Source organism: Candidatus Saccharibacteria bacterium oral taxon 488 (assembly GCA_013100805.1).
Taxonomy (GTDB): domain Bacteria; phylum Patescibacteriota; class Saccharimonadia; order Saccharimonadales; family Saccharimonadaceae; genus Nanosynbacter.
In genome coordinates this window covers 1-115,343 of the sequence record CP040000.1, presented here as the reverse complement: position 1 = coordinate 115,343, position 115,343 = coordinate 1, and the positions used below count along the sequence as shown (strand labels likewise).

The following is a 115,343-nucleotide window of genomic DNA, read 5'->3' as shown; positions in this document are numbered from 1 at the left end:
ATTTGAACATTTCGCCCGTAAAACCGGGCACAACGTAGCTGATATTCTGGACTTTTGCTAGCTTAAGTTCAATTACATCCTTACCAAAAAAACCATGCTGCGTTATCTGGCGAAGTCGCTGATTTGTCACAATGTAATACGTATAAAACCACATCAAAAAATGATAACCAAACAGAACGAGTCCAAAAACAAAGCTACCAAGAAATACCCACAAAAGATTGAGGTTATCCTGCCAGATAAGATACGGTAGCGCGCCAATCGTCATCGGAACGAGCAGTAAGTAAAAACCCTTGCGCATAGCAATAATATGTCGACGAAACACGAACAACAGCTCCTCGCCATCGCGCTGACCATCAAATGCTTTGGTTGATTTGGCTTTCTTTGTCATAATGCTTTGGTACCCCGGGCAGGAGTCGAACCTGCAACCTTATCCTTAGGACGGATCTGCTCTATCCAGTTGAGCTACCGAGGCATACACAAAAACCACCCGTGTTAATTATAGCACGGGTAGTTTTGAGTGACGAGAATGCTATCGAGTAAACTTTTCGTTTAATGTAACATAGTCCATCAATTCTTCGGGCTTAAACCAGTGAGCGACTTCCTGCTCTGCCTCGTCAGGATCACCCGACGCATGGATCAGATTTGGCACGCCCTTCCGACATTCGTTAGCATAGCCAAAGCTAACATGCGAATAGTCACCACGAATCGTACCCATGTCGGCAGATTTCGGTTCAGTTGGGCCGACAATTTTACGCACCACGGCGACCGCCTCAACCCCCTCAAGGACCATAGCGATAACTGGCCCGTCCATCATCATATCAAGCGTCATACCAAAGATTTCTTCACCACGGCGCGTTACCATCTTGCCAATCGTTTCGTAGTGCGCAAAGTAGTGCTCACGACCCGGGGCCACCATCTTGACACCGATAATCTTGAGGCCAACGCGCTCAAATCGCTGCAAGATTTCACCGACGATTCCCCGCTGTACTGCATCAGGCTTGAACACAATCAGTGTTCGCTCAATGCCACACATATTCTTCTTTTTTGACTCAGCCATACGCCTCCTTCGTGTATTATTTTCTTCATCATAGCAAAAAGTATTCATTTGATAAACGGTATAGATGTTGTTAAAATTAAACTATGTATTTCTCCGAAGCATTAGCAGATTTCCTGGAGCACCTAGAAGTTGAGGGTGGCCGTAGTCCTCGCACCATTGAGAACTACAAATTATACCTTGAACGCTTCATTGATTTTGCTGGTGATATTAATGTTGCAAAAATAACATCAGAGACAATTCGTAAGTATCGCCTCTGGTTAAACCGTTATAAAAATAGCAACACCGGTGAAGAATTGTTGTTAATTACACAAAATTATCACTTGATCGCTCTACGCGGATTATTGACGTATTTATCACAACGGGATATCTCATCACTGGCAGCCGACAAGATTACCCTACCAAAAACCGTTCGCAAACAAGTCACATTTCTTCACTACGACGAGGTGGTACGACTAATCGAGCAGATCCCCCTGGACAATGAACCGGGCCTTCGCGACCGAGCAATCATTGAGCTTTTGTTTTCGAGCGGACTGCGCGTGTCGGAACTTGTTAGCTTGAACCGTGACCACATCAATCTCGCTCGACGCGAGTTTATGGTGCGCGGCAAGGGCCAGAAAGACCGGCCGATATTCGTTTCAATGTCCGCTGCCGAGCACGTCAAAAATTACCTTGATGCGCGAAGTGACAGCTTGCCGGCTCTATTCATCAGCTATAGCAGGCGCCTAGCAAAGCCTTCAGTTTCTGGCGATTATCGTCGGCTGAGTGCTCGCTCGATCCAGCGGATGGTATCGCACTATGCCCGACTTGCTGGCATCACCAAACACGTTAGTCCGCACACTATGCGTCATAGCTTTGCCACCGACCTTCTGATGAATGGAGCGGACCTACGGGCGGTACAATCAATGCTTGGTCATAGCAATATCGCCACGACCCAGATTTACACACACGTCACCGACCAGCACCTCAAAGACGTCCACGAACGCTTTCACAGTGATACGAGATAGGTCCCTAAGACACTACGGCCGACAGTTACCCGGCGTTACGCCGCCTTCGGTCACCGAAAAGTCTTTACAGAGGCTGTTCTCAAGGTCAATAGCATTTTCAGGATACGGGAAATCGTCACCTATCTGGAGACGCGCCTCAACCCGTCGAAACACATTACTGGCACGACCAGTCGCATCGACCGCCGGCTGAACACCATCAAACTTGACCGGTTCTGCACCATTATATAGGGCAATTCGCACGTGTGACATGCGATATAGCGGTGTCAGACGCAAGAATGAATTAACGCTGGCGGCGACTGTAACAGGCGATATATCAATTGTGGCTCGGCACGAATAGCCACTATTAGCAAAATCCGGAGAACAGCTCACCGGTGTCGGAGCATTGTTAAATTGCCCACCACCGCCCGCTCGCGGTAGATTAATTGCCGATACACCTCCGTTCGTCGGCCCGGGAACACTCAGCGTCCGTGGATAAAGGAACATCGTCGCAACACGAGAGCTATCAAGACTAGCAAGGTCGAATGTATCACCTGGAAAAATCATCTGAGTGCGTAATAGCGCGGGTGCAGGACGAGACGGCGACTCATCCCAGTCGCTGTACGCCGGCAGCGAAGTTGACGCCGAAGCAGCATTCTTTACTCGTCCAGCAGCCACGTTACCATTCGCATCCTCTTTAGTAAACCACTCGAGGATAATTTTATTAAATTCAGCTTTGGCTTTCAGTGGTACGAGACGAGATGATCCTTCGGGTATGCTTACCAGGAAATCTTCCGTATCCATCGTAATATTGACACAGGTATAGGCTTGGTTAAATTCTTTACCATCCCCTGAGCGACGTGACTGAATCAGTGTCTCGTTAGCGGTCACATTACCGGCAACACCCGCACGTGCGACCACTTTGCAGTCATTAGGCAGTCGTAACTGCTCGCAAGCCTTACCGCCGTTATCTCCTTTTTGACAGGCACGCACGACTCGCTTGGCGTCTTCAACACCGGACAGGGCCGCATCGTACGCACTTTGTGACAGCTCATTATTCAGGGCCTGTCGCTGATCAACCATTATGAGCCGCATGAAGCCGAGCATCAAAACCGTTAGTAATAGCGTCGCAAAGATCACTGCAAATAACGACACCGCGCCTAATTGATTATTTCTCGCTATTTTATCCATTTGTCCTCACAATCATCTCAAAGCTATTTATTGCGCAAAAGTCGAGATTCTCACTGTTATCCGCCGGTGGCTTACAGGTGCCGTTAGCTGTATTGACCGCCTCAAGCTGACTGGTTCCAAGGACAAATTCCAAACGATACAGACTGTCTGCCCCGCTATCACCTACCACTCGCGCTGCTTTCATTTGATGAATTGCCAGCACCACATCATTCGACCCAGCTGGCTTGAGAAGATGCGTCACCTTATCCGTCGCGACCGTTGACATATACGCCCCCGTTGTTTCATTTTTTTGGCACAGCATGCCATCTGGGTCAATCACTCGAGCAAAATTAATCGGACGACCAGAATGCGGCCCGCCAACCTCGGTAATAATACCCGCGCCGGACTTCACTTCTCCAGAGACAACCTTTGGCACATTCCAGACATATGAATAGTCACCTAGGCACAGTCGGCCGCTCCGATCGGCACCCCCCGCCTGCACCATGACAACGGCCGAACTAGCATTACCACTTATCTTGCCGGCATTAGCCTGCAAAAAGTCGCGCCGCAAGCTATCGCTAATTTCGCGGCCGGACTGATTGATACTTTTGAGCGTGAGACCTCGATTATACAGCTTGCCAGCCTGGATCGCTATCGTAGCAATCGCCAGCAGCAACACCGACACAAATGCCATCGCCAGCATCAGTTCAATCAAGGTAAACCCGTATCGTCTATACCGCTGTGTCATACATCCTCACAATCGTCCCCGTGGTCATTGGCCGGTCAGTCCCCACACTCATCCAGCAGGCCTGAATGTACGCATCATAGGCGCGGCCACCTTCAACACGCACCAGCTGAATTGAAATACCTAAAGAAATTGGATTTCGGGCAGTTGAAATCTTGGCATATGTCGGCGATAATTCATACTTATTAGTAATCAACTGAAAGGTATTTTTGCTGGGCGCTAGTGCAAATCCCCCACTCGGCATTGCCTCTGGACATCGATTAACATTCAGTAGCGAATTGGCGTGGTCAATAGTCCGACCTTTCATCGCGTCCCAGAGGGTAGCAAATGAGCTGCCGGCTTGAGATGACTTGTTGTGAATGTAGCGCAGCATTTCTGCTTGACTATCAATCTGTTGCCGCACAAGCGTCAACTCTAATGATCGCTGCGCCATAGCAATACCGCTGTTCATAAGTGCCATGATGCCGATCGCCAGCATGCTAAACATCGCTACTGCCATGACTACTTCGATGATCGTATCACCCTGCGCGCTATGCCGTCGCTTCATTATCGCACCCCTTTGTCGCATGACCAACCGTCACGGCCTCGCTCGAGCCAGCCTTTGCTCCCAAAAAGACTGACAGCCTCTGGCCAACTGACCAGCCAGTATCATAGATACAAAACTCTCGCTGCCGCAGCTGTAAATCGGCCGTATACATACCGCCATTCGGCTGCATATTGCGAATAAAATTATTAATATTAGCTGGTGAATACGGCGCATCATTCGTGCGTACGATAACCTGCCCGCTATCTGGATCGCGGTATATTAACAAAGCCAGTTCTCTACCAATGGTATTGGTTACCGTGAGTGAGCGCACCTGCGCGCCCCAGCCAACCGTATAGGTATTTGCCTCACTCTCACTGTAACTATACGTCCACACTCCCGAGCGTTTCAGAGCGTACAGCGGATAGGTGGTAAATGAACGTGCCTCGGAATTCGTCGACTTGACATAACGACCAACGACAACGCAATTCGACTGGCCCCGAGCTCCATCGTTTGTTGCACCTTTAACAGGACATGTGTCGCGATCGCCCCGATCATTCTCAATACTAATCACTCGGCTATACTGATCACGAATAAAGCCGGCGAACGATTGAACAGCGTCATGATATTGTTGTTGGCGCAGTGCAGCACTCACGCCAGCTAACAAGCCAACGGTCAACAGGCCAGTGATCGCCAAGAACAACACCACTTCAACGATTGTAAACCCGGATTGCCACCGCTTCATATGCTCATTATTATAGCATAAGCACTATCAAATCACGATAAGCCAATCCACGATCCTGGCACCAAAAAACCACGAAATAAGAAAGCCAACGATTAGTAGCGGTCCGAATGGGATTCGTGCTCCACGCTGCACTGTGCCTCGAAGCATCCCCGGCAGTACCAGTAGCGTGCCGAGTAAATTTGCCAGAAACAGCGCGAGAAATGCTAGTCGCCAATCCATTAAAAAGAGGGCGAGACCGAGCGTCAGCTTGACATCACCGAACCCTATCCAGCGACCACTCGACACGACGTAGAGCAATACGTACACGCCACTGAGGATAACAACCGCCGCTATCAACCCCAGCACTCCGCCCGGTAGCTGACCAGTCGCCACATGAATCCCAGCAAATAGTGCTCCCAATATCACGAACGGCCAATTCGCCACGTCCGGAAGCAAAAACCACCGCTTGTCATACACGAACAGGAACGCTAGATATGATAGCCCCATCAGCATAATCGCGACCTTCGTTATCATTAGTGGCGCCGTAAACGTCATCATGCCATGCCACGTCACCACTGTAAACAGCCCGGCCATCGCCACTTCGAGCCCCAGCTCCATCCAGCCAATCGGTGCCTGGCAATACCGACAGCGACCTCTAGCAGCCAGCCAGCTCACCACTGGCAGCAAATCATACCAGCGTAGCTCGTGCCCACAGGAAAGACACTGCGATCGATCTTTCTTGAGAGGTTTGAGCAGCAGCTTCAGGCGGCGGAGTTCCAGCGTATCAACCGGTTCGCCGGCCTGCTTGTCTTCAACGAGCTGCCGAGCACGGACTCGCCACACCTGAGCACCGATAAAACTTCCCATCACTGCGCCAAGAATCGCTACACCCACCAGTATTGTCACTACCATCATACTGTTAATGGTAACAAGAAATCATGAAAAAAGCAGCCCCCTGATAGTAGAAGGCTGCCAATAATTCGTTGTCTCTGGTTAGTTTTGGTTGTCTTTACAAAACGCACCGCTTCCTTCCAGCTGCACCTTGACGGCAAACGAGCGCGGCGAACCACTTTTGGCAACAATATTTTCGCCATCACATTGAGCGCTCGTGGCATAGACCATCTTCTCGGTCGTTGCCGAACCCTGTTGGGCGACGCCAGTTACCACGCTGTAATTGTTGCCTGTCTGCGGATCCTTGAATTCACCGTTGCCACGCTTCATATACGAATCGAGGAAACTATTGATCGACCCCGTATCGGTTTTCGGGATGCTTCCCTTGTTATTTGTTGCATAACTATTCACCTGCGAGACGAACCGAGTCACGTCACTGCGTCGTTGTGTGTCGCGCTGGCTGCGCTGCAAGGCCGGCCACGCCAAGAATACCATCAAAAATATCAGTCCGGCGATCGCCAGCACCAACACGACTTCAATAATTGTAAACCCTCGATTTGCTTTTTGCTGAGCCATGAAGTTGCCCACCTTTCTGTGACTTAACTTTCTTTCGTTATTGTACCGTACTGCTTATGGATTGTCTAGAGGCTAATATCTCCGACCAGATTATAAATTGGAAAGATTATTGCACCCACCATCACGCCGGCCACGACCGCCAAGACCACCATCAGCACTGGTTCAATGGTCGTCGTGATCGCCTTGATCTCCTCATCCAGCTCTTCTTCGTAAATCTGCGCGCACTTGCCCATCATCTCATCAATCTTACCCGACTGTTCGCCAATCTTGATCATCTGCGGCACCATCGGCAAGATATAATCCTCATTTTTTAAGGACACTGACAGCGCCTTGCCGCCCTTCACCTTTTCGCTAGCATGCTCAATACCTTGACGGATAACTGAATTATTGACTGCCCGAGCAGTGATGCGCAACATGTCCAGCATCGCCACTCCGCTATTAAGGAGCGTTTGACCGGTACGAGTAAAGCGAGCCATGTACAGCTTGCGGAACATGGCGTCAAACACTGGTATGTTCAGCTTGAACGTATCTTTAGCGCGAATACCAGCCTCGGTTTTGAGATACTGCTGAAAGAAATATAAACCGATGCCAAGTAAAATCACCAACGCCCACCAAAACTGCGCCAAAAAACCAGCGACGCTGACCATGGCCTTCGTTGTGAACGGTAGCTCTTTGTGTAAGCTGCCATACAGTCCTTCGACCTGCGGCACTACCATCACGAGCATGAACACCACTACCGCGATGATCACCAACAGCACAATCGCCGGATAGACCATGGCGCCACGCACTTTGCTAAGCATCGCTGCATCTTTTTCTTGCTGCGACGCGATGCGCTTAAGCGCTTCGTCCAACGTTCCTGACGCCTCACCAGCTGCCACCAACGCTACGTATACATTGTCAAATACTTCTGGATGTTTCTCGAACGCGCTTGATAGTTGCCGACCGCCCTCAATATCAGAAATTATCTCCTGAATGATACTCTGCATCTGCTTGTTTTGCGTTTGCTCCAGCACGGTATGCATGCTCTGCGCCAGCGGCAACCCCGCACCAATCAACGTCGCTAGCTGCCGCGTAAAAACGATCTTGTCCTTGGACGATATTTTATTTGACAATCGCTGAAAGAAGCCCTCACGCTCATCTTGAAGCTCAATTTTCAGCGGCACGAAGCCCTGAGCGCTCAATAGCTTCGCCGCGGCAACCTCGCTCTCAGCCTGCACAACCGACTTGGTAATCTTTTGCGTGGCTGAATCCCTGGCCTCATAGTAATATTTTTTCATGCGCTATCCCCTGATAAGCCGCTCAAACTCCGCTAGATCAACCGCAAACTCACGGGCACTATCATAGGTAATCGTACCGTTTTGTACCAGATTTACCAGCGTCCGATCCATGGTCTGCATACCCTGATCAGCGCCCGTCTGGATGACAGCATCCAGCTGATGGCTCTTGCCCTCGCGAATAATGTTACGCACCGCTGGATTAGCAATCATGATCTCGGCCGCCACCACCCGACCGCCACCGATAGACGGCACCAGCCTCTGCGAACAAATTGCCATCAGGATGTTCGATAGCTGCGCCCGAATTTGCGGCTGTTGGTGCGGCGGAAAGACGTCGATCATACGGTCAATCGACTGCGCCGCCGAGTTGGTGTGCAGTGTCGCAAATACCAAGTGCCCGGTCTCGGCAATGGTAATCGCCGCCGAGATTGTCTCGAGGTCGCGCATCTCGCCGATCAGCACCACGTCTGGGTCTTGGCGCAGGCTAGAGCGCAGCGCCGCTGAGAACGAATAGGTGTCATAATGAACCTCGCGCTGCACCACCACCGATTTTTTTGACTTATGCGTAAATTCGATCGGGTCTTCAATAGTGATGATATGCTGCGACTTTTCGGTATTAATTTTATCGACCAGAGCCGCCAGCGTCGTCGATTTACCAGAGCCGGTCGGCCCCGTCACCAACACCAACCCGCGTGGGAAATCAGCAAATGTATTGACAATCGGCGGCATGCCCAGCTCCTGCGCAGTCTTAATCTCGTTGGGAATTAAGCGTAGCGCCGCTGCCAAGTTACCCCTCTCATGAAAGGCATTCACCCGAAATCGCCCCAGCGTACCGAACGCAAACGAAAAATCAAACTCCTTATCTTTGAGCAAAATTTGCCGCTGATCCTCATCAAGAATCTGAAATACCAGCCGCTCCACGGTCGCCTCATCAAGCGACTGCGTGCCCGTTGCTGCGACCAACGTTCCGTCAATACGCAGCATCGGTGGCAAGCCCACTTGAATGTGAAGGTCTGAGGCCCGCTTTTTAACCACCTCTTCTAGTAAAATCTCGATGCGTAATTCTTGATTGTTCATAATCGTCCCCCTTTTCTTTTATGCTGTATCGGCTGCTACCCGATTTACTTCCTCTAATGTTGTCACGCCACTGAGCGCCTTGAGATAACCGTCTTGACGCATCGTTATCATGCCCTGCTGAATGGCAAGCCGCTGAATCTCGGCGCTCGTCGCCCGCTTGACGATCAAGTTTTGAATCTCCTCAGTGACATCCATCACCTCGTACAAACCACATCGTCCTGAGTAACCTTGCGGCGTCTGCGGCATATCGCGGCCCCTGACTAAAGTATAAGCGGCTTGACCAGATAATGGCAAGGCCTTGTAGCCCAAATCCTGCGAAACAGTCGATATGTCAGCCTGGGTTTTTGGCAGGAGGTGGCCAACCGTTGACTGAATAGTCTCCGTTTCAAGTGGTGACGATTGATATGAATCATACTTTGGCGCCACCCGCCTGACTAGTCGTTGACCAATAATGGTGTTCACGGTACTAGCGATCAAGAACGGTTCAATCCCCATATCCAGCAGCCGCGGCAGCACACCCGCCGCCGAATTGGTATGCAGCGTCGAGAAGACTAAGTGTCCGGTCAATGCCGCTTGCACCGCCAAGTTCGCTGTCTCGGTATCGCGGATTTCACCGACCATCACCACGTCGGGATCCTGCCGGAGGATTGACCGTAAGCCCGATGCAAAGGTCAGCCCAACATCAGCATGCACCTGGATCTGATTAACGCCGTCAATCTTGTACTCCACCGGATCCTCCAGCGTCACAATATTGATCGAGTCGTCCTTGATTTCCTTGATCAGCGCATATAGACTAGTCGACTTACCTGAACCGGTCGGCCCAGACGTCAAAATCATTCCGCTCGGCCGCTTGATGCCTTTTTGGATGGCCCTCAGTGCGCGCCCAGCATACCCCATATCAGTCAAATCAAACGAGTTACCTGTCTTATCAAGCAGACGAATCACCACCTGCTCTCCCCACACCACCGGCGAAATCGCGATACGCAGGTCAACGTCCTTGCCGGCCACATTGACCGCAAACTGGCCATCCTGCGGAATTCGATGCTCATCAATTTTGAGATTTGATAGAATTTTAATGCGACTGACCAGCGCTGGTTCGATACTTTTTGGTAGCTGCATAATTTCCCGCAACACGCCATCAACACGACAGCGAATTTTCAACGCCTTTTCTAATGGCTCAATGTGTACGTCCGAGGCATGGCTCTTTACTGCATACTCTAGGATCGTACTAAGCGCCCGCGAGATCGGTGAATCTTGAACGATCGTCACGATGTTCTGCGATGACTCATCCAGTGCTTCGCGCTGCGAGTCTTCCGCTGCTTCATTGACCGATGATAAGTCTGTTCTGTACTGACCAAGGACATGACGGATGCTTTCTTCGGAGGCCATAAATACCTTCAGCGGCCGCTGAATACGATTTGCTAGGTAGTCAACCGCCTGGACATTATTAGCATCAATCATCGCCACCGCCAAGCGCCCCTGCACCTCGGCCAGTGGTACTGCCATAAATCGCTCGGCAACATCCTCCGGCAGTAGGTTCAAGATGTGCTGCTCAATCACGCTGCTTGCGAGATTAACATACGGCACACCAGATAGTTGCGCCACCGCATGCACCAATAATTCATTCTCCAAAAGGTGCTCCTCGGTCAATAGTGACAGTAACGGCTTACCCGACTCGCTGGCACGCTTTTGCGCCTCCTTAACAACCGACCGCTCAATCAAGCCCTCGCTCGTCAGCAAGCCAATCAATTTTCCCTGCATATCATCCGTCAGTAGCGCCATATCACCTCCGCGCTAACTACCAGTCGCTTTGCCAACAATTGCTTCCACCGTTGGGTTAATAGCTTCACGATTAAATACTGTCTTATCTGGCTGCTCAATATCTGGACTAATCTTTGATATCGTCTGCACTTCCACACCCGATGATGGTACGCGCAAGAATGGAATGCTGCTGGCAACGAAATATGCCACCACAACGCCAAGGCTGGCTATCAACACGATCATCGCTATATCGCTCTTCTTCATGGCTTGATCACCTTCTTTCCTAATCCAACTTTTTGCGCCGGCTCAAAATAGGCCTTGCCAGAGATATCCATAGTCATCTTGCCGTCCTCGCTGGCCTGCATCTCAATCTCGGTAATATTGATAACCCGAATTGATTTTTCAAAGCGCGTTAACAGCTCCTTGAGGCTTGACGACGTACCGCTCACTGTCATGGTGAAACTCACCGCCGAGCGACCATCACCAGCATCCTCTTGCTCCGCACCCGACTCATTTGCCGTATAGTGGACTGAGATGCTTTCCAGCGACAGACCGGCGATGCCATTGACAAACTTCTTCTGGATGGACGCACCAAGCGCATCGGCATTCGCACTAGCCGGCAGCGCATCAAGAATTGTCTGCAATGGACTACTGCTATCCTTTAACTTCACTGAGTTAAGCGCCTCATTCGCCTCTAGTGAACGCACATTATCTTTGAGCGACTCGGCCGCCTTTTTATTATTCTCCAGCGTATTGATAGTGTCTTGCTTCGCGAGCACCACTGCGCCATGAAACAAAATCTGCCGCACGAGGAAGAACGACACCACAATTGCCACGCCACTCACAAATGCCGCACCCGCCACGAACAGAAACATGGTTTTTTTCGAGGAGTCAATCTGCTGGCGCTTACGGATGGCAACGTCTTTATTTTCAGGCATTAGTTTTTCTCCTTATTTGAAGCGTCTTTTGGCTTCTTGGCAAATAGGCTCTCTGGCACCCCCAGCCGCGAATCAGTCACATCAACTTTACCGTTTGGCGTCGCAATCACCACTGAGCCGCTCGTTTTCGAGAACAATTCTGCCGGATAGGTAAACGTGAACGAGAAGCGCAACACCTTCTTACCGTTGGCATCTTCACCAAAGCTAGCCTCACCCGCCTGTAGATTCTCAGCCAGCGGTTGTTTAACCTCTTGCCCATTTTGTGTTGTCTGCACAGTCGTATTAGTAATCGTCTTCTTAAATATCTCCAGCGCGATATAGCCATTCTCGGCTGATCCCTCAATAGTAATTGTCCGTGACTCTGGTTTGAGCTTTAGTGTTGCGATTTTAATACTATTTGGCGCCACTGGATTCACCGCCGTCATCACGTCAAATAGCCGCGAATCAGCCTGCCGCTCACTTGATAGTTTGTTGATTGTTGCCAGCTGATGCTGAATGGTCACCAACTTATCGAGATCTTCAATCGACGTCAGCTCACGTGTCTTGCTCTTAATTGTCCCATCATGCAGCGCCTCCAGGGCTACTTGACCGCCAAAGATCAAGCCAAGCGCAACTGCCACTCCGACCGCAATCATGCCAACGGTTATTGACATCGCGGTGACAGCGTTGCGCATCATTTTTGCCCGAAGCAACTCGCGCTTGACATCAGGAATCAAGTTAATCTCAATCACGATCCATTCCTCCGCTGCGCTAAACCAACGACCGTCGCAAACTCCGAGGCAATTGGTGCTAGTTTTTGCTGATCGGCCTGCCCAAGACTGACATGCTGCCACGGATCAGCCGTAGTCGCCGGTATGCCGGTCTTGCTAGCAATATAATTATCCATCATCGGTATCGCCGCACCAAAGCCCGACAGCAGAATTCCTGACACGGAAATGCTCGGATAGCGCGTCTGGAAGAACTTGATTGATTTGGTCAGCTCAGCCGCAAAATTATCCAGCACGCCGTCAATCGCCCTGAGAACTTGCCCCTCAAGCCGGTCAGGTGCCAAGCCAAACTTGATAATAAACTGGCGAGCCTGATCATCCTGTACGTTGAGATTTTGCACTGCCGCCCGCACCAACGCTTGCAGTCCGCTCGGCACCGTGCGCACTAGCCGCGGCATATCGCCATAAATGACTGCCAAGTCAGTCGAATGTTCGCCCATATCCAAAACTAGCTTTGCGGTTGCTCCATCAGTCGGCGCTAATGCCCGAAGCATCGCGATCGGATCCGGTTCCTCAGCGACCACATTAAAGCCAAGACCTTCAATCAACTCAAGCCGTTCCTCGACATAACTAATCGCTGCACTCGTCAATAACACCTCATACTGGCCCTGCTCACGCAAGCTGTCGCCGAGTAGCGCCCAGTCAACCTTGGCATCCTCAATCGCCATAGGAATGTACTGATCGACCTGATATTTCATGGTCGCCTTCAGCTCTTGGTCTGACACTTTTGGCACATCAATAATCGCCGTAAAGGTCTTGCTCGACGGCAGCCCAATCGCTACATTTTGCGTCTTGATACCGCTCTGTCCGACAGCGGTCATGATCACTTCACCAAGCTTACGCTGCGCTTCCGGTGAATCACTACCTGTAACCTTCGGGTCGACAGGCGCATAACCATAGTGCAGCAGATTCCATCCGTTGCTCGTTCGCGCCAGCTGAACTACACGCACCGCATTCGTCCCGATGTCTAATCCGAAAAAGTCGCCCAGCCCTTTTGCTATTTTCATACTATTCTATTATACATAAGCATTTTAAAATGTAAAACCCTTAAAAACGCGGCGGCAATTCCTTTAGATGCATCGTTTTGATAGCCCCCGATTCTTTCGACCGCTCATTTCCCCATAAATATGCATCGGCACGCAAATTCAATATTTCCGCCGGCTCGCCCGGATTATTGCCAGAGGTATCGCCACCCTTGGTAAAGGTACGGCGCAAAAAGAGGTGCTTCGCGATAATCGGACCGTTGATCCGCAACTGTTTTTCACATGTCTTCGCATCCAGCCCCGACAGCCACTGACGACCATCACGAACTATGGTATCACAGGTGTTAATTGTACCATTCTTGGCCACCAGCCAAGCATCAAGCTGCGTCACATTCGGCTCAATGATAATATGCCGAGCGCTGATAATCAACTGCGGCAGATCCCGAGCCGCCGAATAGTTACCGCCCTCCTGCTTTACGTCACCCTTGATAGTCACCACGCCGCTCGATTTGATAACAATTTGCCGGCCACGCTTAATTTCTCCACCGGTAATCGTCAGGTTGCCAGCCTGATACACGCCACCAGCCACGTCGCTCATAGACACCGCCCCAGACAAATTTCCCGTGTTCGTAAAATAGGCATCAGGTGTTCGCACGGTCGGCATCTTGTCGCGAAAATTACCAAACGGGGTGTTAGTGTTTTGAAACGTCAGATCATTATATTGCCGTGCCTCAATCGCCCCCGTTCGCCCTGTCGGCGTAGATGACAAGCCTGCCCCCGAGGAAGAAATAATTTGTCCAGGCGCACTAATGGCATATTCCGCCCACGATCCGTACAACCGCGGCTCCCCCGGCACTGGCTGCCACCCCTTTGGCGCATACACACCGAGCAGCCACCGAGCAGCCGCATTAGCATTGGCGAGGCTAGTTGGAGCAATCGCATCTTGCACCTCTAGGGCAATCACATTATCACCAGCCCGTAAATAATCCGCGATGATTCTCTTCATCTCGACACCAGACGACGCTTTCGGATTGGCAAAGACTGGCTTGCCATTAATATACACCGCCGCATAATCATCAACCGCCAAACGCAAGTATAGTCCCGATCGTCCATCGTTCAACAAATCCAGCTGACGAATCTCTTCAAGCTGCTGGCTAGTCAGCCGGAATTTCTGCCGAAATAGTGTTACGCCAGACGACTTCACGTAATTTTCACCATTGGTATCAGTTTGCGGCGCATTGTGACGCCGGGTCAGTGCCTCTTTCAGCTTTGTCTCGTCCTTGCAGCGTGCGCCCCAGAGCGGCTTCGACTGGCCACCTTGATCATATATCGACTGCCGAAACGCTCCATCAGTTGCCCACGTAGATGTTCCTGACTCTTTGATGACCCCGCCGCATTCGGCAAACTCGGCCGCCCCAGCCGCGCCCGATCGCTGGGCAGGCACACCAAACGGCACTTTCGTCGTGGCATTAGCATCCGTCGCCCAGCCACCATAAGCTCGTGGATTAACGTATGCTCCACCCGCTAGACCACCGCTATTAGCCGCCACCACATCATCAAACCAACTCGGTGCTGGCGTCGCCGAAGACGTGCTATTTTCACCATCCGGTACCGTCCATGTTGACACTGATCCGCTACACTTATCCTGACCAGCCGTCCGATTACCGGACATCGGTGATGGCATCATCGTAAACCCACCATAATTAAACGTCCCGCCAATACCATCGACCACTGTCGTAGCATTTGCGTTCACACGACAGTCAGATCCACCATCCCCGGCCGTTGGCCAACTACTAATCCGTTCTGGCGTCCCGCCGAGCTGCTCTCTCTCGCCAACCGGATATTTCTCCCACGGCATGTGATACGACGTGGCTGGGTCATAACTACTGCCGCCCGGTGGCGTTGTCGTACTTGCTGCTAGCACCGCCCTCTCGACGTGAGTTACGTCAGGTGCTACTTGCGCCGTCACGCTGATATAATGACGCCAGATATACACTCCAAGGCTTCCGAATACCACTAGCCCAACAACACCGACTCCGATCCACCACCTTTGGGTTTTTAACTGCAGCGCCATCTATCGCCTCACCCTCGTCAGTGATGTCCTGACTTCCGCATTATTATTACCCGCACTACCGTCTATCCCGACACCAACTCGCACATCCGCCCCCCAGAACTGAACTTTTGGCCGTCCAGCGACTCTTGCACAATCTACCGCATAGCGAAACGTACTGGTATTCACATGTTGGTTGTATGTACTCACAATAGTCATATAGCACAACTGGTCACCAGTCGTCATTGTCACTCCACTCAAATTATCCTTGCCAAGCGGAATTTCCAGCCCACCTCGCTGGATAATTGTTCCCGCGCCATTACGTGCCAAATTATTTGATGTACAATCTGCCACCTGCAAACCCGGTCGACTATTTTTAATCGTGTTCTTGGCGATATAACAATCCCAATCACCCACTAAATTACCCGGCGAACGTCTATCATACGGTACGACAACCCCCTCACCGCCTGGCACGGTATAATTTCCACCGCCCCTTAACACAAACCGCACTACAGCATAATTTGCCCGATTTGACCGTGTCGATCCTGTATGATTAATTCGCGCAGTCACGCCACTCACCTCAATCGTTCCTTCATTAATATAATCTGGCGCCTGCACCTCCGGCCGCAACTCATAATCATACGGCACCGATGCACAGGCATTCGATGAGACCCCCCAGCCGTCAGTATTCCACGCACCCGGCAGCCATAAAATCTTTTGACATACTGTTTTACCGACATCATCCTGCGTCACAATCCCCTCAGCTCCAAAGACACTGTTATATGGTTTAACGTCGTTCGGTGCATAAAAGGTGTTCCATGGGCTAGCGCTACGCGTATACGGCGACGCCCACGCATGATGCGTTGTCGTGCCATTAACATCCTGGTTAATGCCTATACGCTTTAGAGTATAGGGAGGAATCGTGTACGAAGAATTATTCCGTAGATAATGAAAAAATCGTACGCGCTGTCCTGGCGCAGCGGTCACGTTTTGCACCAAACTGCCACCATTGATTGACACTCGCGATTGCCCTTCAACGGTCCATTGGTTTGGCGCCTGCTCACGCTTAATCCATACCTCGACATCTTGTGTCGCACAAGCACCGCTACCGCCTGGACTACTATAGAAACAGCGCCGCACCTGCAAAATGATACGGCCGGAGCTTCCTGGTGCAATTACGCCAGATATGTCAATTCCATTTACTCGAATGCTACTACCGCCATCAACCCAGTGGTACGCGCCCGATGGATGCGTCCCACGATCAAGCGTACCGCCAGATAGCAATGTCCGACCATTCTGACTAACCGTTACATTTATTGCCCACACCCGTGCTCGCGACTGACCATTACCATTCACTGACCCCCTCAAGTCAAGTGATAATGACGTCGCATTCCAGCTAACGGTGTTAATAACATCATTCGTATATGACGTCCCAGGCGACGACATCCACATCGCACCGCACCGCGTTCCACCGCCCTTACAGATATATTGCACCGCAAACCGTTCACCATCATTGCGTGCATTAATACACATCAAACGTCGTCGGCCGCTCAAACCGCTACAGTCCACCGCCTCTGCTTTATCCGCACCAATAATCGCCAACGTCGATGCGACAACCACAAGTGCCAGCATATAGCCAATAACAAGCCGTAGTCCGACCCTAACCCTGACCCGGTGTACCATCCTTATTCCCCGCACCCGCATCAGCCTTACCGATTTCGACTAGTGCTTTTACCGTATCCTGATTAATACCCAGTCGATAAAACGGCTCGACCGCCTGACGCATCTTCATCGAGTTGATCAACCCTTGATGAATCTGATCAATCCGCTGGCGATCATTCCGTAGCGATGCATCGTGAAGCACAATATAGTGACACACCGTATCGTCACCCGGGCCGCCACGTTCTGAGATCTTCTTCACCAGCCCTTCAAGCGCTGTCGGACCATACCCATTTGGCGCAGCGATAATTGACCGATATTCTTTTATCATATCCTCGCCACATATCATCTTAGCGGTTGGCGCGATATCTTGACTCGGCTCTTTTAGCCCAACATGCAATCGCCCCATCACCATCATGATAACGGCGACTATCGCCCCGACACTCAACACGATACCCACTATCATAAATATTCGCGAGACAATAACCTTATTCATACTGCTTATTCTAATACATATTATATACTGAGGCAAGTTTGTGTAATTTGTTATAATACACGATATGAGTCTATCAATCGGAATCGTCGGCCTGCCAAATGTTGGTAAGTCGACCATATTTAATGCACTTACTAATAATAATATTCTAGCGGCTAATTACCCGTTTGCCACCATTGAACCAAATACTGGCATTGTACCGGTTCCCGACGAGCGGCTCAATGTACTCGCAAAACTGTATGATACGCAAAAAATTATCCCCGCGACCGTAACGTTCGTCGACATCGCTGGATTGGTAGCTGGCGCCTCAAAAGGAGAAGGGTTTGGCAATAAATTCCTGCACAATATTCGTGAATGCGACGCCATTATCCACATCGTTCGCGCCTTTGAAAACTCAGATATATTACGACACGACAATACCCCGATTAACCCTCAGGCCGACATTGACATCATCAATACCGAACTTATCCTTGCCGACATCCAAACCATAGAACATCGTCTGCCTCGTCTCCAAAAAGAAGCCAAAGCCAAGCCGGAGGCACGACAGGTGGCTACATACCTTGAAACGCTCCTGACATCACTTAATTCAGGCACGCCGATAGCATCCATAGAAAATATCAAATATGAGATAATTAATGATCTTCATTTACTCACCGCCAAGCCAATTATTTATACATTTAATGTTGACGAGGCGGGACTCGGCGACCATGCCCTGCAGGAAAAACTTGCCAAACTCGTCGCGCCAGCCCGAGTATTATTTATTTGTGCCAAGCTTGAAGAAGAGCTCAGAGAATTGTCAAATAATGACGCCTTGGAGCTACTTGATAGCTACGGGGCTTCCGAAACCGGATTGTCGCAGCTTATCCATGCCGCGTACGACACACTTGGTCTACAAAGCTATCTCACGGCAGGTCAGAAGGAAGTTAGAGCATGGACAATACATAAAGGCTGGACGGCGCCACAGGCTGCTGGCGTCATCCACTCAGACTTTGAGCGCGGATTCATCGCTGCACAAGTCATTAGCTACCACGACCTTGTTGCCGCAGGTTCAGAAGCTAAGGCCCGTGAAGCGGGTAAAATACGTACTGAAGGTAAAAATTACATCATACAGCCTAACGATGTTGTCGAATTTCGGTTCAATGTCTAACATTATTGTATATTATACTACGTTGATTTAAGTACAACGATGCCCTTTTTACTACAACTATTACCTCTGTTATTTTTCAGTTGTAACTTATAAAAGCGCTCAACGTTACCCTTACTACCAGCGACGGTGCTATCCTTTTTATCAAGAACTACAAAATACTGTTTTGCCCATTGCTCAAAATCGGTCAGGATCTTTCGTCGTATAGCAGCATTTTTTACAACACCCTTTTGTACCAAATGACGCCCTGCCTCAAACTGCGGTTTTACCATCGCTACAAGCACCGTCGCACTGCCCATCAGCCGTTTTGCAACGTGTGGTAGAATGTCGCGCAGACTAATAAATGACACGTCTCCCACGATAATGTCTGGTGGACAATCAAGCTCAAAGTCACGAATGTCTGTCTTTTCGTGTAATATTATGCGCCGATCGTCACGCAGTCGATGGTGCAACTGATTCGTGCCCACATCAACAGCATACACACGTCGGGCGCCATGACGCAGCGCAAAATCAGTAAATCCACCGGTACTCGACCCTATGTCCAGCACTGTTTTCCCCTGAAAGTCCAACCGAAAACTATCCGCCACGCCCGCTAGCTTGAGGCCTGCACGCGAAACGTACCGCTCACGAGTCAGCAATGTAATGTCTGCTGTCTCATTAACGAAACATCCGGGACGTGTCGCCACCCTACCATTGACCATGACTTGCCCTAAGCCTATCCAATTCTCTGCTTCTGAACGCGATTCAACCAACCCGCGTTCTAGTATCATTTTATCTAATCGCTGCTTCATGTCACTTCTCATTGTAGCCTGAATACATATTTTTCTCAATAACTAACGATCTACTGCGATAGCGAAACTGCTGTTATAAATACATCAATAGCTATTCTCATTTTTACCTATAGGCCGATCTTCGCTATCGTTAATTCTACGTTAACTAAAATACAACGTTGTATACTACGCATCAGTGTAATTTATACATCAATAGTTATATTTACCCCTGTAGTGGCTAAGAAGACTCTCACCATTATCGCAAATAGGCCCATATTTTTCATGAAAACAACTGTCGTATGTATCACCAAAAACACCCTACCAGCTATACATACATTACGTTGTATTTTTAGCATCAATACCTAAAATCTTGTTCTATTCTTTATCGTTATTTGATGTATTTATAACAACAAAAAGCGTCGCCCGAACACCCTGGGCGACGCTTCCGGCAAGAAGGCCCTTTTGTTATTTTTTGCGCTCTCGATATTCACCCGTCGCTGTGTCAACACTGACAATATCGCCCTGTTTAATGAATGCTGGTACCTTAATAACAAGGCCCGTCTCAAGCGTTGCATCCTTAAGTACGCTTGAAGTTGTATCGCCCTTCACGACATCTTCGGTATACGTAACTTCGAGATAAAGATTTTTTGGTAATTCAACATTAATCACTCGCCCGTCAAACACCTGGAGATTCAGCTCACAACCTTCTTTCAAATAATTTTTTGCCTCATCTACCACATCGTTAGACAGTTCAAATTGTTCAAAACTTTCTGGATCCATGAAGCAGAACATATCTCCGTCATGATATAAATATTGAACAGTCTTGCTAGTCACCTCAGCTGGCTCAATTTTGTCTTGACCCTTAAAGGTTTTCGGGATGACACTTCCGTCCAGCAAGTTTTTCAATTTAACGTTCACAATAGAGCCTCCACGCCCCATAACCTTCTGTCCATATTCAATAACGCGATATGGCTTACCGTCAATCTGACAAACCGTACCCTTTTTAAGATCTGTCGGCTGATACATATTGTTTTTCCTTTCCTATAACTTTTAAGCTACCGTACCTAATTCTAACATTCTTTCGGACGGCAGAGTATTTCTTGTCGGCTGAACATATTTTTTACTCAAACATCCCACAGTGGGCTTGGCATTATAATACTATCCTGCATCAAAAATAAAAACGCACTGTACAGCAGCCCACAAGCAACAGTGGCCTGTGCCTTACCCCTGCACAGACCACTCGACTTTCTCTCCTATCTATAAATACGTTTGGGATTAGAGAGTTCTCTCAACGTATACTTATTGCCCTTGCGACACAAACGGCAGCAGTGCTAAGTGCCGAGCACGCTTGATCGCCACTGCCAAGCTACGCTGCTGCTTGACACTGAGACCCGTCTTCGCTATCGGCTCAATTTGACCATACGCATTAACATAGCGCATTAATGTTTTGACATCCTTATAGTCAAAAACCGTTGGGGTATCTTTCTTTAATCGTTTTGCCATTTTGTTCTCCTTTAGAACGGTATCTCGCTAAGATCGATCGGTTTATCATCAATATCCGCTACGGTCTCAGCCTGCTTGGTATTAGTATTACGTGATGCGGTTGTATTCGCGCTATCACCGCTCGGGGCGTCAAGGAATGTTACGTCGGTCGCCGTCACTTCAATACGCGAGCGGCGCTTGCCGGTTTCTTTATCATCCCAGCTGTCCTGTCGCAACCGACCCTGCACCAACACGCGGCGGCCTTTTGACAGGTACTGCATCACCAGTTCGCCCAATTTTTCCCACGCGATAACGTCGAAAAAATCAGCTTGATCATCCTGTCCGGCACGATCAACCGCGATACTAAAGCTAACAACTGTCCGACCTGATGGCGTTGTCCGCTGCTCTGGATCGCGCGTTAACCGTCCCAGTAAAATAACTTGGTTGATACTTCGTGCCATGATGACCCTCCTTTTTTATTATGTATCGCGTCGAATATTAGGCTTCTTTATCAGCCGCCTCGGTAGCAACCTTAGCTTCGCGCTCTTTCTGCTCAGCAAGCGCCTGGCGTGTCTTCTCGTCGGTCTTAACCAACAAATAACGAAGTACCTCGTCGGTGATATTCAGAACATTTGATATCTTGAGCGGTGCACTGCTTGGCAACTTCACCTCAAAGTAAACATACACCGCAAAGTCTTCACGGCGAATCGCATAGGCTAGTTTTTTCTTGCCCCAGTTGTCTTCTTTGGTGATTTCACCACCATTGTCTTTGATCAACGCTCGAACCTTGTCCAGCGCCGCGTCCAAATTTGCTTCCAAATCTGGATGAATAAGAACGGTCAGTTCGTATTCATTCATGTTTCCTCCTTTGGAATCCATTACGGATGGTTATGTTATCGCACATAACCTTAGGTTATTATTCTCTCGTATTATACGGTAATCTGATGCAAAAGTCCAGTGATACACCCCGCCAGACCATGCTACAATAGAGTTCATGCGTATCGCCATTCAAGGACAAGCTGGATCATTTCATGAACAAGCAGCAAAACAATGGTACGGACCTGACGCTACCGTTGTTCCGTGCATGACCTTTGGCGACGTCTTTCAAGCCTATGCCCGCAATAAAGCCGACGCCGTTGTCGTGGCAGTGGAAAATACCATTTACGGGACCATCAACGAAACCTACCGTCACATCGAATCTTGTAGCGCTCCCATCGTCGGTGAAGTGACACTCACCATTCAACAAGCTCTTATTACCAATCCAGAGACAACACTTGAAGACATTACCGCTGTCTATTCACATCCTGTCGCTCTGTCGCAGTGCTGCCAATTTCTCCAAAAACACCTGCCACAAGCCGCACAAATTGAACATTTTGATACCGCTGGCGCTGTCGAATTCATCAAGCAACAGGGTTCACCACACCTAGCGGCCATTGCTAGCGAAACCGCTGCCCAACTATACAATATGCCAATTCTCAAACATCACATCCAAGATGCTCAGGACAACATCACGCGTTTCCTGGTCCTTGACCAGATAACCACGGCGACCGACGCTGATCGAGCAACGCTTGTGGTGACCACCGCCCATCAGCCAGGCAGCCTCCTTGAAATACTCCGCACATTCGCCGATCAGTCCATTAACCTCACCAGCCTACAATCCCAGCCCATCGTCGGCCAGCCGTGGAACTATAAATTCTTTATGACCGTTGACGCTGCCGGCCCGTCATTACATCGCGCCATTAATAAAATTACCTCAACTGGCCACAAAATAACACTACTTGGTGAATATCTGGCGGCACGTTAGTTTACTGAGAGGGCAAGATATCGGATATATCACCATCGGTCGCGAGCCGATCAAATAGGCTTTTTGCCGCATCATATACCTTAGCACTCTCCACGGCCCGACCATTAATCTCTCCCTTAGCCGGTACCGCCGCTATGCTTTCATAATCTGGTCTCGATGGCGAGACAGACTTTGGTGAAACGATTGTAATTTCCTTAGTCTCCGACCAACCATCAGCAGTCTGTCTGTGCGACCATTCCACTTTCGTCGGTAACACGCCTTCTAGAGCCGGTAGTAGTGCTTCTGGGGATTCGATATGCTGATGTGCCACAGGTTCTGGAGACAAAAAATCCAACCGCCACGTTATCCGATCCGTCTGTCTACTCTTTGCGCCGACCTCAATCATATCAGTGGCAACTTCTACTGCGATCTCACTTCCACCAAACCTTTTGTCGCCTTGAGCAACATCAACCGATACCACGTGTCCCTTATCATCTGTAATTGTTATTGACTGCTGTTTAGGCCTATTGTGATCATCATAATAATCTTGGCGAACGAGTCGAGCAGCATTACTATCAACCGACTTCCCTGCAGCAGTAAGCACTCGTCCAGCAACATCGCGCGCAGACTGGACTATATTGGGATCCTTTAAAAAGACCTCTGCCTCTCGACGGCCTTCGGTGTCTGGTAGCGTAAGTGTAATTTCTTCCACTCTCGAACTATCATTGGACTCTTTGGATGTTCCACCATCGGTATTTTCTACTGATGGTGCGGGCGGAACATCGTGTGACCGGCCAAGACTATACCCAAGTATACCCGATACGGCTAACGTGACTGCAGCAACCCCCAGCACAAGAGGATTCCTTAACTTGTCGCCTTTACTATTAGGGGATAATTCTCTATTATTTCTACAACTTATGTGCGCCATGTAGCCATCCTTCCACATACAAATCAATTTCTCACTTAGAATATTATAACCTATAAAATAATTATGTCAAGCTAGCTATTGCCCTAGCTCGTCGACACTTGAAACCAAAACATCACGAGCTTTCGAGCCGTTCGCCGGGCCAACAATGCCACGCTCTTCCATCTCTTCAATCAGTCGCGCTGCCTTGCCGTAGCCAATCCGTAGCCGCCGCTGCAGATAGCTGGTAGAGGCCTTGCCGCCCTCAATCACCACTCGCACCGCGTCCATAAATGCTTCGTCTTCACCACCACTGCTAAAGTCAACTGCCAGGCCGCCCTTGCCATTTAGTTGTACTGGCTGCGCTACCACCTCATCATTGTACTGCGGCGCCGACTGCATCCGCAAATGGTCAGTAATTTTATTGACCTCGTCATCGGTCACCCATGCGCCCTGGATACGTTTTGGCTTACTCATGCTCGGCGTATACAGCAGCATATCACCCTGGCCAAGTAGTTTCTCGGCGCCAATTTGATCAAGAATGGTCCGCGAGTCAACTTGCGACGCCACGGTAAAGCCGATACGCGCCGGCACGTTCGCCTTGATCAAACCAGTAATCACGTCAACGCTCGGCCGCTGCGTTGCCAAGACCAGGTGGATACCCACCGCCCGCGCTTTCTGCGCCAAGCGAACGATCAGCGCCTCGACGTCGCGTGCTGCCGCCATCATCAAATCGGCTAGCTCATCAATTACAATAACGATGTACGGCATCGCCCCGTCTTCGTGCTGTTGAATGTTGCCATCGGCGTCCGCTACCGGGATTTTTTTAGCTCGCGTGGCGAGGCGCTGATTATACCCCTTGATATCGCGAATCTTCTCGGCCGCCAACAGCTTATAGCGCCGCTCCATCTCATTGACCGCCCATTTCAAGGCCGAAATAGTCTTTTCTGGCTCAGTAATCACCGGAGTCAGCAAATGTGGGATGTCTTCGTACGGTGCCATTTCCACCTGCTTTGGGTCAACCAAAATCAATTTCATGTCGCTCGGACTGTTGCGATATAGCAAACTGGTCAGCAAGGTATTAATCATCACCGACTTACCAGAACCAGTCTGACCAGCAATCAACATGTGTGGCATTTTGTTGAGCTCGCCAACCACTGCTTCGCCAGAGATATCCTTACCGATGGCAAAACTCAATGGTTCGCGGGCATTCTTCCACTGCTTAGAGTCCAACACACCATACAGCCGCACATCAGCCGCTCGTCGGTTTGGCACCTCAATACCAACGGCTTTTTGCCCAGGAATCGGCGCTTCAATCCGCAAGCTCTGCGCCGCCAAATTCAAAGCAATATTCGTCTCCAGCGCCGTGATGCGTGTCAACTTCACACCACTCGGCGGTCGCAAGGTATACTGCGTCACTTTCGGCCCAATATTTGCGTCTTCCATCTCCACATCAATATTGAACTCTGCCAGGGTATCGTGAATAATCTGTGCGTTTTGCCGAATATCACCAGCGTCAGCTGGACTTTGCTTTTTCTCTAGCAAATCAAGGCTCGGCGCCTGCCAGTTCGGGTCGTGTGCCGCCACTAGTGCTGCTTGCTCCTCAGCTGCCTTATCCCGCGCCACGCTACCGCGCAGACTGCTCAGCGGTGACGTCCTTCTGTCTTTTGGCGTGACGGGATCAACGGTCGGGACGCCGGCATTCAACTTGATGTCGCTCGATGATTTGGCACTGGCTGCATCTTCACGAGCCACCTTTTTCATCACCGCCGCATTGTTATCCTCCTCGGAATGGTCACGCTTGAACGCTTCGGCTACTTTCTTGATCACCGTGAACGGCGACGTCTGGGTAATAAATAGCGCCGTGATGATGATGAGCACCACATATATCAAAGCAGCGATGCCCGGGTCGACCATGGCACTCATCGCTCGATTAGCCGTATCGCCGATGAACCCACCAGCCTCCGGCCGAGCTGGTGTTTTTACTAGCCCAAACAGCCCTGACAGCCACACTACTTCGAGGATGGCTGCTAATTTCATCGCCAGCGACAACCGATTATTCTCCGCGCGGAAAATCTCCACAGCAATATATATCAGCAAGATCGGTAGCCCATACATCGCATACCCAAGCATACTCAGAGTCGCTTTGTGTAGCCACCCCAGCACCGGACCACCAACACCAAACCACGCCACCACCAATAGAAGCGATAACACGACGAGCAGTACCGCGCCGACTTGCGCCCAAAAGCCGCTCGGCACATCATGCTTTGGAGCTGTGGAAACTGATTTCTTACGGGTAGATTTTCGTTTTTTTGGCATAACTATTTTTATTATATCACTTTACCGACATTCACATTGTAGCATATTTTACAACAAATAGCAAGCGTGGACTAGTATGCGCGCACTCGGCCGACCTCTCGAGCCTTGGTATCATTCGCCTCGGTGTCTGGCACCTGGCGGCGCGGGAAGCGGCGGCGCGGCATAGTTGGCAGAGTCATTTTCGGTTCCGCCGCTGAAGCGATGGTAGGTTTTTTGCTGCGCACCGGTGTCTTTGCGATAGAAGTATTCGAAGCAGCAGTCGATTTTACCGTTTTCAGACCGCCAACCTCGTTAATTACCGGGATAACGATCGGCGTCCGCCTAGTCTGGTCATATAATATATGGGTAATTTCATCCTTAATTTCTTTCTTTACCACATCAAGGTCGTACTTGCCAGCAAAACTACGTGCTGCCTTCTGTTTCAAGTACTGGCGAATCATATTCATCAATTCCTCAGAATCACGCAGATAGATGAAACCGCGGGAAATAATGTCCGGGCTAGTTAATAACCGCCCTGTGCCGCGCTGTACCGTTAACACCACCACAAACATACCTTCCTGAGACATATGAATGCGGTCTTTCAATACTACTTCAGAGACGATAGCGCCCGTATCATCATACATCACACCACCAACTTGAATCCGACCAGCTTTCTTAGCTTGGCGTTCAATATCAATTTCAATAATATCGCCAGCATCACACACAAAGATATTCTTCCTAGGAATACCGCACTCTTTCTCTGCTAACCGAGCATTATGCACCAGCATATGGAACTCGCCGTGAATTGGCATGTAGTATGTTGGGTTAAGCGCGTTAATCAGCTTAATGTGGTCATCATAATAGCCATGGCCCGACAAGTGTAGCGGCCCGATTCCCGTCAAGTGCGTCTTGCCATTCTGAATCACATCAGATCCTTCACGCATCAAGCCATCAACCGTTCGCACCACGTTTTTCTCATTGCCCGGAATCGGATTGGAGCTAAACACCACTACGTCAGAGCCTTTAATCTTCATGTATTTATGCGCGCCAGTCGCCATACGGCTCAGCACGGCATTAAACTCACCCTGCGAGCCAGTACAAACCACAGTAATCTGGCTATCCGGCAGCTTGATGATGTCCTCCATCTTCATGACGGTATTTTTCGGGATCTTAATGGTGCCTGAACGCAGCGCCACTTCCAAGTTCTGAATCATCGAAAAGCCGGCAAATGCTACCTTGCGCCCGTGCTTATGCGCTTCTTCCAAAATTAATTGCAAGCGGTGCACCTGCGAAGAGAAACAGCTTAAAATCACTCGGCTGTTACTGAATTTATCCATCACCTGGCCGATAGAATATTGAATATCAAACTCAGTATGGGTATGCGTACCAGCCGACTCACAGTTAGTCGATTCATTCATGAACATCAACACGCCCTCTTTGGCGGCGATTTCTGTCATACGCTCAAGATCAAACTTTTGGCCGTCAACCGGACTTTCCTCAAACCGCCAGTCACCAGAGTCAATCACCACACCCAGCGGCGTCCGGATCACCACCGCCGTTGAATCTGGAATCGAGTGATTCACCCGCACCAATTCTACCGAAAAATGCTTCGACACTTGAACAACTTCGTGGCTCAATGGGTCCATTACCCGAAAGTCCGGCTGAAAATCAGTATCGGCATCAGCCATCGACTTGTCCAGCATGCCGATGGTAAATTTCGACGCATAGACCGGTGCTGGAATCCGGTGGATAAAGTGCCGGAAGGAACCGATGTGATCAAGGTGCCCGTGAGTAAACACATGCGCCTTGATTTTATGCTTATTTTCCTCGAGCCAGGTGATATCCGGCGTAATATAGTTGATGCCTGGATAATCGCTGCCCGGAAACAAAAAGCCCATATCCACAATGATAATCTCATCGTCATACTCAATGGCGTTCATGTTTTTACCGATGCCCATTTCGCCGACACCACCGATTGGGATGATCCGTAGTTTTGGCTTGCCGCCGCGAGTGCGCCTTGGCTGCATTTTGGCGCTAAATTGCTCGCCACCATAGCCATTGTAAACTGATTTGTTTACCGGGATATTGATTACGTGCTGCGACGCCCTGAGATTGACATTCTCACTCGTGCGCCGCTGCGCCCGAAACACTTCGCCCTTGCGAGTGGTGGTACTATTCATCACCGCCGTGTTACTTTTTTTTGTAGCTGGTCGTTTTGACTGATCATCGCCCTTCGGCGTCGCAAGTCGTCTCTGGCCCATGCGTATTGTTCTCCTTTTATAAAAATAAATACCTTGCAAAATTAGAATGACAGGCGATAGACACGGGGGCAACGTACGACAAATCTATCCCCTAACAATTGCGTCCATTATAGCACGGGGCGCCAGTTCTTGTCAAAAATAGCTCAGGCGCTCGCCTGGGTTGCCAATTGCGCCGCCCGCACAAAATCATCAATTAACGTCTGCCGCAATGCCCCGTTATACAGCGCTGCTGCCGGATGATACAGCGGAATCACCAAGAACTTCAAACCGTTGAATTGTGCCCAGCGCGGATTACCATGATCACGCGAAATCGCCAAGTCGGGAATGAATGCCGTGCCGCTATGCCGACCCAATGTGATGACTACCTTTGGCTGAATAATTTGCAATTGGCGCATCAAATACGGCCAAAAAGCGCGCTTCTCTTCTGGTAGCGGATCACGGTTGTTTGGCGGGCGATACTTAACGATATTGGTGATATAGACATCTTGACGACGTAACTGGGCTGCGGCTAACATCTCGTCAAGAAATGTACCAGCTGCCCCAACGAATGGTTTGCCCTGAAGGTCTTCATTTTTTCCCGGCGCTTCACCGATAAATACAATGTCTGCGTCAGCTCGACCGTCACCCATCACCAGCTGCGTCGCCTGCAGCGCTAAGTCATGACAAATATCACCAGCGATAATCTCTGCCGCCAAAACCTCCAGTTGCGCTGCCTCATCCATATTTCTATTATACAAAACACCTCGTCACTATGCGAGGTGTTTTGCTTGATACTGAAGCGAAAATTACTTTTCAGCTTTTTCTTTCACCAGATTGACGAAGTCTTTCTCGTGCTTCTGCAAATTTGATTCTTGGATTTTCTTGGCAAAATTGGATAGCGGGTTTGACCTGCCTGACGACAGGCGCGGTGCCTGAACACTGTAATCTTTATTGGCACGTGCTACAAAGAAATCACCTAACGCCTTGTAATACTCTTTCATCTGCTTACCAAAGTCCTGCACTTCTTTTTGCTCTGATTTGGTAATATTATCAAGTAGCTGATAGCAGCCGCTCATTTTTTCATCGTAGAGCTTCCTAACTTCATCTGCTGGCTTACCGATATAGCTAAAATAGCTCGGTGAACACTTCTTGGAGAAATCTTTCATATCTCCTATCAGATTGGCGATGGCAAGCATATTTGGGCGCACCTTCTCATAGGCAGTCTTGTACTCGCCAAAGGATTTTTTAGTCTCCTCGTCGCGCATAATCTTCGATGAATCAAGCTTCTTCATCATCAAATCAGCACGTCCCACCGCCTCTTCAATCAGCTTCTTTGCGTTATCAGCATTCGACGACTTGAGTGCCGAGTTGAGGCTGTTACCGTCAAACTCCTTCAGTGTCTTAGCAGCTTCTTGGTAGTCGGCTTTTGATGGCCCACCAAGGAATATAACAGCCAGCACAATGCCAACCACGATAACTATCAAACCTATTGAACCGCCAATGATACCCCATAGCGCGCCCTTGCTCAACCCTTTCTTGGGCTGCATCGGTACACCTTGCTGCAGTGGCTGCTGTGGTTGCGGCACCGGTGGTACTGGCTGCGAGGGCGCCGGAGCAGTCTGCTCGGTCGCCACGGGCGATGTTGCTGTCGGTTGTGGTACGTTCTTATTATTCTTGTCGTCCATAATCCCCCTCAATTACTCTTACATTCTCATTGTATCGTATTTTGCTAAAAAGCAAAAGTTACAACCCGATCATCGTCAAGTTAATTTTACCGCGTTCATCAATACCGGTGATTTTCACGCGAACGGTTTGTCCTTCCTTGACCACGTCCGTCACCTTAGCTACGCGGTGATCGGCCAGCTTCGAAATATGCACCATCCCGTCAACTCCCGGCAGGATATTCACGAACGCCCCGAAATCTTTGATACTGACCACCGTGCCTTCGTAAATTTTGCCGACTTCTGGCTCTTCGACCAGGCTTTTAATCCAGTTGAGCGCCTTCTCAATCGATTCGCCGTTCGGGCTGGCGATGGTAATCAAGCCGTCTTCCTTGATATCAACCTCAGCACCAGTCTCGCTGGTAATCTTGTTAATCACCTCGCCGCCCTTGCCAATGACGGCGCCAATTTTATCTGGATCAATTTTTAGCTTTTCAATCCGCGGCGCGTACGGGCTGAGCGTCTCCCGCGGCGCTGGCAAAATACTCAACATATGATCAAGGATAAATGCCCGACCAGCCTTACTCTGTTCAATCGCTTGGCGCAGCACTGTCACCGGCAAACCATGCACTTTCATATCCATCTGCAGCGCCGTGATGCCCTTGGCTGTACCGGTCACCTTGAAATCCATATCGCCAGCAAAGTCCTCGGCATCGGCAATATCGCTCAGTACGTACGGCGTATCACCATCCATCATCAGACCCATAGCGATGCCGCTAACCGGCGCCGAGAGAGGCACGCCAGCATCCATCAGCGCCAGACAGCTCGAACAGGTCGCTGCCATCGACGTCGAACCGTTCTGACTCATAATTTCGGTAACGCTACGAATAGCGTATGGGAAGTCTTCTTCACTCGGCAGCACTGGCGTCAAGGCTCGTTCCGCCAAGTAGCCATGGCCAATTTCGCGCCGACCCGGACTGCCCATCCGCTTAACCTCGCCAACCGTATAGCCCGGCGCATTGTAATGGTGCATATAGCGCCGTTCGCCGTCGTTAACCTCCATAGTATCAACCAGCTGCGCGTAACTCAGCGGCGCCAAGGTGACGATGTTCATACCCTGCGTCACGCCGCGGGTAAACAGGCTCGAGCCGTGCGCTCGCGGCAGTAAGCCAACCTCTGAGCTGAGCGGGCGAATTTCAGTTAGTTTGCGGCCATCTGGACGCATATTATCCTCGACGATACCGCGGCGTACGTCTTTATGTAGCGCCAAGGTAAATGCTTCATCGTATTCGTCGCGCACTTCGTCGTACTCCTCAGCACTCAAACCCAGCTTTTCGGCCATCGCTTCGTGGAAGGCCCAGCGAATCTCGTTAACCACTTCGTTGCGCTCCGGATACGGCCGGCGAATTTTCTCGCCCAGCTTGCCATCAACCCACGCATCAGCCGTCTGCTGAATTGTTTCGTCCGGCAAAACCAATTCATATTCTTGCGCAGCTGGCGCCACTTTGGCCGCCAACTCTCGCTGCAAAGCAATCGCTGGCTGCATCATCTGGTGCGCCCAAGCCATTGCATCGACGATCACCTCTTCTGATACTTCCTTGGCGCCAGCTTCCACCATGGTGATACCGCTCTCGATACCAGCCACTACTAGGTCCAAATCAGATTGCTCACGCTCCTCGGGCGTCAAAAAGGCCTTAAACTCGCCATTCACGCGGCCCACCCGCAAGCCCGCCACCGGCCCGTCAAACGGCGTACCGGTCAGCATCAAGGCGCTCGACGCCGCAATCATCGCCACCACATCCGGGCGGAAATCCGGATCCATGCTCAGCACCGTCGCCACCACTTGTACTTCTTGGCGATATCCTTTCGGGAACAGCGGCCGAATCGGGCGGTCAATCAACCGACCGATCAGCACCGCCTCGTCGCTAGGCCGGCCCTCGCGCTTGATAAACCGCGAGCCAGAAATTTTGCCTGCCGCATAAAATCGTTCTTCATAATCAATCGACAGCGGGAAATAATCCAGCTGCACCGGCCGGCTGCCCACCTGGGCACTGCCCAAGACCACCGTATCGCCGTAGCGAACCAGCACACTACCAGTCGTCCGAAAACCAACGCGGTTGACCTCAATGCTCAACGGCCGGCCGCACAGCTCGGTGGTAACGCTAAAAATCTCCTTGCCACTCGGGTTAATAATTGCCATAGATCCTCTCTTTCTCGCAAAGACAGTAACAGGTGTATGCATGCTGGTTTACTATCAACACACCACACATCCATCACCGTCTGCGGGTTATATTCGCACTTTCTATTATATCACAGGGCCGCATGCTTTATAGGAAGCCGGCCCGACCAAACGCATCCCGAACCGCAGCGAGCTGCTCACTTACTCGGTCCAAAACCTTTGGCGTTGGTAATAACACTTCCGGTGAGCTACCGCCAGCCGCACCAATGACTTGTTGTATCACATTAAAACTCTCCATTCCCGGCAGCATAGCAGTCCACTCATACGGCTGCTCACTAGTTGGCGCTGTCGGTTGCCTCTGAGATACTGGCACAAAGGATAGCATCAGCTCTTCCGGATCAATTTCATACAGTATATCCCGAAAGGCACGTTCTGTCGGTAACCCTCGCCTCGATACTCCCCAAACCGCCATCAGCTCAGCGATCTTAGCTTCGGGCTTACCTGACAACAATTCAAACGCGACGGCTACGCGCACCCTACTATCATCACCCAAATCCGAAGAGACTCCCGTGCCTATCACTGCTCGCTCAGAATGACCGGCCTTACGCAGTAGCGCACTCCCCGTCATAAAACCGCGCTTACCTCCGCCTCGAGAGACAGATACCGATGCGGGTGGTGGTAATATCGGCGGCATTTCGCTCGTAAACACAGGCGCACCCTCAATACATCGCCGAAACATGTCACGGGCTTGACCATATATCTCATACGCCCCTTCAAGGTCAAGCTTCGAGGCATTCGTCTCTACCGATAGTATCCGTTGACTTTCATCGCCACGGTTCATAAGCAGCCCACCAGCCGTAGCCGCCACTGCTCCAGCCGCACCAAACAACAGACCGCGCCGACTTATCCTTGATGGCTCTGCATTTATGTTTCTTACCATACCGAACTCCTATTTGCACAAATACTCGTGCGCACTTGAGCACTCAGCCTCAATAACATTTTGTTGAGTAACCGTACGCAGTGCCAGCTCATAGAGTATAAACATTGCCTCCTTAAGATTGGCAAGGTGCTCTTCACCGGCTGCTGACTCCAGGGTAACAAGTTTGTGGCTATCAATATTGGTATTCTCAAATAACATCCCAAACAACTACTGAACCGATGTGAGGAGCTCTCCTCCCGCCAGCTTCAACCGTTGTCGCGGTGGTTTGCTTAGCACAACCGAGCCCAACAGCTCATCCTTCTCAAACATTTTATCCGGAAAGAAGTACTGCCAAAAATTATTAACAAATTTACTCGGTAGTTTTTCAGACGTATCAGAGTCGTCTTGTGACGAATTTGCTCGCGACGGATCCATGCCGTTTTCCCAAAAATCATCCATATCTGTAAATCTTGGGTTATGATCATAAGCGCGTAACTCTGGGTCCAACTGCCCCTCGATATGCACTAAGTCATCACTCAACCATTCACCGGACGGACCAATCCGCTCCCTAACAGCAGCCACAACTTCACTAATCCTTGCCGCTTGTTTAGCCACATCTGGCGGTAATTTATCAGCCTGCGGAGCATATTCACTCATAATCTGTAATTTAGCATAAAAACTATAAAAAGTCAATCAGCGCCCCATCGAACAGATCGGCTCACCCCGATAAAACAACGGCCCATGCTGCTAGGCTGACCCCGCCCATGCTACAATTAACAAGTGAAGCAGATAACCCACGCCAAAAACCGCCGCCGATGGCTCAGTATGAGTCTGGCTATTATCATGCTCGCTGGTGGTGGCTACACGCTCATCACGGCATTTAGCCCATTCTTTCACGCCCAGCTCATTAACCCAACGCGCAACGAAACCACCCAGCTTCTCGCCGCTACGCCAGAAACCAAGATCACCGAGGACCGTCTCTACATCCCCAAAATTGACATTAACGTGCCGTACGCTACTGGCGGCGCCGAAACTATGGAGCGGGGTGCCTGGTGGCGCCAACCAGAGAATGGCAATCCAGTTGATGGCGGTAATTTTGTCTTGTCGGCCCACCGATTTATCATGGGCCTGACACCGCAGCAAACCATCCAAAAATCACCATTCTACAACATTGACAAGCTGCGCATTGGCGATGAAATAATCATTGACTACCGCGGCAAGCGCTACACCTACGTCATATCCCGGCTATTTGATGTCAAGCCAGATGCCGTTCACATCGAAAACCGAACCGACAAACCACAGCTCACCCTCTATTCATGCACCCTCGGCGGCGCAGCTGACGGCCGGACGGTTTTTGTAGCTACGCCACGTTAAATCAAAATACCCACCTCGTGATATATCAAGGTGGATATCCGTACAACTACCCGGCGCGACTATTTACGCAGACCCAGGGCAGCCACAACCGCTTTATAACTCTCAAAATCAGTTCGCTCCAGGTATCTGAGCAGGCGCTTGCGCTTGCCAACCATCTGGATTAAGCCACGGCGCGCCATGAAGTCGTGCTTATTCGCCTTCAGGTGCTTGGTGACCTCTTTGATACGAGCCGTCAAGATCGACACCTGCGCCTGCGGGCTGCCAACGTCGTCCTTGTTGACCTGAGTCAAAGCAATTGCTTTCGCTTTATCGTCTTTGCTAATCATAGCCTCGTCATTATACCAATGCTACGCTAAAAACGCAAATCAGCTGCATTTACTAAAATGTCTGCACATAATTATACGCTGGATTACCGGTAGTCGGCACAGCTGCACCCGGAATGTTGCAGGTCGCCTTGACCGCGTTAACTTGAGCCGACTCCTGCGGCTTGGCAGAATTAAGGGCCGCAAATACCGCAATACCTGTTATCTTACCAGAGGTATCTTTGCACGGATACCAGACAAAAATATCATCCGGACCAGACGCGTTCTTGCTGCTGACACCCTCGCGATACCCCGGCTGGATATACTGTGGTACAAGTGAGTCAACGCTATTAGCGTTGTTGAACGTCCCCTGTCCTGACGGCAGCGTTCGTTTCTGTGTATCATATATCTGCAACGCGTCCCCAGCGATCTTGACAATGGAACGGATCTTGGTATCGGTAGCGTCCTGGCGCACGCCCGAATACGCCACAATACCGATGGTCGCCAAAATCGCGATCACGACCATCACAATTAATAGTTCAACGATTGTAAAACCTGTCTGCCTACCCATGTCTTGATAATAGCACTTCAAGACGAAATCCCAAAATCCGCTAATGGTTTTGCCTGAGCGACGTCATATTCAGCGATAGCCTGGCGGCGCAGCTGGTGGCAGTAGGCCCCTGTTCCCAGCTTCTGACCAATATCAACCGCTAGGCTCCGAATGTACGTACCGCTCGAAACATGCGCTCGAATCACCAGACGAGGATACTCATAGGTGACAAGCTCCAAGGTGTAAATCGACACGGTGCGCTCCGGCATATCGACCGGCTGACCCTGACGTGCCAGCTGATAGGCCCGGCGGCCATTGATCTTAATGGCGCTAAATATCGGTGGGCGCTGTTTAATTTCACCCACAAATGCACCGAGCACCGCTTCGACCTCACTGCGAGACGGCTGCCGCGCCGATACGTGAGTTAGCTCACCCTCGGGGTCACCAGTCGTCGATACCTCGCCAAGTATCAGCTCCGCTTCATACCACTTATCAAGCTTCGTAAAGGTATCAGCCTCGCGGCACTTCTTGCCCGTCACGATAATCATCAGTCCCGTAGCGAACGGATCAAGCGTACCAGTATGGCCAACTTTCACTTTCTTGCCCGCCGCCTGGCTGAGCACTCGCCGCAACCGCGCTACTACCCCAAAACTCGTCATGCCAGCCGGCTTATCAATGAGCAGCACCTCGTCCATGGGCTATTTTTGCCCCGGGATCTGGAACTGGGACGGATTAAAGGTGCGCGGCGGCGCCGGGGCGGATGGCGCTGAAGGCGATGTGTTCAACGCTGGCAGTCCACCATCGGCAGCACCGACCGGAGCTGGTGGCAGCGGTGGCAAACCTGATCCTGAAAAGTCAGAGAAATCAGGCAGCGGTGGCAAGCCATGCATCACATTAGACTCAATGTCAGCGAGCGTAGCCGGAGCAGACGACACTGTCGGTAGCGGCGAAGATGAAACCACCGGAGCGGGCGAAGCTGCGGGTTCAAGCGGCGGTGCAGCAGCCAGCGCCTCGGTAATTGCCGCGCGAGCGTCGCGCTCAGAATCTGGCAGCGATGGCGGCGCGGTAGATTGAGTCTGCTTGTCAGCCAGTGCCTGCGTCTCCTCTTTTAGCGCGGCAATGACCGCTTCGTCTTTATTGGTGGTCGCAAACGGGTCAACGCTCGGCGGTTCATCAGACTTCCCCATGGCGGCATTCAACGGCGATTCGCCGAGGGCCGGCCGCGACGCACCGACATAGGTACCGTGATGCAAGATAGTCTTGTTTTGATCAGTATCAAGATCGCGGCGCTTATCCTCAGCCGCCCGCTCCGTCGTTGCGTTCAACGTTCCACCTAGTAGTGGCGTGGCCGTTTCTGGCTCAGCCGACACTGACGCACTGATTGGTTGCGATGTCGATGTCGCACTGCTCCGCCCGCTCGTCACTGACGCCGCCCGAAGGCGATCAAGCTGCGCCGTGGCCGCGCGGGCCGCTGCATCCTGCTCTTCGGCCCGAGTCTGCTTGGCCACATCATCAAGGCTACCCCGCCGCTCATGACTAATTGACAACGCACCATCATCTCTTTTTGACTCAGCCGGCTTTGAGCGTTTTCCCCGCTCGACCTTAAAATTAGCACCATCCTGGCCGTCATTATCGTGCATCTCATCATCAGCTGCATCGGCCGCTTGCTTTGATTGCTCTGACTCTGAGTGTTCCTCGGCTTTGATCGCCTGTCCCTCAGCCAACCTGGTAGCAATCAATTGCTGGTTTGCACCAACCGCCATCAGCTCCGCCGCCAACGTCATCACCCGCGACGAGGTTAGGTTATTACTGAACCGCTCCGTCGCCGCCACAACACCTGTCAGCAACGCCGTTGCGATCTGCTCATCCATGGTCACTTTCGGTGTTCGTAACTCATCAATCAGGTCAACCAGCATCTCGCTGACGCCTGACGCCTTATCGTCATGCCAATCAACCGTCCCGAGACTGCTCCTTACCATACCGGCGGTCACCGTCGATACCACTGCATCATGCAAAATCTTGCCATGAGCCGTCAGCGCCTTGTCGAGATGGTCCTGACTCTCAACGTTCAATGCGAGCACCAGTTCAATGTTATAATCGCCCTGCGAGAACTCTAAATCAGCTTCGGTAATTGTCGCCCGATACGGCGTGATAAAAATCTTTACTGCATCATCAACCACCTTGTAGCGCAGATGGTCGGCTTTTTCCTTATCAAGCGCGATGATAAAATCACGCAGGCTGTCCGCCGTGGCTTCAAACGTCTCGTCAGGCTCGAGGAACGAAATCGCCGGCGGGACTTTGCCACTAAAAACAGCCGTGGCGTGCTTGCCCAGTTTATTTAGGAAAATTGTCAGCCCCAACGCTGCCGATAGCTCGTCCACCGATGGATCAGCGCTCACCGTCACCAAGATATTAGTCACATCTTTGATGCTCTGAATGATCTGCTGCTTTTGTGACTGGCTCGCCATTGTTGTGTCCCTGTTTATTTTTGTTTATACCGTTGAATCACATTATACATAAGCATTTCAGGAAAGTCAATAGATTATCGTCAATGCGAGCCACTCTTTACTTTTATTGGGTTTTTCTGTATAATCCATCCTTGATTAGCGAAACAAATTTATAGAGGTAAAGGAAATCTATGCCAATCATCAAATCCGCCATCAAACGGGCCAAACAAACCCTAAAGCGCCGCGAGCGCAATATCGGCATCAAGCGCGACATCAAGTCAGCCGTCAAGGCATTCATGGCTGAGCCAAGTGCCGCAACGCTGGCCGCTGCTCACAGTGAACTTGACACCGCTGTCAAGAAGAACCTGCTCAAGAAAAATACTGCCGCTCGGCGCAAGAGCGCTCTCTCGGCTGTTGCGAAAAAAGCCGGCGTGAAGCTTGAAGCGACCAAAAAACCCGCCACCAAAGCTCCGGCAAAAACCACCGCGAAACCAACCGCTACCAAAAAATCAGCTACAAAAAAGCCAGCAGCCAAAGAAGCTAAATAGCCATTCATGGTTGCATCAATAATACTCCCGTCAGTTGGCGGGAGTATTTTACAATTTGTGAGCCCTAGTACCGAGAAAGTCTAGTGCTTGTTCGCGGGCCAAGATCCTCCTTTATTCTATGGAACAAGTCATCCATATTAACTCGCTCCAACAGAACCCCTTGTGGCAAGCCCTTATCTACCTCGAGCGTTGTTATCATCCGAGTTACGAGCTGTGGGTAATAATTGTCCGTCTCACAAAAAACTCCACGAATTACATGCTCTTTTTTCCTATAACCAGCTTTACTGCATCATAAAGACCTTCGTCAGCAATTCTCAGTGTTTGCTCCTGTAGCTCATCAATGTCAGACACTCGCCCTGAGTTAAGTCGCATTTGTTGATATATCTGACTCTGCGGAGAGTCTGGGTGATAAACATAATTAAAATGAACGGATGCCACGGCCATTTTGTCAAAAAATTCCTTAGGAAGCCCGTTCCCCATCATACTTTCATACAAATACTGAGTTTTATAACCGTCACCACGTGGACCTCTTGAGCCAATTGGCGGTGCAGCCCTTCCCTCTGCCCATGTATCATAGTTATCCTTGATCTCCCCGGCAATCTCATACAATTCTTCGGGTCTTGTTTCATTTAACCTTATATCTATATTTGCCGCTAATGAGCTCAGGTGTTTGTCAGATGGTCGCATACGTTTAGTCTCCTCAAATACCTGAACGAGATGAGGACACTCTTCGCCAACATACTTTGCCATCTCGGCGATCACTAACACAGGCTCATTGTCAATAGCTTCTCGGCTAATCTCTGTTTCTTTTTTAGCCATTTTTTCCTCGAGCCCCAGCTCCATCCACTGCCTTTGCCGTTCGTCTAAAGACTGTTGTTTATCAGACCCCTGCGTATCAAGCTCCGTATCTTTGAATACCATGGCTAATTCCTTTTTACCTTTCTAGTAAACTAATAGTGGTTTGCATTGTACTATATCATACTTATTTTGTCAAGTGTATAAACAGTTTGCTGGCTTAGCGATCTCTCCTAGTCACATCAACCAGCGCTGCCTCGACCAACAGCCACGGCGACACACGAGTCGTTTTCATCTGTTCATCAGCCTGCGCCAAGGCAGAGTTAATTACCGCGAGCTGCGCTGGTGTCGTCCGCGCTGCATACGGCGCTACCTTTCGCAGTGTATACGGATGGGCCGCAAAATCACGAGCCACCGCCCCCGTGTCACCACCAGATAGCACCAACGCGTTCAGCTGCACCAATTGTGAAACCAGTAGCCCCAGCGTCTGGTACGCCCCATCATCGCCGCTCTCCGCCTCGAGATAGGCAATGATCGCGCGCACTTTTCCCCGGTCGCCATCCAGCATTGCCGCAAACAACTCAAACGCACTTTCAGCCGGAGCCAGCGGCACCAGTGCATTAATCAGCTCATCATTCAATTCACCCGCCAATGCCAGCTGCTGCAACACCAAATCAAGCCGTAGCTGATCAAACCCCAACCGATCGATCAGTGCCGTCGCCTGCGCCGCTGTCAACACTGCCCCATGCACCTTGGCCCGCTCAACACACCACGCACTCAGCTGCGGCTTTTGGCGTTCAGTGAAATGAGCGCATTCCCTTACCTCGGCATGGTTTTGCAGCCACTTATACGTTTTTGTACGCTTATCAAGCTTTGCCTCCAGAAGGACAACCGTGGCCGCCGTATCGCTGAGTAGCTCCGGCAACTCACGCCACAGCGCCACATTCTGACTCGCATCAGCAATGACCACCGCCTGCTCAGTGGTGAACAAACTCTGCCCCATCACTACCTCACAGACCTCAGCAGTCGTCAGTTCTTCACCATCGCGCCGCACCACCTCCATATCACCAACCAGCGCCGCAAGCGCCGCCCGTTTCTCAAATTCGTTGTCGCCGTGAAAGAGATGGATCATATAACTTCCACCTGGCACACCGGACACACATGCGTACCACGACCGCCGACTTTTAGCTTAATGACCTCTTGGTCAGGATGACAATAACAGGCTTGGCCTTCGCGACGAAACACATGAGCAAATGTCAGATAATTCCCTTTTCGGCCCTCGGCATCAACGTAATTTTTATCAGTCGAGCCGCCCTGATCAATACTCAGTTGCAAGATTTGCCGCAACTCATTAAATAATGTGTTCAGCTGCTGATCACTGACATTTTTCACCCGCGTTTGCGGATGAATACGTGCCGCCCACAGTGCTTCGTCAGCATAAATATTACCAACCCCGGCGATCACTGCCTGGTCAAGAAAAGCTGGCTTGATCATCAAGTTTTGACGGCGACGAATCCGCTGGATGAAATCCTCGGCGCGCGTATCGGGATCAAGCGGTTCTGGGCCGACTTTTTGCATGAACGGCAAATTTTTCACTTCATCAGTCGGTAATAATTTCATCCAGCCGAATTTGCGCTGATCATTAAAAAACAGCCGCGACCCGTCCACAAAATCAATCTGTACCCGCGTCGACCGATCCGGCAGCTCGCCGATTAAGCTGTCGTTTGGATGGCCGCCAGCAAAATCGTCGATCTCGCGAGCGGTATCCGCAGAAAAATTGTGGGCAACTTTACGTGGGCCCCGAGATTTTTTTGGGGATACCCGAGCGCTATGACGAGAGCTTTGGCGAAAAACTAGCTGCCCCGTCATCTTCAAATGCACCACCAGCGAATAATGCGTATCCAAATCAATCATCAGCACCTTTGCCCGCCGCCGCACCGCCGTCACGCGCGCACCATATAAAAATTGTTCAACATCAGCCGGCGCATTCGGAAAGCTTTTTGGCGAATCAAACACCACCGTTCGTGCCACCACTCGGCCTGGCAGTAGCTCCGCCAATCCGCGGCGAACCGTCTCGACTTCGGGAAGTTCCGGCATAAGACGCTCCTAAAACTTGAACAGCGTATCCCGCTGGTACAGCCCGATAGAGGTGGCCATTTTGCTACCGTCAGGGATTTGCTTGATAAACATATCGACAATTTCCTCGACATTGGCAACCGCCGAGCCTTTAGAACCACTACAATCCGACGTCCACAGCGCCTTGATCGATGTTCCATTCATCAACAATTCAAATTTATACACCTTGCCTGTCGCACAAATACCGCGCAGGTCATTTTGCTCATCGCTCAGTTGCCGGCCCTCCATCATCTTGCGCTTATCCAGTGCGTACACCAACTCTTCATAGGCCTTGGCGTTATTATTCAGCTGCTTGGTGTTCAGCTGCTTCTCGACATAGCCTTCATACGTCGTCATCACCCGCGACGACGGCGCAATAGTTATTTGATACGAACGGAATTTCTCATTAGCGACAATCGGGCCACGCACTGTCAGCCTGACCGCTCGGCTCTCGTCGGTTTGTAGCAAGTCGCTTTTTTTCTGCTCGGTCGTCTCCTGCTGCTGTTTTTGCTCATTGCCACCAAATATTGACCGGCTGATGCTGATAATCGCAACAATGGTCACGATGGTGATGATAATGACTAGTAAAATCGGCACAAACCGGGAAAAGGAATTAAAAGAATTATACGTACGCCTCATGGGTTGATTATACCATATTCTGTCAGTTTTGCACTCACCGCCCCGGCTACACCTCGTCCCAGTGCAACCCCACGCCGACGTCCACTTTTAGCGCAATCGGCAGTTCCGGACAAATGCCTTCCATTTCCGCGCGCATCATTTCACCGACTCGCTCGGCGTCTGTTGCCCGGCACTCCACTAAAATTGAGTCGTGAACTTGCAGGACCGGTTCAGCCAGTCCAGCCAACTTGTCCTCCAACCGAATCATCGCCAGTTTCATCAAATCCGCTTCCGTGCCCTGGATTGGCATGTTCATCGCTGCCCGCTCGGCCGCTGAACGCACCATAAAATTGCTCGACTTAACGTCGGGCGTTGGCCGCCGCCGGCCAAAATAAGTCTCGACAAATCCTTGTTCACGCGCTTGAACTAAAATTGTATCCAGATATTGGCGGATTGGCTGGCGCACCGCAAAATAGTGTTCAATAAACCGCTTCGCCTCAGTAAAGGTCATGCCGGTAGCTGCCGCCAAGCCGTGCGGACTCATGCCGTACAGCACGCCAAAGTTAATCACCTTGGCCGCTCGCCGCTGTGCTTTCGTCACCTGTTCCATCGGCACGCCGTAGGTCTCGGCCGCCGTCTTGGTATGAATATCAACATCGCTGTTAAAATCGTTAATTAACTGTTCATCACCCGCCAACACTGCCGCCAGCCGCAGCTCAAATTGTGAATAATCCGCGCCAACAAATACCTTACCCTGGCTCGGCACAAACGCCTGGCGAATTTTCCGACCCAATTCCGTCCGCACGGGAATGTTCTGCAGGTTAGGATTGGTGCTGCTCAGCCGCCCGGTACTGGTGACATCTTGGTTGAAGGTGGTGTGAATCCGTCCATCCTCGGCCACCAATTTCGGCAGCGCTTCAATGTAGGTACTGATTAATTTAGTCAGTTCCCGATACCGCTCAATCAGCTCAATGATCGGGTGTCGCCCGCGCAGTTTATCCAGCTCTTTCTGTCCCGTCGAATAGCCAGTTTTGCCTTTTTTAATGCCAGTCGTCGGCAGCTGCAACTTGGTAAATAACACCTCAGACAGCTGCGCCGGGCTGGCGGCATTGAACTCACGCCCGGCCATCGCATACATTTGTTGTTCAAGCTGGCTCACCTCCACCCTCAACTCCTCGCCCATCTGTTCAAGGAGTGCCGTGTCCAGCTTCATACCACGCTTTTCCATCTGAAACAGCGGCCAAATCACCGGAAAATCAAACTCGCGGAGCACCCTGTTAATCTGCTGATGCATCGCCATATAATCCTGCTGCTGGCGGTAAATCTGACGAAGCCGCGCCAGCTGCCGCTCTGGAGAATTATCCTCAGAAAAATCGCCCGCCAGCGCCATCAAACTACGGTCACGCCTGAGCGGATCAATCAAAAACGTCGCCTGACCAACATCCCAGACCTCACGAAAACGCACCGCCACACCGTGAACATCCAGCGCGTGATACAACCCCTTGATGTCCGCCGCAATCACCACGCCCTGTGCCAACAGCTGCCAAACCGACCAGCCAATTTCACTAATCTTCGCTCGCCACACCACGTCAGGTTTGGAATTAATATACACCGTGTCCGGCTCCGATGGATCAATATAAATAATGTTTTCTGTTTCAAACAGCGGCTCAGCCGGCAAATTGTCAACACGCAGTAAATCCAGCTCCGCCGTCTCCACTGCCTCATCCACCGCCTGCATCGTCTTTGGCAGCCGCCCAATCAGCGAATGAAACTCCAGTTTCCGCAAAATCTCCGCCACCCGCGCGAAGTCACAGTCGTTAACATCCGCTACGCCCCAGTCCAGCTCCACCGGCGCGTCCGTCCAGATTTCTGCCACTTGCTTGGTCAAATATGCCGAGTCGCGACCGCTCTCTAACTTTGTCCGTAGAGCACCCGTTTGCTCATCCACATGCGCATACACTCCGTCCAGTGTGTCATATGCTTGTAATAATTTCACCGCCGTTTTTTCACCAACACCCGGCACGCCCGGTAAATTGTCGCTAGAATCACCCTTCAGCGCCTTCAAATCCAAAAACTGGTCCGTCCGAATACCATATTTTTGTTCAAAATATTCCGCCGTAAATTCCTCTATGTTCCTTAGACCGTTTTTCATGGCATACACTTTAGTGAGGGGCGACACCAATTGCAGCGCATCCAAATCCGACGTCAGCAGACACGTTTGCACGCCGCGCGCTTCCGCTTGCCTGGCAAACGCACCCATGATATCGTCCGCCTCATAATCATCCAGTTCATACAGCGGCCAGCCAAACGCATTCAAAAGCTCCATCAAAATCGGAATTTGCTGATAGAAATCATCAGGTGCTGGCTTGCGACCGGCCTTGTACTCTGGATATAATTCCCGCCGCTTGCGGATATTGGTGCCGCGCTTATCCCACGCCACCGCTACATAATCCGGCTCCAATTTCTTGATCAGCTCAATCGCCAAACTCACAAACCCGTACACTCCGCCCGTCGGCGTACCGTCCGCCGTACTCAGCCCCGGCATGGCATAATACCCTCGGTAAAACACTGATTTTCCATCGATGACCGCCAAACGCTTCATGTACTCAGTATATCAGGTTTGCTATACTAACAACATGACACAACCACACGCAAAAATCATCGCCCTGGTCGGTCTGGCTGGTAGCGGCAAAAGTTCAGCTGTCGAGTATTTGACGAAAAAGGGCTTCCCAAAAATTTATTTCGGCGGCGTTATCTACAAAGCCATGGACGAGGCAGGCATCGAACCAACGTGGGACAATCAGCAAAAATTCCGCGAGGAAATCCGCCGTCGCGAAGGCAAAGATTTCGTGGTCAAACGCGTCGTCAAATCGGCGCATGACTTGATTGACGCTGGCCAAAAACTTATCGTCCTGGACGGGCTGTACACTTGGAGCGAATATAAAATTCTCAAGCACGAATTCCCTGGCCAAATGTCCGTCATCGCCGTCGTCACACCAAAACACCTGCGCTATCAACGCATGGCCAAACGCCCTGAGCGGCCAATGCAACCACGCGAAGTTGACCAACGCGATTGGTCAGAAATTGAGAATCTAGAAAAAGGCGGACCAATTGCCATTGCTGATTATTTTGTGATGAACGACCGCGGACTGGACGAACTATATGCGCAGCTGGAAGCTATCACTCACCACGAACATTTTTGCAAGGCACCTGAGCAGTGTTAAATTATCATCATCCATAAACCATCTTACTGCATATGGTTGCAAAAAAGTAAATTATATGCTATATTTACAACCATGGAACACGATAACACTGACAAACTACCACAACAAACATCACCCGTAGAGCAGCCAGAAGGCGAGTCAAGTCGGGCGGAAGTAGACAAGCCAGATAATACCACCGCACTCAAACTCGGTGAGAAGGGAACGCAAGCAGCACGGTTGACTGATGAGGAGCTGGCTCGCATAGCAGAGTTCGACAGGTATAAAGCTCTTATGGAGGAGCCGCCTGAAGGGGTGGATCCACGCGACGTCAAAAGAAATCAGGCTTTACGAGCTAAGAAACATGAGCTGGATGAGGTAACTCCCGCAAAAGAAGTCGGTGATAAGTAACACCTAGCTCAAATATTCATACAACTTCTTAGCGTCTTTGTGCTTCCTTAGTTTTGCCAAAGCCTTCGCTTCAATCTGACGAATTCGTTCACGCGTCACGGCAAATTGTTGGCCGACTTCCTCGAGCGTATGGCTTTTGCCGCCATTGTCCAGCCCGAACCGCATGCGCACAATTTTTTGCTCACGATCAGACAGGCTCGACAGCACCTCGGCGACCTTTTCTTTCAGCAGCTGATTGGTCGCTGATTCTTCTGGTGAAATCGTATCTTCATCCTCGATGAAATCACCCAGCACCGAATCTTCCTCGTCGCCATCACGCCCGATGCCAGCATCCAAACTCGACGTCTCTTGCCGAATTTTGTTGATGTACTCAATCTTTTCCGGCTCCATGTCCATTTCCTTGGACAATTCTTCCATTGTTGGCTCACGGTTCAGCTCCTGAGTAAGTCGTCGCTGCGTCCGTACCAGCTTGTTAATCGTCTCGATCATATGCACGGGGATGCGAATCGTCCGCGCCTGATCAGCGATCGCCCGGGTAATCGCCTGACGAATCCACCACGTCGCATAGGTCGAAAACTTAAAGCCCTTGTCCGGATCGAATTTCTCCACGGCGCGCAGCAAGCCAGTATTACCTTCCTGGATCAAGTCCAAAAAATCCAACCCACGGCCCGAATACCGCTTGGCAATTGACACCACCAAACGCATGTTGGCCTCAGCCATCTTGTCCTTGGCTTTCTTGTCGCCCTCGATGATCCGCCGCGCCAGCTCCATTTCCTCGTCCGAACTTAACAGCGGGATTTTACCAATCTCACGCAGATACAGCCGCACCGAATCGTCCGAAATGTCATCCAGATACTGACCAGCGCTCAGCGCCTCTAGATCTTCTATCTCCTCGTCATCATGTACCGCCGTCAAATCTGGCTCGAGTGGATCGTCATTGGTCGGGGTGTATTGCTGGTCGTTGTTCACGCATTCTCCTTAATCAGTGTGTTTAGCTGCTGCCGCAAGGTGCGCGCCCGCGCCTCATCGCTGAGCTCCTCAGCCTCACGCAAATCTTCTAATAATTGTTGTTTTTTTGTGTCGCGGTGTTTACGTATCAATTGCTTTACCAAACGCGCCATTTCACTGTCCAGAGCTTCTGGTTCCCAGTCCATGTAGCGGCGTTCACTTTTTAACTGTACTATTTTCACATACTGCTCAAATTTTTGCAAGGGACGTGGCAATTTTTCTATGTCAAGTAGCGGCTCAGCTTGCAGCGCCGCCACCACTGCTCGAGCTGGCTCGTCCAAGCTTGCCACCTCGAGCGCCCCGACCCAGCGCCGGGTCGACGGCTGACTGAGCGCTAGACCGACGATGATGTCCGCTAATTCGTCACGAGGTTTGCTGGGAGTCACCTTTTCAATCTTTGGTTTTTTGAGCTGAGCGGGCGGCGCCAGTCTCTCAGCACCCAGCTTTGCTCGCAAGGCCGCGAGACTAGCACCAGTTTCTTTAGAAATCACCGATAAATAATGCTCCTGCTCTACCGGATCTTTCAGACTGCGTACGATTCTCAGCGCAGTTGTCGAAAATCGCCGCTTCCCCTCCGCCGTTTTCAAATCTTCCATTTCGGCGTGCCGAGCGATCACCCAATCCACAGCTGGCTGCGCCCGCTCAACCGCCGCTTTCCATAACGACGCATCCTTTTGGATCAATTCGTCCGGATCTTTTACGTCATCCGGCAGACTCACCACCTCTAGTTCCACGCCAATTTCTTGCGCCAAATTGATCGCCCGCTCCGTTGCACTCACGCCCGCCCGGTCGCCATCAAACGCCACACGAATCCGCCCCGCCAGCCGGCTCAGCGCCTTCAGATGTTGCAGTGTCATCGCTGTCCCCGCCGTCGCCACCACGTTTTTAATGCCAGCTTGATGGCTGCTAACCACATCCAAATTCCCCTCGACAATCACCGCCGCATCACTCCTACGAATCGCCTCTTTCGCCTGATACAGCCCAAAAATGTGGCGCGATTTATCAAATAGCAATGTCTGTGGCGTATTCAAATATTTCGGCGCACGCGGATCGTCGCGAATAATTCGCCCCGTAAAGCCAACCACCTCGCCGCTGCCGTCGCTCAAGGCCACCATCATCCGCCCCCGAAACAAGTCGCCGCCAAACCGATTCACCAGCCCCGCATCAGCCAGTTCCCGGCGCGAAAACCCCCGCTTCTCCAGCGCTTTGGTCAGCGCATCGCCCTGATCCGGCGCATAACCGACGATAAAATCACCGATCGTCTGCCGATTCAGCCGCCGTTTTTTCACCGCATATTCTAGCGCTGCCGGATTTTTTACCAAATTTTGCTGATAAAAATTCGCGGCCAATTTCAGCGCTTCCCTAGCCCGGACCCGCCGCTTGGCCGTGCGCCCATCACCATGAGAAAACAAACTCAAATCCACGCCCACCTTGCGCGCCAAATGCTCCAGCGCCTGACGAAAATCCATCCCCTCCACCAGCATCACGAATGTAAAAATATCGCCGCCCTTGCCCGAAGAAAAATCATGCCAAATCTGCTTCTCCGGACTGACCATAAAACTCGGCGTCCGCTCATCAGTGAATGGACTGAGCCCTTTCAGATTACGACCCGCCCGCTTCAGCTGAACATATTCACCGATTACATCATCGATATTCAGCCGCGCCCGCACTTCTTCCTTGGCATCATTCATGGTTTTTATTATATCACTCTTTACCTCTGTTGTTGTTTATGCTTTAATGGGTGTATGCAGCCACACAATGACTATGACGTGCCAACCGGTATTGATTATCTCAATCAAATTTCTGCACCGCCAGCGCCGCAAGGCTTTGATAAAAAGTCAAAGATTATCTTGCTCGTTCTCGGTATCATCGGGCTGCTCGGTCTGGTCTTTATTATTAATGCCGCCCAAAACGCTTCCCGCGGCCCCTCATTAACCAATCTCGTTGCCCGCTTGCAAAAACTCCAAACTGTCTCCGAGAAATTTACTTCCCGCCTCAAATCCAGCCAACTCCAAGACGCCAATAGCTCGCTCACTGCCGTTCTCACCACTGCTAATAAGTCTATAGAGACACCAGCCGCCACCCAGAACATCGACGTCAAAAAAGACCTCAAAAACATCACCGCGCTCGACCCACCGACAAAACTCGAGGAAAAATTTGAGGAGGCCTATCTCAATGCCGACCTCGACAACACCTACGCTTACACCATGAATACCGAACTGGCCGACACGCTGCTGATGATGAATCGTATCAAAGAGGGTTCGCGCAGCAAAAGCACAATTGACTTTCTCGAAAAAACTATTTCCGACCTCACCAACGTACGCAAGCAGCTCATGGCGATCACCGGTGATTCGGGAAAATCATAAGCTTTACTCACTCCGCCACCAACCGATAACTCAGTCGCGCCAAATCAAAAATTTCCTCATCACTCAGTTGCCCCGAGCAAATGATAGTGTTCCAGTGTTTCTTGTTCAGATGATAGCCCGGCAGCACCGTCTCGTATTTCTCCCGCAAATTCTCAGCCAACAGCGGATCGCACTTTAGACTTACCCTGAGTGGCTTTGATCCCTCCGCTACCAGCGCCACCATCTTCCCTGCGCCGTTATTGCTCTTGCCAAATTTATACACCGCGATATCCTCGCCAAACGGATAATCCAGCCACACACCGGGCAAACTGAGGATAAACTCTTCAAATTGTTTATGAGTCATGCTCTCAGTATACAATCACAATGTCTTAAGAGCAATTTTCTCAGCAATACCCCGCGTCGCGCCAAATCGACTTGCGGCATTCACCGCTACGGCCGCCATACCGCGAAGCACCGCTCGTGTTCGTGCCCTGAGGACATCTCGGCCCGTCAAGCCCTTTTGCTGATCCCGCTCCGATTGCCACGCTAATCGGATTGCCCGGCCCGCCAACGCCAAGCCTCGCCGTCTGTCACCCACTAGACTTTCAGTCATACCCCAGCGAGATGCCATATTTATCTCGTACTGGTCAGCGTTCTCTTCTTTAGAAAGCTGGTTTACTTGTGCCATGTCCAGCGCAGCTTGCCGCGTCATGAGTCGCGCCTTGTCTGCCAACGCTTCATCCCTGCTATCTGCCAATAGATACGCCTTTAATGCAAATATACCAACATATGATGCCGTGGCCGACCGCTCTCGTAGCGTCTCAATCTCGGGGTCCTTGTTAGTTGCCATATCGTGGATGTCATATGCCTGATCGATATATTTAAGCGCCGCGTCAGTTCGGCCCAAACGATCACTCGCGGCGGCCATATTGCGATACACCTCCCCCAGCAGTGACTCGTTGCCCTCACCATGCAACTCCTCCGTTGCCAGCGCTTTATCGCCAAGCCGCACAGCCTCATCAAAATGACCGCGCGAAATCTCATTCGTTAGCCCGGTCACATATTGATGTAACTCAGAACTCATTGCACACATTTTCGTCAACTCCTTTTACCAAGAGAGTATCAGAGAAGCCTGCTTTTGTCAAATAATTCAACGACCATAAATATGCCAGCTGGTAAGCCTAGCTTTTCACCTTCTTCAAATAATATTGTAATTCCATAATGCTGCCGCGAATATCTTCCAGCGCCCGATGGTCCTCTGGTTTGGCAAATTTCTTGCCGTATTTACCTTCAAACACCACTTTCCAGGCACTAACGTCCAACATCCGATAGTGTAGCCTTTTTGACAACGTAGGCCACCACCCGTCAATAAACCGCCGGTCTTGGTGAATTGAATTGCCGCCCAGTAAAATCCGCGGCTCGTCCGCAAAATATTCATCGCAAAACGCCAACAAATCGCGCTCCACTTCGGCCAGCGGTTTGCCAGAGGCGTTTTGTTCCTCCAAACCGCGGCGTGCCGCTGGATGCTCGTTCCAAAAGCTAGCATTTCGATCTAGCAATTTACCTAGCTTCTCTGAATCATGACACACCACTCCCTCATACGTCGCAATCTCCGTAAAATCCCAATCCGTGACGATCGCCGCCACCTCCAAAATCTCATCATGCACCGGATCCAGCCCGGTCATCTCCAAATCCATCCATAAAATCTTTTTCGGCTTAAAACTGGCTTTCATGTTTCTATTTTACCACTTCCTTGCAGCATGCTACACTAAAACCATGACCAAACGCATTCTCCTCAAATTATCCGGCGAGCAGCTTCAGGGCGAGTTCGCCAGCGGCTTCGACCCCGCTCGCGCCCGCTGGATCGCCGAACAAATCAAACCAGCGCTAAAAACTGGCGCCGAAGTCGTCATCATGGTTGGCGGCGGCAATTATGTCCGCGGCAACCAAATCGTCGGCCACGGCATTCAGCCTGTTTCAGCCCATAATATCGGCATGCTCTCTACCCTGATGAACGCCATCGCCCTGGCTGATGTCTTCAACGACGCTGGCTTGCCAACCCGCGCCCTGTCCACTGTAGAAATTAATCAATTTATCGACCACTACACTTTCCGCCGGGCGCTCAGCCACATTCAAAAAGGCCGGGTGGTCATCGTTGCCTGTGGCACTGGCCGGCCCTTCCTGACCACCGACACCGCCGCTCTCAACCTCGCCCTAGAGATGCAGTGCGACATGGTGATCAAAACAACGAAAGTCGACGGCGTATATGATAAGGATCCGGTGAGATTTCCAGACGCTGTTAAACTTGATCAGCTATCATACCAGGACGCCCTCACTAACCCCGATATCGCCGTCATGGACAAAGCCGCCATCGGTCTGGCTATGGATGAACACATCCCGGTTATTATCTGCGACTTACTCACCGACGGCAATATTGCCCGAGCTGCCAACGGCGAATCAGTCGGCACGCTGATTTCCTAGCCCTGAGTACGGTCCAGCATAAATCGTTTTACATAAAAAATCCGCCGTATTTATCCGGCGGATCTGTTTTTAAGGCCCAGTCAGTCTTTTTTCTTGTCTAATTTATCCAGCTTCAAAAAGTGAATAATCGCATACACCACAAACGCCACCGCTAACAAAGTGATCAGCGAGCTAACAAACGCACCGTACAGGAATTCACCCTTGCGACCAGCAATCTCAACAGAGAATGATGCTGCCTGCAGGCCTTCCTGCGAGCCGACAATCAGCTGCACCAGCGGGTCGATGAACGCCGTCACCAACTTTTTCACGGTATCGCCAGCCGCTGTACCGATCGCCAGACCGACAGCCAGGCCAACCACGCCCTGCTCGCGAATAAATGTCATAAAACCGCCACCATGACCTTTGACTGCTGCCGCCTTTTCTTTCAGTGCTGCCACGCTTGGTTTTTTCACAATTGATTTCTTAGCGGTCGTCTGTTTAGTAGTCGCCTTCTTGGCTATTTTTTTCTCTGCCATAAAAACTCCTTTGCGTTAAGTAATATCTTGATTGTAGCATAAAACTTTACAAATTATCTAAAAGTTTTCTGGCTGCAGCGAGTTTACCGTTGCGCAGGCTATTTGGTGGATTTTCCTCGTATAGTTTAATAGCCCGCCAGGCAAGTTCCTTGTTTTCTGTCTGTCTAGCAATTTTTCGCATGATATCTGGCAAAAATAACTTATTTTTCGATTTGTCGTCTGGGACCAGGCTCTCGTCCACCATAGCCGCCAAATCGATTACTTCGTCATATTTTCCTGCCAATATTAGCCGACGGCACAACTCATCGACTTCCTTCAGGCCATTTCGCGAGTCAACATCAAGATATAACCCTGATAATTCCGACAGCTCTTTACTCGCTGTTTCGATATCACCCGACCCCACTTGTCGGGCAGCATTGTACTGCTGAATCAACAACATACGCCCCGGTACTGAGGGTAATGTTAAGAATTGTAATATCCGATTTCGAGGCTTATGTTCATGAGATTGTGCCGCATCGATAGCATCAAATGATAGCCATGGCCTTGAGCTCATAAACTTTTGCCTATCGATCGACGGTGGTAGTCGTTTCAAGAGTTCCCCTGAAAAAAATGTATTCACCGCCCGCAACTCACCCATCGCTAGCTGGTCAAGCGGGTTGGGCGCACCGCTGCCAAGCACGCCGGTCATATCACAACATAGCTCCTCCGTCGCCACATCGAGCAAAAAAGCTCGCTCACTGCCCCGATCAAATAGTGTCACCATGGCATGCTGATTCGCGTAGCTGATGCAATGCTCAATGCCGAGCTGCTCCAGACACTCTGACGCAATAATGGCATGGCCAAAACAGTTTGTAGCCTCACGACTGGCAACTTTGACTGCATTGAGTAGCGGTGAATCAGCCGAAGTCGGAGCAAAATCCACCGTTTGTCGCACCACCTGTGCTATATTAACTGCCGCCTTCGTTGCAGCATCATACGTCTGCGGAGACTGTTCATACACCGCACGAATCAACTTCAGCTGCTGCGAGTCTAATAAAAGTTCACGTCGTAGTCCTGGCTCAGCCTTAACTAATTGCCGTTTAGGCGTCATCAAATTAGCAGAAAGATGCTCTTCCATCTCTGCTGTATCATATAATATTTACTAATATTTTACAATTTATCAGGGGCAACGATACCAAGAATGGTGAGTCCCGCCTTCAAGATGTCAGCATACACCGCCACCAAGCCGACACGGTGCGCTTCTTTGTCGCTGCCGACAACTTGATTTTTCTCATAGTAACGGTTGAACTCCTGCGCCAGCTCAAACAAATAGGCGCAGACATGATGCGGCTCCAAACTTTCGGTAGCGCGGTTAACCGCCTCGGCGTATTCACTCATTTTCCTGACGAGCAGCCGATCTTCGTCGAACAATTCTGTCGGAAATGCAACTGCTTGCTCAGATTTTGCCAAAATTCCTCGCGCCCGAGCGTGTGCATATTGCAGGTAGCTACCAGTATTACCGGTGAGACTGACCGCATCATTGATATCAAATACCACGTCGCTACCAATTTTCACCTTCAAAAATTGATAGCGCAGCGCGCCCGCCACCACCGCGTCGGTCGGCTCGCCGCCAGCTTGCTTGATGGCTTTCTTGAACTCGTTAAACAGCCAGTCAATAGTAATCACCTCGCCAGTGCGCGAGCTCATCTTGCCGGTCGTTAATTTAACCAGGCCAGTTGCATAATTAAACAACTTACCTTTCAATTCTGGAATGGCCAATTCACTAGCCGCGATCACCCCGCGGAAATACGCCGCCTGCTCTTCGCCGTTGACCGTAATCGATAGGTCTAGGTTTGGATAATCTTGGCGCTTCAGCTGAATTAGCCCCATGTCGTGCGCACCATATAATCCGTTGCCGTGCGAACCGATGAACACATTATCAAACGCACCGTATTGGCTACCTTTGAAGATGTACGCACCATCTGATTTGGTAAAGACTTCTGGGGTTTTTTCTTTGATCAAGGCCTTGCCTGGCACTTCGGTTTCGCTCTCGACGTAGCGCCGCTCAATTGGCACATTGCCCAGCCGCGCCACATTGGCATCAATTTCATCAAAGCTCCAGGCTTTACAAATCTCATACACCTGCTTATATAGCGGATCATCCAGTACAAACGATTGCTTGGCCAGCTCGTCGATTTCTGCCCGTGCCTCTGGTGATTCTTTAGCTGCCCGCGCCCCTTCAACGTACATACGGCTCATAAACTCGTTGCGCTTATCAGCCGGAATAGCGTCTAACTTGCCAACATCGCCATCAATCTCGCGAAGAATCGCCCACATGCTCTTACCGACATGCGTGCCGACGTCGCCGTGGTAACTCACCCGGTGTACCGACGCACCATCCACCGCCAGTAAATTCGCCATGGTGTCCGCCAAAATCGCATTCAGCGCGTGGCCGATATGCATGGCCTTAAATGGATTTGGACAATTAGTTTCAATGACCACTGTTTGACCTGAACGGTTGGTCGCTGGTCGCACTTTCAGCAACTCCAACACCGCTTGATCGCTTAATTTCACGTTGATGAAGCCCGGCCCAGCCACGCTCACCTCGCCCAACTCCTCACGACCACGCAGCTCCTCAGCAATCGCCTCAGCAATCTCGCGCGGATTCTTACCCAGCGGCTTCGCCAGCTGCAGCGCCACGTTCGTCGCAAAATCGCCAAACTTTGGGTCGGGGCGCGTCAATTGCACCGATACATCTTGATCAAAAAGTTGCTTCACCGCCTGAGAAATAATCTGTTCCATACCTTCCAGTATAGCAGACAACAAGCAGTTTTACTCCTGACCCATTTCTTCCAGCTGCAGCAGCGTCACCGAACTCGGACTCGAGCCCTTGACGTGACGCAAAACATACCCAAGCGCCGAGGCATCGTCATGACTCAGCGTCGTCTTATCAAGCGGATCCTGCATTTCAATTGTTTCTTCAGCCATTTTTATTCCTTTTTATTTTAGGTACTATCTGGCTGTATGTTAGCATAAGTTTTTTACTTTGTCAAGGCAGCTCGAATCAGCCCGTCAAATAGCGGATGCGGGCGGAACGGGCGCGACTTAAATTCAGGATGAGCTTGCGTAGCCACGAAATACCGATGATGCGGCGCTTCAATAAATTCCACCAGCTGGCCGTTCGGCGACGTGCCAGAAATCACTAGACCGCCCCGTTCAATCGCTTGAACAAAATCTTGATTCACTTCGTAGCGGTGGCGATGGCGCTCAGTTACCTCTGTCTTGCCGTACATCTTAGCAACGAGCGAACCAGATTTCAGCACCGCCGGATAATCGCCGAGGCGCATCGTGCCGCCGGTCGACTGCTTGCCCTGCTGTCCGTCCATGATGTACACCACATTCGCGCCAGGCTCAGCGCCAAACTCTTCACTGTTAGCATTCGCCACGCCGCCCAAGCGCGCCGCCGCAATAACCGCCGCCTGCAAACCCAGGCAAATTCCTAGATACGGCTTGTTGTTTTTTATACAATATTCAGCTGCTTTAATCTTCCCCTCCACGCCGCGCGTACCGAAACCACCCGGCACCACGATAGCGTCAACACTGGCGAAATCAGCTTCGTTCGCCGTCTCAGCATTAATCCACTTGATAGAAATCTCGCTTTTGTTCGCCCAAGCGGCAGACTTTAGCGCCTCAGTCACCGACAAGTAAGTATCAGAATTATCAATGTATTTAGCCACCAAGCCGACGGTTACCCGCTTGGTATATTCAGTAGTATCGCGCTGAGCTAGACGTTTCCATCGCTGTAAATTTGGCTCCACTGAATTGTCGGTAAATTCGCCCAATAACTTGCCCAGATCGCGATACACCGTCAATGGCACTTCATATACCGTATCAACATTTGGCATCATAATAATTCCCTCCTGGCGCACGCCAGACGAAATGGCAATTTTTTCGCCGATACTGCGCGGCGGCTTGTCATGGCCCTCCGTCCGGACTGCCACCACATCCGGCATAATGCCAAAACCGCGAAGATCTGCCAGCGCATTCTGAGCCGGCTTGGTCTTATACTCGTGCGACGCTTCCAAAAACGGCACGTACACCACGTGCACGAACAGGCAATTTTCCCGCCCCACATCCAGCGCAAAACCGCGAATTGACTCAATAAAACTCAGGCCCTCGTAGTCGCCAACTGTGCCACCAATTTCCACGATGTGGACGTCGCCCTCGGCCGCCTCGCGGATAGCCGCCTTGATAGAATTAGTCAAATGCGGCACCATCTGTACCGTCTGGCCACCAAACTTACCAGCCCGCTCATCGGCGATCAAATCGCGCAGCAATCGGCCCGACAGCGTAGTGTTTTTCCGCGTCAATTCTAAATCTAAAAATCGCTCGTAGTGGCCCAAATCCAAATCAGTCTCGGCACCATCTTTAGTCACAAAACACTCGCCATGCTCTTTCGGGTTCAATAGTCCAGCATCAACATTCAGATACGGATCGCACTTTTGTACCGACACGGCGATGCCCTTGGCCTGCAGCACTGCGCCGATACTTGCTGCCGTGATACCCTTGCCAACGCCCGACAGCACGCCGCCTGTTACGAAAATAAACTTCCTCGTCATTGCTTCTCCATTATTCTAATTAAAAGAGGCGCCGAATTGACGCCCTTTTATTTCTATTCGCAGCCATCGCAAATCGTCAGACTTGCCGGATCAATGGGCGCAGCGACACTGCCATTCGCCTTGGCCTGCTCGTCAGCTACCGCCTGCGCTGCCTGCATCGCCGCATCAATGGCATTCAATTTTTCTTCCAATGTCATGTCGTCAGAAATAATTTGACTTGCGTTCATGTTCCTGTCTTTCTATGTATTTAGTATCGCTTATGCTTATAATACGCTATATGTAGCGTTTATGCAACATAGTGCAGCCAATTTCCTGTTGTAGTTTTTTCATCAAGATTGCCGATTGGCATGATGTAAATTTGCCTATGTTCGACGCGCGGCATAAAGTCTCCCAGTTTGTTGGCATAGACCTCCAAAGCCGCCGCCTCTTCTTCCTCTGGTAATTCTCTTACCTTTGTTGTCAAAAAGACAGCACTTTTTTGATCATTCCAAACGACAAATTCTACAACACCGCTGCGGTAGGCATTGACGGCGTGACGAGATTGCCGGTCAGAAATCCAAATAATGTTGTTATTTTTATAACGCACAAAGTGAAGCGGCGTCACTAATGGTGTTCTGTCGCGATTGGCGGTGGCCAAGGCGCCAACTTCCACGGTGTCTAAAATATCTGTTGTAATTTTGTCCATAGTAGTTATTTCGTGGTATTTACTTCATAGCTAGTGTTAGTGCTTTCAAAGAAATTAACCAACTCCAAAGTGTCATTTGCCGTAGCCATCCATTTGGCTGGGTTGGCTACGTTGTACTCCGGCTCAAATCCAAGTTCAACCAAGCGGCGGTCAGTCATATGCATGACGTACTGATTGACATAATCAGCGTTTAGACCCAAGATTCCCTTTGGCAACATATCCTTGTTGTACTCTTTTTCTAGCTCAACCGCCTGCAGGATGAGCCCACGAATTTCCTCGGCAAATTCCTGCGTTTGCAATTCTGGGTTTTCGTCCAAGATGGTGAGCAGCAAGTTGATACCAAAGGTTAAGTGCAAATTCTCATCCTTGGTGATCCAGTCTAGCAACGTACCGACATTACGCAATAAATTACGCTGACGGAAGCTCATACCAACCATAAAGCCCGAGTAGAACCAGATGCCTTCGAGCACAATGTTATAGGCTACCAGCGAACGAACAAAGTCTTTTTTACCCTCCAGTGTGTAGATATCCAAATTTGGATCCAGCATCACCTCCAAGTGCTTATTCTGGAAATCTGCCTTGTCGGCCAGCGATTTTTTGCCAAAGCCCGCCACGTAAATTTCCTCGCGATCAAACGGAAACGTCTCGATAATGTATTCAAACGTCATGAAGTGGTTAGCCTCTTCCCACATCTGTTTTGACAGATAGAGCTGCGCTTCAGCGGCGTTAACGTATGGGTAAATACCAAACGCCAGCGACTTGTTAATCAGTAGCTCGTTTGGGTTAAGGTAGCTAATCACCGTTTTGAGCGCATGCTTTTCCTCATCACTGAGTTTTTCAAAGTCCGCCAAATCCTGGACCAACTGAACCTCGTTGGGGAACCAGGTGTTAGCCACCGCTTGATTGTATAGGTCATATGCCCACTGGTAGCGGATTGGGTGCAGCGATAAACCGTCGCGTAGGCCTGAACCTAAGATTCCCATTTAGTTACCCTCCTCTATTGTGACGACAAATAGTGCTTCCTGCCCAATGGCTCGCTGCGCCGCCTCCTCAGTTAACCGATCAATTCCCGGTAATGTATCTTGATATTCCATATCGTTCCTCCTTTATTTTATTTATTAACTTTGGCAAATCCAAACCCGCGCGTTTTAGCGCCAGTTCGAATCTTCTGTTCTGCTAATTTTTCCACCGACACCGTGGTCTGCTCTGATTGATGACGCGGCTTAACGTGCAAGTAGTAGGTGGTTTTTAGGCCACGTCGCCACGCTTCAGAATAAATTTCCACATACTCATCAATGTCACGAGTTTCCAGGTACATATTACGGCTAATCGCCTGATCCACCCACTTCTGTGCCCGGGCTGCCACCTCAATGAACGCATACGGGCTCAATTGGAAGCTGGTTTTATAAACATCTTTCAGTTTCTGCGGAATGGCGTCAATGTGTTGAATATCACCCTGATTAGCAAAAACCTCTTCCTTAATGTCATCCCACAAGTTCAGCGTTTTGAGATCGCGCACCAGGTTATTGTTCACCTCCAAAAACTTACCGTTCAACGTTGAGCGGCTAAAAATCTGGGCAAACTGCGGATCAATCCCCGGCGTCGTTCCTGCCACATGACCGATGTTAGCGGTCGGGGCGATAGCCATCAGCGTGGCATTACGCATGCCCTTTTTAACTTTCTTACGTAATTTATCCCAATCTAGCCGGGTTTTATTATCAATTTTCACCTTAACCTTACGGTCGGTAGACAGCGTCTCCAGCGTGTCAATCGGCAGAATACCTTTACTCCAGCCACTACCACTATATGTTGGATAACTACCGAGCTTGGCTGCCAAATCCGCCGATTGGTCGATGGCATGATAGCTGATAAACTCCGTCAACTGATCGATTAACTCATAGGCTTCGTTCGACTCATAGCAGTAGCCGAGCTTTTCCAGCACATCGGTAAAGCCCATAACGCCGATACCAATTGCCCGCGTCTGCTGATTTGAGTGCATCGCCTCTGGAATTGGCGTCTGGGTGATATCCACCAGGTTATCGAGCTGGCGCGTTGCTGCCCGTGCCACCTCTTGCAGCCGTTCCCAGTCCCATGTCTTATCCTCGCGCAAGAACGCCGACAGATTAATACTGATGAGGTTGCAGGTAGCGATATTTTTCTCATCCTGTGGCAGGGTAATTTCCGTGCAGAGATTAGACAGGTGAATCGTACCGGTATTGTTGTTCAGGGCGCGGACGTTAATGGTGTCTTTCCACGTCAGCCATGGGTGACTGGTGGCCTGCAGGCTGGTCAGGATTTGCTTGAACTGCTGACGGGCTGGTACTTTGTCAAAGACGCGCAGCTTACCAGCCTCCGCTAGCTTGACATACTCTTTGTAGCAAGCTGAGAACTCCTCACCATATAGCTCGGGCAGATCCGACGTTTCTGCTGGATCAAACAGATACCAATCTTGGTCTTTCTGCACTCGCTTCATAAATTCATCAGAGATAAATACCGCAGTGTTGGCAAAGCGTGTACGCATATATGGGTCGCCGGAGTTGGAACGTAGGTCGATGAACTCCTTGAAATCAATGTGCCAATTTTCCATATACACCGCCGCCGCGCCCATCTTTTTACCCTTGCGTGATACTGCAAATAGCGCCGTGTCGATCATCTTGATAAACGGGATTGGTCCCGTACTCGTTGTATTGGTTGTCTTGACCGGACTGCCCGATGATCGCAGCTTAGTAAAGCTAATGCCGATGCCGCCCGTACCTTTGGCGATCCACATGGTATCGCGAATCGATTTAGCAATTGACTCCATGTCATCCTGTACTTCCAACAAGAAACAGTTACTAAGCTGCGGGAAGGCGCAGCCAGCATTAACCCGAGTCGAGCCGCCTGGCACATACTCCAGATTGCTCATATGATGATAGAACGAAATTGCTGCGGCTGTAGGATCTTCTTCGTTGTAGCTTAGCCCCATAGCGATACGCATGTGGGTAAACTGCGGCGGTTCAATTGGCTCACTGCCGTGCTTACGTAGAGCGTAGCGGTTACGGTTGGTAATCACGCCGAGATATTTACTGAGGTCATCTTTAGCAGGATCAAGTGCTTCGCCAAGCTTCTTTAGATCAAACCGACCATCACCCATCCGCTCATCAAGCAAACCATCTTTGACCGCCGCTTTAACAAACTTCGGAAACTCCCGCGCGTGCAATTTTTTTAATTCGTCGGCCGTCTCGTAATCGCCCAAAATGCTCTTATAGATAGTCTTTAGTAGCAAGCGGGCTGCGATTTTATCATAATCTGGATCATCCTTAACATTCTGTAGTGTCGTCTGGATGACGGCCTGGTCGAGCTGCTCGGTGGTAATCCCGTCAAATAGCGTCAGCTGCAGCTCGGTTGCCACCTGCACCACCTTAGAAACCTGATCTGGCAGCCCGTCGCAAGCCTTCAAAATCGCCGCGTTAATTTTATTTGCATCAAACGGCTCTTTCGTCCCATCGCGTTTGACGACGTTAATTTGTTGCACCTATTTCCCTCCTTGATGATCAGCAAAACTACCGCCGACCTCTCTGCGGTGGCGACTGACACCTCTCGTCTATTTGCTTTTTGTTTAGTACCCTCTACACATTTAGTGTATGTATACTATGATAAAGCACTAGATGTGGCGCGACAAGAGGTTTTGTTAATTTTACAATGAAAACAGCTCGCTAACTGATTATTCTCTGCCGACGAGCCACGGAGGCAACCGTTAGTGGTCACCCCTTGAGGCATATCGACGAGGATATCGTCCGTGGTTATGGATGGTCACCGGCTAATATCGACGTCTTGTATGAGCAGTATCCATAAAATCATACACAAACTCTCCGCTTCGTGGCAGGAAGCAGAAGGCCTCGCTGCTAGAAGTGGCGCTTAGTGGTTGGTGGCCGGGAGCATAGCGGAGGATGCATTTAGCATCGCTGCTGGTCGCAGCATCAAACGTCGGTCGTGCTGAACCGGCCACTTCGTTACGCATGCCGACAAATGGTAGCTCCACGCCGATTTCTTTGTACGATTTCCAATCCGTGCAGCGATATGGCTGAGCGCAGTTGGCGAAGGGCTGGATGGTCAGCAGGCGCTGACGAATGGAGTCATCGGTAATGACACCAAATAGCGAGCCGTACGGATGCTCGCCGCGGGTTATATATAGAAATGGGTGCTCTGAGTGGATAACGCGGGCGGCTTTGACCGTTGACATATCAAAGCGACTGAGGAATACTTCGCGTGGCTCATAAACTTTGTAATTAGGGTGCAGCGTAATGAGAAAGCCTGCCCCAATATAAATGAGCACAACAACTGCGGTGGCAATGGCGCACTTGACGAGGCGGCGATGACGGTGGTAGAAAGCTTCGAGCATGGGTGAACTCTTACAATTCATCTTATTGTGATCATATAATAATTACACTTAATATTCTGGGAGCTCCGTAAGAGAAGAGTTTGTTTAGTCCCGGCCGAGAAATTCCTGCGGGTCCGTGAGGAGGATTCTTAGCTGGTCTGGGAGCCGCTTGGTAGTGACGAGATCTTCAGGGAGAGTCAAGCCAACTTGAACATACTCAGACTTGACAGCCCTACCCTGCTTTTCAGCCCCCTGTCCAGTATGCGCCGCTTTATTTATAAGCCGGGATGGCTTCAAGCCAACGGGGGGATTTTTCCGCCTAGGAGCTCTCGCCCCGCGTGTCGTCTCACTCCTTAGGGCTGTCTCGCCCAGCGGCCTCTTGCATTGGCTACATAACATTTCCTGTCGTCCTCCTGAAGCAATAAAATCTTCGAGATCAGTGAGAGAAACCTGCCCAGATCGACTCTCAACGATACCTTGACCCGAAATGTACTTGCGAAGAGCGTGCACCACCCCTTGAATGGCTCTTTCTTGGCGCTCTGGATCAGTTATGCCGTACGCCTCGGCCAGCTCTTGCGCTTCACGGCCCGGAATGAATACGGTATCGTCGCCTACCCGGTATACTTCGTTCATTGCAGCACCTCCTTTACGCGTTTATAATCCCAATATTTTGCTTGATCGCTACATGTTAATGATAACACAATTAACCCATACACTCCCAGCACCATCAAGATCTCACGTATCCCAACTCTGGCGGAAGGACGGGGATTCGAACCCCGGAGGCCCCGTGAAGAGCCTACACACTTTCCAGGCGTGCCAGTTCAACCACTCCTGCATCCTTCCATGATGCATATTATAACAGAAAGTCCGCTAGCGGTTGCAACCGGAGCGGCTTTTTGTCTATAATAAAGGCAATGATGAACGATCCTTCAACGCGAATTAAACTTACTAATGTAACGAAACGATTTGGCTTCGGTGACGCCGAGCAGGTGGCGCTGGACAATGTCAATCTCGAGGTCAAAAAGGGCGAGTTTATCGCCATCGTTGGCCCATCCGGTTGCGGCAAGACGACCCTACTCAACATCCTCGGATTGCTCGACCACCCGTCAGAGGGCGAATATTACCTTGACAATAAATCAGTCGAGGATCTGACAGCGGTACATCACGCCACGATTCGTTCGCGCGATATTGGCTTTATTTTTCAACATTTCAATCTCATCCCGCGCCTGACGGTGATTGATAATGTTGCCCTGCCGCTCACCTACAAAGGCATCAGCAAAACCAAGCGCCTCCAAGAAGCCAGCCGGATTTTACGCAACTTCCATCTGGGCGAGCGCGAATATTATCTGCCACATCAGCTATCCGGCGGCCAGGTTCAGCGCGTGGCAATCGCCCGAGCACTGGTCAACAGTCCGTCAATCATCCTGGCCGACGAGCCGACCGGCAACCTCGATTCCAAGTCTAGCCACATCATCATGGAGGAACTGTCCGACATTCACCGCCGAGGCAACACGATTATCATGGTGACGCACAATCCAGAGCTGCTGTCCTATGCCAGCCGCGTGATTTCTATGCTTGATGGGCGCATTGATACCGATACGCACCACATCAAGAAGATCTTTAAGCAAAAGCTGGGTGGCGATGACCAGCCAGCAACCCCAGTGAGTTCAACGCCGACACACACCGCAACTACCAAAGCTGAAAAAGCTGAGCCAGACGAGAAAACTGAGTCAACGAAAACTACTCCTGAGAAACCGACAACCAAAGAAGCAGCCCCCTCTACCACTCCTGACAAACCTGCTGACCCAGTGAAATCCCCGGATGACCTCCCGCCAAAGCGGCCGCTTGGCACTACTTCAACCAAAACAACCGCAAAGACCATTAAGACTGATACCGAACAGAATAAAAAATCAGCTGACTCTGATACTGCGAAAAGTTCTAGCGTACCGACCGAAAAGAAACCCATCCCTAAGTCCGATAAGTCTGACGATACAAAAACCGCTGCCGCCAAATCAACGAAGAAACCAGCCAAAAAAGAACGGAAAGCTACGAAAAAGTCATGAAAATGCTCCTCAATAATCACTTCGAGAACGCTACTGAGTCGCTCAAATCAAATAAAGTCCGCACCTACTTGTCGATTTTTGGCATCATGGTCGGCATCGCCAGCATCACCATTATCCTATCACTGCTGACTGGTACGAGCCGCCTGTTTGGTGATCAGTCTGCCAAGATCTCTGACACCACAGCGTTAATTCGATCTGGTAGCGAGGCGCGGCCAGATTCATTGCTGTCACTCAGCTCCGGACACGCCGCCCAGATGGTGAACACCTTGACCGAGCAGGACGCCCGGGAGATTACCAAGGCGACTGACAATAGCGCCGCACCGCTAGCAACATTTCATGCCAATCTATCGACACCAGACGGCAAGACCAAACTAGAACGCATCACCGTTATCGGTAGCTCAGGCGAACTGGCGAAACTCGCCGGCCTCAAGTTGCGCGAGGGGCAGTTCATCGACGAAGCTAACGGTGTCGTGATCGGTAAGCAGCTGTCAATTGATCTATTCGGCACTGAAAAATCCCTCGGCAGCGTCCTCAAGCTCCGCGGCGAAACACTCACAGTCGTCGGCGTCCTCGACGAGCCGGAAACTGCGCCTAGTTACCTTGGCGTTGATTTTAATCGCTCCATTATCCTGCCACTAGCCGTTAGTAAAAAGTTCACACAAAACACCGCCCAAATCCAGCAAATCCTCATCACTGCTGACAACGGTACGGCGCTGCAAACTAAAATTGATGCCGCCAAAAAGGTCCTCGCCCAGCAGCATCAGGGCGATACCGACTACCACACCCTGGTCGGCCAGGCCATCACCGCACCAAATTCACACCTAGTGAACGCGCTCTCAACAGCCATGGCGGTCATCGCCGGCATCTCGCTGCTAGTTGGCGGTATCGGCATCACCAACATCATGCTAGTTTCGGTTGCCGAACGCCAGCGCGAAGTCGGTATCCGCAAGGCCGTTGGTGCCACCAACCGCACCATTGTCGCCCAATTCCTCATCGAATCAGCCATCATCGGTCTATTTGGCGGTGTTCTCGGCTACGTTATCGGTCTCGGCGCGTCATTCCTCCTTGGTATGTATCTGCCATTCACCCCAGTTCTCGAATGGCAAGCAGCCGCCCTGACCATCGGTGGAGCCTTGATCATCGGTATGCTCTTTGGCATCTATCCAGCCAGCCGCGCTGCCGGTAAAGATCCGATTGAGAGCTTGCGCCACTAATAAATCCACCTGGTTCTAAAATAAAAAGCGACGCCCCATCTCCCTCGGGCGTCGCTTTTCATGTTCTAGATCAAATTGATTACGACAATTCTTTCTTTAACTGCTCAACCAGCGCCACTGGCTCTGGATTGACCCCGTTGAGAATGCCCGCGTAAATACTGACAATCTCACCCAGCGCCAGCCCCCACAGCAGCTGCTCAAGCAGCGTCTCGCCCTGTAGCTCGACTACTTCGGCCTTCGGGCGCATACCCGATAGCAACCGATCGGTCAGCTCCATCCGCTCCCGAATTCGCGAACGCTCAAGGCTGCTCCGAAAATCCACGACCTTATACGGCTTATCGACTGGATGTGATGACCAGCCGATGAACTCATTGTGGCTGAACTCCGGATATTGGTTCCAAAACGCCACGTTTTTCGCCGACTCGTTAAAGCTAATCTTCCACTTATACGCTAACGGCCATGTCAATTCGCCCGCATAAAACACCTGAGTCGAGCCAATCAGTTTGAGCGCCAGTTGCTTAGCATAATTATCTGCCGTCGGTACCTCCTCGGCCCACTGGCTCAGTTGGTCTTTCAGCCACACACCACTGGCTGCGACCGCGTGGTACAGGCTATCGTCGATCACTTCAAACTGGCTGAGCAGCTTTAGCAGCCCGCGCAAATGATAAATCGTTGACATCCGCGGCTGGCCACCCGACGGGACACGCACCCGCGGCACGTTGTCCGCCTCGGCCGCCGCAAACAATTTCCCACCCGTCGCCATCACCGCCAACTGACAGCCACGCTCACGAGCCTGCTGATAACAGCTCATCGTCTCCTCGGTGTTGCCCGAGTGGCTGATAGCAATAACCAGTGTTTTTTCATTCACAAAATTCGGCAACTGATAACCCTTTGTCACTTCAAGCGGCACCATAATCTGATCAGCCGTCAGCACCTTGACCATATCTGCCGCCAGCGCCGAGCCGCCCATGCCAGCCAGCACCACACTGGTTACTTCACCAGGGATCGCCGGTGACTCTACTTCGGCCGCAAAGTCCGTCTGTGTCGTCACTGCCACTGCACTCGTTCGTGTATTACCCGGGTCGCGCTGCGCTAAAAGATTTTTGTCGTCAAGCATCTTGAAATTCCTCCTTTTCCTGTGTTACAGTATAGCATAGAAAGCAAGCATAATCGTAATGTGAAAAGAGGTGGGGTATGACAATTCAAGACAGCGGACAAGTCAACAGCGATCAAGATCTAGCTAGCGTGCTGGCGGGCGTCTCTGGTGGCAGTGATGACAATTTACGATTTGAAGAAACCGGCGCTCAGAACGCTGACACGACCAGTCGCCCGACCAAGCCACAAACCAGCGCCGCATCCGGGCCAGCCGCACCAGCACCGCGGCCAACCACCGACAGCACTAGTCGGTCATATGCCACGCCGACCGATATGTCGCTTGATGATATCAAGCAAAATGCCCTCAGCGAGCTTCGGCCACTGGTCGGCAAACTCAACGTCTCGCCCGAGGAAAAGTTCGACACCTACCTCCTGCTACTGCGCTCGACTGACGACACCTCGCTAATCGCCCCGGCACACGAAGCTGCCGTCGCCATCCCTGACGAAACCCGCAAAGCCCAGGCGCTGCTTGATATTATCAAGGAAATTGATTTCTTGTCGCAAAGCTGAGACTCATCATTCGTGTATAATTTGCTAATTTATTAGTTTTATTGTAAAATTCAGACATGTCTTTAGTTACGTCGGAGCGTGGCGACAGGTATTGTCCTATTTCTGAAACATCAAGCGTCAGTCCAGAAACTGTGCGGGATGTCGCTGCGGCAAAACTCCAGCTCTATGAAGAAACACTCCATGGCCTCCTCAACCAGCAATCCCCAGACCAATTATCAGGCCTGTATGACATGCCAAGTTACGACGCCCCCTTTGTTCGTGACATGCTCGGGCTGCGCGGCGGTGGCGTCAAAGATTTTTCAGATATTGCTAAAACCTCCGCTGATCATACAGCCATCCGCAATGCAGCTCTCAAGCTGGGCTTTCTTCACAAAGAACTTGACAAAAAGCTAGAACATAGTGGTAGACAACTCGATGTTGCTCTACCCCGCGACATGCAGCCTATCGGTGATGTATCTGCAATCATTGTACCAGGTGGAGCTGGTGCCACTAATGGTATCCGCCTACTCGGTGCCCTCACGGCGATACAAGAAGGTAAAATCAACACCTCAGAAATTATCCTCACTACCTGTGACCGCCCAACCACTGAAGCAGAGCGCAAGCGAGCCGAAGCACAGGGTTTTAAAAGCGACGCAACTGAATTTGAACTATGTCTTGGCGCTGCAACATCCCTTTTGGGGGACATTTCTTGTCTTGGGAAGAAAGCACTCTACCAACTCCATACGAAAGTAATGATTTGGCCAAAGTACATCAGGGATGGGCGAGAATATCGACACCACACGGCACGCAAATTATCAGTCTCAGCGTCTTGTCGGCTCCAATTGACAGTAACCGTACCATGCCCGATGGCAGTAAGCCGCGTCGTGCCAATACCCAAGAAACCTTTAGGGCCGCCTTTCCTCTGCTCGACGAGGGCGGCAAGGTAGCAATCGTCTCGCACGATACTTGGATACCATATCAGGAACTAGCAGGACTCGATACCTTTCTACTCGAACACAGCACGGATGTTATTGCATTTGGTCCACAAAAAACTGATCGCCTCGCGGATGGTTCTATCCAGCAGCCCGAGCAAGTCATTGATGAAATTGTCAAAGTATACGCCTATTACGTCAATCTTTTAGTCAAGGCCGAGACCCGTATTGAGAACCAGCGCCGTACACAGCAATACGCCGAAACCGCCATCCCAGACATGACCGAACTACGCGACGCCAAAATGTGTATCGGCTATCGCGATATTCCATTTGCAGCGAGCAGTGGCTTACTTCATGAACTGCGTCAAGAACCGTTGGTTGACCTAGCCAGCCATGGTATTGCCGGCCAATCTTATTATTCTCGGCGCAACGCCACGACCGGCGCACGTGTTCCTGGCGTCAACAAATCGATCTATGTCCGAGAATCGGTTGCGAGAAAACTGGCAGACATTAACACCTTTCTCGCGAGCCCCGAAGTTACCAAATTTTTTGGTAGTGCCGTGGAGGTATATGTTGAGGAGGGGCTACGCTCCACTGACATGCAGTCATCACTATATCACCAACTCATACCAAATAGCATTCGACGCCATAACTCTGACCTCCAGGAAGATGATATCCATAAACGGCGCGACGAGATCATAGCCAAACCTTCGACTACCGATAATCCATCACCGCACGCAACAGGCGGAGCGATTGACATCCGCTTACGCATCAAGCCGAGCCCCTGGACACCAGACTTTGTAGCAGACAGCTTTATTGACATGGGTCATGTAGATGGCGACACCGGGCAGCGCAATAATCCTGATTATTTTGAGCAAGCAACGCCACTGGCGGACGAGGATATAACCGCTCGGCGAAATCGTCGCTTTCTGTATAATCTGCTGACTGCCTATGGGTTTACGGTCAATCCCCATGAATGGTGGCACTTTGACTACGGCAACCAGCTGTGGGCATTTGTGCAGAATTACCAGTTGGGCGAAAAGGCCGTACAGGCGCTGTTTGGAGCCGTGGAATAGTCATAAACGACACGTACGAGGTAATTCAGATATCTGTTAATTGACTTTTTATATTACTTATGCTATCGTAATATCATACTTACTAACCAGAGAATTACTCTGGAAGAATTTTAAAACATGTCACCGTCAAAAATAGGCAATATCTCAAAAGGGTTTAATCACCAAAGAACGAACCTAGGATCATCTGGTGAACAAGCGAATCGCAGACTAGGCACACAGACGCTCAGTGATGCTGGCATATCAATCGACGTAGACCCGACAGACAACCCAGAGCAGCTTGGCAGTAATACTCTTATTCTTACCAAAATATTGGATCTTGATATTACCATCAAGGAGCAGCTGGCTGATTTAGCCAATGATCCATCAATGGAGCTGATGGAGAATGGCGCAGATAAATATGGAACCATCCTTCTAAAGGGGGCTGATAAGCTTACAAAAAATTTTGAGGAAATCTTTTCTTGTATTGACCACCTACCCATAACAGAGAGTAACGACATAGTTACTAGTTTGAGGGCCAAGGTGAGCGAGCTTGCTTCAAGGCTTAAAAGTGACGTGATAAAAGCGGGGCTAGACTGGCAACTCCTCCGATCAACCTATGCTAACGATGTCGCCGCCATGAGTGCTGACCATGTACGTCGAGTTGCCGATACCATATATAGTTTTATGGACATGAGTGATGCCAATATCCAAAGCATACGGGAGCTTATTCACGATAGTCGCTCTTTTAACGAACTGCTGCACCTAGCCCATTCATATGTCATGAATAACGATGAGTTAAGAGGTACTCTAGAATCGTGGTCAGGTGGTAATAATGAGGGACATTATATTCGCGGCCTCGGCAGGAGAAGTGAAATAGCAGAAGATATATACCAAAAATTTTTAGAGGCATGGCGACTCGGAGACGACTACGCAAGAGAGGGCTGGAGACACAAGGCTCCAATCGCAGTGGATATTGTATTAGCAGGAAATATTCTACATATTGTTGTGCGAGACTATGGCCATTCTTTAAATTTGGTTATGAATACTGTTCCGGACCAGCAAGATAATATCCTCATACAATATCACATGTCAAAAGTACCAAATAAAGGGCCTATCAGCTACCAGGTATTAGTACAGTGCGACACACCTACGCCGGTGGTCAATGGCTCGCCAGTAGCAAGAATCTCGGAGATGAAATCATCAATTTTGTCAAGCAAGTTCCCACGGATATCGACTCACCAATAGCTCAGGCCGTCCTTCACCCAAGGAATAAATAATTAGCGCCCTAAAACTCCCCGCCGTTTCCAACGAGGAGTTCCGTTCTCAATGAGATATAGGAATACTACATCATCCCCATACCCGGCATACCGCCAGGTGCAGCTGGAGCTTCTGGCTCTGGCACGTCGACAACCAGTGCGCCCATGGTTGCTGCGGTTGAGGCGATGGATACCGCGTTCTGCACTGCTTCCTTGGTGACGCGCGCTGGGTCGATGACGCCAGCTTTTTTAACATCCACCAATTCATTTTCAGGTTTCATGACATTAACGCCAAATCCAGCCTTGCCCGCCTCGACTTGCGCCAGCAGCGCGTCGGCGTTCAAGCCAGCGTTACGCATGATCTGCAGGAACGGCTGCTTCAGGGCGTCCTTCAGAATCTGCCGACCAGCCGCGATGCTGTCTGCACCGCTCACCTTCAAGCCACCAGCCAAGTTTACCAGCGTCACGCCACCACCAGCGACGATACCCTCGGCCAAGGCTGCCTTAGTCGCTGCCACCGCGTCGTCCACCCGGAACTTCTTTTCGTCAATCTCTGTCTCAGTCGCGCCGCCGACTTTGATGACAGCCACCTTGCCGCTCAAGGCCGCTGCCCGCTTATCAAATTGTTCTTTTTCATATTCGCTGGAGGCGTTGTCGGATAGTGCCTTGATCTGAGCGATCTGCTCCTTCACTGCTGACGGCTTGCCCGCACCCTCAACGATGGTGGTTTCATCTTTACCAACAATCACCTTGCGCGCTGAACCCAACACCTCTAGGCCAGCGTTCTCAAAGGTCAAACCGTGATCCTCAGAAATCACCGTTGCGCCAGTCAAGACTGCGATGTCGCGCAAAATCTCCTTGCGGCGATCGCCAAAGCTTGGTGCCTTGACCGCCACGGTATTAAATACACCCTTGAGCTTATTCAGCACCAAAATGCTCAGCGCTTCACCTTCGACTTCATCAGCGATCAGCACCACGTCCTTCTTGCCGCTTTGTGCCAATTTCTCCAACATTGGCAGGAATTCTTGCACGCTAGAAATCTTCTTATCGGTAATCAAAATCGCTGGCTTTTCATAAACCGCCTCTTGCCGACCAGTGTCGGTGACAAAGAACGGACTGACCCAGCCCTTGTCTAGACTAAAGCCTTCAACGACCTCGGCTTCCAACTCCAAACCTTGGCCAGCCTCGACTGTCACTACGCCGTCTTTGCCAACTTTCTCGATGACACCAGCGATCAATTTACCAATTTCCGCGTCACCCGCCGAAATGGTTGCCACTTCCGCCACGCGCTCAGACTTGCCCTCAATTGGCTCAGCTAATTTGTTCAGCTCTTTGACGATTTCCGCGCCAGCCTGCTCGATGCCTTTGCGCAGCTCCATCGGGTTGTGGCCCGCCGCAATCAGCCGGTTGGCTTCCTTCAAAATCGAATAGGTTAGCACTGTTACGGTCGTGGTACCGTCGCCAGCTTGCTTGTTCAGGTTCTTAGCCGCTTGCTTAATCAAATCAGCACCAACCTTGTAACCCAGCGTCTCATCATCGTTCTCTGGCAGTTCAATGCCTTCCGCTACCGTCACGCCGTCGTGCGTCACGGTTGGCCCGCCAAACCCCTTGGCGATCACCACATTGCGGCCCTTTGGCCCATACGTCACCTTGACTGCGTTATACAGCGCCTCGGCACCGCCCAACACGCGAGCGCGCGCATCATCATCGTAAAAAACTTTTTTTGCCATAATAAAAACTCCTCTTTTCTCAAACAACCGTTGCTAAAATATCTTCCTCGCGGACGATCAAATATTCCGTACCGTCAATCTTCAAATCCGTGGTCGAATATTCCTTATAAACAATCTTGTCACCCACTTTCACATTCTTGACATCGCCGCCGACCGCTTTAACCTCGGCCACCACTGGCTTCTCCTTCGAACTATCCGGCAAATATAATCCGCTAGCCGTCTGCGTCTTCGCCTCCTCACGCACCGCTACCACGCGGTCGCCGAGAGGCTTGATAGGTGTATCCATATCATCCTCCATTTCGTTAACAATACACCCATTGTACCGCACCAAATTAGCACTCGTCAAGGGCGAGTGCTAGAAGATAGAACCAGCACCCCCATAAAATCCAAAGGCTCTATATTGCTCCTTCGTCACAGTGGCTAATATCACGATGCCGCCCTAATACAGCGTATCGGGATTGGCTTTGATTACAAAGAATTTAAACACCTACAAGAATATTTGACATTTTATATAAAAATTGATATGATAAAAATCATGAAGTATGTTGCTACAACTGAAGCACACCAAATATATGAAACACCAGAGGTAACAAAAAGACAACACCAACTTGCCGCGGGCTGGCTCATGTGCGCAATAGAAGCAACTCAACAACGTTATCAAGTATTATCTGAATGTGGCAGAAAAGATGCAGATGAATTAGTTGCTCCTTATTGGGCTGTATTGGAATATTTTAAGGACAAAATAGACAGTGGCAACCCCGATACTATAACGTTTCTCGCAGACCTAGAAGAAAGAACTCCGCATGACATAAGACCTGTATTGATACGGAATCCAGACGGAATGGTAGAATATTCATTTCCACCAAACCTCTTATGGTTACATCTTAATCAGCTCAAATCACTTGCAGATGTCGTCATCAATGCCCAAAACCAGGCAAGTGCTACCGCTCGGAAACGATAAAAGTCTTATCTATTTAACCCCAATGTCGACAAGACTTGATCTTATAAGACATGTAAGGGCATGCTGTTGACTTTATAGATATATTATGTTAGAATTCACAAGATGTGTTTAGAAAAAACAACAACTCCAGACGGTAGAAAAGCTTCTAGGTACGTACAGGAGGTGCTCCGCGTGATAGAGCACAACGAACATGACTTGCCTACCCGTGTTAAAACTCGACTAGGCGATGTAGCCCTCGAAGTTACTAGTTCAATGCGACTTGAGCAAACCATACACTATGAGGGAGTCGCAATATTTCCAGAAGATGACAGCAGTGACTCTGGTCATGAAATTAAGTTAGCACCCTTCTCTCTAACAATATATGATGACACACACAACGATATAGTAGGAGAATTAAGACAACTACAGGCTTAAACGGTTCTTATTTTCTGAGCCTTTCTAATACCCTTATTATGCTTACGCAGTAGCAGATTACTGTTCTTATTTCCGGAGGATGCCCCCTGTTTGCTCTTTAGATATTCTGCTTTTCTCTTCGCTCTCGTATCACTGCGCGTCATCATAAAATCATTGATGCTCAAATAGCTTAGCGTGGCTATATCCCTCTTCAGCCGCTTCGTCCTCTCATCGACATCAGCGCCGACATCTTCTGGTGTTACACTCTCAATAAACCACGCTATCCGCCTTCTCAGGTTTTCTTGCGTAGGATTTTCATGATACAGCCTATCCATTACTCCCAAAGAAGGGTCTGAAACCTCCCTTCCGGCCGGTGAGGTTTTATCGTACCAAACCGGTGTATTGTGCATCTGACGCTGCACCGATCTTGTGCCATCTTTGTTATCAATCTCTATAGATTTTCCCTCACTATATGGCACAGACCAAAAATACTCATTTGTAAACTCAGCATCTGGGACTGCGCGAGACAGTAACTGCTGAGTCATATAAGCTGTTGCACCGCTACTTTTAATCTCATCTACGATTAACACTTTTTTACCATCAAGTGTAGTAGGTAATTTCCATACCTCGGTCTTATAGTTATCAGGCGTCAGATCACCAACTACAAACTTGGCGCGAATGGCACTAATGGTTTCGTCAGAAATTTCATTGACATTAAACTCAAGTGGGTCACGATTTTCTTCACGAACTAGCGGACGACCGACACGTGCCCACCATTCTTTACGATCAATATGAATAAAATCAAGATGAGGCTTTTTTGCTCCCTCGTCGGCCATTACCTCCCATAATGAATCGACAAGCCACGCAACAGGTCTAGCAGACTTATCTAAAAACAACACCTCATCTGGCACAAAGTCTGGCTGCTCGCCTTTATAGCCTCCAAAACGCTGAATCATTGCATCTGTAAGGTCAAGATAGCATGACAGTATCCACTCTCTGCTCCACCGACCATTGAGTTCGCTACCAATAGGAGCATCCCAAGTTCCTTGCTGTTCAAGTACCCCCCCATCGAGATAGCTTAAGACCGCTTCATTATCTTCTAGGCCGGTTGTAATAGAATCAGTGTGACTTGTTAATTTTTCTTTACTACCCATACGGTGAATATTAGCATAAACTTGATAAAAAATCAAGTCCCTGATTCACTATACCCACTGAAAAGTGCTATACTATACTCATGAGACTCTTCAAAACCCTCATCTCGCGCATTCTCGCCCGCTCTGTCACTACATTCTTCCTGCATAATCCGCACATCAAGCTCGTTGCCGTCGTCGGCAGTGTCGGCAAAACTACTACCAAATCAACCCTCGTCAGCGTCCTGAACTCCAGCTATAAAGTCCGCGCCAATCGCGGCAACTTCAATGCCGAGTTTAGCGCACCGCTGGAAATTCTCGGTGTCGATTCACCACAGAACCCCCGCTCGGTATGGAATTGGTTAGCGGTCTTGGGCCGAGCCCGCCGTGCCGCCCGCCGCCAGCACGACCTCGACGTTATCGTCCAAGAATTCGGCATTGATCACCCCGGCGAAATGGCTGCGTTTGGTCGCTATATTCGCCCTGACATCACCATCGTCACCGCCATTGCACCCGAGCACATGGAGTTTTTCGGCTCACTAGAAACCGTCGCCCGCGAGGAATTTGCGCTCGCTGAATATAGCGAAAAAGTGATCTACAACCGCGACGATATTCGCCCCGAGTTCGTGGACTTCGCCGATTGCGGCCAAATCATCTCCTATGGCACCGAGCCGGGCGCCGACTACCAGATGGCTATCGGCAAATTTACCAGCGGCAAAGGCTTCCGCTGCCAGCTCATCCACGCCGACCAAACCTCGCGTCCATTCATCATCCCTGTTGTCGGCGTGCATCAACTCCGCGTTGCCGGCGGCGCAGCGGCGGTGGCGTTAGAGCTTGGACTTGACATTGAGTGTGTGATGACTACGCTCGAGAATTTCACGCCAGTCAGCGGCCGCATGAATATCTTGCCCGGCATCAACGACGCAACCATCATCGACGACTCGTATAATTCTAGTCCCCTCGCCGTAAAGTCTGCCCTAGCGACGCTTTACCAGCTGCCCGCCAAAACCAAAATCGCCGTCCTTGGCGACATGAACGAGCTGGGCGAGACCGCGGCTGCCGAACACGCCGCCGTTGGCGCGCTATGCGACCCAAAGCAGCTTGATCACGTCATCACCGTTGGCCACTTGGCCGAGCAATTCCTCGCTCCAGTTGCTCAGCAACATGGCTGCACCGTTACCTCGTTCGCCAAGGCCACCGAGGCTGCCAAGCTCCTCGCTCGCCTGGCCAATAAAGACACCACCTTCCTCTTCAAGGGCTCCCAGGGTGGCATCTACCTCGAAGAAGCCATCAAGCCGCTTCTTAAAAACCCCGCGGATAGCCAAAAGCTCGTCCGCCAATCAGACGAGTGGCTCGAAAAGAAACGGCAGTTTTTTGAAAGTGACCATTGATGACCGAAAATGCTCCATCAAAAAAATCAATTGCCACCCGCATTGTGCGCTGGCTTATTTACGGCCTGACGGTTCTCGTTTTTGTGCTTGCAACTGCCCATAATGACCACTTACACAAGCTCAACTCCGACCAATTTGGTCCGCCTGACTATTATTATGACTATCATCTAAATGACTCCGCCTGGTTCATTATAGCTATGCTTATCACCTTGCTCATGATAGGGATAACGGACCGGTCAATCACCGCCCACCATCAGGCCCTGCACAATCGCTGGCCACTGGTTATAACAGGCATCCTGTTTTACCTCGCAATACTGATACTGCTTCTCGATGTGACAATCGGCGGGTGGGGTATTCCCGGGCACTGCGGCAGCGGATTTTCTACAGGTAACTGCTTTCTGGCTGATGGACTCGGGGAATTCGTATACCTGTTCTGTATGCCGCCGCTTTTCATCTGCGGAACATCTCTTATGACTATCAATCGCCGCACCAAGTACCGCCAGAGTCGTAAAAAATCACTGCGATAGCTTATAGAGGAACGCCAGCCAGAACAACGCCGCTACCGCGAGGCTGCTCAGCGCACAGAGTTTATATACACCCCGCAGCCACACCACCATCCACACTCCCGCCGCCGACAATAGCATCGGCAGCGCCATTGCCGCTATCTCGATGACATGATATTCACGAATCCACCACGTATCCCACCTCGCCACAATAAAGAGCAGCACGCACAAAGCTATCGGTGCGACTACCAGCAAAACTACTACTGTATCGCTTAAGTATGGCTTATCCGTCGTCGCTACATTATCCTTCATAACCTACCACCCTTTATGATAAATCGGCTACACTAGTTAATCAACCTATCACCACGACTAAGTAGCTACCAAATCATTGCACCTAAATTTATTTCTCACAACTCACCCCCTTCGGTAGTTTATTTAATCTTGGTTTTTGATGGCGATAGGTAGGGCATTAGACTAACGATTTACCTTAAATAATTGCAATCCTGTCAGTATTACAGACAAAGTTCCTATAACCACCGCATAAAGCACCCAGTTAACGAAATTGTTTAGACTCCTACCAAAGCCATCAAAACTGCTAATACAAAAACTAATAACCACGTATAGATATGTGGCAGCTGACACATAAGACAAAAAGCTACGTCTGCCCCTCCTTTCTCTAAAGATGAGGATTGAGCTAAGTATTCCTGCCAAAGTCAAAACAAACACTCCTATGTGTATGTATTCGGTAAATAATACTGCAACACCGATTGACATTAGAATTACTAAAGTGGTATTCTGCAGCGCTTTATTCTTTTTCACAACTCACCCCCTTCGGTAGTTTGTTTAACTTTATCAATCCTCGTAGCTTATAATCTTTTGATCCGGGTTTTAATGCTGGCGATAGGTAATCTTCTGGTTTTAGGGCGTAGCACTTTTCGTTTATGTCTTTGGCGAGAATAATTGGCGTTCCTTTTTTGATATCGCCATCATCTTCTTTCATAATGACCAGTTTCTCAAACGCCAATCCACGCGTCTCTTCGCTTAAAGTATGTCCAACCAGCGCATCAGCGTTATTCTGGTTTTTCGACTTGTCAACATAATCGTTCGCGATACCAGTCGAGTTAGCTGCTCGCGTATTGCGAAAGAGATAAATCCGATCCTCATCTTCGCCAAGCGACGACTTGCCGTTGCGAGCTGTATAGAGAATCGGGTCGGTAACTTCAGGGTCGCAGGCGTCGTCAATGCCGTCAAGGTCTTCATCTTTTCCCGAAGCTTTCAAAAAGGCTCCACATGGTTGATTTTTATCTGGTGTACCGTTTTCGTCAATATCATCTGGGTTTGGACCTTTGATGAGAATGGTTTGGTATAGCTCTTGCTTCTTGCCATCTGGTGCTTCGCCAGACACCACTAGCGTATGATATCCAGCGGGCAAATCCTCAGGCAGCGCCACAGATCCATTAATTTCACCATTCTTATCAGCTTCAATCTCACCCAAATCTCTTGGCTCAGAGTAAATCTTTACGTATACCTTTTTCCATGGCTTATACGGGCGTCTAGATGTTTTGATCTCTATATATTTTTCTTGAACTTTTGTTGCTGTCCCGTTAGATAGTTTATAATAAGTAAACTTTATGTCTTCCTGTTCATTAGCAACGTTAAAATAGGGCGGTGTTGGTATATTATCCTTTGTTGCAGAGTTGTCAGGACAAGTTGTTGCGTCATTTTTACAGATTTTATAGTCCGCAGGATTAACGCCACCTAGCTCTTTCCTAAAAGCACGAGCAATATCGGCATGGCCCTTGGCGTTTGGATGGAAGCTTTCCCACAGCTCAACATTTGTCTGTCCTGGTATTTTACTGGTTGCTATCTCGTTTAGCAGTAACGGATTAACGTGATTTTCTCTATCTCCACACAACCAGTGGTTTCCAAAAGCATTTTCTATATCAACGTATTTGACACCGGCTGCTTTAGCGGCCTGTTTAATCGTATTATTGAGGTAGGTCACGGAATTTGTAATCATCTCACGCTCCCTTGCGTCTAAAAAGAGAAGGCCTCGCCCAAAACATGGTGCATCAGGAGCGCCATTTACGAATTGTGGATATCCCAATACATAAATTTTGCTATTGCTAGAGGCCTCCTTTAGCTCCCTGTAGAATGACTTTAACTTATCAAACTGATCTATGATTTCATTTTTAAGCTTGCGACGGTGTTCTGCCTTGGCATAAACACAAGTGCCTTCCTTACTAGGAGGAACGCACGCGTCAAGTTTATTTCCAAACCCCACATCATTCCCTCCCGCCGTCAGCGTGATCACCTTTGGTTGGTATTTCTTTACGAACTCGATTTGCTTGACGCGCCCTGGGATCATCTCGTTGAGTGCCATCTTCTGCAACGTTCCTTTATTATCATAACCATGCAGCCGTCCGAGCGGGCTGCCCTGCCCCTCGTAGCCGCCCGAATTGTCCCAATTCATGTCGTACACCGTCGCCCCACTACACGCAACCGACGCCCACGCCGCCGACGGGCCGCTACCCAGCCCCATCCAGTTCGCTAGCTTGTACGGATACGAACGCGTGCTGACATGGCACTTTTCCCTTGGCGCGCCCTTCGCCTTATCTTCATTCACATCCGTCCACTGGCGATAATACTTCTGACCAGTCGCCGGATTTTTATCAGTATCACCCTCGCCGCTGGAGAAGGAATCGCCGAGAGCGAGATACGTAATATTGCGTCGATCACCAGGAATCGGCTTACCCCTGTAGCCATCTGGATACTCGACGTCGAAGGTTGAAGTGAAGATTTTCATATTATTGCCGCCGTACCACGGCATATACGACTCGTTGAACTGGGCAATGGGTACAGCGTTGTTACTATAATTCCCTTGTAAAAACTCAACCTCACAACCACCCTGATCCCAGAAAGGTTTGACATTACCGGCAAACATACCGTATAGTTTAGCATTACTTCCCCATTTATGCGTGATGGTAGCTGTTCGATACGGGGCGTCACCATAAAACTTAATATGGAAATCTTTTCTATTTTCCGACCAATATACAATTATATACCGAGGGCCGCTAGGCTCAGCGCTATAGGCAACAGCGTACGCACCAGTTGCCATCGCCCGCTCAAGGCTCGTCATATAGTCCTTATGATAGAAATGGCCTTTCGCCATAGAAATGTTTGCTTGTCTCAATGCCATAAACCAACTATTTGAATGGTCGGCCGGTGCACAAAATTTCTTATTACGATTTACGTAACTCACCAAATCCTTTGTCGTTATCTTATCAGTAAAATCATCATATTGAGACGAGTCTGGCCACCATCCGATCGCTGAGCGATTGTCCGGAAATTTGGGGCCTGCATAGCCACTTGGATAGTCAACAGAAAACGTAGACGTGAAGAGTTTTTTATTTGATTCTGCGGATATATTCAGATCAGATACAAAAGCCTGCGAATGTTTATATCCCCACAAGTATTCAGGGTCACAATTACTACCATTACCACCTCCTAAAATCAACTTAGGGCTGGCAACGGTAGCCACATAAAGTTTCGACTGACTACCCTCCTTCCTCGTAAGATAAATCCCGCTTATTTGATGATTTTTATAAAAACGATACGTATAATCATCCTTACCGTCCTCTGTCCAAAAAACTTTTATGAAATACGGGTTTGACGTGTCGTTATGTTTATTGTTCTGCTCATAAACAACCGCGTACGCACCCTTTGGCGACGACATAGCGCGTTCTAAACTTTCTACCGCCGCCTGGTGGTCTCTGGGGTCACCTGAATAATATCTCTTTTGCTTAAAGGCAAACAGCCACTTCTTCGCGTAATCGTCATCGGGACTTCCGCAGGTTTTACCCGAATAATTATCGATGTGATGGATCAATGTTTTCGTTGAAACCTTGTTGATGATATCATCATACTCAGAAGCTGCCCCAGCCGTCGCTGGCACCGCGCTGCACACCGCTAACGCAGCCCCAATAACACTAATAATAAGCTTCCACATAAGCGCCCCCTCCGTTATGCTTATGTCAAAATTGTACCAGACCGCCCCGCGCGCAACAAGAAACCAGCCACTCGCCTACTCAAACCGTCGCCGCAGCGCGATGATGTCCAGCCGCGCCAATTCCTCGGCAGGCAGCTGCCGCATATATTCAATTACCCGTACTGCCAGCGCCGGGTCAGGGCAGTCGGGCCTCGTTGATGGCTGCCGACCAGCCTGCAGTGCCTCCAGCGCTGTTCGCATCTGCCGCCAAAAGGTATAATAATCAAGCTTGACCTTAACCTGATGGCCACCAGCATCTTCAATTACAAAACCCTCAATCCACTCGCCCCGCCACTGATACGCCATACCTTGAAGCTGATCAAGCCACGCCGCGAACTCGCTCCACGATGAGAACTCCGCTGCCAGACGCTTGTTGTTCACCCCGATCTCGCGCGCAAATCGCTCCCGCTCCTGCCGGTCGACCACCTCGTATGCAACCTGCCGCTTGACGATATCGAGCAGTACTAACTTATCTGACTCATACGCGATAATATGCGGATCAAATCGCGGCAACACCACCTCAAACAATAGACACGCGTTATGACGGCGCAGATAATCAGTAATATACGGTAGCTGGTCTCGAAATTGCTCTAAAAACTCACGTCGAAAAGCCGCCGCATAGTCACCCTCGGTCGTCGACTTTGACGCAATCACCAGCCCGCCCGCCGCCGAATCATACCCGACTAATCCTAAAAAGCCATTCTCCTTCACCCACGCCCGCACCGGAAAGGTCATCGTCTGCTCCAGCGCCGCTAGTTCAGTATCGCGCCGCTCGCCAATGTTAAAAAACTTATCATAGGCCCGAATCACGATCTCGTTCGTCAGCGTATTGAGAAACAGTCCGCGCGCCCGCATCGTCTGCGTCGTCCATGCTTGGCGATAAAATGCCTCGGGCTTGAAATTAAACGAGCTGATATCACCCGGCAGGATCGATTCACGAATGTAGCGATTCTGTCGCAGCTGGCTTAGGAACGCTGCGTTTTCCGGATACAGCCGCGCTGCTGCTCGTTGGTTTTGAATAGCGATCGGCGTCATGCCGTTCTCGTCCAGCCGCACTGTTCGCAACTCGCCGCCAAACTCAACCTTTCCCTCCAAATTGTAGCACCGTTCGTTGTAGCGCGTAGGATAATTTTGCCTGTTGCGATGTCCATGAACCTGAAACGTCGCGTCATCAGTCTGCGCCATAAATGCATCATCCACCGCCCCAGCCTCGTCATAGGCCCCCACGCCGTGGATCAGCTGGTTGGCCGCCACCAATGGTAACCGCTCCGGCAGCGTACTGAGCCCGCCATGCGTCACCAAGACGGTTTGACCTCGAAATTGGTACAAAATATATTGATCCATCCGCCGCATCAGCCGCGCTACCTTGCGCTTATCAATGCCTGCCACCTCCAGCTGCGGCTGCGTTTGTTCGCTAAATACCCGCGCCGCAACCGGCTGATCGGTTGCCCACTGCCAGAGATATAGCTCGTGATTGCCCTCGACGAACCGCACGTTTGGTCGGTCAAGCAACTCGTCACAAACAAATCGCATCACCGCATCATTCTCCGTGCCGCGATCTAATAGGTCGCCGACAAAAATATACAGTTCATCATCCCGAAGCGGATACCGCTCGAAATATTCCTTGAGCGGCGTAAAACACCCCTGCACATCGCCGATATGATGAATCGCCCGATACCTATCAACGTTCTCCGGCCGATTAGTAAGCAGTTGATTCACCTCCTCGGCTGTCCGTACCACCGTCACCCATTTCGGCAGCGAACTCTGCTGCAGCCGCCGATGCATACGCTCAAGCACACTACTCGGCACCACCTTATGCCTCGGCCGCTCTTTATTACGCTGCTGACATACCGCCAGCGGCACATCGGCAAAATCAATCACCACCAGCCGGTAGCGATATTTCCGACACAGCTCGCCATACGTCTTGAAATAATTCGGTGTCGTGTGCGTTGCATCAACCACCGTCGTCTCACCCCGCGTCATACGCTGCTCCAGCATCTCGTGTAGTAGCCGCCACACCATTGCATCCTGACGCGACGGCATAGTCGTTTGCCCGTCAATCATCAGCTGCGGTGACGCCAGCATCAGCCGTATCACGTCCGGCGACAACGTATAATTATCAAGCCCCTGCTCCGCAAGAAACGTCGACTTACCAGAGCCGGGAATCCCTCTGGTTACCAATAGTAGTCGCATACCTCACGCCGCCCGTTCCTGACCAACGATCTCGCGTACCACCTGGCCATCATTCCACGGCAGCCGCTGACCATTGACGATCCGATATTGCTCGTGGCCCATGCCGGTGATCAGCACCATATCGCCCTTCTTGGCACAGCCAAGCGCCCGCTCAATTGCCTGGCGCCGGTCGGCAATCTCCGTCGTTTTCGCGTCGCCGCGACCGCGCTCAATTCCCTCCATCAACATCCGTCGAATTTGCTCCGGATCTTCGTTATAGCTCTCCTCGTCAGTCAGGAAAATCCGATCCGCCCCACGCGCCGCGATCTCGCCCATAATCGGCCGCTTGCCCTGATCACGATCACCACACGCCCCGAACACCAAGATCACCCGCTGCTTGGTGATGCCGCGGGCCGCCGCCAACAGTTTTTCCAGCGCATCCGGCGTATGAGCATAATCAACGATCACGTCATAGCCTAGCCCCTCAACCGCTCGCTCAAACCGCCCTGGCACCGCTTCGACATTGGCTACGCCTTCCTGGATGTCCTCCAGCTTGACGCCCAATAAATACGCCAGCGTCGTCGCGGCCGTCATATTCATCACGTTGAACTCGCCCGGCAGATTCGTCGCTAGCTCCAAGTGTGTCTGATGATCCAGCACCACATCAGCCTCGGTGCCCTTGCGGTATAACTTGACGTGGGTAATTTTTGCCTCAGCCTCCGCGCTTCGACCGTACGTCATCTTTTGCTCGCTGGCGACAAACTGATTGAAATAGTCATACCACTCATCATCGCGGTTGAGCACGATAAACCGTGGGCGCAGCTGAAATAGTTTGCTCTTGGCCGCTGCGTACTCTTCCATTGTCTTGTGATAGTCGAGGTGATCCTGCGTCAGATTCGTCATCACTGCCGCCTCGATCGGCACGCCGTCCAGCTTGTGCTGATCCAGCGCATGACTCGTCACCTCCAGCACCACGTAGTCAGCGTTCGCCCGCCTGGCGTCGCGGAAAAACCGCTGCATCCGCGCCGTACTCGCCACCGTGGCATTGAGGTCGTTAAGTTTTCGCTCACCCGCCACCTCGATCACCGCTGTGGTAAACATCGCGGTCGTGAAATGAGCTTCTTTCAAAATCTCATTGATATAGCACGACGTTGTCGTCTTGCCATTTGTCCCCGTCACCGCGATCACCCTGAGGTGCTTTGACGGATTACCATACCGCGCGCTAACCAGCTTGACACGCAACCGCCGATACCCATTTTCTAACCGCCGCAGCATCCCGCCCGGCAGCACCTTCCTCACAAATTTCACCAATGTGGCTTTCATATCCCTATTTTACCACTTATATTTGCTATAATAAAAGCAAATGAGGATTTTGGGAATCGAGTCCAGCTGCGACGAAACAGCGGCGGCGGTCGTTGAAGACGGCGAACGCTTGCTTTCTAATGTGGTCAATTCCCAAATCGACATCCATGCCGAATACGGCGGCGTCATCCCGGAGATTGCCGCCCGCAGCCATCTGGAGGTTATTAACCCGGTCATCAAAAAAGCCCTGTCCGACGCTGATTGCACTTGGGACGATATCGACGCCATCGCCGTCACCTACGCGCCCGGGCTGATCGGCTCGCTGCTCATCGGCACGCTCGCTGCCCGCACCCTCGCCATCATTCACGATAAACCGCTTTACAAGATACACCATGTCGAGGCGCATGTGTATGCTAATTTTATCACCGAACAGAAAAAGAGAGGCTCAAAACATGCCAAATTGCTGGAATTAACAACATCTGCACAAACCCGAGAGGCGAGCTTGTCAGATTCCTTGCGAGACGAGGACTGTTTGAGCAAAGCGAGTCCCGCAGTCGCCAAAGAATCTGACGAGAAAGCATCTCGGCGTGCGGAAGCCGTTGTTAATTCTAGCGATTTGGCGCTGTCTTTACCACACCATCAACCCACCTTCCCCCTCCTCGCCCTCATCGTCTCTGGCGGACACTCGCAGCTTGTCCTATTCCAAAATCACGGCGACTACCAACTAATCGGCCAAACCCAGGACGACGCCGTCGGCGAGGCGTTCGACAAGGCCGCTAAAATCATTGGCCTGCCCTACCCTGGCGGCCCTGCCATCGCCAAAGCAGCCGAGCTCGGCGATCCCCACGCTTTTCACCTGCCCATCGCCAAGCTTGATGGCGAGTACGATTTTTCCTTCTCTGGCCTCAAGACAGCCGTTCTGAGGACCGTTCAGCGCGAGGTGGGCAAAGACTTCACCTTTCCGTCGCACGAGCTTCCAAGGCTGGTAAACGATAAACTGAGGCATAATATGGCAGCCAGTTTCCAATACACCGCCGTTAAAACCCTGGTCGATAAGACTAAAAAAGCCTATGACAATTTCCAGCCCGCTTCCGTCGTCATCGCCGGCGGCGTCGCCGCCAACCAAGAATTACGCCGCCAGCTGCGCCGGGCCTTGCCCATCACCATCGAGTATGCACCGATCCAGCTCTGCACCGACAACGCTGCCATGATCGCCGCGCTCGGCTATTTCCGCGCCCACATCGACCAGCCCGCCGACCCGTACGACCTGGAAGTCCAGCCAAGTTTATCAATGACAGCAAGCTAACGTTGTGAGGATTACAACATGAACCAACATTTTTTACAATCAACCGCCTGGCAAGCCTTTCAAGAGTCACTCGGCCGCACCACCTTTCGCGATAGCGGCCCGGGTTGGGAATATCTGGCTGTTTTGGAGCGCAGCACCGGCAATTCCCGCCTGTATTGCCCGTACGGCCCGGCTGCCGATGATGAACATTCGCTAGCGGCAGCCCTTAATTCCTTAACTCAACTTGGCAAAACACACCGCGCTACCTTCCTGCGCGTTGAGCCAACCAACCCTAACTTTACCACGCATCTCAAATCTCACGGCTGGAAAAAGGTCACCTACCAAAAACTCCAGCCCGAGCATTCGCACGTCATCGACCTGACCCAGCCGCAAGACCAGCTGATCGCCCATATGGCGCAGCCAGTTCGTAATGTGTACCGCAATTATCATAAAAAAGGTGTCGCCGTCCACCGCTCGACCGACCCGCACGACATTGATATCTTACTGAAATTTGTCCACCAAGTCGCCCGGCAGCGCGGCATTACGCCGCACCCTGATAGTTATTTTCGACAGCAAGCAACCACCCTCTTCCCACTCGGCGCCGCCACGCTGTACTACGCCGCGCTTGATGATCAGCCCATCGCCGCTGCCCTGTTTTACCACAGCAGCGACACGCTATATTACGCCCACGCTGGCGCCTCGTCAGACCCAGCTCACCGCAAACTTAACGCTGGCACTGCCCTGCTGGCCGAGGCAATCATTGACGCTCAGCAGCGCGGATTAACCAAAGCCGACCTCTACGGCATTGCCCCCGACGGCGCCGACAAAAACCATCCATGGGCTGGCTTCACCAAATTCAAACGCTCATTTGGCGGACACGACATCACCTTTGCTGGCGCTTGGGATTTGCCATTACAGCGCAGTCGCTACTGGCTGTACCGCGCCTACCAAGCGCTGCGTTAACACCCCCAGCCAGGCATCGTCCGCGGTTTTGCCGCCCCTTTTTCTGTGGTATAATTGGCTTGGTAATATAACCGCGTGGAGAGATATCTTACGCCTATTGTCTGAGTTTTCACGTGAAAAATCTTGACGGTAGCGATGCTCGCTTTTCACGTGAAAAGTAGGAATTATTCATGCAACTAGCCAAACAATACACCCCAAACGATTACGAACCAAACATTTATGCCATGTGGGAAACCAGCGGCGCATTAGAGCCGACTGGCACCGGCAGACCGTACTCCATCGTCATGCCGCCGCCCAACGCCAATGGTAACTTGCACATTGGCCATGCCCTGGACATGAATTTGAAGGATATTATGATTCGCTATCACCGCATGAAAGGCGATGATGCAGTATTTATTCCTGGGGCAGACCATGCTGGCTTTGAGACGTGGGTAGTTTATGAAAAAGAGCTAGCCAAACGGGGAAAAAGCCGCTTTGACTTTTCACGTGAACAACTATACGACCAGGTTTGGAAGTTTGTGGAAGAAAAACGCGGCAACATGGAATTGCAGCTGCGAGCTCTAGGCGTCAGCGCCTCTTGGCAGCATTTGACCTTTACGCTGGACGATAAAGTCATCGCTACAGTGTACGAGACGTTCAAAAAGATGTGGGATGACGGACTAGTTTACCGCGGTGAGCGGATCGTTAATTATTGCACCAAACACCAAACCAGCTTCGCCGACATTGAAGTTGAGCATAAAAATGAAAAAGGGAAGTTGTGGCAAATTGCTTACCCGACACTGGATAAAATCGGCGAAATCGTAGTCGCCACCACGCGGCCAGAAACTATGTTGGGCGACGTAGCAGTAGCCGTTCACCCGGATGACGAGCGTTACAAACATCTCATCGGCACGCGAATTTTATTGCCAATCACCGACGAGGAAATCCCGATTATCGCTGACGAGTACGTCGATATGGACTATGGCACTGGCGCAGTGAAAATTACACCGGCACACGACCCGAACGACTTCGAGATGGCCCAGCGCCACAACCTGCCGCTCAAACAAATCATCAGCCAAGAAGGCAAGATGGTCAACGTACCGCCACAATTCCTAGGCCTGACGCCGGCAGAAGCCCGCACTCGCGTGTTGGCGGCCTTGGAATCATTGGAGCTGCGCCGCGGCGAAACAGACATTGAACATGCCGTCGGACATTGTTACAAATGCGGCAGCGTCATCGAGCCGATGGTTAAGGAGCAGTGGTTTATTAAAATGCAGCCGTTGGCTCAGCCAGCCATTGAAGCCTTAGAGAGGGAAGAGATTACCTTTTATCCAGCTGCCAAGCGCAAAGAGCTCATCGCTTATCTCAAGCAATTGAAAGATTGGAATATCTCCCGGCAAATCCCGTGGGGCATCCCGATTCCCGCATTCGTCAATGAAAGCGACCCGCGCGATTGGATATTCAACATCCACACTGACGAACGAAAGATAGTTGTAAATGGTACAACATATATCAGGGAAGAGGACACCTTTGACACCTGGTTTTCGTCTGGACAGTGGCCGTACATCGTTACCGATTACCTAAACGGCGGGGAACTAGCCAAATATTTCCCAACCAGCCTGATGGAAACTGGCATGGACATTATGCGAGCGTGGGTAGCGCGCATGATTATGCTCAGCCTGTACCGCACCGGCAAACTACCGTTCAAGGATGTTTATCTGCACGGTATGGTCAATGATGAGCACAATCAAAAAATGTCCAAATCCAAGGGCAATGTCATCAATCCAATGGAATTAGTCTCAGAATTTGGCTCGGACGCCACTCGCATGGGCATCATCGCTGGCCGCGCGCCGGCCCAGCACCAAGCCTTCAACAAGGGCGCGGTCATCGCTGCTCGTAATTTCTGTAATAAGCTGTGGAATATCGCACGCTTCGTCGAGGCGCAAATCGGCGACGAACACCAAATCGTTGACCTGGAGCTGCAGACGCCAGCCGACCACTGGATTATCCGCCAGCTGAACGACGCCGCCAATAACATCGCCGTCCGCTTGGAGCAATACCGCTTTTCTGAAGCCGCGGACACAGTCTATCACGCTATTTGGGACGACCTAGCCGATTGGTATATCGAATCGTCAAAAACCGCTATCAACCGCCCATTACTGTCATGGGCGCTGGCAACTAGCCTGAAAATCGCTCATCCATTCGCGCCATTCGTCACCGAGACGATTTGGCAGACGCTTAATTACACCGACGGCATTTTAATGCGCGACCACTGGCCGACCCCAGAAAAGTTCGACCCTATCGCTGCTGAGCAGTTTGAGCAGCTGAAGACGCTGGTCGCCGAAGGCCGCTGGGTAATCGCTGAGCTGCCGGGCAACAAGAAATACCGCTTGTTATACGGTAATGACAGCCTCATCGCTGATAATCAAGACACCATAAAACACCTCATGCGTCTGGAGTCAATTGCACACACCGACCAGCCGCGGGGCCTTAGGCTCGCGGCAGCAAACAGAGAAGCGTGGCTGGATATTGACGAGAAGACGCTCTATCAGCACCAGACCGATCTGGAAGTGCGGCTAAACGAAGCGCGACGAGCCCTGTCAAACCTCCAGGCACGACTAGATAACTCAACCTATGTCGAAAAGGCACCAGCTTATCTCGTTGAGGAAACTCGCCAACAGCTAGCTGAGCAAGAAAAGCTCATCCAGCGCTTTATCAGCGAACTCGAAGTCATCAGCTCACGCTAATCGGATCGACCATCAGTCGATGCCCGTCAATGTCACTATCACCACCGCGGCTGACAAGCTTGGTGTGTAGGTGTTTACGATCAGCGCTGCGCGGTGTCGTCCGCGGGTGGGTTTGCCCGTCTTTTAGTGCCCCCGAAAAGTCATGATGGTCAGAGTGAGTATGCGGTGAGGAATGCGGCTTGCTGTGGTGGTCATCATCGACCTGATATGTATCTTTCATAGCCCGCCACGCAGAAATAACCGCTTTGTCAACATTCGTGTCATGCAAAAACACGCCGAGGCTGGTCGATAGGCCGAGTGCCATGGTGGCAGTAGTGAGAATGTGTGATAAATATTTCATATTCTTTTTATGTTTATCTCTATGGATCTAACCATAGCAATGTTAGGATAATAGCATAAGGTTTTTAATTTGTCAATAATATTTCCTGATTTAGATGGTGCTGTCTGTCCAGAATTCCCGATCGACACCCATTCCGCATACTGACAAAATAAAATAAGTCCCGGATAAACCGAGACGAGAGCGGCATAACTCTGGCGGAGGAGGGGAGATTCGAACTCCCGCTACAGGTCTCCCCGTACTAACGATTTAGCAAACCGTCCCCTTCAGCCACTTGGGTACTCCTCCATGAGCCAAAAATAGTGTATCATAGAAGTAGTGGCTTGGCTAGCCCCGCGGCTGACAGGCGGGCCGCAAAACTTGACAATAAACCCAAGAAAGAGGATAATAACGCGCATGAAGAGGTTTTTCGCAAGTATCGTTAGTATCATGTTGACCATCGGTGTCGGCACGGTAGTTTTGAGCACTCCAGCGTTCGCGCTCGGCGAGGGCGGCGTCACTCGTGGCATCAATGACGCGCGTGGCGACGGCGTGCCAACCAACTTAACTAACGGTGACAGCTCGTTGGTGAAAAAAATTATCAACATCATGCTCTATTTCATCGGTATTCTCGCTGTGGTAATGCTGATCTTTGGTGGTTTTCGCTACGTTGTTTCTAGTGGTAACAAAGACGCGGTCACCTCGGCAAAGAACACCATTCTCTATGCGGTCATTGGTCTGCTGATCGCCCTATTTGCTTACGCCATCATTCAATTTGTCCTCAATACCGTAATTGGTCTCGGTGGTAACTCTACCGACGTATAGCAGATCATACCGCTCGTGGTATACTAGACATATGGAAGAGCAGCCACATGTAACCGATACCGAAAATACTCAACAAGATGCGGCCCAGCCGACAACTGATTTGTCGCAGCCTATCGCCTGGCAAGCCCCTGAGGGTATGCAAATCCACCGCACAACGGGCTGGTATATCGCTGTTGGTTTCGTGGTGCTCGCTCTGATGGCGCTGGCGATTTTTGTTTTTAATAGCTGGACATTCACAATTTTGCTACCGATTATGGCGGCGGCACTCATATTACTTCGGTCACGACCGTCAGTGATGATTAATTACGCCATCAGCCCCAAGGGGGTTTACGTCGCCGACCGTTTGTATGATTTTAGTGAGTTTCGGGCCTTTGGGCTAAGTCAAGACGGCGATCAACACTCGGCAATGTTACTGCCCGTCAAGCGATTCTCGCCAGCACTGACCATCTATTTTTCTGAGGCCGAGGGTGAAGCGATCGTTGACATGCTAGGGGCGCGGCTGCCGATGCAAGAAATCGCGCCGGATGCACTGGAGAAGCTCATTCGGATCATCAGGCTATAGCTTGCCCCGAGTTAACAGGTGTGCTAGAATACAAAAGTTCATTGCCGCTGGCATTGAAAGTTCTTTATATTTTTGTTATAGCCAATCGGATTTCCGAAAGGCTGTATGCACCCGTAGCTCAGCTGGATAGAGCGTTGGCTTGCGGAGCCAAAGGTCGTACGTTCGAATCGTGCCGGGTGTACCATTTTAATTTGGAGAGGTGCAGGAGTGGTTGAACTGGCCGCTCTCGAAAAGCGGTATGGGGCAACTCATCGAGGGTTCGAATCCCTCTCTCTCCGCCAGAATCCAGTCGCTACGATTAATTGGAAGGGTGACCGAGTGGTTGAAGGTACCGGTCTTGAAAACCGGCGTGCGCTAACACGTACCGAGGGTTCGAATCCCTCCCCTTCCGCCAGACACGACATCATGAGAGAAAGATTAGAAACATTAGCCAAACGGGGGGTCGCTACGATAGTGGCCCTCGCTTCATTAGCGCTATCAGCGTCCAGCCACCCAAACATCTCGCCCGAGCAAGCAAAGCACACCTACGTCGTCGGCATGGGTGATTCAGTCGCCAGCGGGGCAGGGCTGGGAAATTACGACGACACAACAACGGAGTGCCGGCGCTCACCCGAAGCTTATGCGCGGCAACTCAAAGCGTTTGGCATTCCTTCAGATAACATTACCCTCGTGGCCTGTCGTGGCGCCGGGCCAGAGCATATCTCCGGCCAGCAGTTTGACGACCAGCCACCGCAAATCAATGCCCTTGGCCCTGAAACCGATATTGTTACGCTGACGCTTGGCGCAAACATGATTGACCTTAACGTAGTGTTCGACGCCTGCCTGCACGAACGGTGTGGTACGCGCAGCGAGATGTATATCGACGTCTTTCGCCGACTGTACTCGGACGAATATCGTCAGTCGCTTGAGCAAGCCTACCGCTCTATCCTTGAACATGCCCCCAACGCCCAGCTATACATCAACCTCTATACCACACCCATTCAGCCATGCGACATCTGTCCAACGATTATCAATAACGATACCGATCATTTTGTCGCCAGCTTTATCGAGACGGTCAATCAAGCTATCCGCGACGTTGTGGCTGGCATGCACGAACCGCGGATCACCTTGGTCGAGCCGCCAAAGAACGTCGATGCTTGCGCCACGTTTGGTCTTGGTGTGGTAACTGGAGGTGACGACGTGGGCCATCCGACCACCCATGTCCACCACCAAATCGCCAAGGCAACCGCCGAAGCCATCTTGCATGATAATAACGCCCTACCGAAAGCGCGCACATGAAAATTACTATTCTCACCATCGGCAAGCGGCACGAGCCCTGGGTAGAGCCAGGCATTAAGCGCTTTTTAGAGCGCCTTAGAGCGCCATTCACCGCAGAAATGATCATCATCCCACATTCCGGCTAAATCGGCGACAGGGCGCGCCAGGACGAGTCAGAGCGCCTGATATCTCGTCTCAGGCCGCACGACTTCGTCATCCTCCTCGATGAACGTGGCCGTAACCTGAACTCGCCAGAACTATCGCAGCTCATTCTCGATCACACCGATCAGCACATCGTTATCATCATTGGCGGGGCCTATGGCGTCACCGAGATGCTTCACTGGCGAGCTGACATCGTTTGGTCGCTATCACGCCTGGTATTTCCGCACCAGCTGGTACGGCTCATTCTCGCCGAGCAGCTGTACCGCGCCCAAGAGATCGCTCGGGGTGGTTCGTATCATCACGACTAGGACGTGGCGGCGTCTTTGTAGTAGCCTTTTTATCGTTCCTATGGCGAGCGACAATCCCCACGCGAATGTCCCGCGCACCAGCCACTTGTAGCGTTTGGGCTGCCGCTGCAATCGTTGAGCCAGTGGTGAAAATATCATCCAAGATCAGATAGGGAACATCAGCCCGAGCGCCACGCGCCCGGAAAAACTGCTGTGCCTGCTTTCGACGCTCAGCCGCCGAGTGAGCATAATGCTGCGTCACATTCGTCTGTCTGACCAAGGGTCGCTCGACCCTCAGTCCCCGCCGCCGGGCAAATTGCCGAGCAACCAGCAACATATGATCATAGCCGCGCTTACGAATATTGGCAGGGGCCGTCGGCACCGGTACAACCACCGTCGAGGCGTCGTATTCTGGAAGCAATTCGTCTAGGAGTCTAGCCAACACCCCACTGGCGGCACGTACGCGGTGAAACTTATAATCATCAATCAGCCGCGCCACCGCACCTCGCCGCCACAGCACACAGTCGAGCGCCTCGTAGGGCAGGGCATGTCGCCGACACACATTGCCACTGGCGCACGGCTGTCCACAAATCACACAGACCTGATGGCGGCTCCGCTTCACCGCCTCAAGACACGACCGACACAAAAGCGAGCCAGTCGCACCACAACCATAACAATAATGCGGCGCGATATATGATAATAGCGTATCAATAGGCATTTTTCGCTTTTTCGCCTTTCACTCTTGATTATAGCGCACATAACCGTTATACTAATAGATGATATTGTCAATCAGCCTATAAAGGCGGAGGAAACATGGCACGCAAAAATGACGATTTGTTAATTGAGGATGAGCTAACTGCAGCTTTCTTGAATGATGATCTGGCTAATGACGCGCCGCAACCAGCCGCACCCGCAGCAGCACCGGCTACCGCAGCGCCCACCCCTGATGATGATTGGGAGGACGAAGCAGATGATTTGATGGGGCAGCTGGCAGTCGATGTGTTTGAATCAGAAACCGAACTTATTATCAAAGCCCGGACGGCTGGTGTTGATCGTAACGACCTAGATGTCAGCATCTCGGACGGCATCCTCACGATCAGCGGCACCCTATCAAGCGGCGACGAGACCGATGTCAAGAACTGGCATATCCAAGAATGCTACTGGGGCGAATTTAGCCGTACCCTGGCGCTGCCCGTCGCGGTCAACGAAGAAGGCGTCAAGGCCGAACTCAAAGATGGCGTGCTCACCATCACTTTTGAGAAAATTAAACAAGAACGTGCCAAGAAAATCCAGGTTCTCTAATTCAAAAGATGAACCAGTGTTTAATTGTTAAAACCGCAATAAAAACTAAACCCCCGGAAGCGCCGGGGGTTTATAAAGACCTAACGTGATCCCTACGAGCCAACGCCAGTGGAAGTAACCAGTACGAAGTTAACGATAGCATAAGCAAAGATCGCCACCACCAGACCAATCACCGCGTACATGATGGTATTTTTGGCGGTAGTCACCTTACTCGAGTCACCAGATGAGGTCGTGTAAAGGATGCCGCCCCAGATCAACATAATCACCGACAGAATACCAACAAAGTAGAGGATGCCATTGACAACATTCTTAACAAGATCATTTGGCCTATCAACACCGTTAGCGGCACCGTCGCCCTTGGCGGCATCTGCGCCATTTCTAAGGTTATATTGTGCGTTCGCCACCGGCACTGTCGCAAATGCCAGCACCGTCACAGCGAGCACACCAGCGATGATAACTTTAAGTTTGTTCATTTATTGCTTCCTTGTTTAGGGTTAATGTCATTTCAGCTGTTATTCTATCATCATTTAGCTACTTAAACAAGCCAAAGACCCAGTTAACGATAGCGTACGACATGACCACCACAACGATACCAATCACCGCGTACATGATGGTGTTTTTAGCAGTGGTCGCTTTCTGGCTATCGCCTGACGAGGTAATGTACTGAAAACCGCCCCAGATCACAACGATAACCGCCACCGCACCGACGAAATAAAGAAAGATATTAACCACCTCGCCAATAGTGGTACCGATAGGCTTCGTACTCATCTCCTGTGTTCGAGCTGCATCCAAACCGCTCTTAAATTGGGCCGACGCGGATGGCAGGGCGATCGGCATGACGACAGCCACGGCAGCAACCGCTAATGACAAGACGGCGGCTACGAGGGTTTTTCTATATCGTTTCATACATTTCTCCTTTTTTCTTATATTTTGCCAAACACAAAATCAACAATGGCATACGATAGAAGCGCTACGGCGACACCAATCACCGCGTACATGATGGTCGACTTGGCAGTTTTAACCTTATTAGAGTCGCCGGCCGAGGTCACATACTGAAAGCCACCGATGATGATCATGATGACAGAAATGGCGCCGAGGATGAGCAAGATAGCATTGATGAGATTCTTAAACAGCGGCTGCACCGTCGCGCCACGGTTTTTACAGACTTCACCGCTAGAGCCCGAGCAGGCGCCGTAAATGTCGACGCTCTGGGCGGATACGCTTGATGCCACCACTAGTGGGGCAACGAGCGCCGCTATCACACCGATAATGACTACGAGTTTTTTCATATTGCCGATCCTTTCATGCCACTAATGACAAAGTTAGTAATGAGAAATGCGGAGAGAATGATAATAATGCCGATAACGGTACCGAGGATGGTATTTTTCGCCTTGGTAAGTTTGTTAGTGTCGCCGCCCGAATTGGCGTAATTGATACCGGCCAGCACCAACATCAAAATCGCGATCGCCCCGGCAAAGAAATACACCGTATTGAGAATGTTACCCAGTGCATCCGCCGAAGCACTGTTCGTCGGAATGCCCAGCGAATCTGGCGACCCCAATACACCGGCTACAAATCGCATCATGACCGTGGCAACCCCAATCCGTCAGCCACGACATTCACCAGCGCCACCGAGGCAATAGCAATCACTAGGCCGATCGCCGCATTAATCACCGTCTTCATACCATTAGCCATCTGATTCGCATCACCGCTACTGGTCAGATATAGAAAGCCGCCGTATATCACAAAGCCGACCGTCACAAAGCCCGCCAGCTGCAACAGATCCTCGACAACATTCAATATCGCCCGCCAGATAAAGCCGTTGAGCGTGGCGTAATTACCCGGGTCGTTTTGGGCGCGCTTATCGTTATTGTCGACAATTGCTTTGAGGTTACAATCCGACTTGGTCAGCCCGTCGTACCACGGCTTGAGTGTCAAGATGTTGCCGCCACAAGCTGCGCTGGCCGGTGTTGCTTGAACCACCGACAGCATCAACGACCCCGCGATCATCAGCCCCAGCGCGATCACAATGTGTTTCATCAGAACACCCCCCCAGGAATCAGGAAGTTGGTGATAGCTACAAAAAACGCGAATATGATGAGGCCGATGGCGGTGTTGACCCAGAGCTCTTTGGCCTTTTTGATATTGTCCGGACTACCGCCAGACGCAGAATAGAGAATACCGCCATATATCACCGTACCGACCGCCAAGATGCCGATACCAGCAGTCATGATCTGGATAACCATTTTGATGATACCGAGAATAGCAGTATCGCCAGTCGCACCGCCACAATTAATAATCGAGGTCTTTGCGCCGCCGCATTCAGTATCAGCGAACGCAGACATACCAGACAGCACGACGCCGCAGATAATGGTTGCGAGAAAGATAGCGGTGATGAAAATATTTCTTTTTGTCATAACGGATCTCTTACCCTAAATTGTAAAATAGTGACGGGAAAAATGCAAACAATTTCTTGAAAAAGTCATAAAAGTTTGCTATCATACGGAAAGTTATGCGCCCGTAGTGAAGTTGGCCTATCACGCCTCCCTGTCACGGAGGAGATCGCCGGTTCGAATCCGGTCGGGCGCGCCAGAATTAGATTTTTGTTATTCAACAACCCATTTTTCTAAAACATAAGGGTTGTTTTATTTACTTTGTTGCCGTGGGGGGTATTGCTAAATATACAGAATGTGTTACAATGATGTTATTCAGAGTTCATTACCTACTCTGAGGTGGATTAAAACTACTCTATGACTGGCCACAGGCCAGAGAAAGGACTCCAAGCGTTATGGCACGTTCATGTGAAAGCTGTGACCCAAGTAGTTCATTAGAAACAAAAGACTTATCTCGTCGCGGAGTGTTGGCCGGACTGGTTGGCGGAGCAGCTATACTGTTTACCGGTTGTGGTGAAAGAGATCGGACAGCCGTTCCCCCAGATTACTCTACACAGAGCGCCTCACCATCAGAGTCACCATCCGCCTCACCATCACCGTCTGAGACTATTGATCCAAAAGACTTGGCTGAAAAAAGATATAAGCAGGTTAGAGAAAAGTATGCAAACATGACCCCCGAAGGGTTTGCTAGACTTACGGACGAAGAGCGCTTGTTACCATGTAGGGAAGAGTTTCTTCTTGCAGAGGCGTGGGGAATCATACATAACCCAAATAATAGTTTATATAATCCATCAACGGGGATTAAACCTGGTGAATTTTACGGAATACCCGCATCACCAACAGATTCCCCCGAAGAAGTCGCGGGCAAGCTATTTCTTCCTGTGGTCGCGGCTTTCGATGTTGGTCCGTGGGACCCTAACTTTGCGAGATATGTAGCATCTGCGGCAATCTATGGCAATCCTGAGTTAAGAATATCCGTCCTAAACGATATGTTACGTAATGGAAAGATACCGGGCCCAGCGTACGACGGCAAAAAGGCCATAGCGACACTTCTAGAAGCTAAAGACGAGAAAGAAAAATCGAGCTACAAACATGAAGTGCCCGGCTCAAATATGTTTCCGATTCTTAAGCCAAGGTTTTGTAGTGCCAAACCCGTTGTGGATACAAAGACTGGTAAAGCGCTACCAACAGAAGGGCTCCAGATTTTTACCAAGGCAGAAACCACCGGCACAATTCTTGGTATGGCTTGGAGGGTTGTGATAGACAATGGCTTGTGGCGAATCGTTGACAACGAGGTTAGCGATCTTAAGTCTACTCTCGATTAATTAAAAGGCATGGCCGTATCGCCACAATTAAATAACACCTCAAAAGAGAGGCCACTCGGAGCCTCTCTTTTGAAATCATAGTATAAGCGTGATACTATACTATACATAATGCTTGCGCAAAAGAAAACCTCGCATAAACGTATTCGCCCCGTTCTAATCGGACTTGCCGCACTATTAGTCGTTCCGATGCTCATGACGTTCTTTGCGCTGTCGCCGACTGCTAACGCGGCTCGGGCGCACCTTGATTATTCTCCATACCTCCCCCAGGTGAAGCAGCGCACACTTGCTCTTGCTATGGGTAGTTGCATTAGCAATAATCTCGGTTTTGGGGATAATCTCAGCGCCGGAAATGTTGCCAGTGGCGACTGGGGGGGTATACATGTTCCACACGTCAGTCCGGTTCTTGATCCAGACGGAGATGCGAAGTTTGATTGTAAGCAAACGGTTGCAGCCGCACGAGACGCCTTTGGCTACAGTTCTTTTACCGACATGTTCTGTGCGTTAAAAGGGGAATGGCGAGACGACGCCAACCTTGACTGTATTAGCAATATCGTTAAGCCAGAATATAGCGGTAGTAAGTGGAATATACCAACTGACAGAGACAAGTATGCGGTTGAGGTTCTTGAGAAAAAGGCCGGCAGGAGTCTTAAGTTTGATTCAGCGTCAGTCAACTACTCTATGGCGATGGCAACACTATTAACAAAGCAAAACGCTGGATGCAAGGCGGAGTGGAGGGGGTATGACAGCGGAGATGACGCCGCAAGTAACGATATTAAAGCCGACCAGCGTAATAAAAAAATAGCCGTTGCTCTAACCGATGGCTCAACAGCCTATGGGTATTACTATATCCCTGATGCTAATAAAAATATTCCAATGTTCCAAGATATCGCATCACCCTACAATGCACCACGAGGCGCAAGCTCAATGATGTCATGTGGGCAAATTGCACAGTGGGCATCAAACAACGCTGAAGCAGCCGCAAAATCAGCAAAAACCGAGGCCGCCGATAATACCCGCAAGGCCGTTTATGACGCCCTCCTAAAAAAATGTATTGAGAAAAGTGGCGGAGGCGCCGGAGGGCCAGCGGAGCAAATATGTAAACAACAAGTTGACAGCTGGATGAGTGCCTGTAAGGATAAGCTGCCATCAAGTGGCAACGTGGCAAACTCTAGTGAATATGTTGATTGTCTGAAAAAACAATCAGGGTATTCTGAAGATGATATAAAAAGCTCTCTTTCTAATATAAGCGCCGACACCCCCTCTGGTCAGAGCGAGAACGGTAGTAGTGACAGACCCGACTGCGCCGTTAAGGAGCTCGGCTGGCTTGTTTGCCCGGTGATTAATTTTATGGCACGTATAGCAGACGCGGCTTTCGCCATGATCGCCGACAACTTCCTAAAGATTGAGCCGGGCCTTGCCTCTGGAGGTGAGGTACAGGCAGCTTGGGGGATCATGCGTAACATTGCCAATGGTGCGTTCATCATTATGTTCTTAGCAATCATCATCTCTCAGCTCACCGGCTTTGGCATCTCAAACTACGGCATTAAAAAGATGCTGCCACGGCTCATCATCGCCGCAATCTTGGTAAATTTATCAATTTACATCTGTCAAATTGCCGTTGACTTATCTAATATCCTTGGCTACGGCCTGCGAGCAGGCCTGGGTGGTATCGGTGACGGTATTAGTGCTGCTAATAGTGTCCTAAAGTCAGGACAGGGAGGCGAAACCTGGGGAGGTATAGCATTAACCGTCCTCGCTGGGGCTACGGCCGCAGTTCTCGCTCTCGCGGTTCTGATCGGAGCGCTTGTTTCCGGACTGGTCGTAATGGTGACTATTGCCGCCCTGTTGATTGCCCGCAAGGCTCTCATCGTCATCCTTATCGTTATCTCACCGCTAGCTTTTGTTGCCTTTCTGCTACCAAACACCGAAAAATTCTTTAGCAAATGGCGCTCAACCTTTGTGGGGCTACTCATGGTCTTTCCAATCGTTGGGTTGCTATTCGGCGGTGGTATATTGGCAGGATCAATTGTTAAAGCGGGAGCTACAGATGCTGATAATACGGTCATGCAAATTGTTGGTGAGCTAATCAAAGTCCTGCCGCTCATCGCCGTGTGGAGTGTCCTCAAAAAAGCCATCGACGTCGCCGGGGCAATCGGCCAGCACATCAACAACGCCGGCGGTCGCCTCGGTGGCCTCGGTGGCAGCGCCAAAAACTGGGCAAAAGATAGGTATGCCAATTCACGACTTGGTCAGATGCAAGATTTTCGCAAGAAGCAAATAGCACGCCGCAAAAAGCTTATACGAGCCGGGGCCTGGAAGGGTGACGGGCTTATAGATCACATATGGAGAAATCGGATGTCTGATCTTAACGATAAAGCTAACAAAAGTGAGTTAACAAACAATCGATGGGTCGGAGGAGATTTGGGTAGGAGACTGGCTGCCGAAGGTCAAGATGCCGTTGATGACGAAGAGCGCGAGACAGCAAAGCGTCTGCTTGATTATCAATACAACGGTGATGCAGCTGCTGCATTGAGGGGCGCAGGTAACAACGAAGCACTGAAACATCTTGCTTTCAAAAAAATGGCATCAACCGGCAAGCACGGCGCCCAGCAGATGTATGATTACCTTCAGGGTGGTGGAACTATTAGCAATCGCCGCATGGCAGAAACGCTTACCAGTATGCAGGAGTACCACGCGGGGCTGTTCGAGATGGGTACGAACGCCATTGATCAAATGGAGCAACATGGTGCAAATTCAGTTAGCTTTAGCCAGCAACAAATGGCTGAGTTGACCGCCCAGGGGCTTAACGGATTAAGCGATGAAAAATTAGCACGACAGGCATCTGGTGCAGTTAAGATTGCTGGTGAAACCGAGTTTACCAAGGGAGGCCAGAGGATGGTTGGTATTTCTGCCGAACGGGCAGCCTCAGTGCTGGATAATAAGCGCATTAATACTTCAATATCAGGCAGCACTCGTGCCGAGTTTGAGAATATACGAAACGGCGGCACAGGAACTAATGAGATCAGAATACCTCACGATACTGCACCATCAAACAATATTACCGAAGCAATTCCGTCAGACACCCCAACGGGACGAACATTCGTCGCCGGAACAGGCAGAGGGCCAGCTCCACCACAATCCCCGCCTTCAGCACCGCCAAATAATCAAAATAATCGCAATAATCGAAACAGCAATCCACCTACCGCCAGCTAAAAACTATTGACTTTTCTCTGTAAAAATGCTACCATTGTCGGTAATGGAGTGGTTACGTTCACAAGGGCGATCGTCGATGCGATGGTTGCAACGGTTTATATTGCTGGCGGTGGGCCTCCTAGTCAGTGTTTTTTTGAGTACGGTCGTAACCTCGGGCCAGGCGTTGGCGGCGGACGCAAAGTGGGATAGTAGCAAAATATCTTACGACAACGAGACATTTGAGCGAGTTTCCGACGTCGACAAACTAAAGGCCCTTAACTTAGGGTCTGACCAAGTGGTCTACATGTCAAAGAAAACTGTAGCCAATAATCAAGACGTTCGCATCATTCACTTTCCGTCAACAGGCGACCTCGGATCGATGACCTCGGTGTCCCTAACGACATTCACGTACACTGCGCCAAACACTTACACAAAAAAAGAATCGACCACACTATCAATTGACCCACCGAGCCAAAACTCTGCGTCTTCGTGTGAGGTTGCTGGCGGCATCGGCTGGATCCTTTGTCCTGTTTCGGCGTGGTTAGCTAGCTCCATCGACTGGATGTTTGGGGTGCTCAAAAGCTTCCTCGTGGTGCCACCACTTCAGACGGGCAATCAGACTAGTGGCATCTTTCTGGCTTGGAATATCGTTCGCAACATTGCCAACGGTATCTTTATCATCATGTTCATAGTCATTATTTATTCACAAGTTACTTCTATGGGCATCTCCAATTATGGCATCAAAAAGATGTTGCCTCGGTTGATTGTCGCGGCGATACTAGTTAATTTGTCGTTCCACGTCTGCGCCATCCTCCTCGACCTATCAAATATCGCCGGAAGTGCGCTCCAGGACATGTTCATGAATATTCGTAACACGGTCGCCACCCTGGGCGGATCTGCGCCAGCGTCTGAACCAATGACCTGGCAAGAGGTCACTTTCCAGATTTTGGGAGGTGCTGCTGGCGGTGCGGCACTGGCTGCGGGAATCGTCATGCGGGCCGAGCTGCTTCCTTTTATTGTGCCGCTTTTGTGTGGCATTGGACTCGTTATTCTTCTCGTTGTTATCATTATGGCCGCCCGTCAGGCGTTAATTGTTATTTTGATCATCATTTCACCGCTGGCTTTTGTGGCTTACTTGTTGCCAGGCACAGAAAAGTGGTTTGATAAGTGGAAGGATATCTTCTTGACGATGTTGATATTCTTCCCGGGGTTTGCGGCAGCCTTCGGTGGGGCACAGCTGGCGGGCTCAGTCATTATGCAAAACGCCGCGGGTCCGAACGGGGCAGTGATGTATATCCTCGGTATGGCGGTCCAGATCGCGCCACTCGCCCTAACGCCGTTGATGATTAAGTTGGGCGGCGGACTCCTTGGCAAATTCACCGGTCTCGTCAACGACCGCAGTAAGGGATTATTCGACCGATCTAAGAACTGGGCAAAAGAGCAAAGCGAGATTACGAAACACAAAAAACTCAACAAACGTCCAGACAGCAAATTTACCCCAACGGCATGGCGACGCAGGCTGGCGCAGTCATCACAAAATCGTAAGGATAGGCTCAAAGAGTTGCAAGATCAATCTGATGTTATACGAAAGGGGACTGATTCCTATGCTAAGATTGATCAGTTCAGGCGCTCTGTTGGAGAAGATAAAAATATTGTCGAAGGGAAGCTGCAGTCGGCATGGAACGCACATCAAAGCACCAACCAGGCGGCTATCATTCAGGATTTCCAATCACGGTCCATTCGTCAGATGGTTGATGCTGAGAAACAGGTGCTCGACAATCGCTTTACGGCGCTTCAAACTGGACACGGGGAGTTGCCGGAAGGTGTTGCCGATAACACCGCAGTCCAAGAAGCTATACAACGAGCACGTGATTCACATCAAACTCTAGCGGTTCAAGGTTTGCGTAAGAGTGGTATCGATCGTGTCCTTAATGATCAGTTCGCCCGCGCCATGCGTGATGAAGATACCGGCGCAGCACTTCGATCAGCTGCCGGTGGTATTGAGGACGCCTACTATGCATCAATTCCAGGTATGAGTGATGACCTTGGATCACGGCGCGCTGCTGCCGCTGCTGCTCAAACAGTGAGTGCTGCCTATGAGGAATCGGTTAAGAACGCTACTGCTATCCTTAACGGCAGCAATGTGAGCGATGCCGATACAGTAAGCCTCATCGGTGGCAATGCTGTTGGCAATATCCCAGCAACCGACGATATCAGGAATGCGGCTGGTCGCAAGATCGCAAGCAGTCGTGGTGCTAAACCACTACTCGATATGCTCAGCAACGTGCAGATGAACAACCTAACAGACGACCTCGCTCAGGAGCTTGGTGTTGCGCTGAAAAACAATAGTGCACGACCATGGTGGCTAGGTGGATCAGAGTGTGTTGATATACAGGCCAATGCTATCAAGGATACCGGTGACGCCTTCAAGGTGCGCAATATGATAAAAGCCTTTGAGAAAGGTAAGCTAAGCGCTGATAAGGCCCTGGCAAGTGACGCGGTGTTCCTTGAGGATACGCTTGATATGATGCAAAAGTACAATATTGCTGCACAGTTAACCCCTGAGGCAAAGAAAAAGCTTAACAAGAGTATCACCACTATTCTCACACACCGAAACTACGCTGGGCGATATAGCGGCGAGCAAGAAGACGCCCTCAAAGGCATTCAAAATCTGCTATAATAATACCTAATGGCCGTCTACAAAGTTCCTCAGGATGTGGAAGCTGAAGACAAGCTGCTCGGGCCGTTTAGTTTCAAGCAGTTTATTTTCTTGATCGTCGCGATCGGCATGGTTGCGCTGGCGTGGGGACTGTTCTCGGTGCTGCCGCCGCTGGCGATTATCCCGGTGCCGGTTGCACTGTTTTTCGGAGCGTTAGCCTTGCCGCTGCGCAAGGATCAGCCGATGGAGGTTTACCTCGCAGCGGTTATTTCGTTCATCCTCAAACCCAAACAACGACTGTGGCGAGCCGATGGCATTGAGCGAATGGTCGAGGTGATCGCCCCGCGGGTTGAGGAAAAGCAATACGGCAAGGGGTATGACCAGGCCGAGGTCAATCGCCGGCTGTCGTATCTGGCGACACTGGTGGACACGCACGGTTGGTCGGTGCGCGGTGTCGATAATCCAAACAGCTCGGTGATGAACAGCTCGATGCAGGCGGATTGGTACAACGAGGCCCAGACTGCCCAAGACCCGCTTGATCCAAGCAGTAAGACAGCCCGCGCCTTTGAAACACTCATTGAGCGGGCCGACGAAAAGCGTCATGATGACATCGTCCAGCAAATGCAGCGAGCCCAAACCACCCCGACTACCCAAGACGACCAAGCCCTCTCGCCGCAACCCTCGACCTTCGACCCCTATCCAACTATGCAGCAGTCCATCATCACGCCCATCAGCGAGCAGACGACCGCGACGGCCCACGCCGACCAGACGCCCCCTAGCACAGCACCCGTCTCGCCTGCTATAATGGACTTAGCGCGTAATCACAGCGATCTATCGGTCGCCTCGCTCCAACGAGAGGCCGGTCGCATCCAAAAAGAACATGATAAGGAAGTCGTGATTTCGCTTCACTAGGTGGGATGTCTATGCAACCAGATCAGCAACAGCAACCATATCACTATCCACCAGATGCAGCCACTGCACCACAGTTTGGTGCACCGTCAAATCCGCCGACCATGCCAGGGGTCATTGCCTCTGGGCCTGACCCAGTCTCCGCAGAACCAACCTCACCGTACGCTCAGTTTCCTGATCAATTCAGCCCGCTGCCACCATCGCAATCGCAAACACAAGCACTAACCCAGCCGACGCCAAGCACGCAACCCGCGGCACAACCAACCCCCAACTTGCCGCCCGTACCCGAGTCCAACCAGCCACAGCCAGCCCCGCAACAGCCCACCAAGCAGCCGACTAGCCAGGCAAAACCTCAACAAAAAGGCCCGACCAGCGCCCAGAATACGCTGCTATTTTCTGAGATGCGCGAGAACATGATTATCATGAATGACGGCAGCTTTCGGGCAGTCATCCAGTGTCAGTCGATTAACTTTGACTTGATGAGTGGTCGCGAGCGGGAGGGAATTGAATTTAGCTACCAAAACTTCCTTAACTCGTTATATTTTCCGGTTCAAGTGCTCATTCGCTCACGACGCGTCGACATCGGACCATACATCGACCGCCTCGTTGACATTCGCCGTAACCAAGACAATATGCTTCTGAATGTGCTGATGGACGATTACATCAACTTTATCGACGTCCTTGCCCAAGAGGCCAATATTATGGATAAAGATTTTTATATCGTTGTACCGTATTATCAAAGCGGCGATATGCAAGTTATCAAGCAGCAGGCCAAGGGTCTGTTCGATAGCTTTTTTGGTGGCAAGAAAGACAATGTCGTCACCAAGATCGAGCAGACCGCCTACGAGAAGGCCAAGGATGAAATTAAGAACCGAGTTGATTCAGTAATGAGTGGGCTGTTTCAGATGGGCGTAAAGAGTTCGCAGCTTAATACCAAACAGCTGGGCGAATTATTCTACAGTTCATACAACCCTGACGTGGCACCGCAACAACCGTTGAGTGTCGGCGCCGATGAACTAGCAACGACCTATGTTCGCAAGGGACGAGGCGAATCGCCACATGGATATGGAGGAGTACGACATGGCTAGGAAAAAGAAGCTAGACGCCATTGATATCGCCGCCCAACAGCGGGCTCGCGAGCAGGCCGAGGTTGAGCAAGCATTTCTCACCGGCGTGAGGACCTTGCGCGATTTTATTGCCCCAAGCAGCCTCGAGCTCAAGTCTGACCATTTCCGCCTCGGCTCAAAGTACGGCCGCACCATGTACGTCTACGGGTATCCACGCGAGCTATATACCGGTTGGCTCAGCTCGGTGATCAACATCGACGAGGTGCTGGATATCAGTATGTTCATTTACCCGGTTGATACCCAGGTGGTGCTCAACAACCTGCGCAAGAAAGTGACTCAGCTCGAGGCCAGCCTTAGCATCAATTCCGAGAAGGGCAAGGTGCGCGACCCAGCGATGGAAGCGGCATTACAGGACGCCGAGGAGCTGCGCAATCAGCTACAGATCGGCTCGGAAAAGTTCTTCCGCTTCGGCCTTTACATCACGATTTATGCCGACAGTATTGATGAACTCAACTTTATCCAGCACAAGATCGAGACAATTTTTGGCCAGCAGCTGGTGTTCTCTAAGGTTGCCTCGGCCCAACAAGAGCAGGGCCTCAATAGCACCATTCCGCAGCTGACCGACCAGCTCCAGGTTCGCCGCAACATGAATACCGGCGCCATTTCTACCAGCTTTCCGTTTACCTCGGCCGATCTAACTGACGGCAAGGGTGTGCTATATGGTATTAATATGCATAATAACGGCTTGGTGATTTTTGACCGCTTTTCCCTCGAGAATGCCAACATGGTAGTGTTCGCTAAGTCTGGTGCCGGTAAGTCGTTCACGGTCAAGCTGGAGGCACTGCGCAGCATGATGCTCGGCTCGGACATTGTGATTATCGACCCAGAAAACGAATACCAGAAGCTGTCCGACGCCGTTGGTGGTAGCTACATTCGACTCAGCCTCAACAGCGATACCCGCATCAATCCGTTTGATCTGCCGCGAGTGATTGATACTGATGAGGCGGACGATGCACTGAGGGCGAACTTGGTGACGCTGCACGGGTTGTTGCGACAGATGCTGGGCGGCTCACAGACGACAGCCGGCGGGCAGATTATCGCTGGACTGACGGCTGCCGAGGAGGCTGATATTGACCAGGCGCTGATCGACACCTACGCCCGCGTCGGCATCACCGCCGACCCGTTGACCCACCATTCGACACCACCAACCATTGCCGACCTCTACGATACGCTGCTTCACATGGGTGGCACCGGGCCAAGCCTCGCTCAGCGGCTGCGCAAGTTTACCTCCGGTACGTTCGCTGGTATCTTTAGCCAGCAGTCAAATATTGATATCAATAACACCATGGTGGTCTTTAATATCCGCGACCTCGAGGACGAGCTGCGGCCGATCGCTATGTATATTGTGCTGAATCACATCTGGAACATTACGCGTACCGACCAAAAACGGCGCATGTTGATCGTCGATGAGGCCTGGCAGCTGATGCGCTACGACGACTCGGCTAACTTCCTGTTTTCTCTCGCCAAGCGTGCCCGCAAATACCAGCTCGGTCTCACGACCATCACCCAGGACGTCGAGGACTTTATGGGTAGCAAGATGGGCCGAGCCATCGTCGCTAACTCGTCGATGCAGCTGCTGCTCAAGCAGTCAACCAGCGCCGTTGATGTCCTTTCCAGTGTCTTCAAACTAACCGAGGAAGAGCAAAAACGCCTCGCCAATTTCCCCGTGGGCCAAGGGTTATTCTTTGCCGGACAAAACCACGTTCACATCCAGATTCAGGCCAGCGACACCGAATACGAACTCATCAACACCTCGCCGATCTCTCGACATCAACTACCATCAGAAACGCCGCTCGGCGGGTACGGGGCAGTGTAGTATAATTGGAGGCATATGGCAACAAAAACAAGACCGCCACGATTTGACACCACGACCGACTCCGATGCTGATGGGCGAGCAAATCCGTTTGAGCTACATGATGATTCATCGGAGCGACTGAATGCTGGTGAGCAGGCAGCACTTGACCAGATAGAGGCCGGTTTGAGGGATGACAGTCTTGATGCCAACCAGTTCGGCTACCAGGCGAATCGAGATACCAATATTGAAGATGCCGCACAAAAAATAACAGACAAAGAGAATAGTGCTACAAATCAAGGACCACAAAGCGGTTTTTATCAACCGGGAAATTCTAATCGAACTATGCCCAAAAGTCAAGCCGCTAAGCTCATCGCTCTTGCTAAAAAACGCGGCGGTATTGCTGGTTTGATGGTACTATTCGGTGTTGGCGGAGGTCTGCTGGCTTCAGTGTTTGGCCCAGCATCAATGCTCATCAATATTATGGAGAACCTAACTCTTGGTAATGACTCTAGCTCGGTTGTCTCTGAACGACGCCTCGCAAAAAACCTAGCAAACATGATAACAAAGCCCGGCGTTTGCAATAGTAAAAAGATGAAATGCAAGGCCGGCACCATTTCAAATAAAGGTTTACGGCGTCTCGCAAAGTACGGTGTTGTAGCGGCCGACGCTAAAGGCAAACCGCTTAACCTGAAAAGATTTGGCTACCCCGATGGTAACCCCGAAAAATTTATTGTTGACGGCAAACACATCAAGGCTCAAGACTTGCCTGGTTTTTTAAGCGCTAAAGAAAACCGCGGCCTTGCCGCCAAGGTTCTTGGTCGATCGGGTGCATTTAATATGCGGTTTCGTGTCTGGTCAAGTAAATATCTCGCCAAAAAGTTCTTTAGTAAGTTTAAGCGTATAAAACGAAACGGAGGAGCGGCCACATGGGCCGAAGAAAACAAAAAGAATAACCGACAAAATCAAGGCTCAACAGGCTCTGACGGTGAAAAAAAGAAGACCCCATCCGAAGAATACCGTGCTGATGATAAAATAAACCAATCAGACATTGAAGAGTCGGGCAACAAAGCCAAAGCACATGCCGATAAAAAACTAAAGCGTGCGCGGCGTGCTGGTTCGGCCTATACCCTCGCAACAGGCGCCTGTATCGCCGGACACATACCTGATTTTGTTGTTGGAGGTGTTGCCGGAGCGCAAATGGCAGCACTTATTCCACCAATAGCCAACATGGTTCTCTCGCCGGGATCACAACAAAAAGCTTCAGGCCTTGATCCGCGTTTCGCAATGACTGCTGCCGGTATGGAATTCGTTGGTACAATGTTGACCTCTCGCCACAAAGGCAGCAATGGCAAAGCCGAGTCGGCTCTTGATTCACCACTTCTGCTCTCCGCTATGGGTGTCAATAAAAATAAAGTTCCGCTATCTGAAAAGTTTGCCCCCGGGCTTAAGGTTCGTCGCCACCCAGCCATCCAAGCAATGTATCAATACAAAGATGCCACCAAGGGCGCGTGCAACGTCATCATGAGTGATCAGGCTATGTATTCTGCTATGGCTGTCGATGCAGCAGCTACGGCTATAGCCGCACCAACACTTATTGGTGGTATCGTTAAGGCGGTAGGTAATTTTGCAATCTCCCAAATTACTTCCGTTATCATAGGCGAGATAACCAAAGCGGCTACAAGTGCAGCTGTTCAAGCGATATTCAAGGCCATCGTTGGTGATAATGACATTGCAAATGCTAAAGGTAAAGAATTCGGCGATATGCTCGGAACATCGGCTGGTGCATTTTTTGCAGCAGCAAATTCAGCAAAACATCTGCCGGTATTATCTAAAAAAGGCCTCTCTAGTTTTAATCAAGTTCGTCTCGCTAACGAGCGACAACAACGTGAATACGACCTCGCCTCGCTCAGCCCATTCGACACCTCCAGCCGCCACACATTCCTTGGTAGCCTTACCTTTAACTTACGTCAGATGATGCTCCAATCTGGCAGTTACAATAATTCTTTTGCTTCAATCTTCTCTAATATTATCCGCCTCCCAGCAATGGCGCTTTCATTTGGAACCGCCGCCAACGCGAGCGATAACTACTCGGCAAATTACTGTGGTTATGCCGAAGACTTTGGCTTAAAGTCCGAGGTTAATGGCCGCGACGTTACCCCGGCAGTGAACTTTGCCGGCGCTGGGTGTACGGGCTTCACTAAACAGCAGGACGATATGGGTGTTGAGGAGGCACGAGAGATCCTGGCAAAGGCTGGGTGGATTGATGAAAGTGTTGATATAGAAAAAGAAGACGACATTGAGGCATTGGTCAGTAAAGGATATATAAAAGACAATACGCCGCTAAAATCGTTTATTGAATCTTGTAGCGATGTCAGCTCAGCAGAATACTCGACCAATATGACCGGCTGCGTTCTCGATGAATCTAGTACCAGGCAAAGTACTGGCAAACTCTCCAGTGGCGGTTATCGTCCTGTTGTCGAAGGTGAAAACGGCAAGACAAGTGCTGACACCGACTTTGGTTCAGTTGATACTGCCGATGGCAAAGCTCTCGCTGCCATCTCCGTCTTCTTGATGGATTATCAGATTCAAAATTCCATTAACGGCGAAGACGACGAGGAGCTTGTCGGTAGTAATCAGTCTAATAACGCCTCAAACTCCCAAACCGGCGAAAATCTCGATCAAATTAAGATGTACTATCAGTCAGAAGAGCCGTGGAAGAATAAAAAATACGGCATTGGTAATATTGGTGAGTGTGGCTGCGCGCCAACCTCTATGGCTGCTATTGTCTCGACTATCGGCAATACAACCGTTGATCCAGAAAAAATGGCCGAGTTTTTCTACCAAAACGATGGCCAGAGAGGCGGTGGACGTTGTGGTTCGAATTGGATATGGGAAAGCAAAGCTCAGCTGTTTAAGGATAAGTTCGGTATTACGATCAAGAAAGTTCAGCCAAATGCCGAAAACGCCTCAAAAGGCCTGTCCGAAGGTGGCCTGGTTCTCATATCGGTTGGTGGGAAAACACCGTTTATCCAGGGTGGTCACATTATGTTTATTCGCGGAAAGACTACTGACGGTAAGTTCCTCGTTGGTGACCCGAATAAGCGCTCCAACACCGAAAATAAAGCTGGTTTTGCGGCGAGCGAATTCCACTTTGGTGAAAAGGCAGATAAGGGTAAAAATGATGAAGAAGAAGATGGCACAACAGGTATGTGGGTAATCACTGGACCGAAAAAAGTTGGAGGGCGGTCATCGTGAGAGAGTTTCTTTTAGCACACAAAACAGCAATTATTGCTACGTTATCATTCATCATACTCTCCGCCTCAATCATTGTCGTCATTCTGCTGCTACCACCCACCAACCCGTCGACTCCGCCGCAGTCGTCTAATGATAGCTCTACTCGGTCGGGAGGTGGGCAGTACGAGGGACCAACCGGCGGCAGTGGCCAGCCGACCACACAGCAGTTAGTCCTCAGTGGGTGGGATACGAAGAATAGTGCCAATAAAACACTGGCTGCATTCATCAGTGACGACATCCAAAATTCGCTCGTTGCAGCGATTCTTCGCCACTACGTAAGTAAACATGCGACCTCTGATACCCTTGTGTCTGGGACAATTACTAATGTGGTTTTTAACGAAAAGGTAATATCATTCACTGTAACCGTTAAGAACACCGCCGCGTATGCTGTACAGTTCACTATCGCGGATAACGCCGTCACCATTCGAACCGTAAGTGGGGAGCCAGTAGCGTTATGATAGATAGCATGAATTATTACTCCCAGCAGCCACGTGACGATAGGCGATCGTTGACGATTATGGCTGGGCTATGTATTGCAGCGATTGCACTGATAATCGTCATTATCCTAGTTGTTATCCGCAACAACACCCCATTAAATCCAGGACCAACCAAAAATCTCACAATCCCAGAAAAAACGTTGCGCGAATCAGCCTCCGCTGCTTTTACCAACCTGCGAGTTGCGACAACACCGCGACAAACATTTCTCGAAAAAATTGACTTCGAAAATGAGTGGATTTTTCTGAAAGCAATTGCCGCCAATGTTGCAACTACCAATCCATCGCGCACATTATATGTCATATTAAAGAAAGATGATCGCGGCAATTTGCAGCTCATCGCATACTCAACCGGCAAAGAGGCGTGGCAGACAACCAGCGGTAACACATTACCAGATAACGCAAGAGAGCGAGCGAGAAAATTATGGAACGAAAATTAGCCTTTCAAAGAGTCGCTGTTATTATATCAATCATTTCGCTTCTTTTTGGGAGTTCACCAGTATTTGCCGAGTTAAATACCGATCAGCTGCGGGCAACATTTGAAGACAACAACATTCTTTTTAGCAATAATTCTGAGGATACAAACTGTTCACCAAATGCCGCACAGTCAGCGAGTGGGGCGGCAGGCGAGCTAGTCGGCGAAGATAATCTAAAGAAAGCATTTAATTACTTTATATCCAAAGGTGCGCCAAAGTTTGTTGCAGCAGCAATCGTTGGTAATTTATATCAGGAGTCAAAAGGTAACCCAATTCTTCGTCAAAATAAAGGCTCCGAGCCAAATCCGCTCAAGGCCGGCGGTAAGTATCACCCGTGGAACCCGAGTAAACCGGCTGGTATGGGCGATGCCTGGGGAATCGCCCAATGGGACCCTGGCGTAGCCGTCCTCTACTGGCAACAGCAGGCTGGCGTCCAGGGTGATGTTACCAGTCTCGAGGTGCAACTAGCTATCGTCTGGTGGCAACTCCAGAACCTTGCACCAACTTCACGTAAAAACGTGTTAGCTGAGATGGTAGCATCAGGCAACGCCGCAGCTGCTGCTGTTATTATGGTAAAGAAATTTTTTGGTGCTGGCATTCCACAGACTATAGTTCGCGTAGCTTATACCATGAAAGCTATGAGTTGGGAACCAGATCCGTCTAGCGCGGCCGCTGCCGCTTCTGGTGCTGCCACTAACTGTAGTGACGGTAGTGGAGGTGGAGGCGGCACCATCTCCGAAGGCGGTCTCAACGAAGAGCAAGCGAAGAAATTCATGATGAATTACGGCGAAAATAAAAATAATGAAAGCCGCAAAGCTATGGGTGACTACTTGTGGAATACTTGTAATGGTGGGGGATCAAACTGTGTGTCGTTCTCTGTATTCTTCCTTGAAAAATTTACTTCAACAAAAAACCTCGGCACCACAGGTAATGGCGAACACGTTGTTAAGCACTTAAGAAATGCTCGAAAGCTACCGACCGGTAAAACACCAAAAGTCGGCGCTGTGTTTAGTTGGTCTGGTGGACGCTATGGTCACACCGGAGTTGTCCTCGGCATTCAGGGCGATAATGTCATCGTTGGCCACGCAAGTTGTGGTAATTCAGGTAAGGGCCGCGGTGATGGCACGCAACGAGGTGGCGGATCTGGATTTATCCTTACGGGTAAGGTTAATGATCCAAAAACTTGGCTCGGACATCTTCCGGATGAGTTTGCCTACCCAGAAGTTGATATGTCAGCAGTGGCGAGCTATGTTGGAGCAAATACAAGTAGAGGTGGCGGTAATGTTGCACTATAATAAAAAACTAATTTTCATTATCTTGGGGTTTATTGGTGTTGTTATTATCACTACGGTTGCTTATATACTACTGCTACGCAACCCTCTTGGTGGAGAAATGCATATCGAAAATCTCAGTACATATACAAATGGTAAACCGACCGACGCTAAAACCCTCGAAACAATTCGTCACGCATTATATACTACCATCCGCAACAACTACACGGGTGATTTACCAAACAACTCCATCAAAGACATCCTTATCCGCGACGGGTCGTTTAAGCAAACTCATGATCAAGCAAAAGATATCCACACTGTTAACTTCATTGTTGATATTAAAAGCCTACAGCAGTCGTATCTCGTTGAATATACGTGGTCACAAAAGACCAATCTTGACGATGATGCTCAGTATCAATATGGCACAACCGTTTCATGTCTACCAACTGATCAGCTAATATACGGTTATTTTGGCTGTAATGATGACTTTTCGCGAATGCGTGGACTACGAAGCCCGTACTTAGTCATAAACTGGGGTGGTGAAAAAGACCAGTATGACAACTCTTTGTCCGACCAGCTAACCGGCAATGACACTGACTACATTGAAAAGCTAATCATGAGTGATTATTCTTATGACCATAGGCTATCGCGCATCGCCACGCAAACAACGATAAAAAATATTACACGCGATACATCAACAGGAAAAAATACACTATCATTTACTATTACCGTCGAGGATAAATTAGCCTACAACGTCACTATTGATTACGATAATAATCGACGAATTACCATTACTCAAGACGGTCGATCACTTAACTAACCTAGCGCTTCAACGGCATAACAATATGCATACAATCTGGCGTAGGGGTCTGCTCGCGGATGACACATGGCGACAGTTTGCCGTTAAACGAGAAGGTAACAGTCTCGCCATCAGTAGCGCCAAGTGACTCGATCAGATAGCGAGAATTAAGCGTAATTTCGCCGTCGCTCGACACCTCGGCGCTGGCCTCAGAGGTATTCTCGCCAAGCTCCGAAGCGATTGAATGGATTGATAATAGCGCCTGCTCGTGACTAGCCTTGAGGGTGATACCACCACCGGACTCGCGCGCAAAGAGGCTGGCAACCTTGGTGATGCGCAGGAAATCGGCTTTTTTAATTACCACCTCGGTCTCGGCGAGTTTAGGAATCAGTTGACGATAGTCGGGAAACTTACCGTCGATCAGCCGACTCACGATCTCTAAATGATCCGTCCGAAACCCGACCTGCGTTTCATCAAAAAACAAACTTACGTCACTTGTTTCGGTATCGAGGCTCCGCAGCACTTCCTGGAGTGTTGATGCTGGCACGATAGCTGTAATTTCGCCATCAAACTTCATCAGCCGCTTCTCCGCCAACCGATAACCGTCCGTGGCCGCTAGATACAACTCACTGTTGTAGGTATGCCAATACACACCAGTCAACACTGCCCGCGTGGCATCACTAGACGTCGCGATAATGGTTTGCGAAACTGCCTTTTTTAGCTCATCCGCACTCATATCCAGTCGCACTGCCGTCTTCTCGTCCACTGTCGGTAGCTCTGGAAACTCATCCGCCACGACGCCATTGATAACTGACGAAAACCTGTCTGCGGTCAGGTGTAGGTGCTCGTCCTTGACCTCCAATTCGACCGTACCACTCGGTAGGCTGGCGACGAATTCGCTCACCAGTCGGGCTGGGATAGTTATCGAGCCGGGCTTCTCGACCTTAGCGCCAACATACTGAGTGGAGGCGACCTCCAGATTCGTTGCCGCTACGACCAGCCGAGAGCCATCTGTTCGTAGTAAAATATTGTTCAGTATCGCTAGTTCGTTACGACTAGCGGCGATGCGCCCAACGCTAGCGAGGGCTTTGGCGAGGTTTTCTTGGGTGACGGTGAGCTTCATATTCTTATTATAATCCTTTTCTTATTTTTATTCAGTAGTTAGTAATAATAGGTACTGTGGAAACTGGGTAAAGATTGTGTTCATATAGGGGTGGTAGTAGCATTGTGTCGGTGGAAAAGACGGTGGATTTGCTGGGTATGGTGTCGTGGACAAGACGCTGATTGTCCACGTGATGCTGCTTGGCCCATTTGATGACAACTAGATTAGTGGATAGTCGTTCACAAGTTTGTCGCTGGTTACGCACACGTTTTACCCAGGTTTTACACATAGAGCTTGTCCCGGATGTCGTTAATTTGTTCACGAACATTGACGCTGATGAGCATCTCCTTGCTAATTTTGTCAACCGAATGAATGGCGGTGGTGTGGTCTTTGCGGCCAAGCTCCTGGGCGATTTTTGGAAAGCTCATCTTGAGCTCGCTGCGCAGCAGGTACATGGCAATTTGGCGTGGCTGCATGATGTATTTATCGCGCTTTGGCGAACACACATCTTTTACCTCGACACCAAAGTGGCGAGCAGTTTTGTCGATAATTTGCTTGGCGGTGATATGTTGCGGGCGAGAGCGCTTGATATTACCGAGCAGCCCCTCGGCGGTTTCGGCGTCGGGCGTGATGTTTTGCATTTCGGCGTAGGCGAGGAGCTGATTGAGCGCCCCCTCAAGTTCGCGGATATTGGTCTTGAAATTGGTGGCGAGATATTCGATAACGTCGGCGGATAATTCAATATTGCTCAGGCCAGCCTTGGCGGTAACGATAGCGCAGCGAGTTTCATAATCAGGCATCTGCACGTCAATCGTCATGCCCCACTCAAAGCGACTGCGCAGGCGGTCGGTCAGGGTAGGGATGCTTTTTGGCGGCTTGTCAGAGCTGATGATGATCTGCTTGTCGTTTTGGTGTAGGTCGTTAAAAGTGTGAAAGAACTCGTCCTGAGTTTTTTCCTTATTGGCGATAAACTGCATATCGTCAACGATCAGGACATCGACGTTACGATACTTGTCGGAAAATCCTTTTTTCTTGAAGCGAATTGAGTCGAGGAATTCACTCACAAAGGTCTCGGTGGTAGTATATAACACGCGGGCGGAGGGTTGGCGCTTAATAATCTCGTTACCAACGGCCTGCATCAAATGGGTTTTACCAAGCCCCGAACCGCCATACAAATAGAGCGGATTGTATTTGGTGCCAGGATTAGCAGCGATTGCTTGACAGGCGGCGTGCGCCAGATCATTACTTGAGCCAACGATAAAGTTGTCAAAGGTGTAGCGTGGGTTGAGGTTGGTTGCTGATTTTTTAGACTGCTTGATGATCGGTTGGTCGGCCGCCGCTGAATTTGGTTCATCGCGATTGAGGCGTTGTCTCCGAGTAGCCACCTTTTTTGGTCGAAAATGAATCGTCGAGACCGCAAGGCCATTTCGTTTCAAACCGTCAGCGATGCGCTGATAATAGCGTTTCTCTAGTTGTGTCAACACGAAAGGGTTGGGTGACAGGACAGCCACCTCGTTATCGGAGATAATGTCAAGCTCAGTCGATTTAAACCAAGTCGAAAATGACGACGGTGGAATTGAAACTTCAATTTCACCCAGCACCCCCTGCCAAATAGCTTGACTATTCAC

107 protein-coding genes, 7 tRNA genes and 2 pseudogenes (1 of these 116 running past the window's edge) are annotated in these 115,343 nt (G+C 50.5%); 40 read left to right on the top strand and 76 right to left on the bottom strand.

Annotated elements, in window-relative coordinates; genetic code table 11:
- The 3 genes from FBF27_00580 to FBF27_00570 all read right to left on the bottom strand — a co-directional run.
- Nucleotides 1-388 carry the 5' portion of a PH domain-containing protein gene (locus FBF27_00580; protein ID QJU08925.1) on the bottom strand. 146 nt of this gene lie to the left of the window's left edge, so the window shows 388 of its 534 coding nt (coding positions 1-388); the start codon lies at nt 386-388; its stop codon lies beyond the left edge, outside the window.
- 7 nt (nt 389-395) lie between these two features.
- Nucleotides 396-472: transfer RNA gene (locus tag FBF27_00575), tRNA-Arg, on the bottom strand.
- A 57-nt stretch (nt 473-529) separates the two neighbouring features.
- Entirely contained in the window at nt 530-1,033 is a 504-nt protein-coding gene (locus tag FBF27_00570; GenBank protein QJU09644.1) for a nucleoside-diphosphate kinase, read from the bottom strand.
- A gap of 107 nt (nt 1,034-1,140) precedes the next feature.
- Here FBF27_00570 and FBF27_00565 point away from each other — a divergent pair, with 107 nt between their 5' ends.
- On the top strand, nt 1,141-2,061 hold the full coding sequence (locus FBF27_00565) for a hypothetical protein (protein ID QJU08924.1): 921 nt from the start codon (nt 1,141-1,143) through the stop codon (nt 2,059-2,061).
- 12 nt (nt 2,062-2,073) lie between these two features.
- Here FBF27_00565 and FBF27_00560 read toward each other — a convergent pair whose 3' ends face one another.
- The 16 genes from FBF27_00560 to FBF27_00485 form a co-directional block, all read right to left on the bottom strand.
- A complete protein-coding gene (locus tag FBF27_00560) occupies nt 2,074-3,228 on the bottom strand; it encodes a hypothetical protein (GenBank protein ID QJU08923.1) in 1,155 nt (384 codons plus the stop codon).
- Entirely contained in the window at nt 3,221-3,955 is a 735-nt protein-coding gene (locus tag FBF27_00555; GenBank protein QJU08922.1) for a prepilin-type N-terminal cleavage/methylation domain-containing protein, read from the bottom strand. The genes FBF27_00560 and FBF27_00555 overlap by 8 nt, the downstream gene beginning before the upstream one ends.
- Nucleotides 3,939-4,499, bottom strand: coding sequence for a hypothetical protein (locus FBF27_00550; GenBank protein QJU08921.1), 561 nt, complete (start codon nt 4,497-4,499; stop codon nt 3,939-3,941). The genes FBF27_00555 and FBF27_00550 overlap by 17 nt, the downstream gene beginning before the upstream one ends.
- Nucleotides 4,483-5,220, bottom strand: a complete 738-nt coding sequence (locus tag FBF27_00545) for a type II secretion system protein (GenBank protein ID QJU08920.1) — start codon at nt 5,218-5,220, stop codon at nt 4,483-4,485. Before FBF27_00545 ends, FBF27_00550 begins: the two co-directional genes overlap by 17 nt.
- Nucleotides 5,221-5,247: 27 nt before the next feature.
- Complete coding sequence (locus tag FBF27_00540; GenBank protein ID QJU08919.1) at nt 5,248-6,114, bottom strand: hypothetical protein; 867 nt, start codon at nt 6,112-6,114, stop codon at nt 5,248-5,250.
- A 78-nt stretch (nt 6,115-6,192) separates the two neighbouring features.
- The gene (locus FBF27_00535) at nt 6,193-6,666 is read right to left on the bottom strand and encodes a type II secretion system protein (protein ID QJU08918.1); all 474 of its coding nucleotides are present in this window, start codon (nt 6,664-6,666) and stop codon (nt 6,193-6,195) included.
- A 65-nt stretch (nt 6,667-6,731) separates the two neighbouring features.
- Nucleotides 6,732-7,943 (bottom strand): type II secretion system F family protein, encoded by a 1,212-nt coding sequence (locus FBF27_00530; protein ID QJU08917.1) that lies wholly within the window; start codon nt 7,941-7,943, stop codon nt 6,732-6,734.
- Nucleotides 7,944-7,946: 3 nt separating this feature from the next.
- The gene (locus FBF27_00525) at nt 7,947-9,017 is read right to left on the bottom strand and encodes a type IV pilus twitching motility protein PilT (protein ID QJU08916.1); all 1,071 of its coding nucleotides are present in this window, start codon (nt 9,015-9,017) and stop codon (nt 7,947-7,949) included.
- 18 nt (nt 9,018-9,035) lie between these two features.
- Entirely contained in the window at nt 9,036-10,799 is a 1,764-nt protein-coding gene (locus FBF27_00520) for a type II/IV secretion system protein (GenBank protein QJU08915.1), read from the bottom strand.
- A gap of 12 nt (nt 10,800-10,811) precedes the next feature.
- Entirely contained in the window at nt 10,812-11,042 is a 231-nt protein-coding gene (locus FBF27_00515; protein QJU08914.1) for a hypothetical protein, read from the bottom strand.
- Complete coding sequence (locus tag FBF27_00510) at nt 11,039-11,716, bottom strand: hypothetical protein (protein QJU08913.1); 678 nt, start codon at nt 11,714-11,716, stop codon at nt 11,039-11,041. The genes FBF27_00515 and FBF27_00510 overlap by 4 nt, the downstream gene beginning before the upstream one ends.
- Nucleotides 11,716-12,447 carry a hypothetical protein gene (locus FBF27_00505; protein ID QJU08912.1) on the bottom strand — a complete coding sequence of 244 codons (732 nt, stop codon included), beginning with the start codon at nt 12,445-12,447 and terminating at the stop codon, nt 11,716-11,718. The genes FBF27_00510 and FBF27_00505 overlap by 1 nt, the downstream gene beginning before the upstream one ends.
- Nucleotides 12,444-13,490 carry a type IV pilus assembly protein PilM gene (gene pilM, locus FBF27_00500; GenBank protein QJU08911.1) on the bottom strand — a complete coding sequence of 349 codons (1,047 nt, stop codon included), beginning with the start codon at nt 13,488-13,490 and terminating at the stop codon, nt 12,444-12,446. Before pilM ends, FBF27_00505 begins: the two co-directional genes overlap by 4 nt.
- 40 nt (nt 13,491-13,530) lie before the next feature.
- Nucleotides 13,531-15,540: a hypothetical protein gene (locus FBF27_00495; protein ID QJU08910.1), complete on the bottom strand. Its 2,010-nt coding sequence runs from the start codon at nt 15,538-15,540 to the stop codon at nt 13,531-13,533.
- A complete protein-coding gene (locus FBF27_00490; GenBank protein ID QJU08909.1) occupies nt 15,541-17,199 on the bottom strand; it encodes a hypothetical protein in 1,659 nt (552 codons plus the stop codon).
- Complete coding sequence (locus tag FBF27_00485; protein QJU08908.1) at nt 17,177-17,671, bottom strand: hypothetical protein; 495 nt, start codon at nt 17,669-17,671, stop codon at nt 17,177-17,179. Before FBF27_00485 ends, FBF27_00490 begins: the two co-directional genes overlap by 23 nt.
- A 64-nt stretch (nt 17,672-17,735) precedes the next feature.
- On the opposite strand from FBF27_00485, the gene ychF reads away from it, so the two are divergent.
- Nucleotides 17,736-18,815, top strand: coding sequence for a redox-regulated ATPase YchF (gene ychF / locus FBF27_00480; protein ID QJU08907.1), 1,080 nt, complete (start codon nt 17,736-17,738; stop codon nt 18,813-18,815).
- A gap of 17 nt (nt 18,816-18,832) precedes the next feature.
- Here the strand turns inward: ychF and FBF27_00475 are convergent, their stop codons facing one another.
- The 5 genes from FBF27_00475 to rpsF form a co-directional block, all read right to left on the bottom strand.
- Nucleotides 18,833-19,615 (bottom strand): TlyA family RNA methyltransferase, encoded by a 783-nt coding sequence (locus FBF27_00475; GenBank protein ID QJU08906.1) that lies wholly within the window; start codon nt 19,613-19,615, stop codon nt 18,833-18,835.
- Nucleotides 19,616-20,047: 432 nt separating this feature from the next.
- The gene (gene efp / locus FBF27_00470; protein ID QJU08905.1) at nt 20,048-20,608 is read right to left on the bottom strand and encodes an elongation factor P; all 561 of its coding nucleotides are present in this window, start codon (nt 20,606-20,608) and stop codon (nt 20,048-20,050) included.
- A 273-nt stretch (nt 20,609-20,881) separates the two neighbouring features.
- The gene (gene rpsR, locus FBF27_00465; GenBank protein QJU08904.1) at nt 20,882-21,085 is read right to left on the bottom strand and encodes a 30S ribosomal protein S18; all 204 of its coding nucleotides are present in this window, start codon (nt 21,083-21,085) and stop codon (nt 20,882-20,884) included.
- Nucleotides 21,086-21,096: 11 nt separating this feature from the next.
- The gene (locus FBF27_00460) at nt 21,097-21,525 is read right to left on the bottom strand and encodes a single-stranded DNA-binding protein (protein ID QJU08903.1); all 429 of its coding nucleotides are present in this window, start codon (nt 21,523-21,525) and stop codon (nt 21,097-21,099) included.
- A 37-nt stretch (nt 21,526-21,562) separates the two neighbouring features.
- Complete coding sequence (gene rpsF, locus FBF27_00455) at nt 21,563-21,943, bottom strand: 30S ribosomal protein S6 (GenBank protein ID QJU08902.1); 381 nt, start codon at nt 21,941-21,943, stop codon at nt 21,563-21,565.
- A 115-nt stretch (nt 21,944-22,058) separates the two neighbouring features.
- On the opposite strand from rpsF, the gene FBF27_00450 reads away from it, so the two are divergent.
- Nucleotides 22,059-22,868, top strand: coding sequence for a bifunctional chorismate mutase/prephenate dehydratase (locus FBF27_00450; protein QJU08901.1), 810 nt, complete (start codon nt 22,059-22,061; stop codon nt 22,866-22,868).
- 1 nt (nt 22,869) lies between these two features.
- Here the strand turns inward: FBF27_00450 and FBF27_00445 are convergent, their stop codons facing one another.
- The 8 genes from FBF27_00445 to FBF27_00410 form a co-directional block, all read right to left on the bottom strand.
- Entirely contained in the window at nt 22,870-23,775 is a 906-nt protein-coding gene (locus tag FBF27_00445) for a hypothetical protein (protein QJU08900.1), read from the bottom strand.
- Between the two features lie 75 nt (nt 23,776-23,850).
- A complete protein-coding gene (locus FBF27_00440; GenBank protein QJU08899.1) occupies nt 23,851-26,070 on the bottom strand; it encodes a cell division protein FtsK in 2,220 nt (739 codons plus the stop codon).
- Nucleotides 26,071-26,141: 71 nt separating this feature from the next.
- Nucleotides 26,142-28,310, bottom strand: coding sequence for a ribonuclease J (locus FBF27_00435; GenBank protein QJU08898.1), 2,169 nt, complete (start codon nt 28,308-28,310; stop codon nt 26,142-26,144).
- 143 nt (nt 28,311-28,453) lie between these two features.
- Nucleotides 28,454-29,032: a uracil-DNA glycosylase gene (locus FBF27_00430; GenBank protein QJU08897.1), complete on the bottom strand. Its 579-nt coding sequence runs from the start codon at nt 29,030-29,032 to the stop codon at nt 28,454-28,456.
- Between the two features lie 63 nt (nt 29,033-29,095).
- A complete protein-coding gene (locus FBF27_00425) occupies nt 29,096-29,974 on the bottom strand; it encodes a hypothetical protein (GenBank protein ID QJU08896.1) in 879 nt (292 codons plus the stop codon).
- A gap of 58 nt (nt 29,975-30,032) precedes the next feature.
- Nucleotides 30,033-32,150: a polyribonucleotide nucleotidyltransferase gene (locus tag FBF27_00420; protein QJU08895.1), complete on the bottom strand. Its 2,118-nt coding sequence runs from the start codon at nt 32,148-32,150 to the stop codon at nt 30,033-30,035.
- A gap of 127 nt (nt 32,151-32,277) precedes the next feature.
- Entirely contained in the window at nt 32,278-33,069 is a 792-nt protein-coding gene (locus FBF27_00415) for a hypothetical protein (GenBank protein QJU08894.1), read from the bottom strand.
- A 207-nt stretch (nt 33,070-33,276) separates the two neighbouring features.
- A complete protein-coding gene (locus tag FBF27_00410; protein ID QJU08893.1) occupies nt 33,277-33,705 on the bottom strand; it encodes a hypothetical protein in 429 nt (142 codons plus the stop codon).
- A 123-nt stretch (nt 33,706-33,828) separates the two neighbouring features.
- Here FBF27_00410 and FBF27_00405 point away from each other — a divergent pair, with 123 nt between their 5' ends.
- Nucleotides 33,829-34,422 carry a sortase gene (locus FBF27_00405; protein QJU08892.1) on the top strand — a complete coding sequence of 198 codons (594 nt, stop codon included), beginning with the start codon at nt 33,829-33,831 and terminating at the stop codon, nt 34,420-34,422.
- 59 nt (nt 34,423-34,481) lie between these two features.
- Here the strand turns inward: FBF27_00405 and rpsO are convergent, their stop codons facing one another.
- From rpsO to FBF27_00385, 4 genes are read right to left on the bottom strand one after another with little or no spacing between them, the layout of a single operon-like run.
- Nucleotides 34,482-34,748, bottom strand: a complete 267-nt coding sequence (gene rpsO / locus FBF27_00400) for a 30S ribosomal protein S15 (protein ID QJU08891.1) — start codon at nt 34,746-34,748, stop codon at nt 34,482-34,484.
- Nucleotides 34,749-34,800: 52 nt separating this feature from the next.
- Nucleotides 34,801-35,295: a prepilin-type N-terminal cleavage/methylation domain-containing protein gene (locus FBF27_00395; protein QJU08890.1), complete on the bottom strand. Its 495-nt coding sequence runs from the start codon at nt 35,293-35,295 to the stop codon at nt 34,801-34,803.
- 17 nt (nt 35,296-35,312) lie between these two features.
- Nucleotides 35,313-35,969, bottom strand: coding sequence for a tRNA pseudouridine(55) synthase TruB (truB, locus tag FBF27_00390; GenBank protein ID QJU08889.1), 657 nt, complete (start codon nt 35,967-35,969; stop codon nt 35,313-35,315).
- 3 nt (nt 35,970-35,972) lie between these two features.
- Entirely contained in the window at nt 35,973-37,742 is a 1,770-nt protein-coding gene (locus tag FBF27_00385; protein ID QJU08888.1) for a hypothetical protein, read from the bottom strand.
- A 170-nt stretch (nt 37,743-37,912) separates the two neighbouring features.
- Here FBF27_00385 and rpsT point away from each other — a divergent pair, with 170 nt between their 5' ends.
- Nucleotides 37,913-38,269, top strand: a complete 357-nt coding sequence (gene rpsT, locus FBF27_00380) for a 30S ribosomal protein S20 (protein QJU08887.1) — start codon at nt 37,913-37,915, stop codon at nt 38,267-38,269.
- Nucleotides 38,270-38,521: 252 nt separating this feature from the next.
- Here the strand turns inward: rpsT and FBF27_00375 are convergent, their stop codons facing one another.
- The 5 genes from FBF27_00375 to polA all read right to left on the bottom strand — a co-directional run bounded on the left by FBF27_00375 (nt 38,522) and on the right by polA (nt 44,399).
- Nucleotides 38,522-39,190, bottom strand: a complete 669-nt coding sequence (locus FBF27_00375; GenBank protein QJU08886.1) for a hypothetical protein — start codon at nt 39,188-39,190, stop codon at nt 38,522-38,524.
- A 94-nt stretch (nt 39,191-39,284) separates the two neighbouring features.
- Nucleotides 39,285-40,196: a hypothetical protein gene (locus tag FBF27_00370; protein QJU08885.1), complete on the bottom strand. Its 912-nt coding sequence runs from the start codon at nt 40,194-40,196 to the stop codon at nt 39,285-39,287.
- Nucleotides 40,193-41,161, bottom strand: a complete 969-nt coding sequence (gene mutM, locus FBF27_00365; protein QJU08884.1) for a bifunctional DNA-formamidopyrimidine glycosylase/DNA-(apurinic or apyrimidinic site) lyase — start codon at nt 41,159-41,161, stop codon at nt 40,193-40,195. Before mutM ends, FBF27_00370 begins: the two co-directional genes overlap by 4 nt.
- 9 nt (nt 41,162-41,170) lie before the next feature.
- A complete protein-coding gene (locus tag FBF27_00360) occupies nt 41,171-41,818 on the bottom strand; it encodes a hypothetical protein (GenBank protein ID QJU08883.1) in 648 nt (215 codons plus the stop codon).
- Nucleotides 41,819-41,864: 46 nt separating this feature from the next.
- Nucleotides 41,865-44,399 (bottom strand): DNA polymerase I, encoded by a 2,535-nt coding sequence (gene polA, locus FBF27_00355; protein ID QJU08882.1) that lies wholly within the window; start codon nt 44,397-44,399, stop codon nt 41,865-41,867.
- Nucleotides 44,400-44,433: 34 nt separating this feature from the next.
- Here polA and FBF27_00350 point away from each other — a divergent pair, with 34 nt between their 5' ends.
- On the top strand, nt 44,434-45,021 hold the full coding sequence (locus FBF27_00350; protein ID QJU08881.1) for a dephospho-CoA kinase: 588 nt from the start codon (nt 44,434-44,436) through the stop codon (nt 45,019-45,021).
- Nucleotides 45,022-45,093: 72 nt separating this feature from the next.
- A complete protein-coding gene (locus FBF27_00345) occupies nt 45,094-45,408 on the top strand; it encodes a hypothetical protein (protein ID QJU08880.1) in 315 nt (104 codons plus the stop codon).
- 3 nt (nt 45,409-45,411) lie between these two features.
- Here FBF27_00345 and rpoD read toward each other — a convergent pair whose 3' ends face one another.
- Complete coding sequence (gene rpoD, locus FBF27_00340) at nt 45,412-46,377, bottom strand: RNA polymerase sigma factor RpoD (protein ID QJU08879.1); 966 nt, start codon at nt 46,375-46,377, stop codon at nt 45,412-45,414.
- Nucleotides 46,374-48,107, bottom strand: coding sequence for a DNA primase (dnaG, locus tag FBF27_00335; GenBank protein QJU08878.1), 1,734 nt, complete (start codon nt 48,105-48,107; stop codon nt 46,374-46,376). The genes rpoD and dnaG overlap by 4 nt, the downstream gene beginning before the upstream one ends.
- Nucleotides 48,108-48,161: 54 nt before the next feature.
- Here dnaG and FBF27_00330 point away from each other — a divergent pair, with 54 nt between their 5' ends.
- Nucleotides 48,162-48,782, top strand: coding sequence for a hypothetical protein (locus FBF27_00330; protein ID QJU08877.1), 621 nt, complete (start codon nt 48,162-48,164; stop codon nt 48,780-48,782).
- Between the two features lie 7 nt (nt 48,783-48,789).
- Here the strand turns inward: FBF27_00330 and FBF27_00325 are convergent, their stop codons facing one another.
- The 3 genes from FBF27_00325 to FBF27_00315 form a co-directional block, all read right to left on the bottom strand.
- Nucleotides 48,790-49,125 (bottom strand): MmcQ/YjbR family DNA-binding protein, encoded by a 336-nt coding sequence (locus FBF27_00325; GenBank protein QJU08876.1) that lies wholly within the window; start codon nt 49,123-49,125, stop codon nt 48,790-48,792.
- 15 nt (nt 49,126-49,140) lie between these two features.
- A complete protein-coding gene (locus tag FBF27_00320; protein QJU08875.1) occupies nt 49,141-49,845 on the bottom strand; it encodes a hypothetical protein in 705 nt (234 codons plus the stop codon).
- Nucleotides 49,846-49,942: 97 nt separating this feature from the next.
- Nucleotides 49,943-50,494, bottom strand: coding sequence for an oligoribonuclease (locus FBF27_00315; protein ID QJU08874.1), 552 nt, complete (start codon nt 50,492-50,494; stop codon nt 49,943-49,945).
- A gap of 43 nt (nt 50,495-50,537) precedes the next feature.
- Between FBF27_00315 and pyrH the strand changes: the two genes are divergently transcribed.
- On the top strand, nt 50,538-51,242 hold the full coding sequence (gene pyrH / locus FBF27_00310; protein QJU08873.1) for a UMP kinase: 705 nt from the start codon (nt 50,538-50,540) through the stop codon (nt 51,240-51,242).
- 80 nt (nt 51,243-51,322) lie between these two features.
- On the opposite strand, the gene FBF27_00305 is transcribed toward pyrH, so the two are convergent.
- The 10 genes from FBF27_00305 to FBF27_00260 form a co-directional block, all read right to left on the bottom strand.
- Nucleotides 51,323-51,757 carry a hypothetical protein gene (locus tag FBF27_00305; GenBank protein QJU08872.1) on the bottom strand — a complete coding sequence of 145 codons (435 nt, stop codon included), beginning with the start codon at nt 51,755-51,757 and terminating at the stop codon, nt 51,323-51,325.
- 46 nt (nt 51,758-51,803) lie between these two features.
- Nucleotides 51,804-52,874: a hypothetical protein gene (locus tag FBF27_00300; GenBank protein QJU08871.1), complete on the bottom strand. Its 1,071-nt coding sequence runs from the start codon at nt 52,872-52,874 to the stop codon at nt 51,804-51,806.
- A 32-nt stretch (nt 52,875-52,906) separates the two neighbouring features.
- A complete protein-coding gene (gene argS / locus FBF27_00295) occupies nt 52,907-54,538 on the bottom strand; it encodes an arginine--tRNA ligase (GenBank protein QJU08870.1) in 1,632 nt (543 codons plus the stop codon).
- A 239-nt stretch (nt 54,539-54,777) separates the two neighbouring features.
- Nucleotides 54,778-56,355: a CTP synthase gene (locus tag FBF27_00290; GenBank protein ID QJU08869.1), complete on the bottom strand. Its 1,578-nt coding sequence runs from the start codon at nt 56,353-56,355 to the stop codon at nt 54,778-54,780.
- A gap of 286 nt (nt 56,356-56,641) precedes the next feature.
- Nucleotides 56,642-57,040, bottom strand: a complete 399-nt coding sequence (locus FBF27_00285; GenBank protein QJU08868.1) for a hypothetical protein — start codon at nt 57,038-57,040, stop codon at nt 56,642-56,644.
- A 5-nt stretch (nt 57,041-57,045) separates the two neighbouring features.
- On the bottom strand, nt 57,046-58,023 hold the full coding sequence (locus tag FBF27_00280; GenBank protein ID QJU08867.1) for a ribonucleotide-diphosphate reductase subunit beta: 978 nt from the start codon (nt 58,021-58,023) through the stop codon (nt 57,046-57,048).
- 128 nt (nt 58,024-58,151) lie between these two features.
- Complete coding sequence (locus FBF27_00275) at nt 58,152-60,554, bottom strand: ribonucleoside-diphosphate reductase subunit alpha (protein ID QJU08866.1); 2,403 nt, start codon at nt 60,552-60,554, stop codon at nt 58,152-58,154.
- A 285-nt stretch (nt 60,555-60,839) separates the two neighbouring features.
- Nucleotides 60,840-61,442 (bottom strand): hypothetical protein, encoded by a 603-nt coding sequence (locus tag FBF27_00270; GenBank protein ID QJU08865.1) that lies wholly within the window; start codon nt 61,440-61,442, stop codon nt 60,840-60,842.
- A gap of 63 nt (nt 61,443-61,505) precedes the next feature.
- Nucleotides 61,506-62,033, bottom strand: coding sequence for a hypothetical protein (locus tag FBF27_00265; protein ID QJU08864.1), 528 nt, complete (start codon nt 62,031-62,033; stop codon nt 61,506-61,508).
- A gap of 118 nt (nt 62,034-62,151) precedes the next feature.
- Nucleotides 62,152-62,243: transfer RNA gene (locus FBF27_00260), tRNA-Ser, on the bottom strand.
- 74 nt (nt 62,244-62,317) lie between these two features.
- Here FBF27_00260 and FBF27_00255 point away from each other — a divergent pair.
- Together FBF27_00255 and FBF27_00250 are read left to right on the top strand one after the other, a co-directional pair.
- Complete coding sequence (locus tag FBF27_00255) at nt 62,318-63,463, top strand: ABC transporter ATP-binding protein (GenBank protein ID QJU09643.1); 1,146 nt, start codon at nt 62,318-62,320, stop codon at nt 63,461-63,463.
- A complete protein-coding gene (locus FBF27_00250) occupies nt 63,460-64,677 on the top strand; it encodes an ABC transporter permease (protein ID QJU08863.1) in 1,218 nt (405 codons plus the stop codon). Before FBF27_00255 ends, FBF27_00250 begins: the two co-directional genes overlap by 4 nt.
- Nucleotides 64,678-64,756: 79 nt before the next feature.
- Here FBF27_00250 and FBF27_00245 read toward each other — a convergent pair whose 3' ends face one another.
- Complete coding sequence (locus FBF27_00245; GenBank protein QJU08862.1) at nt 64,757-65,794, bottom strand: SIS domain-containing protein; 1,038 nt, start codon at nt 65,792-65,794, stop codon at nt 64,757-64,759.
- Between the two features lie 77 nt (nt 65,795-65,871).
- Between FBF27_00245 and FBF27_00240 the strand changes: the two genes are divergently transcribed.
- From FBF27_00240 to FBF27_00230, 3 genes are all read left to right on the top strand, one after another.
- On the top strand, nt 65,872-66,342 hold the full coding sequence (locus tag FBF27_00240; protein QJU08861.1) for a hypothetical protein: 471 nt from the start codon (nt 65,872-65,874) through the stop codon (nt 66,340-66,342).
- A gap of 649 nt (nt 66,343-66,991) precedes the next feature.
- Nucleotides 66,992-68,329, top strand: a complete 1,338-nt coding sequence (locus FBF27_00235) for a hypothetical protein (GenBank protein QJU08860.1) — start codon at nt 66,992-66,994, stop codon at nt 68,327-68,329.
- A 117-nt stretch (nt 68,330-68,446) separates the two neighbouring features.
- The gene (locus FBF27_00230) at nt 68,447-69,553 is read left to right on the top strand and encodes a hypothetical protein (GenBank protein QJU08859.1); all 1,107 of its coding nucleotides are present in this window, start codon (nt 68,447-68,449) and stop codon (nt 69,551-69,553) included.
- A gap of 97 nt (nt 69,554-69,650) precedes the next feature.
- Here FBF27_00230 and groL read toward each other — a convergent pair whose 3' ends face one another.
- Both groL and FBF27_00220 read right to left on the bottom strand, forming a co-directional pair.
- On the bottom strand, nt 69,651-71,294 hold the full coding sequence (gene groL, locus FBF27_00225; protein QJU08858.1) for a chaperonin GroEL: 1,644 nt from the start codon (nt 71,292-71,294) through the stop codon (nt 69,651-69,653).
- 19 nt (nt 71,295-71,313) lie between these two features.
- Nucleotides 71,314-71,580 carry a co-chaperone GroES gene (locus FBF27_00220; protein ID QJU08857.1) on the bottom strand — a complete coding sequence of 89 codons (267 nt, stop codon included), beginning with the start codon at nt 71,578-71,580 and terminating at the stop codon, nt 71,314-71,316.
- 237 nt (nt 71,581-71,817) lie between these two features.
- Between FBF27_00220 and FBF27_00215 the strand changes: the two genes are divergently transcribed.
- Nucleotides 71,818-72,255: a hypothetical protein gene (locus FBF27_00215; GenBank protein ID QJU08856.1), complete on the top strand. Its 438-nt coding sequence runs from the start codon at nt 71,818-71,820 to the stop codon at nt 72,253-72,255.
- A gap of 410 nt (nt 72,256-72,665) precedes the next feature.
- On the opposite strand, the gene FBF27_00210 is transcribed toward FBF27_00215, so the two are convergent.
- Entirely contained in the window at nt 72,666-73,838 is a 1,173-nt protein-coding gene (locus tag FBF27_00210; GenBank protein ID QJU08855.1) for a hypothetical protein, read from the bottom strand.
- A 44-nt stretch (nt 73,839-73,882) separates the two neighbouring features.
- On the opposite strand from FBF27_00210, the gene FBF27_00205 reads away from it, so the two are divergent.
- Nucleotides 73,883-75,169: a UDP-N-acetylmuramoyl-tripeptide--D-alanyl-D-alanine ligase gene (locus FBF27_00205; protein QJU08854.1), complete on the top strand. Its 1,287-nt coding sequence runs from the start codon at nt 73,883-73,885 to the stop codon at nt 75,167-75,169.
- A complete protein-coding gene (locus tag FBF27_00200; protein ID QJU08853.1) occupies nt 75,169-75,696 on the top strand; it encodes a hypothetical protein in 528 nt (175 codons plus the stop codon). Before FBF27_00205 ends, FBF27_00200 begins: the two co-directional genes overlap by 1 nt.
- Here the strand turns inward: FBF27_00200 and FBF27_00195 are convergent.
- From FBF27_00195 to FBF27_00175, 5 genes are all read right to left on the bottom strand, one after another.
- Nucleotides 75,685-75,984, bottom strand: a complete 300-nt coding sequence (locus FBF27_00195; GenBank protein ID QJU08852.1) for a hypothetical protein — start codon at nt 75,982-75,984, stop codon at nt 75,685-75,687. The two genes, FBF27_00200 and FBF27_00195, sit on opposite strands and share 12 nt — an antisense overlap.
- Before the next feature lie 162 nt (nt 75,985-76,146).
- On the bottom strand, nt 76,147-76,491 hold the full coding sequence (locus FBF27_00190; GenBank protein QJU08851.1) for a hypothetical protein: 345 nt from the start codon (nt 76,489-76,491) through the stop codon (nt 76,147-76,149).
- On the bottom strand, nt 76,478-79,681 hold the full coding sequence (locus FBF27_00185; protein ID QJU08850.1) for an SGNH/GDSL hydrolase family protein: 3,204 nt from the start codon (nt 79,679-79,681) through the stop codon (nt 76,478-76,480). Before FBF27_00185 ends, FBF27_00190 begins: the two co-directional genes overlap by 14 nt.
- Nucleotides 79,682-79,756: 75 nt before the next feature.
- On the bottom strand, nt 79,757-81,913 hold the full coding sequence (locus FBF27_00180) for a hypothetical protein (protein QJU08849.1): 2,157 nt from the start codon (nt 81,911-81,913) through the stop codon (nt 79,757-79,759).
- A gap of 3 nt (nt 81,914-81,916) precedes the next feature.
- Nucleotides 81,917-83,215 (bottom strand): UDP-N-acetylmuramoyl-L-alanyl-D-glutamate--2,6-diaminopimelate ligase, encoded by a 1,299-nt coding sequence (locus FBF27_00175; protein ID QJU08848.1) that lies wholly within the window; start codon nt 83,213-83,215, stop codon nt 81,917-81,919.
- Nucleotides 83,216-83,255: 40 nt separating this feature from the next.
- On the opposite strand from FBF27_00175, the gene FBF27_00170 reads away from it, so the two are divergent.
- The 3 genes from FBF27_00170 (at nt 83,256) to FBF27_00160 (ending at nt 88,168) form a co-directional block, all read left to right on the top strand.
- Complete coding sequence (locus FBF27_00170; GenBank protein QJU08847.1) at nt 83,256-84,500, top strand: tRNA (adenosine(37)-N6)-threonylcarbamoyltransferase complex transferase subunit TsaD; 1,245 nt, start codon at nt 83,256-83,258, stop codon at nt 84,498-84,500.
- An 18-nt stretch (nt 84,501-84,518) separates the two neighbouring features.
- Nucleotides 84,519-85,442, top strand: a complete 924-nt coding sequence (locus tag FBF27_00165; GenBank protein QJU08846.1) for a peptidoglycan bridge formation glycyltransferase FemA/FemB family protein — start codon at nt 84,519-84,521, stop codon at nt 85,440-85,442.
- Nucleotides 85,443-85,612: 170 nt separating this feature from the next.
- Nucleotides 85,613-88,168, top strand: a complete 2,556-nt coding sequence (locus tag FBF27_00160; GenBank protein QJU08845.1) for a valine--tRNA ligase — start codon at nt 85,613-85,615, stop codon at nt 88,166-88,168.
- Here FBF27_00160 and FBF27_00155 read toward each other — a convergent pair.
- Entirely contained in the window at nt 88,155-88,508 is a 354-nt protein-coding gene (locus FBF27_00155) for a hypothetical protein (GenBank protein ID QJU08844.1), read from the bottom strand. The genes FBF27_00160 and FBF27_00155 overlap by 14 nt on opposite strands.
- Nucleotides 88,509-88,700: 192 nt before the next feature.
- Nucleotides 88,701-88,793: transfer RNA gene (locus FBF27_00150), tRNA-Ser, on the bottom strand.
- A gap of 108 nt (nt 88,794-88,901) precedes the next feature.
- On the opposite strand from FBF27_00150, the gene FBF27_00145 reads away from it, so the two are divergent.
- The 7 genes and pseudogenes from FBF27_00145 to FBF27_00115 all read left to right on the top strand — a co-directional run bounded on the left by FBF27_00145 (nt 88,902) and on the right by FBF27_00115 (nt 91,598).
- Entirely contained in the window at nt 88,902-89,309 is a 408-nt protein-coding gene (locus FBF27_00145; GenBank protein QJU08843.1) for a hypothetical protein, read from the top strand.
- Nucleotides 89,310-89,340: 31 nt separating this feature from the next.
- A complete protein-coding gene (locus tag FBF27_00140; protein QJU08842.1) occupies nt 89,341-89,871 on the top strand; it encodes a hypothetical protein in 531 nt (176 codons plus the stop codon).
- 107 nt (nt 89,872-89,978) lie between these two features.
- A tRNA-Arg gene (locus FBF27_00135) sits at nt 89,979-90,055 on the top strand.
- A 9-nt stretch (nt 90,056-90,064) separates the two neighbouring features.
- Nucleotides 90,065-90,152: transfer RNA gene (locus FBF27_00130), tRNA-Ser, on the top strand.
- Between the two features lie 23 nt (nt 90,153-90,175).
- Nucleotides 90,176-90,265: transfer RNA gene (locus FBF27_00125), tRNA-Ser, on the top strand.
- Nucleotides 90,266-90,276: 11 nt separating this feature from the next.
- Complete coding sequence (locus FBF27_00120) at nt 90,277-91,149, top strand: SGNH/GDSL hydrolase family protein (protein QJU08841.1); 873 nt, start codon at nt 90,277-90,279, stop codon at nt 91,147-91,149.
- Nucleotides 91,146-91,598, top strand: a pseudogene (locus tag FBF27_00115) (23S rRNA (pseudouridine(1915)-N(3))-methyltransferase RlmH). The gene FBF27_00120 and the pseudogene FBF27_00115 overlap by 4 nt, the downstream one beginning before the upstream one ends.
- On the opposite strand, the gene FBF27_00110 reads toward FBF27_00115, so the two are convergent.
- Nucleotides 91,531-92,295, bottom strand: a complete 765-nt coding sequence (locus FBF27_00110) for a ComF family protein (GenBank protein ID QJU08840.1) — start codon at nt 92,293-92,295, stop codon at nt 91,531-91,533. The pseudogene FBF27_00115 and the gene FBF27_00110 sit on opposite strands and share 68 nt — an antisense overlap.
- Before the next feature lie 95 nt (nt 92,296-92,390).
- Between FBF27_00110 and FBF27_00105 the strand changes: the two genes are divergently transcribed.
- On the top strand, nt 92,391-92,879 hold the full coding sequence (locus tag FBF27_00105; GenBank protein ID QJU08839.1) for an Hsp20/alpha crystallin family protein: 489 nt from the start codon (nt 92,391-92,393) through the stop codon (nt 92,877-92,879).
- A 92-nt stretch (nt 92,880-92,971) separates the two neighbouring features.
- Here the strand turns inward: FBF27_00105 and FBF27_00100 are convergent, their stop codons facing one another.
- From FBF27_00100 to FBF27_00075, 6 genes are read right to left on the bottom strand one after another with little or no spacing between them, the layout of a single operon-like run.
- A complete protein-coding gene (locus tag FBF27_00100) occupies nt 92,972-93,352 on the bottom strand; it encodes a hypothetical protein (GenBank protein ID QJU08838.1) in 381 nt (126 codons plus the stop codon).
- Nucleotides 93,353-93,410: 58 nt separating this feature from the next.
- The gene (locus FBF27_00095; GenBank protein QJU08837.1) at nt 93,411-93,785 is read right to left on the bottom strand and encodes a hypothetical protein; all 375 of its coding nucleotides are present in this window, start codon (nt 93,783-93,785) and stop codon (nt 93,411-93,413) included.
- A 17-nt stretch (nt 93,786-93,802) separates the two neighbouring features.
- Nucleotides 93,803-94,168, bottom strand: a complete 366-nt coding sequence (locus FBF27_00090) for a hypothetical protein (protein ID QJU08836.1) — start codon at nt 94,166-94,168, stop codon at nt 93,803-93,805.
- The gene (locus FBF27_00085) at nt 94,165-94,464 is read right to left on the bottom strand and encodes a hypothetical protein (protein QJU08835.1); all 300 of its coding nucleotides are present in this window, start codon (nt 94,462-94,464) and stop codon (nt 94,165-94,167) included. The genes FBF27_00090 and FBF27_00085 overlap by 4 nt, the downstream gene beginning before the upstream one ends.
- A complete protein-coding gene (locus FBF27_00080) occupies nt 94,461-94,919 on the bottom strand; it encodes a hypothetical protein (GenBank protein QJU08834.1) in 459 nt (152 codons plus the stop codon). Before FBF27_00080 ends, FBF27_00085 begins: the two co-directional genes overlap by 4 nt.
- Nucleotides 94,919-95,296 (bottom strand): hypothetical protein, encoded by a 378-nt coding sequence (locus tag FBF27_00075; GenBank protein QJU08833.1) that lies wholly within the window; start codon nt 95,294-95,296, stop codon nt 94,919-94,921. Before FBF27_00075 ends, FBF27_00080 begins: the two co-directional genes overlap by 1 nt.
- 97 nt (nt 95,297-95,393) lie before the next feature.
- Here FBF27_00075 and FBF27_00070 point away from each other — a divergent pair.
- The 12 genes and pseudogenes from FBF27_00070 to FBF27_00015 all read left to right on the top strand — a co-directional run bounded on the left by FBF27_00070 (nt 95,394) and on the right by FBF27_00015 (nt 112,634).
- Nucleotides 95,394-95,471: transfer RNA gene (locus FBF27_00070), tRNA-Asp, on the top strand.
- Nucleotides 95,472-95,667: 196 nt separating this feature from the next.
- Nucleotides 95,668-96,597 (top strand): hypothetical protein, encoded by a 930-nt coding sequence (locus FBF27_00065; protein QJU08832.1) that lies wholly within the window; start codon nt 95,668-95,670, stop codon nt 96,595-96,597.
- 1,737 nt (nt 96,598-98,334) lie between these two features.
- A pseudogene (locus FBF27_00060) lies at nt 98,335-98,604 on the top strand (hypothetical protein).
- 1,249 nt (nt 98,605-99,853) lie between these two features.
- Nucleotides 99,854-102,469 carry a hypothetical protein gene (locus FBF27_00055; protein QJU08831.1) on the top strand — a complete coding sequence of 872 codons (2,616 nt, stop codon included), beginning with the start codon at nt 99,854-99,856 and terminating at the stop codon, nt 102,467-102,469.
- A gap of 9 nt (nt 102,470-102,478) precedes the next feature.
- Complete coding sequence (locus FBF27_00050) at nt 102,479-103,360, top strand: PrgI family protein (GenBank protein ID QJU08830.1); 882 nt, start codon at nt 102,479-102,481, stop codon at nt 103,358-103,360.
- 647 nt (nt 103,361-104,007) lie between these two features.
- The gene (locus FBF27_00045) at nt 104,008-104,445 is read left to right on the top strand and encodes a hypothetical protein (GenBank protein QJU09642.1); all 438 of its coding nucleotides are present in this window, start codon (nt 104,008-104,010) and stop codon (nt 104,443-104,445) included.
- Complete coding sequence (locus FBF27_00040) at nt 104,438-106,300, top strand: DUF87 domain-containing protein (protein ID QJU08829.1); 1,863 nt, start codon at nt 104,438-104,440, stop codon at nt 106,298-106,300. The genes FBF27_00045 and FBF27_00040 overlap by 8 nt, the downstream gene beginning before the upstream one ends.
- A 15-nt stretch (nt 106,301-106,315) precedes the next feature.
- Nucleotides 106,316-109,534 carry a hypothetical protein gene (locus tag FBF27_00035; protein QJU08828.1) on the top strand — a complete coding sequence of 1,073 codons (3,219 nt, stop codon included), beginning with the start codon at nt 106,316-106,318 and terminating at the stop codon, nt 109,532-109,534.
- On the top strand, nt 109,531-110,031 hold the full coding sequence (locus tag FBF27_00030; GenBank protein ID QJU08827.1) for a hypothetical protein: 501 nt from the start codon (nt 109,531-109,533) through the stop codon (nt 110,029-110,031). Before FBF27_00035 ends, FBF27_00030 begins: the two co-directional genes overlap by 4 nt.
- Before the next feature lie 8 nt (nt 110,032-110,039).
- Nucleotides 110,040-110,507, top strand: a complete 468-nt coding sequence (locus FBF27_00025) for a hypothetical protein (protein ID QJU08826.1) — start codon at nt 110,040-110,042, stop codon at nt 110,505-110,507.
- The gene (locus FBF27_00020) at nt 110,492-111,838 is read left to right on the top strand and encodes a CHAP domain-containing protein (protein QJU08825.1); all 1,347 of its coding nucleotides are present in this window, start codon (nt 110,492-110,494) and stop codon (nt 111,836-111,838) included. Before FBF27_00025 ends, FBF27_00020 begins: the two co-directional genes overlap by 16 nt.
- Entirely contained in the window at nt 111,825-112,634 is an 810-nt protein-coding gene (locus tag FBF27_00015; protein QJU08824.1) for a hypothetical protein, read from the top strand. The genes FBF27_00020 and FBF27_00015 overlap by 14 nt, the downstream gene beginning before the upstream one ends.
- Nucleotide 112,635: 1 nt before the next feature.
- Here FBF27_00015 and dnaN read toward each other — a convergent pair whose 3' ends face one another.
- Nucleotides 112,636-113,736, bottom strand: a complete 1,101-nt coding sequence (gene dnaN, locus FBF27_00010; GenBank protein ID QJU08823.1) for a DNA polymerase III subunit beta — start codon at nt 113,734-113,736, stop codon at nt 112,636-112,638.
- A gap of 260 nt (nt 113,737-113,996) precedes the next feature.
- Nucleotides 113,997-115,343: a chromosomal replication initiator protein DnaA gene (dnaA, locus tag FBF27_00005; GenBank protein ID QJU08822.1), complete on the bottom strand. Its 1,347-nt coding sequence runs from the start codon at nt 115,341-115,343 to the stop codon at nt 113,997-113,999.

Excerpts from the sequence above, each read along its gene's own strand:
- FBF27_00570 (QJU09644.1), bottom strand. The coding sequence starts at position 1,033 with ATGTGTGGCATTGAGCGAACACTGATTGTGTTCAAGCCTGATGCAGTA.
- FBF27_00565 (QJU08924.1), top strand. The coding sequence starts at position 1,141 with ATGTATTTCTCCGAAGCATTAGCAGATTTCCTGGAGCACCTAGAAGTT.
- FBF27_00560 (QJU08923.1), bottom strand. The coding sequence starts at position 3,228 with ATGGATAAAATAGCGAGAAATAATCAATTAGGCGCGGTGTCGTTATTT.
- FBF27_00555 (QJU08922.1), bottom strand. The coding sequence starts at position 3,955 with ATGACACAGCGGTATAGACGATACGGGTTTACCTTGATTGAACTGATG.
- FBF27_00550 (QJU08921.1), bottom strand. The coding sequence starts at position 4,499 with ATGAAGCGACGGCATAGCGCGCAGGGTGATACGATCATCGAAGTAGTC.
- FBF27_00545 (QJU08920.1), bottom strand. The coding sequence starts at position 5,220 with ATGAAGCGGTGGCAATCCGGGTTTACAATCGTTGAAGTGGTGTTGTTC.
- FBF27_00540 (QJU08919.1), bottom strand. The coding sequence starts at position 6,114 with ATGATGGTAGTGACAATACTGGTGGGTGTAGCGATTCTTGGCGCAGTG.
- FBF27_00535 (QJU08918.1), bottom strand. The coding sequence starts at position 6,666 with ATGGCTCAGCAAAAAGCAAATCGAGGGTTTACAATTATTGAAGTCGTG.
- FBF27_00530 (QJU08917.1), bottom strand. The coding sequence starts at position 7,943 with ATGAAAAAATATTACTATGAGGCCAGGGATTCAGCCACGCAAAAGATT.
- FBF27_00525 (QJU08916.1), bottom strand. The coding sequence starts at position 9,017 with ATGAACAATCAAGAATTACGCATCGAGATTTTACTAGAAGAGGTGGTT.
- FBF27_00520 (QJU08915.1), bottom strand. The coding sequence starts at position 10,799 with ATGGCGCTACTGACGGATGATATGCAGGGAAAATTGATTGGCTTGCTG.
- FBF27_00515 (QJU08914.1), bottom strand. The coding sequence starts at position 11,042 with ATGAAGAAGAGCGATATAGCGATGATCGTGTTGATAGCCAGCCTTGGC.
- FBF27_00510 (QJU08913.1), bottom strand. The coding sequence starts at position 11,716 with ATGCCTGAAAATAAAGACGTTGCCATCCGTAAGCGCCAGCAGATTGAC.
- pilM (QJU08911.1), bottom strand. The coding sequence starts at position 13,490 with ATGAAAATAGCAAAAGGGCTGGGCGACTTTTTCGGATTAGACATCGGG.
- FBF27_00495 (QJU08910.1), bottom strand. The coding sequence starts at position 15,540 with ATGGCGCTGCAGTTAAAAACCCAAAGGTGGTGGATCGGAGTCGGTGTT.
- FBF27_00490 (QJU08909.1), bottom strand. The coding sequence starts at position 17,199 with ATGGTACACCGGGTCAGGGTTAGGGTCGGACTACGGCTTGTTATTGGC.
- FBF27_00485 (QJU08908.1), bottom strand. The coding sequence starts at position 17,671 with ATGAATAAGGTTATTGTCTCGCGAATATTTATGATAGTGGGTATCGTG.
- ychF (QJU08907.1), top strand. The coding sequence starts at position 17,736 with ATGAGTCTATCAATCGGAATCGTCGGCCTGCCAAATGTTGGTAAGTCG.
- FBF27_00475 (QJU08906.1), bottom strand. The coding sequence starts at position 19,615 with ATGAGAAGTGACATGAAGCAGCGATTAGATAAAATGATACTAGAACGC.
- efp (QJU08905.1), bottom strand. The coding sequence starts at position 20,608 with ATGTATCAGCCGACAGATCTTAAAAAGGGTACGGTTTGTCAGATTGAC.
- rpsR (QJU08904.1), bottom strand. The coding sequence starts at position 21,085 with ATGGCAAAACGATTAAAGAAAGATACCCCAACGGTTTTTGACTATAAG.
- FBF27_00460 (QJU08903.1), bottom strand. The coding sequence starts at position 21,525 with ATGGCACGAAGTATCAACCAAGTTATTTTACTGGGACGGTTAACGCGC.
- rpsF (QJU08902.1), bottom strand. The coding sequence starts at position 21,943 with ATGGATTCCAAAGGAGGAAACATGAATGAATACGAACTGACCGTTCTT.
- FBF27_00450 (QJU08901.1), top strand. The coding sequence starts at position 22,059 with ATGCGTATCGCCATTCAAGGACAAGCTGGATCATTTCATGAACAAGCA.
- FBF27_00445 (QJU08900.1), bottom strand. The coding sequence starts at position 23,775 with ATGGCGCACATAAGTTGTAGAAATAATAGAGAATTATCCCCTAATAGT.
- FBF27_00440 (QJU08899.1), bottom strand. The coding sequence starts at position 26,070 with ATGCCAAAAAAACGAAAATCTACCCGTAAGAAATCAGTTTCCACAGCT.
- FBF27_00435 (QJU08898.1), bottom strand. The coding sequence starts at position 28,310 with ATGGGCCAGAGACGACTTGCGACGCCGAAGGGCGATGATCAGTCAAAA.
- FBF27_00430 (QJU08897.1), bottom strand. The coding sequence starts at position 29,032 with ATGGATGAGGCAGCGCAACTGGAGGTTTTGGCGGCAGAGATTATCGCT.
- FBF27_00425 (QJU08896.1), bottom strand. The coding sequence starts at position 29,974 with ATGGACGACAAGAATAATAAGAACGTACCACAACCGACAGCAACATCG.
- FBF27_00420 (QJU08895.1), bottom strand. The coding sequence starts at position 32,150 with ATGGCAATTATTAACCCGAGTGGCAAGGAGATTTTTAGCGTTACCACC.
- FBF27_00415 (QJU08894.1), bottom strand. The coding sequence starts at position 33,069 with ATGGTAAGAAACATAAATGCAGAGCCATCAAGGATAAGTCGGCGCGGT.
- FBF27_00410 (QJU08893.1), bottom strand. The coding sequence starts at position 33,705 with ATGAGTGAATATGCTCCGCAGGCTGATAAATTACCGCCAGATGTGGCT.
- rpsO (QJU08891.1), bottom strand. The coding sequence starts at position 34,748 with ATGATTAGCAAAGACGATAAAGCGAAAGCAATTGCTTTGACTCAGGTC.
- FBF27_00395 (QJU08890.1), bottom strand. The coding sequence starts at position 35,295 with ATGGGTAGGCAGACAGGTTTTACAATCGTTGAACTATTAATTGTGATG.
- truB (QJU08889.1), bottom strand. The coding sequence starts at position 35,969 with ATGGACGAGGTGCTGCTCATTGATAAGCCGGCTGGCATGACGAGTTTT.
- FBF27_00385 (QJU08888.1), bottom strand. The coding sequence starts at position 37,742 with ATGGCGAGCCAGTCACAAAAGCAGCAGATCATTCAGAGCATCAAAGAT.
- rpsT (QJU08887.1), top strand. The coding sequence starts at position 37,913 with ATGCCAATCATCAAATCCGCCATCAAACGGGCCAAACAAACCCTAAAG.
- FBF27_00375 (QJU08886.1), bottom strand. The coding sequence starts at position 39,190 with ATGGTATTCAAAGATACGGAGCTTGATACGCAGGGGTCTGATAAACAA.
- FBF27_00370 (QJU08885.1), bottom strand. The coding sequence starts at position 40,196 with ATGATCCATCTCTTTCACGGCGACAACGAATTTGAGAAACGGGCGGCG.
- mutM (QJU08884.1), bottom strand. The coding sequence starts at position 41,161 with ATGCCGGAACTTCCCGAAGTCGAGACGGTTCGCCGCGGATTGGCGGAG.
- FBF27_00360 (QJU08883.1), bottom strand. The coding sequence starts at position 41,818 with ATGAGGCGTACGTATAATTCTTTTAATTCCTTTTCCCGGTTTGTGCCG.
- polA (QJU08882.1), bottom strand. The coding sequence starts at position 44,399 with ATGAAGCGTTTGGCGGTCATCGATGGAAAATCAGTGTTTTACCGAGGG.
- FBF27_00350 (QJU08881.1), top strand. The coding sequence starts at position 44,434 with ATGACACAACCACACGCAAAAATCATCGCCCTGGTCGGTCTGGCTGGT.
- FBF27_00345 (QJU08880.1), top strand. The coding sequence starts at position 45,094 with ATGGAACACGATAACACTGACAAACTACCACAACAAACATCACCCGTA.
- dnaG (QJU08878.1), bottom strand. The coding sequence starts at position 48,107 with ATGAATGATGCCAAGGAAGAAGTGCGGGCGCGGCTGAATATCGATGAT.
- FBF27_00330 (QJU08877.1), top strand. The coding sequence starts at position 48,162 with ATGCAGCCACACAATGACTATGACGTGCCAACCGGTATTGATTATCTC.
- FBF27_00325 (QJU08876.1), bottom strand. The coding sequence starts at position 49,125 with ATGACTCATAAACAATTTGAAGAGTTTATCCTCAGTTTGCCCGGTGTG.
- FBF27_00320 (QJU08875.1), bottom strand. The coding sequence starts at position 49,845 with ATGAGTTCTGAGTTACATCAATATGTGACCGGGCTAACGAATGAGATT.
- FBF27_00315 (QJU08874.1), bottom strand. The coding sequence starts at position 50,494 with ATGAAAGCCAGTTTTAAGCCGAAAAAGATTTTATGGATGGATTTGGAG.
- pyrH (QJU08873.1), top strand. The coding sequence starts at position 50,538 with ATGACCAAACGCATTCTCCTCAAATTATCCGGCGAGCAGCTTCAGGGC.
- FBF27_00305 (QJU08872.1), bottom strand. The coding sequence starts at position 51,757 with ATGGCAGAGAAAAAAATAGCCAAGAAGGCGACTACTAAACAGACGACC.
- FBF27_00300 (QJU08871.1), bottom strand. The coding sequence starts at position 52,874 with ATGGAAGAGCATCTTTCTGCTAATTTGATGACGCCTAAACGGCAATTA.
- argS (QJU08870.1), bottom strand. The coding sequence starts at position 54,538 with ATGGAACAGATTATTTCTCAGGCGGTGAAGCAACTTTTTGATCAAGAT.
- FBF27_00290 (QJU08869.1), bottom strand. The coding sequence starts at position 56,355 with ATGACGAGGAAGTTTATTTTCGTAACAGGCGGCGTGCTGTCGGGCGTT.
- FBF27_00285 (QJU08868.1), bottom strand. The coding sequence starts at position 57,040 with ATGGACAAAATTACAACAGATATTTTAGACACCGTGGAAGTTGGCGCC.
- FBF27_00280 (QJU08867.1), bottom strand. The coding sequence starts at position 58,023 with ATGGGAATCTTAGGTTCAGGCCTACGCGACGGTTTATCGCTGCACCCA.
- FBF27_00270 (QJU08865.1), bottom strand. The coding sequence starts at position 61,442 with ATGAATTGTAAGAGTTCACCCATGCTCGAAGCTTTCTACCACCGTCAT.
- FBF27_00265 (QJU08864.1), bottom strand. The coding sequence starts at position 62,033 with ATGAACGAAGTATACCGGGTAGGCGACGATACCGTATTCATTCCGGGC.
- FBF27_00255 (QJU09643.1), top strand. The coding sequence starts at position 62,318 with ATGAACGATCCTTCAACGCGAATTAAACTTACTAATGTAACGAAACGA.
- FBF27_00250 (QJU08863.1), top strand. The coding sequence starts at position 63,460 with ATGAAAATGCTCCTCAATAATCACTTCGAGAACGCTACTGAGTCGCTC.
- FBF27_00245 (QJU08862.1), bottom strand. The coding sequence starts at position 65,794 with ATGCTTGACGACAAAAATCTTTTAGCGCAGCGCGACCCGGGTAATACA.
- FBF27_00240 (QJU08861.1), top strand. The coding sequence starts at position 65,872 with ATGACAATTCAAGACAGCGGACAAGTCAACAGCGATCAAGATCTAGCT.
- FBF27_00235 (QJU08860.1), top strand. The coding sequence starts at position 66,992 with ATGTCTTGGCGCTGCAACATCCCTTTTGGGGGACATTTCTTGTCTTGG.
- FBF27_00230 (QJU08859.1), top strand. The coding sequence starts at position 68,447 with ATGTCACCGTCAAAAATAGGCAATATCTCAAAAGGGTTTAATCACCAA.
- groL (QJU08858.1), bottom strand. The coding sequence starts at position 71,294 with ATGGCAAAAAAAGTTTTTTACGATGATGATGCGCGCGCTCGCGTGTTG.
- FBF27_00220 (QJU08857.1), bottom strand. The coding sequence starts at position 71,580 with ATGGATACACCTATCAAGCCTCTCGGCGACCGCGTGGTAGCGGTGCGT.
- FBF27_00215 (QJU08856.1), top strand. The coding sequence starts at position 71,818 with ATGATAAAAATCATGAAGTATGTTGCTACAACTGAAGCACACCAAATA.
- FBF27_00205 (QJU08854.1), top strand. The coding sequence starts at position 73,883 with ATGAGACTCTTCAAAACCCTCATCTCGCGCATTCTCGCCCGCTCTGTC.
- FBF27_00200 (QJU08853.1), top strand. The coding sequence starts at position 75,169 with ATGACCGAAAATGCTCCATCAAAAAAATCAATTGCCACCCGCATTGTG.
- FBF27_00195 (QJU08852.1), bottom strand. The coding sequence starts at position 75,984 with ATGAAGGATAATGTAGCGACGACGGATAAGCCATACTTAAGCGATACA.
- FBF27_00185 (QJU08850.1), bottom strand. The coding sequence starts at position 79,681 with ATGTGGAAGCTTATTATTAGTGTTATTGGGGCTGCGTTAGCGGTGTGC.
- FBF27_00180 (QJU08849.1), bottom strand. The coding sequence starts at position 81,913 with ATGCGACTACTATTGGTAACCAGAGGGATTCCCGGCTCTGGTAAGTCG.
- FBF27_00175 (QJU08848.1), bottom strand. The coding sequence starts at position 83,215 with ATGAAAGCCACATTGGTGAAATTTGTGAGGAAGGTGCTGCCGGGCGGG.
- FBF27_00170 (QJU08847.1), top strand. The coding sequence starts at position 83,256 with ATGAGGATTTTGGGAATCGAGTCCAGCTGCGACGAAACAGCGGCGGCG.
- FBF27_00165 (QJU08846.1), top strand. The coding sequence starts at position 84,519 with ATGAACCAACATTTTTTACAATCAACCGCCTGGCAAGCCTTTCAAGAG.
- FBF27_00160 (QJU08845.1), top strand. The coding sequence starts at position 85,613 with ATGCAACTAGCCAAACAATACACCCCAAACGATTACGAACCAAACATT.
- FBF27_00155 (QJU08844.1), bottom strand. The coding sequence starts at position 88,508 with ATGAAATATTTATCACACATTCTCACTACTGCCACCATGGCACTCGGC.
- FBF27_00145 (QJU08843.1), top strand. The coding sequence starts at position 88,902 with ATGAAGAGGTTTTTCGCAAGTATCGTTAGTATCATGTTGACCATCGGT.
- FBF27_00140 (QJU08842.1), top strand. The coding sequence starts at position 89,341 with ATGGAAGAGCAGCCACATGTAACCGATACCGAAAATACTCAACAAGAT.
- FBF27_00120 (QJU08841.1), top strand. The coding sequence starts at position 90,277 with ATGAGAGAAAGATTAGAAACATTAGCCAAACGGGGGGTCGCTACGATA.
- FBF27_00110 (QJU08840.1), bottom strand. The coding sequence starts at position 92,295 with ATGCCTATTGATACGCTATTATCATATATCGCGCCGCATTATTGTTAT.
- FBF27_00105 (QJU08839.1), top strand. The coding sequence starts at position 92,391 with ATGGCACGCAAAAATGACGATTTGTTAATTGAGGATGAGCTAACTGCA.
- FBF27_00100 (QJU08838.1), bottom strand. The coding sequence starts at position 93,352 with ATGAACAAACTTAAAGTTATCATCGCTGGTGTGCTCGCTGTGACGGTG.
- FBF27_00095 (QJU08837.1), bottom strand. The coding sequence starts at position 93,785 with ATGAAACGATATAGAAAAACCCTCGTAGCCGCCGTCTTGTCATTAGCG.
- FBF27_00090 (QJU08836.1), bottom strand. The coding sequence starts at position 94,168 with ATGAAAAAACTCGTAGTCATTATCGGTGTGATAGCGGCGCTCGTTGCC.
- FBF27_00085 (QJU08835.1), bottom strand. The coding sequence starts at position 94,464 with ATGATGCGATTTGTAGCCGGTGTATTGGGGTCGCCAGATTCGCTGGGC.
- FBF27_00080 (QJU08834.1), bottom strand. The coding sequence starts at position 94,919 with ATGAAACACATTGTGATCGCGCTGGGGCTGATGATCGCGGGGTCGTTG.
- FBF27_00075 (QJU08833.1), bottom strand. The coding sequence starts at position 95,296 with ATGACAAAAAGAAATATTTTCATCACCGCTATCTTTCTCGCAACCATT.
- FBF27_00065 (QJU08832.1), top strand. The coding sequence starts at position 95,668 with ATGGCACGTTCATGTGAAAGCTGTGACCCAAGTAGTTCATTAGAAACA.
- FBF27_00055 (QJU08831.1), top strand. The coding sequence starts at position 99,854 with ATGGAGTGGTTACGTTCACAAGGGCGATCGTCGATGCGATGGTTGCAA.
- FBF27_00050 (QJU08830.1), top strand. The coding sequence starts at position 102,479 with ATGGCCGTCTACAAAGTTCCTCAGGATGTGGAAGCTGAAGACAAGCTG.
- FBF27_00045 (QJU09642.1), top strand. The coding sequence starts at position 104,008 with ATGGACGATTACATCAACTTTATCGACGTCCTTGCCCAAGAGGCCAAT.
- FBF27_00040 (QJU08829.1), top strand. The coding sequence starts at position 104,438 with ATGGCTAGGAAAAAGAAGCTAGACGCCATTGATATCGCCGCCCAACAG.
- FBF27_00035 (QJU08828.1), top strand. The coding sequence starts at position 106,316 with ATGGCAACAAAAACAAGACCGCCACGATTTGACACCACGACCGACTCC.
- FBF27_00025 (QJU08826.1), top strand. The coding sequence starts at position 110,040 with ATGAATTATTACTCCCAGCAGCCACGTGACGATAGGCGATCGTTGACG.
- FBF27_00020 (QJU08825.1), top strand. The coding sequence starts at position 110,492 with ATGGAACGAAAATTAGCCTTTCAAAGAGTCGCTGTTATTATATCAATC.
- FBF27_00015 (QJU08824.1), top strand. The coding sequence starts at position 111,825 with ATGTTGCACTATAATAAAAAACTAATTTTCATTATCTTGGGGTTTATT.
- dnaN (QJU08823.1), bottom strand. The coding sequence starts at position 113,736 with ATGAAGCTCACCGTCACCCAAGAAAACCTCGCCAAAGCCCTCGCTAGC.